The organism is Arthrobacter sp. AZCC_0090 (genome assembly GCF_014207375.1).
Classification (GTDB): domain Bacteria; phylum Actinomycetota; class Actinomycetes; order Actinomycetales; family Micrococcaceae; genus Arthrobacter.
The window spans coordinates 57,672-166,786 of the sequence record NZ_JACHEE010000002.1 but is presented as its reverse complement, the minus strand read 5'-3'; the positions used below and the strand labels follow the sequence as shown (position 1 = coordinate 166,786).

Here is a 109,115-nt window from a genome sequence, read left to right as displayed (position 1 = left end):
CGACACCGAGTGGTTCACGGACGCCGACGTCGATTCCGACGCCGACGGGGACGGGCTCACCGACACCGACACCGAGTGGTTCACGGACGCCGACGTCGATTCCGACGCCGACGGGGACGGGCTCACCGACACCGACACCGAGTGGTTCACGGACGCCGACGTTGACTCCGACGCCGACGTCGACTCCGACGCCGACGGGGACGCCCGGCAATACGAATGCCCCATCCTGAGGCTGGCCGCGGGTCAGCGCAATATAGCCGGCCACTGAAGTGGAAAGCCCTACGTGGCGGCCGGGCCTGATGGAAAACCCGAGGGTAGGACTGGATAGCGCGAGACCGTCCTCACCCCCAGAAGCAATCGACGACTGAGCTGGGCCATGAAGACCGAACTGGCCATCGGTGAGGGCTCCAGGGGAGTTCCCCGGAGCTTTCGCCGGATGGATTCAGTGTTCGCGTAGGAAGCAGACCCGCAGTGGCCTCAGGAGGGTGCGGCTCCCGCTTGGGCATGGCGCGGCGTCGATGCGGCAGGGGCCGGCGCATCGGGTGGGCAGCAGGAAGAAGTGCAGGAGAGTTCTTGCTCGCGGCGGCGCTCCCGTTCCGTGGCTACCTTGTTCTTTGCTTTCTTGCGTACTTTGCTGGCGGGCATGAAGTGGTCTCTTTCTGGTCGTGTGTACCGCTTAAGGCGACAGGATTGACGCCCCTTGCTGGGGACGGAGATCCTTGGATTTGTTGAACGGGGGCTCGGCCCGCAGCACTGACTGCGAAACCTTGGTCTACGGGATCTCCCGGAGGCCCAATCGGGGCGATGGCGGGCTGCCGCGGTGGGCCATTTCCGTTGAACATTCGGGGCAACACCCGTCGGTTGTCCCGGTGCTGCTCCCTGGTTCCACGTCGTTTCCGGCTGACTTCGCTGTGTCTGGCTGAACCACGCCGTAACCGTCATCCGCGTCTGGATCGACAGCCGATTCCTGATTGCCGGGTTGAGGAACAACGCAACAGGCCTCTCCGCGCCAGGCGTCCATGCCTTCGCGGGCGGCGGCCAGAGCGATGACCATGGCGGCACCCGCGTCGGCCCACCACCAGCCCAGGGCGCTGTTGAGCACCAGACCAGCGAGGAGGACAGCGGAGAGATAGGTGCAAAGCAGGGTCTGTTTGGAATCTGCTACGGCAGTCCGTGAACCGAGTTCACGGCCGGTGCGGCGTTGCAGCCAGGACAGGACGGGCATGACGGCAAGGCTCAGGGCCGCGATGACGATGCCCGGTGCGGAGCGCTGCGCTTCGCCTCCACCGGTCAGGGAGCGGAGCGAGTCCACGGTGACGAACGCGGCCAGCGCGAAGAAGGAGACCGCGATGATGCGCAGCGTCAGGTGCTCGCGTCGTTCGGGGTCCTTGGCGGAAAACTGCCAGGACAAGGCAGCGGCAGAGGCCACTTCGATCACCGAATCGAGTCCGAAGCCGATCAGTGCGGACGAGTCCGCGATGCCACCGGCCCAGAGTGCCACGGCGGCTTCGATGAGGTTATAGGTGATGGTTGCTGCTGCGAACAGGCGGATGCGGCGGCTCAGCACGGCGTGCCGGACGACGTCGGGCGTCGAAAGGCTGCTCGATGTCATGCCAGGCACTTGCCGTCGGGGGCGCAGCAGGCCGGGTCCACGGCGAGCACGACGCCGAGCAGATCCGTGATCGCGCGGCCCAACCGGGCGTCGGCGAGCTCATACCGGGTCCGCCGGCCGTCGGGAACAGCCACCACCAGTCCGCAACCACGAAGGCACGTCAGGTGGTTGGACATGCTCTGACGCGATACCCCGAGTGAGTCTGCGAGATCGGATGGGTAGCCGGGTTCCGTGGCGAGAGCCAGAAGGATCCGCGCCCTGGTCGGGTCGGAGACAGCGTAACCGAAGCGAGCCAGCACCGGGGCATGCGTGAGGGTTTCCATGATGCAAAAGTACATCAGCGGATGTATACACGCAACTATGTATATTGATCGACACGCCAATTCGGGCGACAAGAGGCCCTAAGTGAGTCGCGCTGCGATCCTGGCCCACGAGCGGGGAAGGTCCGCGAGCCCCGGGCGCCTTGCGTCATATTCCGACCAGATAGCCGTCCCGCCGTCACCTTCTCCGGGAGGGTGATACAGTTCCCTTTGTTGAGAATCATTCTCAACAATAACCAACAGGAAGGACGTCCCCATGAAGGCCGTTACCGTTCAGGAAATCGCATCGAAGGCTCCGTTGAGCGCACCGCAGGGCCCGGGCACCAACGCTCTGGTGCACAACCCGTTTGCGTTTGAGGCTGTTGCCGCAGTTGCACCGCTCAGCGCTCCCCAGGGTCCGGGCACCAACGCCCTGGTGCACAACCCGTTCGCGTTCGGCGCGTAACACCTCAGCTCTGGCGCGGATCCGAATCCGTTTGCCGCTGAACTGAAGCTCCAAGCCGCGCCCTCGTCACTGGACACGGGGGCACGAGCACCTGTCTCTTTCACGAAAGATCCCCATGTTTCGACTTGTCCCCGGACACCTCCTCTACCGTGTGGCCCCTGGCGACTGGCGCTGCGTCTCACCGCGACTGGACTTCCTCCGCATCAGCGGACCGGAAGACGCTTTGCAGGCGGTGCATGCCAGCCTTGTCGGTTCCCTCCAGGAAGCAATGCCGCTCGACGGCGATGCCGCGACACTTCTCGGCATGCTCGTTGAGCGCGGGGCTGTGTACCGCGCAGAGGCAGAAGCCCCGGCGGATGGTTCTGAGCATGAAGACGAAGTGAAGGATCTGCCCCAGACCGCCGGGAAGATCGGGATACTGGGCTCAGGCCCGGTTGCCGAAGCACTTGTGCGGATGCTGGGCGATGGGTGCATCGTGATTCCGGATCCCCTCGATGAGGGCACGGCGAGCATCGTGTCTGCCCTGGTGGTGTGCTCGCTCCAGATGAAGGATGTCGAATGGACCGCGATTGACGAGCTGTGCCAGCGCACCGGGACTTCCTGGCACCGTGCATTCGTAGAGGGCGGCTCCCTCATTGTCGGTCCGTTCAGCGCCGGTGGCCGGACGGTGAGCTACAACGACTACCGTGCCCGCCGTCGAGCGGCAGCCGCGACGGTGGAGGAACTGGATCGGCTATGGAACTACCTGGACTCGAACGAGGCCGGCTGGAACGTCTGGCCGGATGAGGGACTTTCGGCTGTTGCCGCGGGCCTCATCGCCCACGACCTCCTCTGTCATGCCAAGGGGCTGGACATCCCGGGCGGCCGTTGCGAGACGGAGATCGATCTTGGCGCGGGCACCATCACCCGCCATGTCGTGTTGCCGTTGCCTTCAGGTATCGCGCAGTGAACGCGGTTCCTTGGGCGAACCAGAGGGTCCCGTCCGGCGATGGTACAGCCCTCTTTGCCGACTGCCATGTGCCGTCCGAATCGGAATGGCCGGTAACCGCCGTAGTCACCCGTACGCCTTATGGCCGCTCGAAACATCTCGCGGAGGGCAGGGGGTGGCGCCGGCACGGCTACGCCTTCGTTGTCGCCGATGTGCGCGGCCGATACGATTCCGACGGCGTGTGGGAACCCTACCGAAATGAGCGCTCCGACGGCGCAGCCCTTGTCGATTGGATCCTGGCGCAGCCATGGAGCGACGGCCGCATCGTCGCGTACGGCGGCTCCTACTCCGGTTACACGGCCTGGGCCATGGCCGTTGAGCGCCCAAGGGCCGTTTCCGCCGTTGTGAGCCTTGGTCCTTCGATGTCGCTGGCCCGCACCAAGTTCTCTCCCTCGGGAGTGCTTCGCCTGGCCGAACATGCTGCGTGGTGGGCCGAGCGAGGCGACGCCAGGACCAGTCGTGACGGATTCGCGGCCCTCTTTTTCGCTGAACAGCCTGAGGCTTTGCATTGCCTGCCTGTGGTGGATCTCGACGCCCGCCTGGGTACGGAGATGCCCAGCTGGCGGAACATTGTCCTGGCTGGCCCGGAAGCCGTGAACGGCGAGGAAATCCAGGACCATGAACTGGAGGCTCTGACGATGCCCACCCTCCATGTTGGCGGCTGGCATGACCTCCTGCTCCCGGAAACCCTCGACCATTGGCGGACGGTCGGCGAAGGTGTCCCCGGATCCACGAAGCATCTGCTGATCGGGCCCTGGCTTCACGATCTGCCGTTCTCGACCTCTCCACGCGTCGGAGACCGCGACTACGGTCCGGACGCGATCCGGCCCTGGGGCAAGGAGCTCGTCGAATGGATCGACGCCGCCTTGGCCGGGCGGCTTGCACGCAGGGCCGCCGAAGTGTTTGTCATGGGAGAGAACCGTTGGAGCATTGCAGAGTCCTGGCCGCGGTCAGCACGGATACACAGCTGGACTGCCTCCGGCGCCACGCTCGTTGACCGCGGGAAGTACGACGCCGGTGCCGCCCCGGACGCCCGATCGGCGGAAGAGCACACGGTCAGGTATTCGCCGTCGGACCCGTTTCCGTCCTACCCCGAAGGATGCGACCGCTCGGCTCTCGGGACGCGTCCTGACGTCGTGAGGTTCACCACCCAGGCGCTCACCGCACCGCTGCGGATCGACGGCGCCGGAAGGGTCCGTTTCAGGACTGGCTTCGACAGCGACGTCATTGACTGGGTGGCGAGGATCACCGAAATCACCGCGGCAGGAGAGATCTTCGAGCTCACCGCCGGCGAAACGACCATCAGCACGCCGGACCCGGCCGCTGTGGCCATCGTCCCGCTGCTCCCCGTCGCCGTCACGGTCCCGGCCGGTTCCCGACTGGCCTTGGAGCTGACGGGCAGCGACTTCCCCCGCCTGGCCCGCAACCTCGGTCGCCCCGGCAGGGAACGCTATCTGGCCGCCTCCGGAGACCCCATTATCCAGAGCGTCGTGGTCTCTTCCGAGTACCCGCTCCTGCTGGAGCTCCCCATCATTGGCACCACCGAACACACCGAAGGGCTGAGCACATGAACAGATCATCGTTGGTCAACCCGAGGACGGGGCTCCTGACGTCCGTGGCCCGATCCCCGCAGGATCCCCGGATGCCCGCCGCCTGGGTCGGTTATGGCGCCACAGTCTCCCGCCCCGACCGGTTCGCCGGCTGGCGTGCCGACGGCTTCGGCTTCGGCGCTTCCCTGGGCATCGAAGCCGCGGCTCGGGGCGCGGCGATCGGCGAAGCCGTGGAACGATACTGCGGAAACGCCGTTCCGCAGGCACTGCGCCGCGCGAGCTGGAATGAATTCAAGAACGCCGGGGAAGACGCCCTCGATCCCCACACGCTTGCCCTCTATTCGCCCGAGCAGTACGCGCTGCCCGGGTTCCCGTTCGAACCGTTCGGCCGGGACCTCACGGTGCACTGGGTCCAGGGCACCGATCTGGCGGACCACGCACCTCTCTGGGTGCCGGCGTCGCTGGTCTACCTCGATTACATTCACGGTCCCCGCGTCACGGAGCCGAAACTGCACTCCCTGATGTACTCCGGTATCGCGGCCGGTACCTCCCGGGCCAGCGCCGAACGCGGGGCGCTCGAGGAACTTATGGAGCGTGACGCCTGCACGATCTGGTGGGCCAGTGGCGCCTCCACGAAAGAACTGGACGACGACGGTTTGGTCACCGGGGCACTTGGCCGGCCCGGCCACGGAAGCGAGCTGAGGATCCGGCTCCTGGAGATCCCGAGTGATCTGCCGGCTCCCGTCATCGCCGCTTTCCTGGAAGACGGGTCACCGGAGGAGGGCGGTGTTGTGGCCTTCGGCAGTGCCTGCCGCTCCACCCCCGAAGCCGCCGCGACCAAGGCACTGGTCGAGGCCCTGGGACTGCTCCAGCTCACCCGGCAGCTGCTCGACCCGGCAGCGGAAGTGTGGCGCGCGGTCGAGGCGGGGCACATCGAAGACCACGTGTTCCTGCCGTACCGCCAGGACCGGTGCTACCTCGACGCCGTGGACCCGGACTACCGGACGCTCACCGACCTGCCGCCTGTCGCGCAACTCTACCTCGACCCCCGGATGAGCGGATCACGACTGGACCGGCTCCGGCCCACCTTCTCGGCCCCGCTTGCCGGGTTGGGCCCAGTCCCGGGGAAAGACCCAGCCGGGCACTACGTGCGCGCCCTGGCCGAACGCGGTATCCGGACCGTTTCGGTGGACGTAACCACCGACGACGTCCGCGACGCCGGCTACACGGTGGTCCGGGTCATCGGTGCCGGCCTGGTGGGCAACGCCCCGCCGGCCTTCCCCCTCCGCGGCTCGCATCGCTACTACTCCGTCCCGGAGGAGCTGGGCTGGGACCGCAAGCCCAGTAACGCCACCGAGCTCATCTCCCATCCGATTCCCCTTGCCTAAGGTGACCATGAACAACCCACTGTCGCTCGTCAACGCCAGGACCGGAGTGGTGCGCAGCATCGAAGCGCGTGCCATCCCGGCCCATTTTCCCGCGTCCTTCGCGCTCAGCCACGCGGTCCTTGCAGACAGCCGTGCGTTTTCGAAATGGCCCTCCGATGCCAGTGGCGCCGGGTACTCCTTCGCGAACCCCGAGGCTGTGTTGGGGGCAGCCATCGGCGAAGCCGTAGAGCGGTACTGCGGGAACCTCGTCCCGGCGGGACTCAAGCGCGCGAGCCGCCGGGACGTGCAGGCAAGCGGAGCGGCGGCGATCGGACTGCAGGAATTCTGCCTCTTCTCCCAGGAACAATACGCCCGCCCCGGCTTCCCGGTCCCGGCCCCCGACGCTGACACGGTCATCGACTGGGTCCCCGCGCAGGATCTCGTGGACGGAACAGAGGTGTTGATTCCGGCGAGCATGGTCTGGGTCGCCCATTCGCTCTTCGTCGCACCCGTCCGCCACCCGGTGATCCAAGCCGGACTGGCCACCGGCCGGACACTCGAGGAAGCCCGCTGGGGCGGGCTGTGCGAGGTGATCGAACGCGACGCGATGACCCTGTCCTGGACAGGCGGGCGCGGCGTGCACGAACTCAGCGTCCCGCAGTGGCTCGCGGACTTCTCGCGCGGACCGGAAGGGCGCCTGCGGACCCGCTGGCTGCTGTTCGCCACGGAATTCGGCGTCCCGGTCATCGGGGCCCTGGTGTTCGACGAAACCACCGGATACCTGACCCTGGGCATGGGTGCCGGAGGCGATCCGGTGGCCACGGCACAGAAAGCCTACGGCGAAGCATTGCAGCTGCAGCTTTTCGTCAGCGACTACGACGATCCGCATGGTCCCTACATGGCCGCCGCGCAATCACCTTCAAGCCCGCTCAAACCCTGGCGCCAGGACCGGTGTTACTCCCAGGAGTACGCCGCGGACCTCTCAGATGTGGTCGACTACGGCTGCCACCTGCAGCTGCACATGGACCCTGGCATCCAGCGACGTTTCCTGGATGAGTTGGAAACGAGCATCCGCGGGCGGCTAGCCCTGGACGAACTGTCCGACGAATGGACAGGGGAAGACCGGCTGGAGCGTCTGGTTTCCGCCCTTGCATCCCGGGGACACCGCGTCCTCTGCGTCGAGGCAACCACCGAGGACATCGCCCCCACGGGTCTGCGGGTGGTCCGGATGGTTGTTCCGGGCCTGTATTCGAATGCCCCGCAGGCCCTGCCGTTCCTGGGTGGCACCCGGCTTCACCCGGCCATCCGCCGATCTGTCCCGCTGCCGCACTGACCACTCCTGGAAAGGACACCTATGCGCACCACCGCTCACCCGGGCCCCCCGGGCAGGGTCCGCCTGACCGCAGCCGGTCCCGGTGCTCAAATCACTCCACGCGCCCCGCGGAGAATTTCCTTGCGCTTGGCCTCCGGGCTGCTGGTCATCCTGACGCCGGTGGTTGTGGCCCTCGCAGTCGCCCTCGGTCCGGTGACCATCGCCCCTGGCGATGTCGTCTCGATCGTCCTCCACCACCTGTTCGGGGCTGCTCCGACGGCGGCGGCCGTCGATGACCACATCGTGTGGGAATTCCGTGTTCCGCGCGTGCTCCTTTCCCTTCTCGCCGGGGCCGCCCTGGCCGTCGCCGGTGCGGTGCTGCAGACCGTGATCCGCAACCCGCTGGCCGATCCCTATGTGCTGGGAATCGCCTCGGGGGCCTCTCTCGGTGCGGTCAGTGTCCTGGTCCTGGGCGCCACGGGTGCCGGGTTCCTTGCTTCCCTGGGCGTCTCGGGTGCCGCGTTCGCCGGGGCCGTCGTGACGCTCGCGATCGTGCTGGCCCTGGGCCGCCGTCACGGCCGGCTGGACCCGCCCCGGCTGATCCTCTCCGGCGTCGCTGTGACCTACCTGTTCCAGGCCGGCACAAGCTTCCTGCAGCTGACGGCTTCACCGGACAAACTCTCCACCGTGCTGTTCTGGCTCCTCGGTTCCGTGGCAGGGGCCAAATGGTCCGAGCTGGCGGTGCCCGCCGTCGCGGTGGTGCTATGCCTGGGATGGTTGCTGGGCCAGGGTCGCCGGCTGAACGCCCTCATGATGGGTGACGACGTTGCGTCCGCCCTCGGGATCGGCCTGGCCCGGTTCCGGACCGTCCTGCTGGTGATCTGCGCGCTGCTGACCGCGCTCGTCGTCGCGGTGGCCGGCGGCGTCGGCTTCGTCGGTCTCATCGCTCCGCACTTCGTCCGGCTGCTCAGCGGCCCCAACCACCTCCGCAGCCTTCCTCTGACCTCCCTGGTGGGCGGCTTGTTCCTGGTCGTCGCGGACCTCGCCGGCCGGACCGTGGCCGCACCGCTCGAACTGCCGCTCTCCGTCATCACTGCCGTTGTGGGCGTCCCTGTGTTTCTGTTTGCCTTGCTGCACCGCCGTCCGGGGGTGCCTGCATGAGAGTCACTTTCGATTCCCTGGGGGTGCGCCTGGCAGGCCGGAACCTGGTCGGTCCTGTCAGTTTCGTCGCGGAAACCGGCGAGTTCGTTGCCCTTGTCGGCCCCAATGGGAGCGGCAAATCGACGATCCTCAAGACGCTCTACCGGGCGATGCAGGCCACGACAGGAACCGTCCGGCTAGGCCCTGATCTGCTCGCGGAGCTGAGCCCGCGGGCGGCGGCGCAGCGGCTCGCCGTCCTTGCGCAGGAACACGGCACCGACTTCGACTTCACCGTCCTGGACGTGGTCTCCGCCGGACTGACGCCGCGCAAGCGGATGTTCCAGACCGATACGCGCGAAGACCGGGACCTCATTGCCGCGACTCTTGCCAGAACCGGTCTGGCGGAGCATGCACAGCGATCATTTTGCACGCTCTCCGGCGGCGAGAAACAACGGGTCCTGCTTGCGGCAGCCCTCGTCCAACAGCCACGAGTGCTCATCCTGGACGAACCCACCAACCACCTCGACATCGCCACCCAACTGGAGATCCTGGACTTGGTCGCCTCGCTGGGAATCACGGTGCTCGCTGCCCTGCACGACCTCAACCTGGCCGCAGCCTACTGCGACCGGGTCTACATCATCAAAAACGGCCTCCTGGTCGACGGCGGCACTCCAGCCGAGGTCTTCCGCTCCGAACTGGTGGCTGAGGTCTTCGGGGTGGACGTCTGTATCGGCGAGAACCCCGCGACCGGCCGCACCCACCTTTTCTTCAGTTCCAGCCCCAACTGATCCACCCCAACAACGCGAAAGAGAACCATGTTCACAACCTCTGCCCCTGCCCCTGCCCCTGCCCGCCTCGGCGCGGCTGCCGTGTCCCTGGCTGTGCTGACGTGCCTCGCCCTGGGCGCATGCTCGGCCCCAGGCCCAGTTGCCGCGGCGGCCAAGGAAAGCTCCACGCCACAGCCGGTCAACGAAAAGAACTGTGGACGCCAGCTTCACTTCGACACCCCGCCCCAGCGCATCATCTCCCTCTGGCCGGCCGTCACCGAAATGCTCATCGCGCTCGGGGCCAAGGACCGCGTCGTCGGCCAGGCCTTCACCGACCAGTCGCCGCCCCTGGCGGAGTACGCGGACGCCTACAAGTCCATTCCGGTGCTGGCGACGAACAGTGTCTCCCGCGAGCCCCTTTTGAATTCGCGTCCGGAACTGATCGTCGCCGACGGCGAATACCACTTCAACGGAACCGAACTTCCCACCATCGATGACCTGAATAAGCTGGGAGTGCAGGTCTACATCATCAGTTCCTTCTGCAACGGGCAAACGACCACCGGGCACGTAGCCGACGCCGCGACCGATCTCGCCGCGCTGGGCCGGATCACCGGGGCAGAAGGCACCGCGAAAACGCTCATCGACGCTCAGACAACCGAACTCGACAAGGTTGCGAAGAAGACCGCCGGAGCCGAGCCTGTGCCGCTGGCACTGGTCCAGTTCTACGACAACGCTCTCTACGCCGACGCCCGCGGCATCTACTCGGACGTCGTCGAACGTGCAGGCGGGAAAAACATCTATGAGAACGACCTTCCGGCCGGCCAGTATTACGCCCAGATCGCCGTCGAAGACCTTGCCAAGAAGAACCCGGGAACCCTTGTGTACCTTTACAACTCCGAGGAAGACAAGGCCGCCCAGCTCGCGGCGATCCGCGAGAAACTGCCCACCGTGGACGCGGTAAAGAACAACCGCCTCTACCCGCTGCCCTCCACGGACTTCATCGGCTCCCGCGCGGTGGATGGAGTGCGCGAGCTCAGCACACTGCTGCACCCCTGACATGACCAGACTCCTGACCCGGCGGGCAACCGGTCCTTTCAAATACTTCCTGCTCTCCCGCGGCGTGTCGTGGGCAGGCAACGCCGTGTCAGCGGTCGCGCTGCCGATCCTGATGTTCCAGGAAACCGGCAGCGCGGCCATGTCCGGGCTGCTGGCGGTGTGTGAAGCCGTGCCATACCTGCTGTTCGGACTTCCTGTCGGCGCCCTGGTGGACCGCTGGGACCAGCGCCGGACCATGACCGTGACCAGCTGGCTGAGCGCCGCCGTGACGGCAACCATCCCGCTGGCCGCGGCTGCGGGGATCCTCGTCCCGATGCATCTGCTGGCCGTGGCGACACTGCTCGCCGTGCTCTTCGTCTTCTTCGATGCCGCCAGTTTCGGCACGATCCCGGCGCTTGTCGGCCGGGACGGAATTGCCGGCGCCACGGCACGCATGCTGACAGTGAGCACCGTGATCGGCATCATCGGCCCCGCCGTCGGCGGTGTCCTGACCGCGGCCATCGGCGGCGCCTGGGTCCTGGCGATCGATTCCGCCAGCTACGTTGCCGGCGCCCTGATCCTGGCGCGCATCCACTGGCACCGGCCGGAGCGCGAGGTCCGCGGGGGAATCGCCCTGCGCGCCGAGATCGCAGAAGGGATCACCTTCATCCGCCGCACCCCTGTCATCCGGGACCTGACCCTGGTCGGACTCGGCAATAGTTTCACCGGCGGCGCCGTCGCCGGACTGGTCGTGGTCATGGCCGCGCAAGGGCTCGGACTCAACGCCGGGGATGGAACCATCGGCCTGCTCTTCGGCGGCGCCGCCGTCGGGAGTCTTGCCGCTGCCCGGCTCCTGGAACCCGCACAGACACGGTTCGGCATCGGCGCGATCACCCTCGGCGCCCTCGCCTTGAATGCGGCCTTCCTCGGTGCCTGGGCAGCCAGCACCACCCTCGCCGCAGGAATCCTCGCGCTCATGGGCTGGCAGGCAACGAACTCCCTGGTCTCCCTCAACGGCATCGTGGTCCGCCAGAGCCTGACCCCCGCATCCCTTCAAGGCAGGGTCAACACCACGGCACGCATGATCGCCTGGGGTGGCCAGCCCTTCGGCGCAGGCATCGGAGGGCTCTGCGCCGAACTCTGGGGTGTCCGGGCCGCTATGCTCATCGCGGGAACCGGGGTGCTGCTCTCACTGGCAGCAGGCTCGCTGTCCAGCCTGCCACGGGCCGGCACGCTAGGTCATGTCCGCGCCGCCACCGACATCGGCTGACCAGCGCCGTCGTCTCCGTTGCTCATGCGTGCCCGGAATAATGGCCCCGGAAATGTTCCGGGGCCATTATGTCATTGGGAGGTGTCAGTGTTCGTCGTAATGGCCCTCGTGCTCGGCGTGCCGGTGGCCGTCATGGACGTAGTCCACATGGTCCCCGTGCTGGACAGCTTCATGTGTGCAGTCCGGTCCGCCGTGCCGGTGCTCGGCCGGGGTGTGCTCCGCCGGATCGTCATGTTCGTCGTAGTGGCCTTCGTGCTCGGCGTGCCGGTGGCCGTCGTGGATGTAGTCCACGTGGTCGCCGTGCTGGACCGTGACGTGCTCGCAGTCCGGGCCGCCGTGCTGGTGCTCGACGAGTGTATGTTCAGCCTTGACTTCCTCGGTCATGGTGTCCTCCTTCGCTTACGCCGGGAGTGGACCGGCGCTAGCGTTCCTGGCTGTGTGTGATGGCGTCTTGGATGACGTGGGCCACGTGATGGTCAGTCAGGGAGTAGATCGTTTCGCGCCCGGACCTGGATGCCGTGACCAGATTGACCCCCCGGAGCAACCGCAGATGCTGGGAGACCAAGGGCTGAGACAACTTCGTCGCCTCAGACAGTGCGCTTACGGACGAGGGCTCGTGGGCAAGCGCGGACAGGATGAGAAGCCGCGATGTGGCGGACAGGGCTTTGAACAGCTCCGCCGCCCCGGCAAGGGACTCCTCGTCTGGACTCGCATAAAGATATAAGCATGTTCTTATACCAGAGGGCAACGGTTTCCGCGCAGACTCGAGGAATCTCTGCCTACATCCAAGCACCAAGCGACACGCTACTGGTGTCGGGAGCCGGCTGTCTCGCCGGCTCCTTGCGTGGCTTCGGGGTTGGAGAGGTCCGGCGACGCCGGGATGCGTGCATTGCGCGCGAGGATCCAGGATGCTGTTGCCGCGGTGGCGTATTCGAGCGACGCTGCGCTTGTGATGGTGAAGCTGGAGGGCAGGGTGGGCACCCAGTAGGCGAGGGCGAGTCCGGCCCAGACGGCGGCAACGGCAAGGGCGCCGGAAAGCCAGAAGCCGGTCCATGGCCTGTCGGTCAGCTTGCGGGCCGCGGCGGGGGGTGCGGCGAGGAGCCCGAAGACCAGGAGCGCGCCGACGAGCTGGCTGGCGGTGGCCGCGGTTGCGCCGAGGAGGGCGAGGAAGAAGGGGCCGAGGAACCGCACGGGGATCCCCCGGGCCGCGGCGCCGGCGGCATCGAGGGAGGCGAAGAGCAGGGGCCTGGCGATGGCGAGCAGCACCAGGATCAGGCCTGCCGCTGTCCATGCCTCGGATTGGGCCGCGGCGGAGCTGATGCCCAGGATCGAGCCGAAGAGGACCTTCACGTTGGCGGTGCTGTCGCTCGTGCTGCTCCGGGTGGTGTAGATCGAGAGGAAGAACACCCCGAGCCCGAGGATCCAGGCAAAGGTCGTGCCGATGACGACGTCGTCGGATGCTCCGCGGCCGCCGAACAGGCCGAGGGCGAAGCCGATCCCGATCGTCGCGGTGAACAGCCCCAGGCGCAGGTCCAGGCCGGCGGCGAGGGCGGCGAGGGCTCCGGTGTAGGCGACGTGGGAGAGCGCGTCGCCGGCGAACACCTGTCCGCGCAGGACCACGAAATGTCCGACCAGCCCGGCCAGCAGGGCCACCGCGGTCCCGGCCATGAAGGCGTTCTGCATGAAGGGCTCGGAGAGTATCCACCCTCCGGTGCCGAGGGCCGCGATGCCGGTCATGCCCTCACTCCCGCGTTGGGGGAAGCCCGGCGGAGGCCATGGTGCTCGCGGGCCGCCTGCCAGGCCGTGGCGGCGACGAAAGCGGCGAAGGCCAGGGAGGCAACCCAGAACCCGATGGGGTACGGGGAGAAGTATGCGATCGCTTCCCCGGCCCAGGTCGCGGCCAGGGCGATCACGACCGAGAGGGCGATCCCCAGAACCGGTCTGGCCGTGAGCCGGGTTGCGGTGGCTGCTGGGGCGACGAGCAGGGCAAAGACGAGAAGGCTCCCGGTGACTTGGCTGGTGCCGGCCGCGGCGACTCCCAGGAGGACGAGGAAGGCGGCCGAGACCGCCCGGACGGGGACACCGCGTGACCCGGCGATGGCCGGGTCGATCGAAGAGAACAACAGTGGCCGGGCGATGATTGCCAGAACCGCGAGGCTCACGAGGCCCGCGACGGCGAGCAGGGCCACCTGGCCGGTGGTGACCCCGGTGATTGTTCCGAAGAGGAGGTTGTTCAGGCCGCCCAGGAAGCCCTTGTAGAGGCTGACGAAGAGGAACCCGCAGGCCAGGGCGAAGGCCTGGACTGTGCCGATGGCTGCTGACTCCTCGCCGGCGCCTCCGAGCTCACCCCCTGTCCGGCCGGTGGCGGGAAGCGAAGCGATGACCAGCGCGCCGCCGATGCAGGCCACGAAGTATCCAACCGCCGGGCTCTGGCCAAGCAACGTCGCGCCCGCGGCTCCGGGGAATCCGATGACGGCCAGGGTGTGGCCGGCGAATGATTGCCGCCTCTGGACCATGAACCAGCCGATGGCTCCGGCCGCGACGGCCACGATGGTGCCGGCCTGGAAGGCGTTGACCATGAAGGGGTAGGCGAAGAGTTCCGCGAGGAAGCCTGCGGGATTCACGCGTGCACCTGCGGACCGTGGGGGTGTTCGGGAGGGGCGTCGGGCTGGCCGATGACGACAAGCCGGCCCGCCCGGTCGCGCAGGACGTCTACTGGGGTGTTGTAGAGGGCGGTCAGGGCCTCGGGCGTGATCACTTGCTCCGGGGTGCCGGTGATTGCGCTGCCGTGTCCGAGGTAGACCACCTGGTCGAGGTAGGGAAGGATCGGGTTCACGTCGTGGGCGACCATCAGCACCGTGACACCCTTGCTGCGGCACACGCTTTGGATGAGCGCGCTGACGGACCGCTGGTTGGTCACATCCAGGGAGTCGAGTGGCTCGTCCAGGACCAGCAGCTCCGGCCGGCGCACGAGGGCCTGGGCGATGAGCAGCCGCTGCTGCTCGCCGCCGGAACACTGCCCGATCGGCCGGTTGGCGTAGCCCTCGGCGCCGACGAGCCGGATGGTTTCCCGCACGCGCGCTGTGGCCTCGCGGCCTTTGGAGCCCCGGAGCCAGCCTGGAAGGGGGGTGCCCCAGCGTTCGCCGTCCAGGCCCAGGCGCACGATGTCGGTCCCGCGGATGCGCACGGACGATCCGAAGGCGTGCCGCTGGGGCAGGTAGCCGATCCTGGACCGGTCCTGCCCCGGCTTCCTGTCGAAGACGGTGATGGTTCCGGAGCTGACCGGAAGCAGGCCGAGGATGGCCTTCAGCAAAGTCGACTTCCCGGCCCCGTTGGGTCCGAGGACGGCCACGAACTGGCCGGCGTCGACGGTGAAATCGACGCCGGCCCAGACGGTTCGGCCGCCGACAGCAGCGGCCGCGCCGCGGAAGCGGACCGCCGGTTCGTTCGTCATTTCCCGGTGGCCCGCGCTAGCGCCGTCTCGAGGGACTTGAGTTGCGTCGTCTGCCAGTCCTGGAAGGTGGCGCCCTTGGGGCTCAGGGTTTCGGTGACCGCGCTGACAGGGATGCCGGCGGCCTTGGCCGCGTCGACCTGTGCGGCGACGTCGGGGGTGGAGTTCTGGCTGTTGAACACGTAGACCTTCAGCTGCTTGCCCGTGATCTGGGACTTGATCGTTGCCAGATCTGCCGGCGAAGGGTCGGTCCCTTCACTGATGGCCTTCAGGAAGCTCTCCGGGGTGATGAGGTTCAGCCCAAGCGCGGATGCCATCGGAGCAAAGATGCTCTCGCTCGCCCCGACCGGCGTTCCGGCGTACTTTGCCTTGATCTCGGAGATCGTGGCGTGGTAATCCGCCAGTGCCTTCGAATCGAAATCGGCCCGCTGGGCGTCGAAGTAGGCCGCGCTCGACGGATCGGCCTTCTTCAGTGCCGCAGTGATAGCGTCCGCGACCTTGCCCACGCTCTCAGGTGCGTACCACTGGTGCGGGTTGCCGTCGTCCGGGGTGCCGGTCACTGCGCCGACCTCCACCACCGAGCGGTCGGCGGTCGGGTTCGCGGCCACGGCCTTTGCCGCCCAGCTGTCATAGCCGACCCCGTTCTCAACAAAGACCTTAGAGGCTGCGATCGTGCGAGCGTCTGCCGGGGTGGGCTCGTAAGCGTGGGGGTCCGTGTCCGGGTTGTTGATGATCGAGGTCGCCTGCACGTGGGTGCCTCCAAGCTCCGAAAGGATACTTCCCCACGCGTCCGTGCTGGCAGCCACGGGGATCACCTGGACCGACGCGGCAGAACTTCCGGTGGCCGGAGCGGAAGAGGATGCCGCCGTACCGCAGCCGGCAAGGGCGATCGCAGCGAGGGCGGCGACAAAAATAGCAGAGGGAAATCGACGGGGCATCAGGGGGTTCCGTTCTTCGTGGCTGGGGCGGCGATGTGTGCCTTACACTCAAATACTTACGTGAGAATGGTTATCATTGTCAATCCATCTTAGCCGCCCTCCGGTCGGAGGGCTGGAGCGCACCGAGGGGGCGTAGCGGCCATGAACAGACGAAGGACCCGCAAGCAGGAGGCCGTGCGTGCCGCCTTGGAGGACGGGGGAGGTTACCTGAGCGCACAGGCCCTGCATCGGATCCTCGAGCAGCAGGGCACGCCGATCGGGCTCTCCACCGTCTACCGGAATCTCGCCGGACTCGGCGACGCAGGGCTCGCCGACGTGCTCCACGGCCCCGACGGCACCACGCTCTACCACGCCTGCCACTCGCCCGAGGGAGTCCATCACCACCTCGTGTGCCGCTCCTGTGGCCGGACCGTCGAACTGGAGCTGACGGAAGCTGACGCAGCCCTTCGCGCGGCGGCCGTGGAGCGAGGTTTCGTCCACGCAGACCCCACCTGGGATGTCTTCGGCCTTTGTGCTGCCTGCAGCACGCAGGACGCCCGATGAGCTTCGGGCTGGTCTCCTCGGGAAACCGGAGGAGAAATTGCCTCGACGGCGTCCTGTGTGCAGGTACGTTGGGATCTTTCCGCCGCCGGGGATTTTCTCCCACTCGTAGTAGCCATCGCCAACGAGCAATCCGCGCCTGTCGAGGGGGCCTTTCGGAAGGATGGCTTCCTGGCGTTGACGACTTGAGGGATGGCTGCGGCCGAAGTACCCTTTGGGCGGATCGAGAAAGTGCACAAAGTCCACAATCTGCTATTCTTTTGTTATGAATAGTGAAGATGAAGTAAGGTCCCTGTTGAATGTGCGCGAGACAGCCAAGCTGCTGGGCGTACACGAGAACACCGTAAGGAACTGGGTGAAAGAGGGAACATTGACCTCAGCCCGCGTGGCCGGATCACGACAGCACCGCTTTGCCCGTGCAGAAGTCGATCGCCTTCTCAAAAGCCGTGGCGAAAGAACATCGTCAGTAGCTCCCGCCCTTCGGACGGACGGACCCGAATTGATCAACGCCAAGGATCTTGACGCGTGGGCGGCGCGCGACGATGCCAAAAGAGCCTTTCCCGAACTGATACGACGCCTTCTGGCAGTGACGCCCGGAATCACTAATGTCCACGTGCGGGCGCACGAAGGTGTCGCGGCACCAGGCTGGGATGGCACAGCAACATCCACCGGAAGCACATACCTCCCGGCCGGGGAGCTGCGCTTCGAGTTCGGAACGGAATCAAACTCGAAAGGCAAAGCACAGGACGACTACGACAAGCGCGCGAAGGCACTCCCAAATGACGCCGAATCTTTATTCGTGTTCGCGACCCCACGAAACTGGGCAAAAGGAGAAAAATGGGCAGCTGAGCGCACGGCAGAATCCAACTTTGCGGGCGTTGTGGCCATCGATGCGCACCAGCTTGAAGCCTGGCTCCAAGCCTCTCCCTCTGTGCACTACTGGATTTCCGAACGTCTCGGATACCGGCCCCGCGACGCACAGACCATCGAACGATGGTGGAACCTGTTCCAGGACCGCATAACAATTGCCCTGCCACCTGAATTTTTTGCAGCCGGGCGTTCAGCCGCGTCCGATGATCTGCGTACGGCCCTGATCGGTGCTGCGCAGGCCGATTCGATCGTGACACTGAAAGCTCAGTGGCAAGATGACGCTCTGGCCTTCATTTTCTCAACGTTGGCGACGCAAGAAGAGCTGCTCTGCCGCGCCATTGTGGTTACTGACGCAGCAGCATGGCAAAGGTTGGTCGAGTCACCGGTTCCTCTCATTCTTGTTCCGCTGTTCGACGGCGATCCCGACCTTGCATCGGCGATAAACGGCGGACATCGTGTTGTCCTGATCGCCGAAACCGACGACGTCGTTCGCGACGGGAACGGGATCGAGCTTCGAAAAATCGACCGCGTCGCTGCCCGCGAGGCATTGAAGGCGAAGGCGACGGTTCCCGACTCTGACGAAGCAGAAAGGATGGTGGCGCTTGCACGTCGCAGCATGGCTGCGCTCATCCGTTCTATCGCGCTCGATCCGAGATTCCGTAAGCCTGACTGGGCCGACAAGACTGAGAATGCTGCCATCCTTGCTCCCCTTGTTTTGGCCGGAACATGGTCACAGCATGAAGGGGATCTCGGCGTTCTGGAGAAGCTGACCGGGCAATCACGCGAAGAAATCGAGCGACTCCTTCGTAGCCTCTCCAGCCGTAGCGATGCCCCCTTTGTCCGCTCGGGAGATACATGGAGGCTGACATCCCCCGTGGAGGCGGCCCTCCTGCTTCTGCCGAGGCTGACTCCCAGCGACTTAGCGCGTTGGAGTGAGGTGGTACGCGATGTGCTGCTCGAACCTGACCCTTTCCAAGGCATGGATACCGTGGCTCGGTTGACAGCGAGTGCAATGGGTACGGTGCCGCTTCATTCGGGGATCCTGAAGGGGGGGATCGCGGCGGGTCTGGCGCTTTCGGCTGCGAGCCACGACGGACTTCCGTCGCACCTTCAAATGCAGGGCCGAGTCGACAAAATCGTCCACACATTGCTTGCAGCCGCAAATACCGACGTATCCGGTGAGACCTGGGCCCGCCTTGCGCACGCTCTGCCAGCCCTGGCAGAAGCATCTCCCGAGGTTTTCCTGGACGAGGTCGAGCGTGACCTCGAGCAACCAGCCCCTGTCCTTCGCACAATGTTCCAGGATCAAACGCACGACGTCGTATTCGGTCCGTCATCGCCTCATCCGAGTCTCTTGTGGGCCCTCGAAACGCTGTGCTGGTCGCCTGACCATTTCGGTCACTCAGCAATGTTGCTCGGCAAGCTGTCCTCGATCGACCCAGGCGGTCGGCTCGGCAACCGCCCGATCGCTAGCCTTCAGACGCTCGTCACAGGCTGGCTTCCTCAAAGCGGAGCCACCGTCGATGCAAAACTGGGGGTAATCGGTCGCATCCTGCAGCGTGAACCCGGCGTTGGATGGCAACTGATTATGGGAGTGTGGCCCGAAAACTACCCGACCGCGGTCCCCCCTCACTCGCCCGAGTACCGTGACTGGAACCCGGTCAGGCAGTCGGTGACCTACACAGATTGGGGTCGCTTCGTCCACGAGCTTGTTGGCATGGCCTTGGGCGCCACCGGCACAGGCACGGACCGATGGATGGAACTGCTTCCGAAGATCGGAAACCTTCCAGTAGATGAGCGGCAGGCAGTTATCAAAAGGCTCGGTGAGTCCGTCGCTGCGAACGCTTGGAACGAGGGAGAGCGTTACGCCGTGTGGGAAGTCTTGACCAGTGAAGCTGACAAACATGAAGAGTATGCGGAGACCGAGTGGGCCATGCCGGCCGAGGACGTGGCGATGCTTCGTGCTATGGCCGCTGAACTAACACCCGGTAAGGATGCGCGCCGTTTCTCGAATCTTTTTGATTACAGGCCGCATCTTCCCAACTTCAAGTGGGGCGAAGACGGGTATGACGTTGAACTTTGTCGGCTGCAAAACGATGCCCTCGGAGACGTCCTCGCAATTGGCGCTGATGCCTTGACCTCGCTGACACTTGAAGTGAATACACCGTTTGTCATTGGTCGCATGCTCGCGACAAGGAGCGATGTCCCGGAAGGGGCGATCCTAGGGTGGTTTAACGCCGAGGAACAAAACCTGCGACATGCCGCCCTGATCTTCGCCGGCGAAAAAATCAACGCTGAAGGCTTTTCCTGGGTCAAGGCTGCACTTGCCAACCCTGCCTTGACGGAACACTCATCGCAGGAAGCACTTATGGCGGCTGTGCCGTTCGCGAGGAAATATTGGACGGAGATTTCCACCCTCGGTGTAGAGCTCCAAGCCGCATATTGGCAGCGAGCGAACCCTCACTCCGTCGCGGCCGAGGAGAGAGCGGAAGCCATTGGCCTGCTCGTCGATCACAATCGGCCCTGGGCGGCTCTGGGGCTCCTCAGCGACATGCTTCACGAAAATCAAGAACCGGGCGTTGACCTCATCAAGGTGGTCCTCAAAGCGTTGCGTGAGAGTCCTGGCCCTACCCACGACATAACCATGAGTAGTTACTACCTCGGCAATGTCCTGGAATACATGGAGCAGCATTTTCCCGATGACGCAGACCTTCCGGGATATGAGTTCTTTTTCTTTGAGCTGCTGCATGATCACCATCCCTCGGCCGCGCTCTACCGGGCGCTGGGAACGGAGCCAAGCGACTTCATAAGCATGATTAATGCCCTGTACCGTGGCGAAGACGAACCCAAAGGGTCGCCTACCGCACAAGAGAAGGCGTTCGCCCATGTGTCATTCAGCGTTCTTCAACACTGGCACACCCTTCCCGGACTTGCCGAGGACGGCACCATCGATGGCCCTCACCTGACTGCTTGGGTTCGAGAAGCTCGTCTAGCCTTCGCGGACAGCAAGCGTGCTGCAATCGGCGATGAACAGATCGGCCAAGTCCTCGCGTCAAGTCCCGTCGGCACCGACGGCGTCTGGCCTGCAGAAGCCGTCCGGGAGATCATCGAGAACGTCGGTAACTCCCGGCTCGACACGGGACTGCACATTGGCAAGGTCAATAAACGTGGAGTCACCAGTCGAGGAGTCTTTGACGGTGGAGTTCAGGAACGCGAACTCGAGAAGCACTATCGGGAAATGGCGACAAAGATCTCCACTCAATGGCCACGCACCGCACGCGTGCTGCGAGGCATCGCCGATAGCTATCAACAGGACGCTCTCCGCCATGATTCCGCCGCCGAGAGAATGAGCGATGACGGCTAAACCGCCCGCGAGGTAAACAACTCTGGGTCACTCTCGTCACCGCCGCACCCCAGCGCGAGCTCATCATCCCAGCAAGTTTCCACTGTCTCCCCATACTGAAGGAAAGCAGAGGCCGGCCCAGACGGGCCGGCCTCACGCCGTTAAAGGACGTCGCGGACCAGCAGCGAACGAAGCTCCCAGCACCATCGAAGGCCTCAAGGATGATGCATCCAGCGAATAATGCCCGGTCACGTATTACAGGACGGAGGCTAGGCAATGGGATGAGATCACCAAGCACGCTCACTACTGGTGGAAGAACGGCCAGGCACACGCCCCGGCTGACCTCCCCGAGGACGCCGCCGAGCTCCCGGGTCGGTACCGCCAGCCCTGCGCCGGCCTTTTCAGCTGACCCACCTCAATGCCGTTGCACTTCGGACTCACCAATGTGTGATTGGCAAGACGCCCCTGGCGGCCAGTCGATCGCAAACGGAGCGATTTGTCAGGGCCATCCCAGTGTTGCCAGCATCCCGATAGAGGCCGCCGTGTCCATCCATGGCGCGGCTGTCAAGGGTGGGCCGCAGGCCCATCACGCAGTGACGCGAACGCGCCCTTGACCGAGCGTCGGGATGGCGAACATATGAGGCCGGGATGCGATGCCAGCCTCACGAAGGCCGCGTACACAGCGACACCTTCGGTGAGGCGGGTGCCCGCAACGACTCCGTTCGTGATGGCGGGTCCGCTCGCCCGGGCATTTATATGCGCGTCCGGCAGCGGCCGGATCGTCCGGACAAGCCGGTGTCGTCTATGCTTCCAGGCGCGAAGACAACCACGCGTTGAAGTCGCTCCGGCTGATCCGCAGATGTCGCCCGATTCGATAGGCGCGGGGGCCGATATGCTTCACCCGCCATTGGTAGAACGTCTGCTCCGGAATCTGTAACTGCGTGCAGATGTCTTTCGGGGTCAGCCATTGTTCTCCGGCACCTTCCGCGGTGCTGCGGCCGGCTTCTGGCGTTGTTTTCATCAGTGTCTCCGTCGTCTCCGCGGTTTGATCGCCGGCGGAAGCGCCAGCTGTATTCCTCTTCATAGGATTGGAAGAGCTAGGCGGCATGACCGTGGAAACTCGTTTGCGGCAGATCTGGGCCCGGTCCAAGAGGCTAGCCGGAATCCTGCGACACGCCCCGCCAGGCGGGGCGATTCGCCCACCGTTTACCCACCGGAAACGATGGCGAGTAACGAAAAATGATGAGCACGCGCGTTGCCCATTTGGGCAGTTCTGCCCCGGAATCTAGGCAATTTTGACGCCCTCCGGAAACTGATGAAAATCGCCAAATCATAATCCTAAGGTCCTCGGTTCAAGTCCGAGTAGCCCTACCCGAAAGGTGCCCCTGAGCTGCGGAAACGCAGCTCAAGGGCTCTTTCATTTTGACGTTCTGAGGTAGCCGGCGGGTTCAACAAACCGGCGCGCCCGCCGCATCTTGTAGATTCCTTTGACGTCATAATCCATCGACGATGCCGTCGATGACGGCTTGGAACCTCTCCGACGGCCCGCCTGCCTTGACGAGTACGCTAAGCCCGATCACGGAGGCAAGTAGTTGGCTGGCGGCGGTGTCGGCCGCCCGGTCCATGCTGAATTCTCCAGACTCTTGTCCCTGCGCGATTGCTTGCCGAAACTCCGTTTCGATCCGTGTGAAGAGGTCCTCCGCAATGCGGTTCACGTCGTCGTCGGCGGTGCCGAGCTCCGCGGCAGCGTTGACCATGACGCACCCCCGCCGGTGCTCGCCGACCCCGGCAAGGACAGTCATCGCCCGTTTGAGGCGTGGCCCGATCGGCCCGGGCGCGGAGAACATGCCGGCGAGGTACTCGATCCGTACCTTGCTGTAGCGCCGAAGGGCACGCATGAACAGCGCGTGCTTGCTCTCAAAGGTGTTGTAGAGACTGCCTTTGCCGATCCCCAGCTCGCTGGCCAACTCCTGCGGCGTCGTCCCGGCGTATCCCTGACGCCAGAAGAGGTCCATCGCTCTGTCGACGGCCGTGTCTGTCTCAAACTGCATCGGTCTGCCCATGGGAAAAGCGTAACTTGCGTGATATTGTACTTCAAGGTCAATAACTGCCTGTGACCAATCGTCGACATCCCGCTACCCCTGCCAGGAAGGCATTCCCTTGTCAGCTCAAGTACACGCGGCGCACGTCGCCGCTCCAACGCCAGCGCGCATGCGCGTCCCGTTGAACACGCTCGCCATCCCGTTGGGCCTGGCCGGCCTCGCCCAAGTCTGGTCCGTAGCGGTTTCCGCGCTCGGCGCACCGTTCTGGCTCGGGCAAGCGTTCTGGCTGGTCGCTGCGATCGCCTGGGTCTGGACCCTTGCTGTGCACGTGCATCGCGGCACGCGCACCAGCCAACGGCTCTCTCATCAGCTCACGAACTTCGCCCAGGGCCCCCTTGCAGCATTGCTTCCCATTGCCGCGATGCTGATCGGAGCGAGCCTCCACCGCACTATTCCACTTGCCGGAACCGTAGTGACGTTGATCTCCATGGCCGCCGCAGCCGCGTTCGCCGCATGGATTCTGGGCTTCTGGATGCGCGGGCAATTGCCACTCGAATCCGTTCATGGCGGCTACTTCCTGCCCATCAGTGCAGCCGGTCTAGTTGGTGCTTTCGCCGCGGCAGAGGCGGGGCTTGACTGGCTTGCTGTAGGAAGTTTCGCGGTCGGGATCTTCTTCTGGCTGGTGATCTCGGTGTTCTTCTTCCTCCGGCTCGCGCTCCGTCCAACCTTGCCTGCAGCACTCGTCCCGACACTTGCGATTATGATCGCTCCGCCGGCTGTCGCGTCGGCAGCGTGGCTTACGATCTCCGGAGGTCGACCCGATCACCTGTTCGAGGGGTTGACAGCGATGACGGTCTTGATGGCGCTGATCCAGGTGACGTTGTTGCGGCGTTACCGCGCACTGCCGTTCTCGCTCGGATTCTGGTCGTTTACCTTCCCCGTGGCGAGTGTCGCCGCGCTGGCCATCACATGGCTGCGCCTGCTCCAACCGCCTGCCTGGCAGGCCGTCACACTTGGAGTGCTCGCCGCCGTTACGCTCCTTGTCGTGTCGATCGCAGCGAAGTCGATCCTCTTGCTCGTCGCCACGACCCGCGCGAGACGGCGACAGTGGTCAGCCGCCCAGAAGCAGGCGATTGGCTGACTACGCGTGGCAACAACCACGTCGCTCGTCTACAGAAGGTGGCTTCCGTCCCGACAACGACTTCACCGCGGCCGTCCGGGCCGGCGCCCCTCACCAATCCAAAGCGCTGACTTCTTCCCGGGACGATGGCGACGTCCAGTTTGGGAAGTCTCAAGACCTTAAGCGGCGAAGGCCGTTTGGGAACCTCCTGCGGGATGGCGGATGTTTCGGGGTGGATCGGAAAAAATTTCGAGAAACGATCCCCGGCCCGTGACTTTTCCGGGTGGTGCGTCGATTACCAGTGTGTGGGCTGCGGGGGCGGCCTTGTTGTCTGGAACGTCGACAGGCCGAATCCATGGAGGGTCCAATGTCCTTTTTCACCGCGCCCACGGGCAGCAAAACAGCTGCCGGAGATTTGGACACACAACCATGAATTCTGTCAGGATCGGACCCGTCACCACCAAGGACACTGGTGAGGTAATCCCTGCCGCCGTGGTCCTCGGCGATTATCACCTGGACGACGGATATGGCTGGATGGATCTGATCAGGGAACACGGATGGGCCGCCATCCCAAACTGGGGGGCCGATGGGTGGAACTTGGGCCAGTGGCCCTTTGTCATCGTTGCAGCCACCCGCGCCGCGGGCGGCACCGGCAAGCTGTTCGGCGTCGCCAGCTACCGCGACGGCGAGGTGACCTGTGCGTACTACAGGACGGAGGCCAGGCAGTGGGACGAGATCACCAGGCACGCTCACTACTGGTGGAAGAACGGCCAGGTACATGCCCCCGCTGACCTCCCCGAGGACGCCGCCGAGCTCCCGAGTCGGTACCGCCAGCCCTGCACCGGCCTTTCCAGCTAACCCACCTCAATGCTCGTGCTGTATCACTCATTCGTCTTGGGCCACGCCCTGGTTGGCTGAGTTCGCCGAGCCATATTTGCCGGCACCTTGATGCAGATGCGCAACTACGATAAGTTACTCACCAGTAACTTATGCAAAAGGAGCGCCATGTCCAAGGCAGCAATCGACCTCGAGAACCTCCCGTACGCCGACGGCGACTTCTATGGCTTTGAGCAGTTGCTCACGGCCAAGGAGCAGGACCGGCTGGCCGAGATTCGGGCTTTCCTTTCCCGTGAGGTCAAGCCGATTGCCGTCGATTGCTGGAACCGTGGGGAGTTCCCCATGGAGCTGATCCCGAAGCTGGCTGAGATCGACTTGGTCAGCCCGGTAAGGCGGCAAGGCTATTCCAATGTTTTCGCCGGCCTCGTCCACGCAGAGGCAACCCGCGCTGATGCGTCCATTGCCACGTTCATGGGCGTCCACGACGGCTTGTTCACTGGTTCGATCGAGGCTCTGGCGTCCCAAGAGCAACAAGATGCGTGGCTGCCGGACGTTTACTCCCTCAAGAAAATCGGAGCCTTTGGACTCACCGAGCCCTTGGGTGGTTCGGACGTCGCGGGCGGCACCAGGACCACCGCCCGCCGCGACGGCGACAACTGGATCCTCAGCGGAGCCAAGCGCTGGATCGGTAACGCCACGTTCTCCGACTGGGTAGTGATTTTCGCCCGCGACCTCGCCGACAACCAGGTCAAAGGTTTTATGGTGGACACGCGTCTCCCGGGATTCAGCGCCACCAAGATCGAAAACAAGATCTCGCTGAGGACCGTCCAGAACGCCGATATCACCCTCGAGAACGTGGTAGTCCCCGACTTCTTCAAACTGGCCAATGCCAACAGCTTCCGGGACACCAACAAGGTCCTCAAAGTGACACGGTTGTCGGTCGCCTGGCAAGCCGTGGGGCAGCAGCTTGCAGCATTCGACGTCGCCCGCCGCTACGCGGTGGAGCGTTTTCAGTTCGGGAGGCCCTTGGCCTCGTTCCAATTGGTGCAGCAACAACTGGTGCAGATCCTGGGCAATACGGTCAGCTCCATGGGCATGATGGTTCGGCTCGCGCAGCTCGAGGACTCCGGAGTGGCCAAGGATGAGCAATCCGCGTTGGCGAAAGCCTTCACCACGTCTCGCATGCGCGAAAGCGTTGCCCTGGGCCGCGGCATTCTGGGCGGCAACGGCATTGTCACGGACTTTGAGATGGCCAAGATCTTCGCCGACGCCGAGGCAATCTACTCCTACGAAGGCACCCACGAAATCAACACCCTCGTCACAGGGCGGGCCATCACCGGGATTTCCGCCATCGTTTAACCGCCCGCGAGCGGCGTCACGGTCCATGAGGGAAAGGTGATCCTCCGTCCGGTTCACGGCCCTGGAAGCCGTGCGCCGGTCTAGCGGCAACTCCAGTGGCAGCAACACGGACGGGCGCATATCGGTAACGAAGGCAAGCGGGTTGACGTAGTCTTCCCCGCGCCGCACACCCCAGTGGAGGCAAGGCGAAGCGGAGCAATGACCGGCCTTGACCACGCCGATTGTCTGACCCCTTATGACAGCGGCGCCCTCCTTGAGTTCGCTGCTCACGGGTTCAAAGCTGCTGCGGAGCCCTCCGACGTGGTCGATCACGATCACGGGCCTGTCCACCACAACACCGACGAAGCTCACGGTGCCGTCGGCGGGAGCGGCGACCGGGGCGCCGTCGGCCGCTTGCAAATCGACGCCGCGGTGCCCGCTCAGCCAGGGTTTGTCCGGAGGGTCGAAAGTACGCAGGACGGCGGGCTTGGGGGAGAGCGGCCACGCCCAGTCCAGGCGGGGGCTGGCGGTGGCTGCACCGGCTCCCGGAGCAGCAGCGGCGGGCGTTGCACCCAAAGCGAGCACCAAGAGTAGGTAGGCCAGAAGATTTGCCGTTCTCATGGAATAAGCCTTCGTCAGCCTGGGGAGTCCGGAAAGCCGCAAGATCCACTATGTGGAAAACCTGCGAAAAGGCGCAGGCGCGCGGAGCCTGGAGTCAATGAGATTACGGTCAAGAGTCCGGGGGCGCTGTAGTACACTTGATGGAGCAGTTTGCTGTGCCCTCAAGCTTGTTTAGAAGCGCGTCTCATTCAGTTGCGCGGGGGCTCCAGGCTGACTACGCGCATCCAACCCTCCAACTGCGAATCCGTACGGATTCAATGCTGCGGAGGATTGTGCTCTTGCGGTCCGGCGAGTCATTGGCCGGATGAGAAGTGCAATGGATGCCAGGAGCCAAGGCCCGTTCGGGTCCGGCTAAATAACCGTCAACTATTGGCAGGGTAAGAGCGGCCCGTGTGGCTCTCTCATGAATGACCTGCCGGAAGGAGCGTCGGCATGCCCGTCGTAACTATGCGCCAGCTGCTTGACAGCGGCGTCCACTTTGGACACCAGACCCGTCGTTGGAACCCGAAGATGAAGCGCTTCATCTTCACGGAGCGCAACGGCATCTACATCATTGACCTTCAGCAGTCGCTGTCCTACATCGACCGCGCTTTCGAGTTCGTCAAGGCTACTGTCGCCCACGGCGGCACGGTCCTGTTCGTCGGCACCAAGAAGCAGGCCCAGGAAGCAATTGCTGAGCAGGCTACCCGCGTTGGCCAGCCGTACGTCAACCAGCGTTGGTTGGGCGGTATGCTCACCAACTTCCAGACCGTTGCCAAGCGCATCCAGCGCATGAAGGAACTCGAAGAGATCAACTTCGAGGACGTTGCCGGCTCCGGTTACACCAAGAAGGAGCTCTTGCTCCTCAAGCGTGAGCTCACCAAGCTGGAAACCAATCTGGGTGGTATCCGTAACCTGACCAAGGCTCCTTCCGTTCTGTGGGTTGTTGACACGAAGAAGGAACACCTTGCTGTTGACGAAGCCAAGAAGCTGAACATCCCGGTTGTTGCCATCCTGGACACCAACTGTGACCCCGACGAAGTTGATTTCCCGATTCCGGGCAACGATGACGCCATCCGCTCCGTCAACCTGCTGACCCGTGTGGTTGCCGACGCTGTTGCTGAGGGCCTCATCGCCCGCAACCAGCGCGCCACCGGTGCTGCTGAGGCTCCGGAAGAGCCCCTGGCTGAGTGGGAGCGCGAGCTCCTCGAAGGCAGCAAGGCCGAAGCTCAGGCTGCGGAAGCTACGGAAGCCCCGGCCGCCGAAGCCACCGAAGCTGCTGCCGGCGAAGCCGAAGCAGACAAGTAAATCCGGACCTTTCCTGCACCGGAAATCGGTGCGGGGAGCTACTGACAGGATGGTGGCCCACCAGGTGGGCTGCCGTCCTGTCAGTCCGTAAACACATAAATTTCTAGACAGAGGGGTTCACATGGCGAACTACACTGCTGCTGACATCAAGGCCCTGCGCGAGCGCACCGGCGCCGGCATGATGGACGTCAAGAAGGCTCTTGACGAGGCCAACGGCGACGCCGAGAAGGCCATCGAGATCATCCGCATCAAGGGCCTCAAGGGCGCTACCAAGCGTGAAGGCCGCTCCACCGCGGAAGGCCTGGTTGCAGCCAAGGTCACCGACGGCGTTGGCGTGATGATCGAGGTCAACTGCGAGACCGACTTCGTCGCCAAGGCTGACAAGTTCATCCAGCTGGCCGACAAGGTCCTGGCCGTCGCTGTCGAGTCCGGCGCTGCCGACCTCGAGACCCTGCTGGCCATCGACGTCGACGGCAAGCCCCTTTCGGAGGTTGTCGTCGAAGAGGGCGCAGTCCTCGGCGAGAAGGTCGTCGTTCGCCGCATCGCCCGCATTGAAGGCGGCACCGTTGACGCTTACCTGCACAAGACCTCCAAGGACCTCCCGGCCCAGGTCGGCGTCCTGTTCGCCGTTGAGGGCGAGGGCGACGCCGCCGCTACCGCGGCTCACGACGTTGCCGTCCACGTTGCAGCCATGGCTCCGAACTACCTGAGCCGCGAAGACGTCCCGGCCGAACTGGTCGAGTCCGAGCGCCGCATCGCGGAAGAGACCGCCAAGGCTGAAGGCAAGCCGGAAGCTGCTCTCACCAAGATCGTGGAAGGCCGCGTGACGGGCTTCTACAAGGGTGAGGTTCTCCTGGACCAGGCATTCGCCAAGGACTCCAAGAAGACCGTTGCCCAGGTCCTCGAAGAGGCCGGCGTCAAGGCAACCGCAGTCGCTCGTTTCCGCGTAGGAAACTAGTAAGACTTCAAAAGGGGTGGTCACTGCGGTGGCCGCCCCTTTTGCATGCAATGGCGGGCCCGCACCGAGTGCATCTACATTCGGTGGCTTTCTGCCCGGCCCCCAGCAAGATAATCTAGCCAGAGTCCACAAACGGGAAGGCACCATGGAAACCGAGAACACTGCAATCCAGCCCGGAAAGACCCGCCGCCGAGTGTTGCTGAAGCTGTCCGGTGAGGTCATCGGCGGCGGAAAGCTCGGTGTAGACCCGGAAACCGTCCGCGCCATCGCCAAGCAGATTGCTGCAGCTGTTTCCGAAGTCGAGGTGGCAATCGTCGTCGGCGGCGGCAACTTCTTCCGCGGCGCCGAACTGTCCCAGAGCGGCATGGACCGTTCCCGTGCCGATTACATGGGAATGCTAGGCACCGTGATGAACTGCCTGGCCCTTCAGGACTTCCTGGAGCAAGCGGGCGTCGAGACCCGCGTCCAGAGCGCCATCACCATGGGCCAGGTGGCCGAGGCCTACATTCCCCGCCGTGCCATCCGCCACATGGAGAAGGGCCGCGTGGTCATCTTCGGTGCGGGCGCCGGACTTCCGTATTTCTCTACTGACACTGTTGCCGCCCAACGTGCGCTCGAAGTTCATGCCGACGTGGTCCTCATGGCGAAGAGCGGTGTGGATGGCGTTTACACCGCGGATCCCAAGAAGGATCCCACCGCTGAGAAGCTGGAAAAACTCAGCTATGACGACGCCCTGCGGCGTGACATCCGCGTCATGGACCAGACCGCCATGACCATGTGCAAGGACAACGATTTGTCCATGGTGGTCTTCGGCATGGAAGGCGAAGGGAACGTCACCCGGGCCATCCTCGGCGAAAAACTAGGCACCCTGGTCACTCCCTAGCAAGGGCTAGGATATTTCTAGGACTCTTCCGCCCGCAGGGGCGGAAATTTACTGTGCATCGCGGCCCGTGGAACGGGGCGCGACTATTTCTGAGGAGAAACCATGATCGAGGAAACCTTGCTCGAAGCCGGCGAAAAGATGGACAAGGCGGTCGAGGTAGCCAAAGAGGATTTCGCGACGATCCGTACCGGTCGTGCCAACCCCGGGCTCTACAACAAGGTGATCGTGGAATACTACGGCACTCCCACGCCGCTGCAGCAGCTGGCTTCTTTCGCTATTCCGGACGCCAGGACCATCCTGATCACCCCCTACGACAAGACCGCGATGCGCGACATCGAACGGGCTTTGAGCGACTCCGAGGTAGGCGCGAACCCGTCCAACGACGGCAACGTCATCCGGATCACCATCCCTGAGCTCACCCAGGAACGCCGCAAGGAATACGTCAAGATCGTCAAGGGCAAGGGTGAGGACGCGAAGGTCACCATCCGAAGCATTCGACGCAAGGCCAAGGACTCCTTGGACAAGCTCGTCAAGGATGGCGAAGCCGGCGAAGACGAAGGCGCCCGGGGCGAAAAGGAACTCGACGCCATCACGAAGGCCCACGTCGACGGCATCGACGAGCTCCTCAAGCGCAAGGAAGCCGAGCTGCTCGAGGTCTGATGAGCGAGGCTGAGCCGGCGCCCGCGCAGGGAATTCCCACACGCGCCAGGCGCCAACGGGGCAACCCGACGCCCAAGGCGGGAAGGAATCTTCCGGCCGCCATCGGCGTCGGGCTTGCCATGCTCTTTGCCGTTCTCGGCGGCCTGCTGTTCCTGCCGCTGGGGTTCGTCCTCCTGACCACCGCATTCGCGGTTCTCGGTGTGTGGGAGATTTTCCGCGCGCTCGAAGGCCAGGGGACCCGGATGCCGATTATCCCCGTGATGACCGGCACTGTGGCAATGCCGTTGGCGGCCTACTTCGGCGGCTCTGAGAGCCTGCTCTTCGCCATGGCGCTCAGCGGCACGGCTGTCCTGCTCTGGCGTTCCCTCGAAAGCGCCGCCGGCGCTCCCCGTAGCGTCTTTGCCGGAATTTTCACCCTCGCTTGGGTGCCGTTCCTGATCAGCTTTGCCATCTTGCCCCTCCACGCCAGCGGGGGAGCGACGACGGCGGGTCCCTGGCCCGGTGGACAAGTACCGGCAGGTGCCTGGCAGATTGCGGTCATGCTGTTGCTGGTGGTGTCCAACGACACCTTTGGGTACCTCGTGGGCGCATTGTTCGGCAAGCACCCGATGGCTCCCAAGATCAGCCCCAAAAAGTCCTGGGAAGGCTTCGGAGGCTCGGTGGCAGGAGCCATGGTCATCGGGATACTCGCCAGCGTTTTCGTCCTCGGAAGGCCCTGGTGGGTCGGCGTCGTGCTAGCCGTCGGCATGGTGGCTGCCGCTACCGCCGGTGACCTCGCGGAATCGATGGTCAAACGGGAGCTCGGCGTCAAGGACATGAGCAGCATCCTGCCCGGGCATGGCGGGGTCATGGACCGCCTCGACTCGATCGTCTTCGCGGCTCCGGCAGCATTTATTCTTTTCGCGCTGTTGAGCGGCGCCTGACAACCACCCAGAAGGAAAGCAGTGGCAGTGGACATTCGTCGCCAGATCCCCGCAGCATTTGAGCGAGTGGAGCGTAGCAAGTACGGCTACAACGCCAAGCAAGTAGACCAGTTCTTCCAGCGTGCCCGGCTGTCGTTTGAAAACCGGGCAGAAGCATCGGAGAAAATCGGCAGCAACGATGTCCGGTCTGTTTCTTTCGATCCCGTCAAAGGCGGCTACGACGCCGCTGCCGTGGATGCCGCCCTGGATCGCCTGGAAGACGCCTTCGCCCGTCGGGAACGTGACGAGCTGATAGCGGCCGAAGGCGAGGAAGCCTGGCTGCTGAAGATCGGAAAACTCTCCGGAGTGTTGCGGGGCCGCTTGCACCGGCCTGATGGCGAACGTTTCCGCCGGCCGGAGAAGAAGCGTGCGCGCAGCTACAACATTGCCGAGGTCGATGCCCTGTGCGTTTCCCTGATCGGCTACCTGGAGAATGACAAACCGCTGAGCGTCGACAACGTCCGCCGAGCAGCCTTCTCCGAGGCCAAAGGGCACGACGGCTACGAAGAAGCCCAAGTGGATGCGTTCCTGGACAGGGTGGTCGAACTCATGGCGGCCATCGACTAACTCGCCCCGACTAGCTGTCCTCAGACTAGTTGGCCTCGACCAGCAGCCCGGACAGGCTGCGGCGTCCTTCGATGAATGTCGGGATCCTTCAGCGGCGCTGGCGTTCCGTGGCCACGGGCCGTTCCGGGACGTGAAGTCGTGTCATCAGCCGGGTCACGGTCCCGGGAACCCGGTGTTTCGTAGCCCGCGAGACCAACACCATCACGCCAAATGCGGCCGGCACGGTCCAAGCCGCAGGCTGCGCAAGCCATGCCGGCGCAACAGACGAACCCATGAACGTGCCCGCCACCAGCGCACCCCCACAGAGGATCGCCCCGGTCAGCATGCCGGCAATCGCGCCGGCGTCGCTCAGGCCACGCCACCAAATGCCTAACAGCAGGACGGGACAGATGGTGGACGCCGTAAAGGCGAAGACCAGCCCCACGCTGCCAGCGAGGGCCGTCGAATCCGTGGTGAACGCAAAAGCCAAGGGCACGACGGCGGCCAGGAGTGCCGCGACCCGGAATCCACGCACGCTTCCGCCCAGAAGGTCCTGGCTGATGACGCCGGCCAGCGAGACCACCAGTCCTGACGTCGTCGAGAGGAACGCTGCAAACGCCCCGGCCACCACCAACGCCGAGAGCAGATCGCCGGCCACGCCGCCCAGCAGCTTTCCAGGCAGCAGCAGGACCAAGGCGTCGGGTTGTCCGTTGCGGGCAAGTTCCGGTGCGAAGACCCTGCCCAACAGGCCGGACGCCGTCGGGAACAAATAGAAAACTGACAGCAGCCCCAACACAATGAGGGTTGTGCGGCGCGCCGATTGGCCGTCCGGGTTCGTATAGAAGCGGACCAGGACGTGGGGGAGTCCGAGCGTTCCGAAGAGCAGCGCCACCAGAAGAGAAACGGTCTGGTACAGCCCTGCCGCAGGAAGGCCCGTGGGATTGCTGGAGGCCTCCGCCAGGGCCGGGGTGCCGACGTCGGACTGGTGCATCAACAGGAACACGACTGGGACGGCCAAAGCGGTCAATTTGAGCCAGTATTGAAAGGCTTGCACGAAAGTGATGGAGCGCATGCCGCCGGCCACCACGGTCAGGCACACCACCACGATGACGGCGATGGAGCCAACCCAGGACGGCAAACCCGTGCTGATCCGGATGGTGAGGCCGGCGCCGCGCAGTTGCGGCACAATGTAGAGCCATCCGACGGCCACCACCACGAGGCTCGTGACGCGGCGGACGGCTTTGGACTCGAGCCTGGCTTCCGTGAAATCCGGGATCGTGTAGGCGCCTGATCGGCGCAAAGGAGCGGCGACGAACAGGAGCAGCATGAGGTAGCCGGCGGTGTAGCCTACCGGGAACCAGAGGGCGTCTGTTCCGGTTAACAGGATTAACCCCGCGACGCCCAGGAAGCTCGCTGCGGACAGGTATTCACCGCCGATCGCCGAAGCGTTCCACCAAGGCCTGACAGTGCGCGATGCCACGTAAAAGTCGCCGGTGGTGCGCGAAATGCGCAGGCCGTAGAAGCCGATCGCCGCCGTCGCGAGTGCCACGCCCACAAAGGCCGCGAGGCCGACGGCAGGATTCACTTCTCCTCCACAAGATCGCGGTAGCGGGCTTCGTTCCTTGCCGCTGACCGGTTGTACAGCCACGCACTCAGCCCGATGACCGGGTAGAGCGCTACTCCGAGGATGATCCAACTGACGGGGATGTCGAGGATCCGCATTCGCGCGAGGTCCGGGACCAGCGCCACCATGAAACCGTAGGCCGCCAGCACCAGCAGGAAACCTGAAGCCACCACCACTGCGAGGCGCAACTGGGAACGGATCAGGGACCTGACGAAGACCTGCCCGACGTCGGAGTCCTCCGCAGCTTCGCGCGAGCGGTACGGACGCGTCGGCGCTACCCTGGCTGCTTGCCGCGGGGCCGTGACCCTGACCCGGGTCATGCTTGCGGCCGGATCCGGGTGGCTTCGAGTTTGTCCCGCACTGACGGAAGATGCCTGCGGCTGATCGGCAATTCGGCCCCGGCCACCGTGACGCTGGGGCGCGCCGCGGCCAGTTTCATGTGCCCCACGTGGTTGAGGGACATCAGGTAGGAGCGATGGATGCGAATGAATCCGGCTTCTGCCCATTGCTGTTCGAGGTCGCTCAACGGCACACGGATCAAGTAGCTCGCCTCTGCGGTGTGCAAGCGGGCGTAGTCTCCCTGGGCCTGGACATAGCTGACGTCGTCGCGCCGGATCATCCGGGTGGTCCCTCCCTGGTCAACCGTGATCATCTCCGGGACCTTGCTTCCGTCCTTGATGAGTTCGCTGATGCGGCTGATGGACCGGGCCAGGCGCTCCGCCCGCACCGGCTTCAGCAGATAGTCGACGGCGGCCAGTTCGAACGCCTCGAGAGCGCAGTCTTCGTCGGCAGTGACGAAGACGACGGCGGGTGGGTGCCCGCTGTGCGCGATGGCGCGGGCGATGTCCAGGCCGGAAAGCGCTGGCATATGGATGTCCAGGAAGACAGCGTCCACGGATTCGGTTTCGAGGGCGCGGAGGGCTTCGGCGCCCGAGGCTGCGCGGTGGATGGTACCGATGCGCTCGTCTTTCCTGAGCAGGAAAGCGAGTTCTTCAACGGCGGGGAGCTCGTCGTCGGCGACGAGTACGTTGATCATGGTTATAGATTAGCGTCAGGCATCATGGCTCGGCTGGGACTTGGGCACGCGCATGGTGATCAAGGTGCCTTCTCCCGGCGCGGTCTCGATGACCAAGCCGTGTTCGTCGCCATAAACCTGCCGGAGACGGGAATCGACGTTTCGTAATCCAACATGCTCGCCATCGGCGTGGCCGGCCAGCACGGTGCGCAGGTGTTCCGGATCGATCCCCACTCCGTCGTCTTCGATGGTGACTTCGGCGAAGGCCCCGGAATCATTGGCGCAGATGGTGATGTGCCCCGGTCCTTCCTTCGCTTCAAGCCCGTGGCGCACGGCGTTTTCCACAAGGGGCTGAAGGCTCAGGAACGGAATCACCGTGCTCAGCACTTCCGGTGCGATCCTGAGGCTCACCTGCACCCGATCCCCGAAGCGCGCCTTCTCCAACAGCAGGTAGCGGTCGATGCTCCGAAGTTCCTCGGCCAAGGTGGTGAAGTCGCCATGGCGCCGAAAGGAGTACCGGGTGAAGTCGGCGAACTCCACCACCAGCTCCCGGGCCCTGGCGGGATCGGTGTTGATGAACGATGCGATCACGTTAAGTGAGTTGTAGATAAAGTGGGGGCTGATCTGCGCGCGCAAGGCCCGGACTTCGGCCTCCATGAGCAAGGTACGGGAAGCATCCAGCTCGGCCAGTTCCACTTGTACGGCCACCCAGTCCGCGAGTTCGCCGGTAGCCCGGACCAGCCCTGCACCGGTTTGCGGAGCGAAGGCGGCAACGGCTCCCACCACGCGGTTCCCGGCCCGGATCGGCGCAATCACGGCGTTCAGCTCGCGCGATGCGGACACGACCACCGTACGCCCATCGGAGAGCACTCCCGCGGCGAGCCCCATCAAGGCGGCTTTCAGTTCTTCCGCTGCGCCGTCCCAGGCCAGGACTGATTCAGTGTCCGTGATGGCAAGGGCGTCGCAGCCGAGCAAGGAGCGCAATTGCTTGCTCGCCTTGGCGGCTCCGGCGGACTGGAGACCCGTGCGCAGGTGCTGCCCAGCGCGCGACGCCGCGTGGAGGGTTTGGTAGGTGGCCCTCTCGGCGTCCGTGCCCAGCTCACGGAAGGAACGGATGACTTTGAGGCCCACCCCGACGGCGACCGCCACGGCGAGCACGATGACGGCGATCGCGGCGGCGGTGACGAGCGGGGAATCCGGCATGGAGCAAGAGTAGCGAATCCGCCCGCGACGGCGCTGCCGCCCTGGCTTTCCCGCCGTCGTGCGCTGTGCCGATTCAGTCGCCGCCAGCAGCGCCGTTCGGCGCAGCAACGTGTCCGCTGGGCGATGCCTGTGCCTATGGATCTGGAAGTTGTGCAGCCGCCCGGTGAATAGTGATTCCAGTCACATTGGCTAGGAGTGTGTGGTCGATGTAGACATTCACAACCAGGAGGAACCCATGGGTAACGAGGCCCAGACACCGGACGCAGCGGCGTCCGTGGATTTCCAGGAAGTCCAGCAAACGGCGCAGTTTCAGGAGCTACGCAAGCGCCACCGCAGTTTTGTCTTTCCAATGGCCATCGCATTCCTGCTTTGGTACTTCGCATATGTCCTGCTCGCTGACTACGCCGTGGGCTTCATGTCCACCAAACTGTGGGGCAACATCAACGTCGGCCTCGTCCTGGGCCTGCTCCAATTCGTCTCCACCTTCGGAATTACGGCCTGGTACGTCAGCTACTCCAACCGGAGGCTGGACCCGGTCGCCGCAGAAATCCGGAACGAGATCGAGGGACATGAATTCGACAAGGGCAGCACTGTGAGAGGGGCGGCACAATGAGCGCCATGGTCCCGATGGTCAACGTTGCCGCACTCAAGGACACCACACTCTTGAACATGGGCATTTTTGCCCTGTTTGTCCTGGTCACCATGGTGATCGTTTTCCGGGCCAGCCGGAACAACAAGACGGCTGCGGACTACTACGCCGCTGGACGCTCGTTCACCGGCTCCCAGAACGGGACCGCGATCGCCGGCGACTACCTCTCTGCGGCGTCGTTCCTGGGAATTACCGGAGCCATCGCCGTCAATGGCTATGACGGCTTCCTGTACTCCATCGGATTCCTGGTGGCCTGGCTCGTGGCGTTGCTGCTGGTGGCCGAGCTGCTGCGCAACACGGGCAAGTTCACCATGGCCGATGTGCTTTCCTTCCGGCTGCGCCAGCGCCCGGTGCGGATTGCCGCGGCCCTGTCCACCCTGGCTGTCTGCTTCTTCTACCTGCTGGCACAGATGGCTGGGGCAGGAAGCCTGATTTCCTTGCTCTTGGGCATCAGCGACTGGGGCGGACAAGCCCTGGTGATCGTCGTCGTCGGCGCCCTGATGATCGTGTACGTGCTGATCGGTGGGATGAAGGGCACCACCTGGGTGCAGATCATCAAAGCCGTGCTGCTCATTTGCGGGGCAGCCGTCATGACGCTCTGGGTGCTTTCCATCTACGGCTTCAACCTGTCGAACCTGTTGGGTGCTGCAGCAGATTCCGCCAAGAACCCCAACGTCCTGAACCCCGGCCTGCAGTATGGCAAGACCGAAACCTCCAAGCTGGACTTCATGTCCCTCGGCCTGGCATTGGTCTTGGGCACGGCCGCCCTGCCGCACGTCCTGATGCGCTTCTACACCGTGCCTACCGCCAAGGAAGCCCGCAAATCGGTGGTCTGGTCCATCTGGCTGATCGGTTTGTTCTACCTGTTCACGTTGGTCCTCGGCTACGGGGCCGCGGCACTCGTTGGCGCGGACACCATCAAGTCCGCTCCGGGCGGCGTCAATTCCGCTGCGCCGCTCCTCGCGTTCCACCTCGGCGGACCGTTGCTGCTGGGCTTCATTTCCGCCGTCGCGTTCGCCACGATCCTTGCGGTGGTGGCCGGCTTGACCATCACGGCTGCTGCGTCGTTCGCCCACGACATCTATGCGAACGTGATTTCGAAGGGCAAGGCCGATGCGGGGACCGAGGTCAAAGTGGCACGCCGGACGGTGGTGGTCATCGGGGTCCTTGCGATCCTCGGTGGCATCTTTGCCAATGGGCAGAATGTCGCCTTCCTCGTGGCGCTCGCCTTTGCGGTGGCGGCATCGGCCAATCTGCCGACCATCGTCTACTCCCTGTTCTGGAAGAAGTTCACCACACAGGGAGCCACGTGGAGCATGTATGGCGGCCTCGCAGCGGCCATCATCCTGATCGCGTTGTCGCCCGTGGTTTCCGGTGCCAAGACATCCATGATCCCGGGCGCCAACTTCGCGATCTTCCCGTTGAGCAACCCCGGAATCGTGTCCATTCCGCTCGCCTTCCTGCTTGGCTGGCTCGGTACCGTGCTGGACAAGAGGCGCGAAGACACGGCGAAGCAGGCAGAGATGGAAGTCCGTTCCCTGACTGGCATAGGAGCAGAGAAAGCGGTGAATCACTAGGCGTTCCTGCCGAACCAACGCTCGCTCACAAATAAGGCCAAATGGGGGATCCCTCCTGCAGAAGAAGATCTGCAGGAGGGATCCGTATTTTTCACCCAAAGGTGAGCGAGCATCCGGGCATTCATTGGTGCGGGACGGAATCCTGCTGGTGAATTGGGAGCATCAGTGGTTGTGCCCGCTCGGCACGGAATGCCCTCCGTGCGGGACGGCATGCTGCCCGGCCACCGAGGCGGCCAGCCCCGTCGTCGTCACTGCTGCGACCACGACGGCGGCGGCAAAGGCTGCTGCCACAAGCGCACCGGTCCGTGGGGGAGCCGCAGCCGTTCCGCCGCCGTCGTCGCGGTACCTGCGCGCGAGCCACGTAGACGATCCCAATGCCATGAGGACAAGGAAAAGTGCCGCCAGGTGACCGCCGTCGAGCAATCTTTGGGCCATTCCGGCCACTAGCACGGCTACGTGGACGAGCACGGCTGCGATAAGTCCGACGGTTGTCGCCCTGCGGAACCGGAGCCGTCCGCGCTGCAGGCTCGCAATCGAGCCCGCGAGCAGGGCCAGGCCCCAAGCCGCGAAGATACCGCCCGCCCACATGAGGGGTCCCCGCCTCGAAATGTAGCTTGATGCGATGGAAAGCTCCACGAGGCCGGCCCCCATTCCCGCGAAACACGAAAACAGGGTGATGGATGCGCCGGTCGTTGCTCCCACGGACGTCGCTGCTTGGGTTGACACGGACGGCTCCTTCCCGGTTTCGAGGTCTTTAGGCGTGGGCCCTGGCGGCGCTGGCCGGAACCTTGTCCTGGGAGAGGCCGACGCCGAGAAGTACCACCGCGCTGGCAAGGTGCAGGACGTTGTCCGCGCCGTTAAGGGCAATGATATTCAGCGCGGAACCCACGAGGAACAGGCCGAGGATGCCCACCAGGAGATAGACGCCGCCGACCGTGGTGTTGACGGTCTTGGACAGCACGGTGCTGTTCATGCCCGCGTAGAGCAGTGCTCCACCGATGGCAAGGTGAATGATGTTGTGCAAGGGATTTATCGCAAAGATGATCAGGTTGGCACCCTCGGTAGCGAAGAATCCAATCCCTGAGGTGACGAAGAATCCAACGACACCCACGAGCAGGTAGACGGCGCCAAAGATGGTGGCAATCAGGCGGTTGGGCGAAGTGCGCATGGTCCAAACCTTCCGGTATGGCCGGGTTTGCATCCGGCCTGTGTTCGAAACCCCGGACGGGGCTCTCAACCAGATATTCGGACCGCGCGGCTTCATGGATGGGTGGATGGTGGAGAATTTTTCCCCACTAGCCTTGGGGCTGGAGGCGGATGGCGTTCATCTTCAGGTCGTTGCCCACGAAGCTGTACTTGAATTCGAAGTTCTTACCCTGGCATTGCAGGGTTCCTGCGACGTTGGCCGTGCTGGAGCCATTGACTGAATTCACCATCACGGAGTCGTAATGGGGCTTGCAGCTGTTATCCAGTCGAAGGCCAGCTACGTCGGCAACGAATTCCGCCTTAGGCAAGCTTTTGGTGAGGGATGGGTGCATGTACTGGTCGTAGGCCTGCGCGCTTTGGCCACTCACGATCAGCCGCGTGAAATCGTCTGAGACAGCCGTGGCCTTGTTGGTGGCGCTTCCCACCACATTCACCAGCACGATGACCCCCACGACAATCAGCACTAGAACCGCGCCCACCACTCCGAGAATGATCCAAAGGAGCTTTCGGTTTTTGGCGGGCGGCGGATACGGCAGGCCGTATGGTCCAGGGCCGGGATATTGTCCAGCGCCGGGATATTGTCCCGGGGCGGCGTACTGCCCTGGCGGGGCGTACGGGGAGGGGGTGCCGTAACCCGGCGGGGCATAGGGGGACGGTGCGCCATGCGGGGGAGCCCCGGTTCCCGGCGTCGGCGGGACGGCGTGGGGGTCATTGTTCGGCTGCGGCGGAACGTGCGGGGTGCTCATGGTGGTTCCCTTCCCGGCGACCAGACCCAGCGCCGCCAACCGGACGGAAGCCGCCAGCCGGCCCCCAAGGCGTCCACCTGCATCAAATCGCACATTGCGGCGGGGAGCAAGGCAATCCGAGAGCTTCGTTCGCGCCCGCTGCCGGGCTCAGTTGGTGCGTAGCACCGTCTTGGTAGTCCGGTTCAACAATGGCTGCACCCGGAAAGGAATCAATTCACCCATGGACATCGCGGTATCGGTTCTTTCCACGCCGTCGCACGCCAGGATCTTGCCGTTGATCCGGAACAGGTCCTCGGCGTCGAGCGCTACAACCCGCAGCAACAGGTCAGCCGATCCGGTGAGCCCATATCCCTCGAGGATTTCCGGGACTTCGGCGAGATCCAGGGCGAGCTGTCCGAGCTTCTGCTGTTGCACATGCACGGAGATGAACGCCATGAGGGGATAGCCGAGGGCGGCAGGGTTGATCCGCCGTTCGAAGGAAAGGAATGCGTGCTTCTTCTCCAGCTGGGCCATCCGTGCCTGGACCGTATTCCGCGATAGTCCCAGCTTCTGCGCCAAAGCCACCACCGTCCCGCGTGGGTCCTTTGCCATGGCCGAAAGCAGTCGAGTGTCGGTGCCATCTAAAGCTTGCATAATGCGCAACGTTAGCACGGTGAGAGTGGGCCGGACAGGGCAGAATGCGCAGAATTTTCGACGGTGGTTGTACCCAATGAGCATTGTGAGTAGGGTCACAATTAATCCAGGCGACGACGCCCGGATGCTGGCCAGCGGCTGGATCACAAGTCCTTCCCCGGCCCGCGAGCGCGAGCTGAAAGGTGCGATCAACTGTGTTGACGGACGAAGCCGGCCAGGATGCCAACAAGGCTCCGAATCCCGGAATCAGTGCAGAAAATCCTCGTCGGACCGGCGGGAACCTGGTCCAACTTATTTCCCCCAAGGGGGAACGCATCAGCCACCCGGAGTTCGATCTCTGGGTCAGCGATGTCACGGACGAGCAGCTGTGCTCGCTGTATGAGGACATGACCGTTATCCGCCGCATCGACGCCGAGGCCACCGCTTTGCAGCGTCAGGGGGAGTTGGCCTTGTGGCCGCCGCTGCTGGGCCAGGAAGCATCGCAGATCGGTTCAGGCAGGGCGCTCAGGGACGATGACTTCGTCTTCCCCAGCTACCGGGACAACGGCGTGGCCTATTGCCGCGGTGTGGAGCCAACCGACATGGTCCGTGCCTGGCGCGGCAATGCCTCCTTCGGCTGGGACCCGTACCGCTACAACATTGCCACCCAGCAGATCATGATCGGTTCCCAAACGCTGCACGCAACCGGTTACGCCATGGGCATCCAGGACGACGGCGCCGACTCGGTTGCGGTTGCGTTCTTCGGTGATGGCGCAACCAGCGAGGGCGATGTCAACGAGGCAATGGTCTTTGCCGCGAGCTTCCAGGCGCCTGTGGTCTTTATTTGCCAGAACAACCATTGGGCCATCTCCGAGCCCGTGCGGATTCAGTCCCACATCCAGATCGCCGACCGCGCCTCGGGATTTGGCATCCCCAGCATGCGCGTCGACGGGAACGACGTCCTGGCGGTTTTGGCGGTCACCCGCATTGCGCTGGACAGGGCGCGCAAGGGCGGCGGACCCACGTTCATCGAGGCGGTGACCTATCGCATGGGCCCGCACACGACGGCTGATGACCCCACCCGCTACCGCGACGCCAATGAGCTTGAGGACTGGGCGGCCAAGGACCCGATTGCACGCCTCAAGGCGCTGCTTCGCACCAAGGGCCTGCTGACGGACGAGGTGGAAGCCAAGACCAAGGCTAAAGCGGACGAGGTGGCCGGGAACCTGAGGGCAGGCGTGATCAACATGCCCGACCCCGCGCCGTTGGACCTTTTCAACCATGTGTACAGCACACCCAACTCCTGGATTGAACGCCAGAAGGACCACTACTCCCGCTATCTGGAAAGCTTCAGCGGATCCACCCAGGAAGGTGCACTCTGATGAGCAAGCTGACATTCGCCCGCGCCATCAACGCCGGCTTGCGCAAGTCCCTCGAAAGCGATCCCAAAATCATCCTGATGGGTGAAGACATCGGGGCGCTCGGCGGCGTCTTCCGGGTGACCGACGGCCTCCAGAAAGACTTCGGCAAGCACCGGGTGGTCGACACCCCTTTGGCTGAATCTGCCATCATCGGCACCGCTGTTGGCCTGGCCTACCGAGGCTACCGTCCCGTGTGCGAAATCCAATTCGACGGCTTCATCTACCCGGCGTTCGACCAGATTGTCAGCCAGGTCGCCAAGATGCACTACCGGACGCAAGGCCGCGTGAAGATGCCCATCACCATCCGCGTTCCGTTTGGCGGCGGGATCGGTTCACCGGAACACCACTCCGAATCCCCGGAGGCCTACTTCACCCATACCTCGGGACTGCGCGTTATTAGCGTCTCCAACCCGCAAGATGCCTACACCATGATCCAGCAGGCCATCGCCTCGGACGATCCGGTGCTGTATTTCGAGCCCAAGCGCCGCTACCACGACAAGGGCGACGTCGATGAGACCGCAGATCTTTCCACTGCGCTGTCCATGGAAAAGGCCAGGGTGGTCTCCTCCGGCAGCGATGTCACCTTGGTGACGTATGGCCCGCTCGTGAAGACCGCCAGTGACGCGGCCATGGCTGCCTCCGATGAGGGAATCTCCGTGGAGGTTATCGACCTGCGCTCGCTGGCTCCGATCGACTTCCCGGCAGTGGAGGCGTCCGTCCGCAAGACCGGCAGGCTGGTCATCACGCATGAGGCGGCGCAGTCCGGTGGGCTCGGCGCGGAAATCGCCGCGAGCATCACCGAGCGTTGCTTCAATTACCTTGAATCGGCGCCAGTCCGGATCACAGGCTTCGACATCCCGTACCCGTACTCAAAGCTTGAGATGCACCATTTGCCGGATCTGGACAGGATCCTTGACGGTGTGGACCGGGCACTCGGCCGCGGCAACTCCCTGAGCGGCCTGGAAGGATGAGCGCCACGATGATCAAGGAATTCAGGCTTCCGGACCTCGGCGAAGGACTCACCGAGTCGGAAATTCTCAGCTGGAAGGTTGCGGTGGGGGACACCGTGACCCTGAACCAAGTCATTGCCGAGGTGGAAACGGCCAAGGCCGTGGTTGAGCTTCCCTCGCCCTTCGCAGGAACCGTGGCTGCCTTGCATGAACAAGCCGGTTCCGTTGTGGAGGTCGGCAAGCCGATCGTTTCCTTCGAAGTCGACGATGTCGCAGCCCCGCCGCCGAACGGAACCGCGCCCAGCGCAGCCACTGCCGGAGTCGCCGGCTCCGATGCGCGCACGTCAAGTGAGCCCGTCGGCACAGGGAGCCCGGTTGGCGCCCCGGCGAAACGCGAGCCGAACCTTGTGGGCTACGGCGCCGTCGTCGAAAAGTCGGGACGGCCTGCCCGTCGCCCGCGAGCTATTGGCGGGGGCATCGCCGAAGGCGGGCCCGCCCCGGCAGCCGGACAGCCGGCTCCTGTCCCCGCACCGACCGCGCCGACCGCGGCTCCAAACGAGCCGACGGCGGAACAAGAGCGTCCGCGATCCACCCCTCCGGTCCGCAAGTTGGCGAGGGACCTGGGAATTGACCTTGAACTGATCAAGGGAACCGGGCCGGCGGGGCTCATCACTCGTTCGGATGTCCAGGACTTCGCGGCTGGGTCACAGGTTCAGGTCTCCGCTCCTGAGGTCGCCCCGGCCTCAGGGCCCGCCGTCGGGGTTTCCGCTGAACGCGAGACCCGCACCCCTATCAAGGGCGTCCGCAAGTTCACGGCCGCTGCCATGGTGCAAAGTGCTTTTACGGCGCCGCACGTGACGGAGTTCTTGACCATTGACGTCACGCCTACCATGGAGCTGCTGGCGCGGCTCAAAGCCAGTCGCGAGTTTGCCGGGTACAAGCTCACGCCCTTGACCATCGCGGCCAAGGCGGTGCTGATTGCCCTGCGTAGAAACCCGACGCTGAACTCCCGTTGGGACGAAGGTGCACAGGAGATCGTGCAGTTCAACTACGTGAACCTGGGCATCGCGGCAGCCACGCCGCGGGGGCTAACAGTTCCCAACATCAAAGACGCGGACAAGATGACGCTGCTGGAACTGTCCACGGCCTTGTCGGAGCTCACGGACACGGCGCGTTCCGGCAAGACCTCCCCGTCAGACTTGTCGGGTGGAACTATCTCGATCACGAACATCGGAGTCTTCGGGATCGACGCAGGAACCCCCATCTTGAACCCGGGCGAGGCTGCAATAGTCGCGCTGGGGTCGGTGCGCAAGGCTCCTTGGGTGCACAACGACGAACTCGCGGTGCGCCAAGTGATGTCTCTGAGCTTGTCCTTCGACCACCGGCTGGTGGACGGTGAACAAGGCTCGAGATTCCTGGCCGACCTAGGCGCGATCCTGTCTGACCCGGCGACCGTCATCACGATGGTCTAACCCGCCTCCGTCCTAACCCCGTCTAGCCCAACTGACTCGCAGTAGATGTCGCTAAAACGCGTTATAGCGACATCTACTGCGAGTCAGTTGGGTCGGTTGGGTTGGGGTTAGCCGCTGTTAGGGGGCGGTCAGAGCGGCGAGTGCCATGCGTTCGAGGATGGGCCGGGCGCTTTTGGCCGCCATGCGTCGGCCGTGGTGCCGGACCGAGTGGGGGGTCGAGTTGATCAGGCCGAAGGCTGCGTGGGCCCGGACCCGTAGCTCCGTAGGATCGGTGTCCGGATGCAGTTCGCCGAGGACGCCCACCCACAGTTCCACGTAGTTGCGCTGGAGGGCGCGCACTTCGGCTTGGTCGGCGTCGTTGAGGTTGCTGAAGTCGCGGTCCTGGACGCGGATGACATCGGGATTGCTGAGGGCGAAGTCCACATGGAATTCCACCAGTCCACGCAACGCGGCTTCGGCATCGGGGGCTTCGGACGCCACGGTGCGGCCGCCGTCGAGCAGGTTGCGGCTCACGCTTAGCAGCAGTTCGGCAAGGACGGCCTGTTTTCCGGGGAAATGCCGGTACACGGCAGGTCCGCTGACGCCTGCTGCGGCTCCCAAGTCCTCGAGGGACACGCGGTTGAAACCGTCGGCGGCGAACAGCCCGGCTGCGGCGGCCAGGAGAGCCTTGCGCCGCGTTTCCTTGGCCTGGCTTCTCTGGGTCAGTGCCTGGCCGTCCTGCTCGGAGCTCCGCTGGAAGGTGACCACAATTCCTCCTTTTGCAAGCGTCCAATTCAGCGCCGATCCCGGGGTGAGCCCAGTTCCGAGGTGATGGACAACACAGTTAATAGAGACTAACCTAAATTCCAGTTATGCGGTACTAACTGAGATGGCCATTGGCCGGGATGGGACGCAGTCGATGGAGACACTCGTCAGCCAGCTGGATGCCAGCAGCGATCAGTTCGCGGCTAATGCGGAAGCGCAGCTGTCCCTGGTGCACGAGCTGAAGAAGCGCCTTGCCGTGGCTGCCCTCGGTGGACCGGAGAAGTCGCGTGAGCGGCACATCTCCCGGGGGAAGCTGTTGCCACGGGAGCGCATCAACTACTTGCTGGACGAAGGCAGCCCGTTCCTGGAGATCGCCCCGCTGGCGGCCAACGGGATGTACAACGATGATTCGCCCGGTGCCGGGGTCATTGCGGGGATCGGCCTGGTGCACGGCCGCCAGGTGATGGTGGTGTCCAACGACGCCACGGTCAAGGGCGGGACGTACTACCCGATGACGGTGAAGAAGCACCTCCGGGCCCAGGAAATAGCCCTGGAGAACAAACTGCCCTGCGTCTACCTGGTGGATTCCGGGGGAGCGTTCCTGCCCAAGCAGGACGAAGTGTTCCCGGACAAGGAGCATTTCGGCCGGATCTTCTTCAACCAGGCGCGTATGTCCGCGGCCAAGATCCCGCAGATTGCCTCGGTGATGGGATCCTGCACCGCGGGTGGTGCTTACGTCCCGGCCATGAGCGATGAAACCGTGATCGTCCGCAACCAAGGCACCATCTTCCTCGGCGGGCCGCCGCTGGTGAAGGCAGCCATCGGTGAGATCGTCACGGCCGAGGAGCTCGGCGGCGGGGACGTCCACTCAAGGATTTCGGGTGTGACGGACCACCTTGCCGAGAACGATGAACATGCGCTGCAAATCGTCCGCGACATCGTCTCCACCCTCCCCAAGCCGGCCGCCCCCGCATGGGACGTGGACACCGCCGTCGAGCCCGTGGTGGACCCGGGCGAGATCTATGGTGCCGTTCCCACGGATGTCAACGCGCAATATGACGTTCGTGAGGTCATTGCCCGGCTCGTTGACGGCTCCAGGTTTCATGAGTTCAAGAAGAACTACGGCGCCACCCTGGTGACGGGGTTCGCGAAGCTGCATGGCCACCCCGTGGGCATCGTGGCGAACAACGGGGTGCTGTTCAGCGAGTCTGCGCTCAAGGGCGCGCACTTCATCGAGCTGTGCGACCAGCGCGGCATTCCGCTGGTCTTCCTGCAGAACCTCTCCGGCTTCATGGTCGGCAAGGACTACGAGCACGGCGGCATCGCCAAGAACGGCGCCAAGATGGTCACCGCAGTCGCCACTGCCCGTGTGCCCAAGCTGACAGTGGTGATCGGCGGTTCCTTCGGTGCGGGCAACTACTCGATGTGCGGGCGGGCCTACTCGCCGCGGTTCCTGTGGATGTGGCCGGCAAGCAGGATTTCGGTCATGGGCGGGAACCAGGCCTCCAGCGTGCTGGCCACCGTCAAACGGGACCAGTACGAGGCACGCGGCGAGGAATGGTCGGCTGAAGACGAGGAAGCTTTCAAGGCCCCCATCAAGCAGCAGTACGAGGACCAAGGCAGCCCCTACTACTCCACCGCCCGGCTCTGGGACGACGGCATCATCGACCCCGCCGACACCCGGCGCGTCCTGGGCATGGCCCTGGACACCGTCTCCCGCCAACCGTTGCCGGAGACCTCCTTCGGCCTCTTCAGGATGTGACCCCATGACGATCACACCTTTCGACACCGTCCTTGTCGCCAACCGGGGCGAGATCGCCTGCCGCGTCATCCGCACCCTCAAAGCCATGGGCATCCGCTCGGTGGCGGTCTATTCAGACGCCGACGCCGGGGCCCGGCACGTGCGCGAAGCAGACGCTGCCGTCCGGATCGGCACAGCCGCTGCGGCGGACAGTTACCTGCGGATAGACGCGATCATCGACGCTTGCCTGCAAAGCGGCGCTCAGGCCGTCCATCCCGGCTACGGCTTCCTGGCCGAAAATGTGGAGTTCGCCAAGGCCTTGGACGCGGCTGGCATCGCGTTCATCGGCCCCGGCATTGACGCCATCGAGATCATGGGCGACAAGATCCGTTCCAAGAACCACGTCATGTCCTACGGCGTCCCGTGCGTACCGGGCATCGCCGAACCCGGCCTGAGCGACAAGGCACTGATCGAAGCGGCGCCCGGCGTCGGATTCCCGCTGCTCATCAAGCCTTCGGCCGGGGGCGGCGGCAAAGGCATGCACATCGTGGAACGGCTCGAGGATATGGCAGCCACGCTGCTGACAGCCCGGCGCGTCGCGGCGAGCGCCTTCGGCGATGACACCTTGTTCCTGGAACGGCTCATCCAATCGCCCCGGCACATCGAGGTCCAGGTCCTCGCCGACGACCACGGCAACGTGATTCATCTCGGCGAGCGCGAGTGTTCCCTTCAGCGCCGCCACCAGAAAGTGATCGAGGAAGCTCCGTCCCCCTTGCTGGAGTCCCTCGCGAACGGTGCCGAGGTCCGGGCGCGGATCGGCGAAGCAGCGTGTAACGCTGCGCGCTCGGTCAAGTACAGCGGTGCGGGCACGGTCGAGTTCCTCGTCTCGGACCAGGACCCGGAACACTTCTTCTTCATGGAGATGAACACTCGTCTCCAGGTGGAGCACCCTGTCACGGAAATGGTCACCGGTGTCGACCTCGTCGAATGGCAAGTGCGCATCGCCGCACGTGAAGTTCTCACAGTGGCGCAGTCCGACGTCGTGCTTGACGGCCACGCGGTAGAGGCGCGCGTCTACGCAGAGGTGCCCGAACGCGGTTTCATGCCATCCATCGGCGAGATTCTGACGCTCCGGGAACGGGCAAGCAACGATCCGCATGTCCGCGTCGACTCTGCCATGCTTCCGGGGCTGTCCGTCACCGGCGACTACGATCCCATGCTCGCAAAGGTCATTGCCTGGGGCTCTGACCGCAAAGCGGCGCTGGACACCCTTGACCACGCTCTGGGGAACTATACGCTGCTGGGTGTGCACACGAACGTTGAGTACCTGCGGCTCCTGATCAACGACGACGACGTCCGCGCGGGCCGCCTCGACACCGGCCTGATCGAGCGCAAGTTGCCCGGGCTGACGTTTCGTCAAGTGACCGACGTCGAGTTGATCGCCGCAGCGATGCTGAACCGCTCAGAACTGGCTCCGGTAGGGGCGGCAGTCCCCTGGAACACCGCCGATGGCTGGCGCGTTGGCGCGCCCGCGCCGTGGAAGACCACCATCGGACGTCCCGACGGCGGCCTGGCCACCGTGGGGCTGACCGTGAACGGGACTGGCTTCACGGCGCGTGTCGATAACGGCGTCGTGCACGCTGCCGAAATGCGGCCCGGATCCGCAGGGCATGCGGGGCTGGTGCTCGACGGCGTTGAGCACCATTTCGCGCACGGCTCGCCATCTCCGGGGCGTGGGACACACGAACTTTGGCTCGGCAGCGAAGGCTGGTCCTGCCGGCTGGAGATCCTGGACCGCGAGGCCCGGCTCCAACGGATCCTCGCCGGCATTCAGCGCGAAGAAGGCGCAGCGGATCCCGAAGTCCGGTCTCCCATGCCGGGAACCGTCGTGTCCGTTTCGGTGCACAACGGCGACCACGTGGAAGCGGGTGATGTTCTCCTTGCCGTGGAGGCAATGAAGATGGAGCACCAATTGCTGGCCTCGGTGTCCGGCACCGTGCACCTCAGCAGCAAGACCGGGGACCTCGTCAAGGCCGACCAAGTCCTCGCCACTATCCACGTGGCGGCAGAACCAACCCAAGAATCCACTCTTGAAGCCTCAACGGGCGAAACGACAGAAGACCAGAAAGACGAGGAAGTCTAGCCATGGCAAGTTTTGAACTCACCGAGGAGTACCAGGACCTCAGCGACTCCGTCCGGGAATTCGCCGACGAGGTAGTTGCCCCTGTGTCCACCAAGCACGACGAGGAACACAGCTTCCCCTACGAGGTAGTCAAGCAGATGGGCGAGATGGGCCTTTTCGGCCTTCCCTTCCCTGAAGAGTTCGGCGGCATGGGCGGGGACTACTTCGCGCTCGCCCTCGCGCTGGAACAATTGGGCAGGGTGGACCAGTCCGTCGCGATCACCCTCGAAGCGGGCGTCTCGCTGGGCGCCATGCCGGTGTACCGCTTCGGCACCCAGTCGCAAAAGGAACATTGGCTGCCCCAGCTGACCTCAGCCGAAGCGCTCGCAGGTTTCGGCCTGACCGAGCCGGAAGCCGGCTCGGACGCCGGCGGCACCAAAACGAACGCGCACCTCGAGGACGGCCGCTGGGTCATCAACGGCAACAAGGAATTCATCACCAACTCCGGGACCGACATCACCCGGCTCGTCACTGTCACCGCCGTCACCGGACAGCACGAACGCAAAGACGGGAGCATCAAGAAGGAAATCTCCACCATCCTGGTTCCCACCGACACGCCAGGTTTCACTGCGGAAAAGGCGTACAACAAGGTGGGCTGGAACGCCTCCGACACCCACCCGCTCACACTGAACAACGTCCGGGTACCCGAAGAGAACCTGCTCGGTGTCCGGGGACGGGGCTACGCCAACTTCCTGTCCATCCTGGACGAAGGCCGCATCGCCATCGCCGCGCTCGCCACCGGCGCAGCCCAGGGTTGCGTCGACTTGTCCGTGAAATACGCCAAGGAACGCGTGGCCTTCGGACAGAACATCGGCAAGTACCAGGCCATCCAGTTCAAGATCGCCCGCATGCAGGCACGGGCCCACACAGCGCGCCTGGCCTACTACGATGCTGCCGCGAGGATGCTGGCCGGCAAGCCGTTCAAGACCGAAGCCGCCATCGCTAAGATGGTCGCAGGCGAGGCAGCCATGGACAACGCACGGGATGCCACCCAGGTGTTCGGTGGCTATGGCTTCATCAACGAATTCACGGTGGCACGCCACTACCGCGACTCCAAGATCCTGGAAGTCGGAGAAGGCACCACTGAGGTCCAGTTGATGCTCATCGCCCGCGAGCTGGGCCTTTAACCGTCAGGGAAGGTAAACGATGATTGACAAAGTTGTTGCCAGCGCCGCGGAAGCGGTGAAGGACATCCACGATGGTGCCTCGCTCGCCGTCGGAGGGTTCGGCTTGTGCGGAATCCCCGTGGCGCTGATCGACGCGCTCCACGATCAAGGCACCAAGGACCTTGAAACTGTCAGCAACAACTGCGGAGTGGACGACTGGGGCCTAGGCATCCTGCTCAGGGACGGACGCATCCGCCGGACCATCAGTTCCTATGTTGGCGAGAACAAGGAGTTCGCGCGGCAGTACCTGGCCGGCGAGCTTGAGGTCGTTCTCACCCCGCAAGGCACCCTGGCCGAGAAACTGCGCGCCGGCGGCGCCGGCATCCCCGCGTTCTTCACCGCGGCCGGCGTCGGGACTCAGGTCTCGGAGGGCGGGCTTCCGCAAAAGTACGACGCCGACGGCAACGTTGCGATCGCATCCTCACCGAAGGAAGTGCGCACCTTCAACGGCGCGGACTATGTCCTGGAGGAATCCCTGACACCCGATTTTGGACTGGTCCATGCTTGGAAGGGCGACCGTCATGGGAACCTCGTTTTCCACGCGACGGCCATGAATTTCAACCCGTTGTGTGCCATGGCGGCCAGGATCACCATCGCCGAGGTGGAAGAGCTCGTAGAGCCAGGCGAGCTCGATCCGCAAAACATCCACACCCCGGGCATCTTCGTCCAGCGCGTCGTGCTTGCACCGGACACAGAGAAGCGCATCGAAAAGCGGACCGTCGCGTTGACCCCGGCTTCCGCTACCCGTCCCACCGAAGCTGCGGGCACTACCGAGCAGGCAGGAGCGTAGCCATGGAATCGAACATCACCCAGGATGTGCCGCCGCGTCCCGAGGCGGTCAGGCACGAGTACCGCCGCGCCGACGCAGACCATCACGAGGGCAAAGGCTGGACGCGGAACGAGCTGGCCGCCCGCGTGGCCCGTGAGCTCAGCAACGGGCAATACGTCAACCTGGGGATCGGCATGCCCACCCTGATTCCCAACTACATCCCGGCCGGCGTCGAAGTGATCCTGCATTCCGAAAACGGCATCCTGGGCGTTGGCCCCTATCCGGCCGAGGACGCTGTTGACCCCGATCTGATCAACGCCGGCAAGGAAACGGTCACCGTCAACGCGGGCGCCGCGTTCTTCGACTCGGCAACATCGTTCGGCATGATCCGCGGCGGCCATGTGGATGTCGCGGTGCTGGGCGCCATGGAGGTCGCGGCCAACGGGGACCTTGCCAATTGGATGATCCCGGGAAAGATGGTCAAGGGCATGGGCGGCGCCATGGATCTGGTCTTCGGCGCCAAACGGGTCATCGTGATGATGGAGCACGTGGACCGCAAGGGCAAGCCGAAGATCGTCAAGGAATGCTCGTTGCCCGTCACGGGGAAAGGCTGCGTGGACAGAATCATCACGGACCTCGCCGTGATCGACGTCGTCTCCGACGGCGGGGAATCGAGGCTGGTCCTGCGTGAGTTGGCACCGAATGTCTCCGCAGAGGACGTTGCGGCGGCGACCGGCGTCGAACTTTTCGAAGAGGACCAGGAACTGACCGTATGACCACAGATCCCGAACAGCGCGTCACTGAACCCCGAATTATCCAGCAGCGCGGGCTCTACTTCGATGAACTCGAGGAAGACGTCGTCTACGCGCACCGGCCGGGCCGGACCGTCACGGAAACGGACAACGTCCTGTTCACCACACTGACCATGAACACCCAGGCATTGCACCTGGACGCGGCCTGGAGCGCCACGCAACCCTTCGGGCAAAGGCTCATGAACTCGATGTTCACCTTGTCCACCATGGTGGGACAGTCCGTAACTCAGCTGACCCAGGGCACCATCATCGCCCAGCTAGGCCTCACGGACGTCTCTTTCCCGCACCCGCTCTACCACGGCGACACCCTCTACACGGAGACCGTCGTCACCGGGAAACGGGAGTCGTCGTCGCGTCCCGGGCAGGGCGTGGTGACCATGCTGCACACGGGTAGGAACCAGGACGGCGCGGTTGTGGCCCTGGCCACGAGGGCTTGCCTCATGTGGACCCGGACCGCGCATCTGGAGGCGCAACAGGGGACAATCAATACATGACCTTCACCATGGGCCCCGCTTTGCTTTTCTGCCCCGCCGACCGCCCGGAACGGTTCCAAAAGGCCGCCGAGCGTTCCGACGCCGTCATCGTAGACCTCGAGGACGCCGTCGCGCCCGCAGACAAGAAACGGGCCCGGGGCGCCATCCTCGCCCAGCTTGGCTCGGGTGGCGAGACCGCCGAGCTCGACCCCAGCCGCACGATTGTGCGGGTCAATCCGGTGGGTACCCCGGACTTCGAGAAGGACTTGCACTGCCTCGCGCACACGCCGTACCGCACGGTGATGTTGGCCAAGGCCGAGACCGCCGAACAGTTGAAAGCACTCGAGGGCTATCACGTCATCGCCTTGTGCGAGACGGCCAAAGGGATCATCAACGCGGCCGAGATCGCCCAGACCCCCAACGTCGTCGCGCTCATGTGGGGTGCCGAGGACCTGATCGCCTCCATGGGCGGCACCTCCAGCCGCAAGGACGACGGCGGCTACAGGGCCGTCGCAACGCACTCGCGCTCTACGGTGCTGCTGGCTGCCAAAGCTGCCGGCAAGGAAGCCATCGACTCGGTCTACGTCGACATTCCCGATCTTCCCGGGCTGGCCGTGGAGTCCGCCGACGCCGTGGCCAGCGGATTCGGTGCCAAGGCCTGCATCCACCCGAGCCAGGTCGCAGTTGTCCGCGAAGCCTATGCACCCTCGCCGGAGGCCGTCGCAGGGGCCCGGGAACTGCTTGATGCCGCCGCTGCGGCTGGAACCGGTGTGTTCCAGCACAAGGGCAAAATGGTGGACGGGCCCATCCTGAAACACGCCGAATCCACGCTGCGCAGGGCCCGGCTCTCCTGAAGGTTCAGTCCGGCCGGATCTAGTGTCCGCGCCTCCGGGAAGGCGGATGGCCCAAAGGGGCAATAACCTCGTAGAGCTCCATCCGGATCCAGCGCTGGCCCGTCTCACGGAACTCGGACCTCGTGGCGAAACGGTAGAGGAAACTGCGCGCACGCACCCAACTCGGCCGTGCGCCGTCGAACGGGTCCTGGCGCAACAAGCGCAAGGTGGGCTGGTCGGCGTCGAGCAACTTGCCCAAGAACGCGTAGAACCATTCCTCGTGCACCGTGCGCAAGGGAAGGAACCACATCAACCAGTCGAGGCGCAGGTGGTACGGCGCCCACTGGCGGGGGAGGCGGCGGACGTCGCCCGGCTTGCCTTTGAAGCCATATTCGCGCCAGTCGGCTTCATCGACCGGAACGTCCGCTTGCGTGCCTTCCACCACGATTTCCACCCGGTGCCGCGTCACCGTACCGAACGCCCCGTAGGTGTTGACCAACTGCCATCGGTTGAAGCTCGCGTTCATGAGCTGCTCCCGCGAGAGCAGGTTGCGGATGGGCCAATAGCTGAGCACCACGAGGAGCACCGTCACCGCGAGTACGACGGCGAGCCACCACGCCGGGGTCTGCGGAACCGCCGTGGCCGGGTACCGCTGTTGCGGTATGAAGGGCAGCACAGCATGGGCCACCGGGTCACTCACCGCGGCGAAGGCAAGCACGATCGCGGACCAGTTAAGCCACGCGAAGTTACCGCTCCCCACAAGCCAGAGTTGCGTGAAAACGACAATTCCGGCGGCAATGGTGGCCAGTGGCTGCGGGGCGAACAGGAAGAACGGCACCACCAGCTGGGCGAAGTGGTTGCCGAGTACTTCCATGCGGTGAAGCGGCTTAGGCAGGAGATGCGCCTGGCGGCTCAGGGGCCCGGGCATGGGCTGCGTCTCGTGGTGGTAGTACAGGGCGGTTAAATCACGCCATTCGCTTCCGCCATGGATCTTGATCATGCCTGCGCCGAACTCGAGCCTGAACAACAGCCACACGAGCAGGACGAGGATGGTCTTAGGTGGAGGAGTCTGGTTCGAACCAAGGAAGCCAACAGTGAAACCCATTTCCAACAGCAGCATCTCCCAGCCGAAGCCGTAGAAGGTCTGGCCGACGTTGACGATCGACATGTAGAGCAGCCACAAAGCCAGGAACGCGGACAGGGGAAGCCACGGCGGTCCCAGCTGCGGCAGCCCGCCGACGAGCGCCAAGGAAACGGCAAGCCCCGCGGCGCACACGGCGCGGAGCAAGGAGTCCGAATATTTCCACCGGAAAAGGCTAGGCCTGCGCAAGATCCTGTGACCGTACACGTACCTCGGGACAGGGAGAAGCCCGTGTTCACCCAGGAGCGCGGGGAACTGGTTGAGGCTGGACAGGAACGCGATGAAGTAGAGCGCGGCCGTGCCACGCTGGAGCACCTGCCGGGCGAATTCATAGTTCGGCGCCTCGAACCACGAGACCCAGTCCACACACCAACGCTACGCCTGGGGTGCGGGATACTTAAGCAATGCAGCCGCGCAAGATCATTCTCCTCGGGTCCACTGGTTCCATCGGCACACAGGCGATTGACGTCGTCGACGCCGCTCCCCACCTGTTCGAGGTCGTGGCACTGAGCGCTGGTGGCGGCAACCTGGAACTCATCGCGCAGCAGGCCGTCCACACCAAGGCCAAGGCAGTCGGCATCGCCTACGGCGACGCACACGAACTCCAGGGACTCATCGGCGCTGCAGCTTCCGCCGCCGGACTCAGGAACTATGATCCGGCGATCATCACGGGGCCGGACGCCTCCACCAAGATTGCCGCGATAGAAGCGGATGTCGTGCTTAACGGCATTACGGGATCCATCGGCCTGGCGCCCACGCTGGCCGCGCTCAAGTCCGGCGCAACCTTGGCCTTGGCAAACAAAGAATCCCTGATCGTGGGCGGTGCGTTGGTGAAGGCCGCGGCAGCCATTGACCAGATCGTGCCAGTGGATTCCGAGCACTCGGCCATCGCCCAATGTCTCCGAGCAGGGGCCGAGAACGAGGTCGAAAAACTCATCCTGACCGCTTCCGGCGGTCCGTTCCGGGGCCGCAGCCGCGAGCAACTCCGCGACGTCACCCCTGCGGAGGCGCTTGCCCACCCCACCTGGGATATGGGACTGATGGTCACCACCAACTCAGCCAGCCTAGTCAACAAAGGCCTGGAGGTCATCGAAGCGCACTTGCTCTTCGACGTCCCTCTGGACAGGATCGACGTCGTGGTGCACCCGCAATCCGTGGTGCATTCCATGGTGGAGTTCGTGGACGGCTCCATCATCGCCCAAGCCTCCCCGCCGGACATGCGGCTCCCCATTGCCCTCGGACTGGGGTGGCCGGATCGCGTGCCCCGCGCCGCCAAGGCCTGCGACTGGACCCAGGCCACCAGCTGGACGTTCGAGCCCCTTGACTCCGTAGCCTTCCCTGCGGTGGAGCTGGCCAAGGACGCAGCGAGGCAGGGAAGTACCTTTCCTGCCGTCTTCAACGCGGCGAACGAGGAAGCGGTGGAGGCCTTCCACGCCGGCAGGATCCGGTTCACCGACATTGTGGACACCGTGGAGTCCGTCCTCAGCGAACATTCAGGATCCTTGGAGCTGACGGTGGACTCGGTGCTGGATGCTGAGAGGTGGGCACGCACGCGCACCCACGATCGTTTAGCCAACAGCACCCTTTAGGAAGCAGTACTTAAGGCATGAATCCCGTCATCCTGTTCATTCTCGGCGTCGTCTTCGTCGCAATCGGCGTGGCCGTCTCCATCGCGCTGCACGAGGTGGGGCATCTTGTGCCCGCCAAGCTGTTCAAAGTGCGCGTCACGAAGTACATGATCGGGTTCGGCCCCACCCTGTGGTCCCGACGGAAAGGCGAGACCGAATATGGTTTCAAGGCCATTCCGCTTGGCGGGTACGTTGCCATGATCGGCATGTACCCGCCCAATAAAGAAGACGGCAGTGTGCGGCCGTCCAGCACCGGTATGTTCCAAACACTCGCCACCGAGGCTCGGTCCGCGGCCCATGAAGACGTGGGTCCGGGTGACGAGAACAGGGTCTTCTACAAGCTGCCGGTCTGGAAAAAGATCATCATCATGCTGGGCGGCCCCGCGATGAACCTGCTGATCGGCCTAGTGCTCACCGCGGTGTTGCTCATGGGCTTCGGCGTGTCCACCGCCACCACCACCATTGCCAATGTCTCCAAGTGCCAAGTGAAAGCGGGTGAAACCGTCGACCCCAATTCGCCAGACTGCCAGCTGACCCCGGCCGCAATCGCCAAGCTCCAGCCCAACGACGTCGTCACAAGCTTCGATGGCAAGCCGGTGACCAGCTGGGCTGAAATGAGTAGTTGGATCCGGGCATCGGCAGGCAAAGCTGTCCAAGTCACCGTGGACCGCGGCGGCAAGAGCGTCACCACGGAAGTAACTCCGGTGCTTTCCGCGCGCCCCGTCATTGGAGACAACGGCCAGCAGGCCAAGGGCGCGGACGGCAAACCGCTGTACGAGGAAGTCGGGTTCCTCGGGATTGGTGCCCAGACCGCCATGGTGCCCCAACCGGCGTCGACCGTTCTTCCGATGGCCGGCGAGAACATCAAGCAAATCGCCGGAGTCATCCTCAACCTGCCCGCCAGGGTAGTCGGCGTGGCGCAGGCAGCTTTCAGCTCCGAGCCGCGTGATCCCAACGGGCCCATCAGCGTGGTGGGCGTCGGCCGGGTGGCCGGTGAAGTCGCCGCCATGGAGGAGGTTCCGCTGCAATCGCGCATCGGCGCGCTCGTGGGGCTCCTCGCGGGACTGAACTTCGCCCTCGCCATCTTCAACTTGATTCCGCTTTTGCCGCTCGACGGCGGACATGTGGCTGGCGCTCTCTACGAAGGGGTCCGGCGTCGAATCGCCAAGCTACGCGGCAAGCCGGATCCCGGCGCTTTCGACATCGCCAAGCTCCTGCCACTGACGTACGTCGTGGCCAGCCTGCTCATGGCCATGGGAGCGCTGCTGATCTACGCGGACATCGTCAAGCCCGTCAATATCTTTGGCTGATCTGTCTGATCTGGCAGATGCATGAGGCTGCGGAGGACGTCCCGGAATGGGCTGGCCCCTGTGCTGGGGGGATAGGCTATCCATATGACTGTTTTCGCTGTTGAGTACGTGTACGACGCCGAGTCCGCCGAGGTTCGCGACGCGAACCGCCCCGCCCACCGCGCCTGGCTCGCCGGTCTCGCCGAGCAGGGGACCCTGCTGGCGAGTGGCCCCTACACGGACGGTGCGGGTGCGCTGCTCCTGCTCAAAGCCGCCGACGAGTCCGAGCTGAACGCTACGTTGAAGGAGGACCCGTTCGCCGCCGCACAAGGGATTGCAGGCATCCGGACGTCAGAGTGGAACCCCATTATCGGAGTGCTCTCAGCCCACGCTTCCTAGCAGCATGACCGGCCGGGGCCCGGAACCCAGCCCTGCGATCCACCCATTTCAACCCAAGGAGTCCACGTGACCTCGGTCAGCCTGGGAATGCCATCAGCCCCGCCCCCCGTTCTCGCGCCCCGCCGCAAGACCCGCCAGATCAAGGTAGGTTCGGTGGGCGTCGGCTCCGATTCGCCCATCAGCGTGCAATCGATGACCACCACACCCACCACGGACATCAACGCGACGCTGCAGCAGATCGCGGAGCTGACGGCGTCCGGCTGTGACATTGTGCGTGTCGCTTGCCCTTCCGCCGACGACGCCGAGGCGCTGCCGATCATCGCCCGCAAGTCGCAGATCCCGGTGATCGCGGACATCCACTTCCAGCCGAAGTACGTCTTCGCCGCGATCGAGGCAGGCTGCGCCGCTGTCCGCGTCAATCCGGGCAACATCCGCAAGTTCGATGACCAAGTGAAGGAAATCGCGAAGGCCGCCAAGGACCACGGCACGTCCATCCGGATCGGCGTCAACGCGGGATCCCTGGAACCCGGCATCCTGAAGAAGTACGGCAAGGCCACGCCGGAAGCCCTCGTGGAATCGGCCGTGTGGGAAGCCTCGTTGTTCGAAGAACACGGCTTCCACGATTTCAAGATTTCGGTCAAGCACAACGACCCCGTGATCATGGTGGCGGCGTACGAGATGCTTGCCGAAAAAGGCGACTGGCCCCTGCACCTTGGCGTGACCGAGGCCGGCCCCGCGTTCCAAGGCACCATCAAGTCCGCAACGGCCTTCGGAGCACTTCTGTCCCGGGGTATCGGTGACACCATCCGCGTGTCTCTCTCCGCGCCGCCGGTTGAGGAAATCAAGGTAGGCAACCAGATCCTGCAGTCCCTCAACCTGCGCCCGCGCAAGTTGGAAATCGTCTCCTGCCCTTCGTGCGGACGCGCCCAGGTGGACGTCTACACGCTCGCCGAGCAAGTGACCGCCGGACTTGAAGGAATGGAGATTCCCTTGCGCGTCGCCGTCATGGGTTGCGTAGTGAACGGCCCGGGTGAGGCTCGCGAGGCCGATCTGGGAGTTGCTTCCGGAAACGGCAAGGGGCAGATCTTCGTGAAGGGTGAAGTCATCAAGACTGTTCCCGAGAGCCAGATTGTTGAGACACTGATCGAAGAGGCCATGCGTATCGCTGAAGAGATGGGGGAGGCCGATGGCGAAGGTGCTGTCAAGGGTAGCCCCGTGGTTAGCGTCTCGTAGTAAAGACGGAACCGGACTGGACGGTGTCACCGTCCGGGTGCTCGGCGCGGCCGATACCCAGTCCCTTCGCGCGCTCGCGATGGAAGACGCCGTAGCGAACGTTTTCATTTTGGCGCACCTTGACTCGTCGGGGAGCGCCGCCCCCACCTCCGGCGGCGCGAGCGTGTTCGGAGTGTTTGACGGCGATACCCTGGTGGGTGCCTGCTGGGCCGGTGCCAATTTGGTTCCGGTGCAGCTGGACCCGGAATTGGCTGCCCGGGTGGCCTCGGCTGCACACCGGGCGGGCCGTCGCTATGCCTCGATCTTCGGGCCCGCGGAGTCCGTGCTGGCACTTCACTCCCGGCTGGAGCAACTGGGTCATTTCCCCCACGAGGTTCGCGCCGACCAGCCGCTTCTGGCAATATCGGGGCCACCTGCTGTCGAAGCCAATCCGCAGCTCGGCTTCGGAGACATCGCGGACTTTGACCGGATCCTACCCGCATGTGCCGCCATGTTCGAAGAGGAAGTGGGCTATTCGCCTTTCTTGGGGAGCGAAGACTTCTACAGCCGCCGTGTTGCCGGGCTGATCCGGCAAGGCCATTCCTTGGTGCACATCGACGCAGGAACCGTGAAGTTCAAGGCCGAACTCGGTGCCGTCACGGAGCAGGCAACCCAGGTCCAAGGAGTGTGGATGAACCCCGAGTTCCGCGGCCAAGGACTCAGCGCCGGGTACATGGCGGGAGTGGTTGTCCTGGCCCAGCGCTTTGCACCGATCACCAGCCTGTACGTCAACGAATACAACACCAGGGCGCGCGCCACGTACGAGCGGGTTGGTTTCCAACGCCTCGGAACCTTCGCCACGGTCCTGTACTGACCGGTTCTGTAGTGCCCGACCCAACTGACTCGCAGTAGTTGTCGTTTTGACGCCTCATAACGACAACAAATGCGAGCTACTTGGGGGGAGTGAGCTCGCCGGTGAGGTAGTGCTGGACGTTCGGCGCCACGAGCCGGACCACCTCGTCCTGGGTGGCCGAAGCCAGGGGTTCGAGCCGGACCACGTAGCGCATCAGCATGAGCCCCACCATTTGCGTGGCAACAAGGTTTCCGCGCATCCTCGCTTCCTCGGGTGAGCCGGGAAGTCCGGAGGTGATCCTGGAGAGGATGGTCCTGGCCACCATCTCCCGCAGCAACGCGGTCTTGGCCTTGGACCCGATGGTTCCCCTGACGAAGGCCACGAGTCCGTGTTGCGCAGGGCTTTCCCACAAGCGCAACACTGCACGGACGATCGCTTCCGAGCGCTGCGCCGGATCCATCGATTCGACGCCGGCAAGCACCTCCGCAGGATCCCGCGGTAGCTCGACGCTCTGGGCGAAGAGCTCGTCCTTGCCCTTGAAAAAGTGGTGGACCATGGCCGGATCCACCTCGGCTTCGCGGGCCACTTGTCGCAGGCTGGTGCCGTCGAATCCACGCTCGGCGAAGAGCCGGCGCGCCGTCGCCAGGATCAGTTCGCGCGAGTCACTGCCGCCGCTCCGGCGTCCCCGCCGCAGGGGAGGCAAGGCGCCGCTCATGCGGTCCGCCGTCGGAGGGTGAACGAGGCCAGGACCAAAACTCCCACCACGATCGCCGCCATGACGCCGGCGTCTTGCCACATAGCTTGGGTAGCTTCCGCGTTGCCGGCGATCTGCTGGAGGGCGTCTACCGAAAACGTCAGTGGCAGTACGTTGGAGATGCTCTCCAGGATGCTGTTCATGTGTTCCCGGGCCACGAAGAGTCCGCACAACAGAATCTGCGGTATCACCACTACCGGCATGAATTGCACCGCTTGGAATTCGGTCCGCGCGAAGGCCGAGCACAGCAGCCCCAGCGCGACTCCCAGCACCGCGTTGATGACGGCAATCAACACCACGTAACCCGGACCGCCCTTGATATCCAGATTGAAGATCCAATAGGCCACAGCTGTCGCTACCAAAGACTGCAGTGCGGCCATGATCGAGAACGCCAACGCATAGCCGAACAGGAGATCAGCTTTGTGGATGGGCGTCGTCAGGAGCCGCTCCAACGTCCCCGAGGTCCTTTCCCGCAACATCGTGATCGACGTGACCAAGAACATCACCACAAACGGGAAGATGGCCAGCATCTGGAGTCCCACCCGGTCAAAGGTCCGGGGGAATCCGGGAGGCAGGGTTTCGTTCTCGAAGAGATAGTAGACGCCAGTGAGGAGCAGGGCAGGAACCACCATGATGAGTGCGACGCTGCGGTGGTCGTGCCGTAATTGTTCCAGGACCCGTCTTGTGGTGGCAAACATCATCCTTGGATTCATGACGCAACCTGGCTTTCATTGGCACCGCGGCGGTTCGAGGGGGGACTCGTTTCCTGGATGATGTGCAGGAAGGCCTGTTCCAGGTCGTTGCTGTGTCCCCGCTCGCTGAGTTCGGCCGGACTGAGCTGCGCGAGCAGAAGTCCGTCGCGGAGCAGGAGCAGCGAGGAACAGTGGGAGGCCTCTTCCATGACATGACTGGAGACCAGGAGGGTGGTTCCCGATTCCGCCATGGCAGCAAACCGTTCCCATAATTCGGCACGAAGTACCGGATCCAGGCCCACTGTCGGTTCGTCGAGGATCAGCAGCTGCGGATGTGCGACGAGCGCGCATGCCAGCGAGACCCGGCTGAATTCACCGCCGGACAAATCTGCCGTCTTTTGCCTCGCTAATGCTTCGAGCCCGACGGCGGCAATCGCCTCCGCGGTGTCCGCCGCCGTGGCGCCGTGCATGGCTCCGAAATATCTGACGTTCGCTTCGACGCTGAGGTCCGTGTAGACGCTCGGCGCCTGGGTGACGTATCCGACGTCGTGCCGCAACGATGGTGTGCCGGCTGGTCGGCCCAGCACCTCTATGGTGCCGGCGGTGAGTCGTTGTACCCCGACGATGCCGCGCATGAGGGTTGTCTTGCCGCTCCCGGAGGGGCCGAGCAGGCCCGTGATACGGCCTGGCTCGATGGCGAAGTCCAGGCCACGCAGGATCCTCTTGTGGCTGCGGGTGACATGTAGGCCCTCCGCTTTGACCGCAGGGCGCATGCCTGGGGTGTTGCTTCCTGATGCGCTGTGGGACATCGTCGCCTCCGGGAATAATTTATTCATCAGGTGATGAATAAAAGGTAGACCCGGCACCGGTCGGGGTCAACAAATATTGATTAGTCCAAAGCCTTGAAAATTGCGGCCGGTATCACATAGGTTCGGAACCAGCCGTGTCGTTGGGGCGCGGATGGTTTCAGAGAGGAAACACAAACAAATGGCTGTAAGCGTGGATCTTTCGAAAGCACTCGACAAGGCATTTGAAGACAAGTCGCTTAAGGAGATTCTGGACGCATCTCCGGCGGCGCTTGCGGGTGTCACCGATGCAACCGCTGAGAAATTGCAGGAAGCCCTGGGAATCAAGACCATTCGTGAACTCGGTAGCAACAAGTTCTTCGCAGTCGCGGGCGTTTTGGTTGCCCTGGAAGGCAAGGCTGACTAAGCCTCCAGGACAGCGCCCGCGGCCGACCGGCCGCTGAGCCACGCCATGGCAGGATGACCAGCCGCCCAGCGGCCAGGGGCTTCCGCCGACCATGGCGTGGCTCATCTGCGTTTGGGGTTGTGCAATGAGGGAAGGGCCGGTCCACGCTCATGAGAGGGCCGGGCGAGTGGTCCGGCTGTAAGCCGGTAGATTAGTACGCAGTAGTTTTTGCCAGCTCTTGCCATAGAAACGGATTCTGACCCGTGGTCCTTCGCCTCTCCCAGCTGTTCCTGCGCACCCTGCGTGAAGATCCCGTCGACGCCGAAGTCGCCAGCCATAAACTCCTGGTCCGTGCCGGCTACATTCGCCGCGCAGCACCGGGCATCTACACGTGGCTGCCTTTGGGATTGAGCGTTCTGCGCAAGGTCGAACAGATCATCCGCGAGGAAATGGCCGCCATCGGCGCCCAGGAAGTCCATTTCCCGGCTCTGCTGCCCCGCGAACCCTACGAGGCCACCAACCGCTGGACCGAATACGGCGAGGGGCTGTTCCGCCTCCAGGACCGCAAGGGTGCCGATTACCTTCTTGCCCCCACCCACGAGGAAATGTTCACCCTCCTCGTCAAGGACCTGTACTCCTCGTACAAGGACCTGCCGTTGAGCCTGTACCAGATCCAGAACAAGTACCGCGACGAAGCACGCCCCCGGGCCGGCCTCCTCCGCGGCCGTGAATTCATCATGAAGGACTCCTACTCCTTCGACGTCGACGACGCCGGCCTGGATGCGAGCTACGCAGCCCACCGCGCCGCGTACCTGAAAATCTTCGAGCGCCTTGGACTTGATGTCATTCCCGTTGCCGCCACTGCAGGCGCCATGGGCGGATCCAAGAGCGAGGAATTCCTGCACCCCACCGAAATCGGCGAGGACACCTTCGTGCGCTCGGCGGGCGGCTACGCGGCCAACGTCGAGGCTGTGACCACCGTGGTCCCGGCTGAGATCGACTTCAGCGACGCGCCTCTCGCGCGCGTCCTGGATACCCCGGACACGCCCACCATCGAAACCCTCGTGGCCGCAGCCAACCAGCTCGCTCCCCGCAGCGATTCCGACGGCGGCGCGTGGACTGGCGCCGACACACTCAAGAATGTGGTCCTCGCCGTCACCCTGCCCACGGGCGAGCGCCAGATTGTGGTCATCGGCGTTCCCGGTGACCGTGCGGTGGACCTCAAGCGCGTCGAAGCCAATATCGGCGCCTTCCTGCCGATTGCCGGTGAGATCGGGCTAGAAGCGGCCAACGAGGAAGACCTCAAGAAGAACCCGGAACTCGTCAAGGGCTACATCGGCCCGGGCCTCGTCCTCGGCGAAGCCGTGCTTGGCCTCGAAGGCACGTCCAAGTTGCTCTTCCTCGTTGACCCGCGGGTTGTCTCCGGCACCAGCTGGGTCACCGGAGCGAACGAAGACGGCAAGCACGTGTTCGGTCTCGTGGCCGGCCGCGACTTTGCTTGGGACGGGGTCATTGAATGCACCGAGGTCCGTGCCGGTGACGAAGCCCCGGATGGCTCCGGTCCCCTGGAGACTGCGCGCGGCATCGAAATGGGCCACATCTTCCAACTCGGCCGCAAGTATGCCGAGGCCCTGGACCTGAAGGTCCTTGACCAGAAAGGCAAACAGGTTGTGGTCACCATGGGCTCGTACGGTGTCGGCGTGACCCGTGCCGTGGCCGCCTTGGCGGAGGCCAACAATGATGACCGTGGTTTGATCTGGCCGCGCTCCGTCGCCCCCGCGGACGTCCACGTGGTCGCCGTCGGGCGCGGTGAGGAAATTTTCGCGGCGGCTGAAAAGCTCTCCGCCGAACTCGAGGCCGCAGGCCTCGACGTGATTTACGACGACCGCCCCAAAGTTTCCCCGGGCGTGAAGTTCGGTGACGCCGAGCTCGTGGGCGTCCCCACCATCGTGGCGGTCGGTCGTGGCTTGGTGGACGGTGTTGTGGAGATCAAGGACCGTCGCACTGGTGAGGCCGAAAACGTGGCAGTCGAAAAGGCTGCCGACTACGTGGTCAACGCCGTACGCCAGAAGTGATCTCCGGCTTCGAGTCGGTCCAGCTCACCACGCTCATCATGATCGTGGTGGCTGGATTCGCAGCCGGCTGGGTAGACGCAGTGGTGGGCGGCGGGGGACTGATCCAGCTTCCCGTCTTGCTCCTGGTTCCGGGGATTACTCCGGTCCAGGCGCTGGCCACCAACAAAATGGGCTCCATTTTCGGGACAACAACCAGTGCCGTCACCTATTACCGCCGGGTTGGCCCTGACCTCAAGACGGCCATACCCATGGCGGTGATTGCCCTCGCGGGCAGCTTCGGCGGAGCCGTCTTGGCCGCCAACCTTCCTGCCAGTGTCTTCAAACCCATCATCGTGGTGGCGTTGATCGCCGTCGCGCTCTTCACGGCGCTGCGACCTAACGCGGGAGAGCTGACCGCCCTGCGTCATGACGGCCACAGGCACTATGTCGTGGCCTGCGCCATCGGTGCCGTGATCGGGTTCTACGACGGTCTGATAGGTCCCGGAACAGGCTCGTTCCTGGTGATTGCCCTCGTCACCGCCATGGGCTATGCCTTCCTTGAGGCCAGCGCCAAGGCGAAGATCGTCAACATGGCCACCAACGCCGGGGCGCTCTTGTTCTTCCTGCCGCACGGATCCCTGCTGTGGGGCGTCGGCGCGGTTCTTGGGCTGTCCAATATGGCTGGCGGGTATCTCGGCGCCCGGACGGCCGTGAAGCAAGGGAGTGGCTTTGTGCGCGTGGTGTTCCTGATCGTGGTTGGTGCGTTGATCATCAAGCTCGGCACTGACGTCTGGCACGACTACTTCGCCCAGTAGCCGTGCTGGTTCCCGCCCACGATGGCCCGCGGGAAGCCGCGGGCGTAGCATGCACTCATGTGGGTCGATTCCAGCGACTATGAGCGGGCTCTCGAACGTGCATGGGAGCATACCCGGGAGTGGCTGAGAGCCTTGCCTGGGCGGCCTGTACGGCCAAGCAACACCGCAGATGACGTCACGGCGGTCTTCGGGGGCCCGCTTCCAGCCAGCGGACTGGACCCCGCGGCGGTGATCGATTTCCTCGCCGAGCACGCCGAGCCCGGGCTGATGGCCATGCAATCGGGGCGCTTCTTCGGTTGGGTTATCGGCGGTACAGTGCCGGCTGGCATGGCCGCGGACTGGATGGTTTCAGCCTGGGACCAGAACACCGGCCTGCGTTTCGCCACACCCGCCACCGCAGGGATCGAAGAGGCCGCAGGGCAATGGCTGCTCGAGCTGCTCGGCCTCCCTGAAGGGTCCGACGTCGGATTCGCCACTGGCGCCAGCATGGCGAATTTCACGGCACTTGCGGCGGCCCGGTGGCGCCAGTTGTCCAACGCCGGCTGGGACGTCAACATAGGGGGACTCCAAGGGGCGCCGAAACTGCGCGTCCTCGTCGGAGCCGAGCGGCACGAGAGCCTGGACATGGCCTTGCGATTCTTGGGGCTGGGGACTCCTGAAGTTGTCCGGGCGGACCACCAGGGACGGATCGACCCCGCCGATCTGCGGAACGCGCTGGAGGCCGACCCCGGACGAGGACCGACCATTGTGTGCCTCCAAGCCGGGAACCTCCACTCGGGAGCCTTCGATTCTTTCCCTGAGACGATTTCGGCAGCCAAGAATCACGGCGCGTGGGTCCACGTTGACGGCGCCTTCGGCCTGTGGGCAGCAGCTGTACCGGGACTACGGCAACTGGTCGAGGGGGTTGAGTCGGCTGATTCGTGGGGAACCGATGCCCATAAGACCCTCAACGTGCCTTACGACGCCGGAATTGTTGTGGTGCGCGACGTTGAAGCCCTTCGATCGGCCATTGGCATGCACGCCGAATACCTCATGCAGGATGATCATGGTCCCGGCGACCCCATGGAAAAAGTCCCCGAGCTGTCCCGCCGGGCCAGGGGAGTGCCTGTGTGGGCGGCCCTGCGGTCCTTGGGTGGCGACGGCGTGCGGCAGCTTGTCGCGGGACGCGCGGAGTGTGCTGCGGAATTGGCCCGGCGGCTTGCGGAAGTGCCGGGCGTGGAAGTGCTCAACGACGTGGTGTTCACCCAGTTGTCCCTGGCCTTCGGTTCCGACGAGCGGACGCGGGCCGTCACGGACTACATCATGGCCGACGGGAGGGTTTGGATGTCCGGTTCGCGATGGCAAGGCAGGGATATCCTGCGTGTTTCGGTGACGAACTGGTCCACGGATTCGTCCGATCTCGATATAGCCGTGCAAGCGATCAGGGATGCGCTGGAGGCCACGGCCTGAGCCAAGTGGCCTTGCCGGCGGACCCTACTCGGATGCAGCCTGCCCCGGTTCGGGCAGATCGTGCGCCGCCGGGAGGCCGTCCAGGGGCCGACCCGCGAGCGTGCTGGCCACCCACAAGGAGCGTGCTAGATCGCCTTCATGCTTTGGCTTGCCTGCGTACCAGAGGGCGTTCTCGACCTCGCGGACCACGCTCCATTCCCGGGCTGCCTCGCCGTCCAAGCCAGCTGCGCTGCTGAAATCTGCGCAACGTTCAAGGAGCGCGAGTTCGGGAGCCGTTCTGGAGAGATCGCGGATACGGTTCCACAGGATCGGGGCGACGGCGAATTCTGCCTCCCCGATCATCGGCTGCGGATCGATGGCCACGTATCCGCGGCTCCCCATGGGCTGCTGGCCGTTAAGATGCGGGAGGATGTTCATGAAGTGCAGATCGCAATGCACTAGGACGTCCCTGCCCCCGCGGCGTCCAACGGCGCCCCGGGTCTGGCACACCTCCAACGCGGCTTCAAGGAGCCAGCGGGGAAAAGGCTGGCCAAGTTGCTCCCAGTCGGCAGGCAACTCATCGCTCCAGCGCTCGGCGCGGGCCGCTATGTGCTCAAACTCTTTCCATTCGGGCCGCTCGTCCGGTTCGATGCTGAGTTCCTTCACGAGCGATCCCCAGACGTCGCGGGCCTCCTCCATCGGAGCGCTCTGTAGCCAGCTGACCGCGTCGAGCCGCTCCAAGAGCATCGCGCAGGAGGCGGCATCGGCGTCGAGCAGCCTCACGGCTCCGGTGCCGCCCCACAGGGCCAGCGCATGCCGTTCAACAAGGGCCTCCTCGTGCGGGAACGCAATCTTGAGCACCGAACGGGCGCCGTTGTAGAAGACCGGAATGACGATGCCGCCGTGGCCATTCCACGGTTCCACGCCGGGTTCCAGGTCAACGGACAGCTGCCAGCGTTCCAAGCTGGCACTGATCAGTCCGGGCAGCCCTGAGAGCCACGCCCGCCCCTCCGCTGTGCGGGAGTAGCGTGCCTGGAGGTCGCCAGGGATCGAAACGAAGGTAGTCATCACTGTCAGCCTACCCAAGCCGGTCCGGGTGTGGTTCAGACCACTCCGGTGGAGCCCAGGAGGCTTCCGATGAAGAACGTCGCGGCAAGCGCAAGGGCTCCGCCGATGACGACGCGCACGGCGGCGCGGGTCTTCGAGCTGCCGCCGATCCACGCTCCTATGGCTCCGGTGATCGCCAGCGCGAGCAGCACGGAAATGAAGGTCAGCGGGACACGCAGCCCCGGCGGCGGGAGCAAGATTGCGAGTAAGGGCAGTACCGCGCCCAGGGTGAAGGCAACCGCGGAGGCGAAGGCCGCATGCCATGGACTGACGATGTCGTCTTCGTCGATGTTCAATTCGGCGGATAGGTGGGCGGCAAGGGCATCGTGCTCCGTCAATTCCAAGGCCACTTTCCGAGCGGTTTCAGGCCGCAGGCCCTTGGCCTGGTAGATCGCAGTGAGTTCGGCAAGCTCTTCCTCAGGCTGCTCGGCCAACTCCCGGCGTTCCTTCTCGATGAGGGCCTTTTGGCTGTCGCTTTGGCTGCTGACGGACACATACTCGCCCAGCGCCATGGAAACCGCGCCACCCACGAGTCCCGCCGCGCCGGCCGCGAGGATGGCACCGGTGCTGGTCGTTGCTCCAGCGACGCCCACCACGATGGCGGCAACGGAGACGATTCCATCGTTGGCGCCAAGGACGCCTGCCCGGAGCCAGTTGAGGCGGTGGGCAAGATCATTGGCGTGTGGTTCGTTTTCGTGCAGGGCTGCAGTTTCAGTGGAAGCCATGGAACAAGCCAAGCACTTGGAGGCCTCAGCCGCCAGCAAAGAAAGGCTTTCCTATGGAGCCGGGGTGCTCGACGGGAGCGGAGGCAGGGCGGCGCTATCAATCGAAAGTCCGGCGAAAGGTCCAACGGGAGTTCCCCAAGCTTGACTGCGCTTGGCCGCGTCGACCAGCCCGTCGATGGCCCATTGCCGCGTCTCAGCCTCTGACAACGCCACAAGGTCGGCATAGGCGGTCAGTGAGCTGGCCTCCATGCTTCCTAGCGCTGCCCCGGGTTTGGCGGCGAAGCTAGCCGGCAGGCGGTAGCCAGCTTCCCTCGGTGGGGTAGCGGCGCAGTGCAGCCTGCCTTGGGCTTCCGCTCCGCGGAGCAGTTCCTGATGACGGTCCAGCCACGTGGCAGCGGTTGCAGATGCCTTCGCGTCCAGCTTGGTCAGGGCCACTTGGTACGCATAGATCGCCTCCTGTTCGGAGCTCACGACGGCGGCGATGGCTGCGGGAAGATCAGCCCGGGCGGACGCAGTCCCGGGGGTCGGTGCGGCTGTTGCTGACGTTCCGGGCAGGGCGGGGCAACTCGGGGGCGGCACAGGGGCGGTGGTCGCCTCGGCCTGGGTTGCCGGTACCGGCAGACCCCAGATTGTGGCCAGCCTCGATGACTCGAGCAGTTGGGAGGTCCCGACGGCGGCAAGCAGCCGTGCCATGCCGCCGTCGGCCTTCGCGGCGTCCGCTAAGCGACGGGAAGCGCTCGCGGAGAGTGCGGAGACGAAACTGGTCCGGTTTGGGCGGTCCTGCGTAGGACTGGGGCTTGAGGAGCCAGGGGCTGGGGACGTGGTGCCTGGAGACGCTGCCGGTCCCGAGGGCGGCAGAAGCGCCTGCGCCTGGCGTGTCAGCAATGTCACGGAATCCGCTAGTCCAGTGCCGCCGGAAGCTTCGCTCGCTGGGGCGCCGCCCGGCGTCGTGCTCTCGAGCTTGGTCGCGCTGCCCAGGAGCGCCTCGGTCGCGGCGAGAGCCTCGGAACGGGCTGATTCGGAAAATGGCACCGCCTGCGGCTTTCCCGCGTCGCGGGGGACCAGCACGGCTCCTACTCCGACGATGAGGACTGCCAGCAAAGCCAGAAGAAGGGCTCTCGTCCAACCGTGGATTCGTGGTTTTTCAGCAGTCTCGTGGTTCACAACAGACCATGGTGTCACGCCCACGGGCAACTTGCGTCCCGGGTCGTTGGTGCCGGGACGTTTTTACGCCGGGTGGACGGGGATCGACGCCTGGTCGAGCCTGGATTCCTTTGCGATCCTTGGGACGCTGACACCGAACTGGCGTGGGTCGCAGGTGAGGGATTGCAGGACGGAGAAACTACGTGGGTTCCCGAGCAGCTAGTCCATTTGTATTAGGTATCTGCTTAGCTGAAGTAGCCCGTACATGCGTGGAATTGTTCGGCTCATTCACTCGTCCGAGGCGTACGGGCGCGCTGCTGGAGTCCGTTGGATGGCTCTTTGGGGGAGCCGCACAATCGGCAAAAAATCGTACGCTAAGGCGTTCGGGGTGGTTTGGCGTCGTCGCGAGGGACGCGGGCGGCTCTGGGAGTCTTAGAGGCCGGTCGCGTTACTTGTCGTAGGCGGACGGCGACGATCCAGCGTTGGTCCCAGATGTTGCCATTTCCTTCCACCACGCCTCGCCTGCCATCATCTCCCTGACCTGGCTGTCAGTGAGCTGAGGATGGGCCTCGGCGGTGTGCGCCTTGATGCTTTGGAACAGCTCTTCGTCATCCGAGCCGGTGAACTCGATCCTCTCGTGCGAGGGATCTACACAGTGGAATCCGCGCATTGCTCCTCCTTCGAACGTTTGCGACTATACAGACGTTTGACCGATCGATTTGATTATGGACCATGCGCGCCGTGGCGACAAGGTCGGCCGAGGCCATCTTCTGGTGGTTGTCGTCGCTGCGCGTGTTGGCTCGAGAGCGGGTCGGCCACCAGAGCAATCGCCGCGTGTGATGGAAGCGTCGGTCGGTCCTCATGGCATAGCGACACGAGCGAAGACGCGGACTCGGACGTATTCCACCGCGACCACCGACACGACACCGCGTCACCGCCGGGCTGAACAAGGGAGAAGCCCGCAACGCCCTCGCCCATGCCGTGTTACTCAACCGCAAGGGCGAGATACGCGACCGCACCTTCGAGCACCAACGCCACCGGGCTTCCGGCCTCAACCTCGTCACCGCCGCCATCTTCCTGTGGAACACCGTCTACCTTGAATGAGCCACCACGGCCCACGCCGATCCCGGCCTCGAACAGCACCTCTCGCCCCTGGGCTGGGAACGCATCAACCTCACCGGCGACTACGCCTGGCGTCCCAACACCCGCGGCCCCGGGCGCTACCGACCCCTACGCAAACCACCCCGAAGGCCTTAGTGTGTACGATTTTTCACCGATTCTGCGGCCTCCCCCTCTTGAACCACTCCCCGGAGGACGTGGCCAGGAGCGTTGGAAGAGCCGACTTCCTCAGCGCCGCCAGAGTCCTTTCACTCGTGGAGCGGGCGGGGATCGCTGTCCTGGGGGATGACGAGGTCTTTCAGCGTTGCGGGGTCGGTCTTGGTGGCCTGCTGGAGGAGCCGGTAGAACAGCAGCCCGCGGCTTCTGGCAGTGCGGCGGTTGAAGCGGAAGGTGAACTCGTCGAGGTAGTAGCCCAGCTGTTCACGTGAGATGCCCTGATGGAGGGTGCCGTCGATCCAGCGTTTGAGCTGGGAGGCGGCCATGTGGACTGCCGGCATGTTCACGTGCGCGGGGATGTCTGAGCCGAGCTGGTGAAGTACTCGTGCTGGTAGCCGAGGTCGGCGAAGCGCCGCAGCTGCCTCGCCCCGTCGGTCCGGATCGTCGAGCCGGGCGAAACGACGCGCTGGCCGAACTTCACCAGCGCGAGCCTGCGGTCGGTAGGTCCGGGCTCGAGGCGGATGCGCCCGATCCGGTTGTGGTCCAGGTGCTCGGCGGCGACCAGGACCGAGATATTGTCCGGGCCGACGCCGGGCAGGCCTCGGTGGACCCCGCCGATGAAGCTCTCGTCGACCTCGACCAGCCCGGAGAGCATCTCCCGGTCAGGCCGCACCATCGCTCGGCGGAGCCTGTGCATCCACGCCCACGCCGTCTCATACGACTTCATCCCCAAGACCCGCTGCAGGCCAAGCGCGGACACGCCGTTCTTCTGTGCGGTCACGAACCACACGGCAGCGAACCACGTCCGCAGCGGGGTGCGGGTGCGGTCGAAGATCGTCCCGGCCGTTACCGACGTCCGGCGGGAGCACGCCCTGCACATCCACAGCCCAGCGCCCGTGCGCCAATACTCGCGGCCGCCGCACCGCGGGCAGACGAAGACCACGGACAGAGGCTGAACGACAGATCTCCTCTGTCGCCGACCTTCAACGAAGTGTCCGAAGCTTGCAGGCCGAGGAGTCCTCATGGCTCAACCTGCGCACTGACAGCGTCGACTTTCTCAGTCAAGCCGTAACAGTTGCGCACTCAGCCGATTTGAAGGTCTCGCTCCGCACGTCAAGAATCACCGCGATTGAAACCGCTCGGCACATGACGGATATGCTGATCGGCGCCCATCATCTGAACGGCAGACTTCCCGTTGGTGGGGCGTTGGGAATACTTGAGCAATGGGCAGGGGCCGGCACTGCAGCCGTTGATAGGCACTGCCGGGGAATCGCACGTTCCGGCATGGTGGTCACGAGCGGACTACTGGCGATCAGACGGGCGGCATTCCCCAGAGAAGCAATCGCTACCCCTTTCTTGGAGGAATTGCTGCCGGTGCTACCGCATGTGAGATACATCATCGAGATGCGCAGGGCTGGCGGGTATCTGGCAGGGAGGCGCCAGATGGCAAAACATACATGGTTCCAGGAGCCCACGGCAGCCCAAAAGCAGCAGGCTCTCAAGGGGTGGGAAGCGCTGACGGGCGCAACACGCTCCTTCGTTGATTCTGGCGGCAGGCTGCTCCCTGCTTCTCATGGACCAGGCCTCGGCGTAGTCCCTGGGCACGGAATAAAGGAGGAACTCACCCGGCTCTCCCACATCTACGGCGACTCGGTCTTGGCCCTGCGCCAAGGCACTGGGCTTGCTCGCCACTACCTTGGGGTGAGGCCGTGGTCGCTGGAACGGGCGGTGGCCGAGTCGGATATTCTTCATGCGGACGTTGAGATTTCCGACCGTGATGTCGCCCTGCGGCTTGGCCGAAGCGTGGGAGCATGAAAATCACACCTCTGGTGAGGCTCTTCGATGTGGTTCGGCCCGATGGAACCCGCCCCGTGCACCAAGGCGCCGCAAATGTCGTTAAGCTAGTAGTCACAACATCATCTATCGGGAGGCGGCTGGCCAGTGAGTCATTCGGAAGCCACGACTTCAACAGACCAGGCTGGAACGGATCCGACGAATCCACCACAACACGAGGTCCGCAACCCGGAGGAGAGCAGGCTGAGGGCCCTTCTGGAGCCTGCCGTCCTGGCAAGCCGGCTCTACCTTGAGGATGTTGCCATCCAGGTTGCCGGTTCGCACCGGGTAGTCCACGTGGTCATCGACCTACCCCAGGAAGAGACCGGTGGCGTCAGCCTGGACGTCATCGCGGACGTCTCCAGGGCACTTTCTGACATTCTGGACAACGATCCCAAAACGGACGCCCGCCCCTACGACCTCGAGGTCTCGTCGCCTGGCGTCGGACGGCCTCTCACGGAACCGCGCCACTGGCACCGCGCCCGCGGGCGCATGGCCAAGGTCAATGTGATCCAGGGTGACAACGTGATGGGCCGGATCCAGTCCGTTGACGACGACGGCGTCACTCTGGTTCCAGAGCAAGAGGTCAAGAAGGGGATGAAACCCAAACAGGGTGACCCCGTGAAGATTCCTTTCGACAGGATCCGCCAAGGAAAAGTCGAGATAGAGTTCAGCCACCTCCACGAGGCCGGGCTGGAAGACGAGTACAACGGACCTTCCGAGGAGGCCTAATGGATATTGACATGAGTGCGCTGAGACTCCTGGAGCGTGAGCGTGAAATCCCGCTGGACCTCCTGATCCCCACCATCGAGCAGGCGCTCTTGGTGGCCTATCACAAGACGCCGGGCGCTTTCGAGAAGGCCCGCGCAGAGCTGGACCGCAAGAGTGGCCACGTGACCATTTGGGCTACGGAAATCGACGACGACGGCGAAGCCGTCGGCGAGTTCGAGGACACCCCCGCGGGGTTCGGGCGCATCGCAGCGAGCACTGCGCGGCAAATCATCCTGCAGCGGTTGCGCGATGTTGAGGACGACAATGTCCTGGGCGAATTCAAGGGCCGTGAGGGCGAGCTCGTCGCCGGCCTGATCCAGCAAGGCAACAACCCGCACATGATCCAGGTGAACCTCGGTTCCGTGGAAGCCTTGCTGCCGCCGCCCGAACAGGTGCCGGGGGAGAAGTACACCCACGGCAACCGCCTGCGTGCTTTTGTGGTGGATGTCCACCGCGGCGCCAAGGGACCTTCCATCACGCTGTCACGTTCACACCCGGGCCTCGTCCGCAAGCTTTTCGAACTGGAAGTTCCGGAAATCGCTGACCGCTCGGTCGAGATCGTGGCGCTGGCACGCGAGGCCGGGCACCGGACCAAGATGGCTGTCAAAGCGAACACCCCCGGCATCAACGCCAAGGGCGCTTGCATTGGTGAAATGGGTTCGCGCGTGCGCGCCGTCATGACCGAACTCAACGACGAAAAGATCGACATCGTCGACTTCAGCGAAGATCCGGCGACGTTCATCGCCAACTCGCTTTCGCCGTCGCGCGTGAATTCGGTCACTATCACCGATGAGGCCACACGGTCCGCGCGGGTGGTGGTTCCTGACTATCAACTGTCCCTCGCCATTGGCAAAGAAGGCCAGAACGCCCGCCTTGCCGCCAAGCTGACCGGCTGGCGCATCGACATCGTCTCCGACGCCGCTCCGGCCAAGGGCAACTAAACCCGCCCAAGGGTGTCCGGCCCCGAATCCCTGCATCATGTGGATTCGGTGGCCGGGCCTCCGGGGGCTTAGACTGGATGGAACCCGGCCTACGTCCGGTGTCCGTGCGCTTTGGCGTGCTCGTGATTTGTGGAGGCAACAATCTCAACAAGGCATGGGCGTGCGCCAAGGAAAGAACCGCAAAGGCAGGAAAAGACGCTGAGGCAGGTTGTACACCCAGTGGCTGAACTGCTTCACACCAGGCGCCAGCCTGTGCGTACCTGCATCGGATGCCGGAAACAAGGCAGCCGGAGTGAGCTGATCCGGCTCGTCGCCGAAGGCGGCGGGTCACCCGTCGTCCTGGTGGATGAACGACGCCGGATGGCTGGCCGGGGTGCGTGGCTGCACCCCAGCAACACATGCCTGACGCTGGCAACCAAACGGCGTGCTTTCGCAAGGGCCCTCGCGGGCGCAAGCGAAGCCACCGCCGTCGAACGCTACCTGGCGGCAGTCATGCCCCCTGCGGACACCCCCGTGAAAGCAGGAAAACCGTCCAAACCTGAAAGCGGGTCAGAAAACTGATGGAAACCCGATGAGTTCCCAGCGATGAGTGCGCAACGATGACAACTTTGTTGCGCTCTGCACAGGGCCCTTCCGCCGCATTCGTGGCAGGGGCCCGCAGTAAGAAGTAGACGGTTCGTGCCTGGCTCGGTGCGGACCGAGACAGGAGAAATGTGGCCAAGGTCCGCGTACATGAGCTCGCCAAAGAGCTCGGTATTACTTCCAAAGATGCAGTGACAAAACTGCAGGAATTGGGCGAATTCGTTCGCTCCGCCTCTTCAACAATTGAGGCCCCCGTCGTGAAGAAGCTTCGCGACGCCTACCCGGGTGCCGGCGCTGCAAAGGCCGCTGCCCCGGCAGCAGCCCCCGTTGCGGCCCCTGCTGCACCCGCACCATCCCGCCCGGCTCCGGGCCCCGCAGCGCCCAAGGCTCCGGTTCCTGCCCCCAAGGCTGAAACCCCCGCCCCGGCAGCGCCAGCGGCTCCGGCAGCTACCGCAAGTCCGTTTTCCGCCAAGCCGGGTGCCCGTCCGGCACCTAGGGCCGAAGCCCCTGCCCCGGCACGTCCGGGCGGCCAGGCTCCGCGTCCCGGCGGCCCCCGTCCGGGCAACAACCCGTTCGCGACCTCGCAGGGCATGCCCCGCGGACGTGGCGACGGCGAGCGTCCTCCCCGTCCGGGCAACAACCCGTTTGCAACCTCGCAGGGCATGCCCCGTTCCGGTGGCGGCCGCTCTGAAGGCGAACGTCCCGGTGGTCCGCGTCCCGCGGCCGGCGCAGGCGGTCCCCGTCCCGCAGCCGGTTCCGGCGGCCCGCGTCCGGGCGCCCCGCGTCCCGGTGCTCCCCGTCCGGGCGCTCCGCGTCCCGCCGGTGGCCCCGCAGGAAACCGTCCTACTCCGGGCATGATGCCCAACCGCACCGAGCGTCCCGCTCCCGGTGGCGCAGGCCGTCCGGGTGGCGCAGGCCGCCCCGGTGGTGGCGGCCCCGGCCGTCCGGGTGGCGCTCCTGGCGCAGGCACCGGTGGCGGAGCTCCCGCCGGCGGTGGCTTCGGCAAGGGCGGCCGCGGACGCGGCGGCACCCAAGGTGCCTTCGGCAAGGGTGGCGCAGGACGCGGCAAGCAGCGCAAGTCGAAGCGTGCGAAGCGTCAGGAACTGGAGCAGATGAGTGCTCCGTCGCTGGGTGGCGTATCCGTACCCCGCGGCGACGGCAACACCGTGGTCCGGCTCCGTCGTGGCTCGTCCATCACGGACTTCGCCGACAAGATCGAGGCGAACCCCGCAGCACTGGTGACCGTGCTCTTCCACCTTGGTGAAATGGCAACGGCTACACAGTCGCTGGACGAAGACACCTTCGGCCTGCTCGGCGCTGAACTCGGCTACAAGGTCCAGGTTGTCTCTCCGGAAGACGAGGAGCGCGAGCTCCTCGACTCCTTCGACATCGATCTCGATGCCGAGCTGGAAGCCGAAGGCGACGACGTCCTCGAACCGCGTCCCCCGGTTGTCACCGTTATGGGTCACGTTGACCACGGTAAGACCCGGCTGCTCGATGCCATCCGGAAGACCAACGTGGTTGCCGGCGAACACGGCGGCATCACGCAGCACATCGGTGCCTACCAGATCAGCCACATGCACGAAGGCACCCCGCGCGACATCACCTTCATCGACACCCCCGGTCACGAGGCGTTCACCGCCATGCGTGCACGTGGTGCCAAGGTCACCGACATCGCCATCCTGGTTGTCGCAGCCGACGACGGCGTCATGCCGCAGACGGTGGAAGCACTCAACCATGCCCAGGCGGCCAACGTGCCGATCGTCGTCGCGGTCAACAAGATCGACAAGGAAGGTGCGAACCCGGACAAGGTCAAGGGCCAGCTCACCGAGTACGGTCTGGTTCCCGAAGAATACGGTGGCGACACCATGTTCGTTGAGGTGTCTGCCCGCCAGAACATCAACATCGACGAACTGATCGACGCCGTCCTGTTGACCGCAGACGCCGCCCTGGACCTGCGCGCCAACCCGGATAAGGACGCTCGAGGCATCGCCATCGAAGCGAACCTGGACAAGGGCCGCGGTTCCGTGGCCACTGTCCTGGTCCAGTCCGGTACCTTGGCGGTCGGTGACACGATCGTGGCCGGTACGGCCCACGGCCGCGTCCGTGCCATGTTCGACGAAGATGGCAACGCCCTCGACATCGCGCTCCCGTCCCGTCCGGTCCAGGTCCTGGGTCTGTCCAACGTACCGCGTGCAGGTGACACCTTCCTGGTGACCTCCGACGAGCGTACGGCCCGCCAGATCGCCGAAAAGCGTGAAGCAGCCGACCGCAACGCGGCACTGGCCAAGCGCCGCAAGCGCATCAGCCTCGAGGACTTCGACAAGGCTGTTGCCGAAGGCAAGATTGACACCCTCAACCTCATCCTCAAGGGTGACGTTTCCGGTGCCGTCGAAGCCCTCGAAGACGCCTTGCTCAAGATCGACGTCGGCGACGACGACGTTCAGCTGCGCGTCATCCACCGCGGTGTGGGTGCCATCACGCAGAACGACGTCAACCTCGCCACGGTGGACAACGCCATCATCATCGGCTTCAACGTCAAGCCCGCCGAGCGCGTGGCTGACCTTGCCGATCGTGAAGGCGTGGACATGCGCTTCTACTCCGTCATCTACTCGGCAATCGATGACATCGAGCTGGCCCTCAAGGGCATGCTCAAGCCGGAGTACGAAGAAGTCCAGCTCGGTACCGCCGAGGTCCGCGAAGTCTTCCGTTCCTCCAAGTTCGGAAACATCGCCGGTTCCATCGTCCGCTCGGGCATCATCCGCCGTAACACGAAGGCACGCGTCAGCCGCGATGGCAAGGTCATCGGCGACAACCTCACCGTTGAGACGCTCAAGCGCTTCAAAGACGATGCCACTGAGGTCCGCACGGACTTCGAGTGTGGTATCGGTCTTGGCTCGTACAACGACATCAACGAAGGTGACATCATCGAGACCTTCGAGATGCGCGAAAAGCCGCGCGCCTAAGCACGAAAAATAGAGGGCGGGGCCGTTGGATTCTTCCGGCGGCCCCGGCCCTTTCCGCCGATATGGGGGCCCCGCCCCTTCGCTGGGTGGCTGACGTCTTGCGACGTCAGCCACCCAGCTCCGGCAGGCCCGATGCCACTCCCGGGCCCCATATCGGCTCCAACGGCCTCCGAGGAACGCGGCGGCCGGTCGTAGACTCGCACTAGGCGCGTCGCGCACACAGAACTTAAGTACGCAAGTTGCCACCGCGCCGTCGTACGCAAATTTTAGGAGTAGAAATGGCTGATCCGGCACGCGCTGCCAAGTTGGCGCAGCGGATTAAGGTTGTTGTTGCTGAGGCACTGGGCCGGCGGATCAAGGATCCTCGGGTTGAGGGCATCACTATTACCGATGCCCGCGTCACCAACGATCTTCAGCACGCCACCGTGTATTACACCGTCTTCGGTGACGAGGTTGCCCAGGCCGATGCTGCCCGGGCTTTGGAGAAGGCCAAGGGTGTTTTGCGCCAGGAAGTAGGCCGCAACATTACCGTACGCCTGACTCCTACCTTGGAATTCGTCGCCGACCTTATTCCGGTCAACGCTTCGAACCTTGAGGAGCTGCTGCGCACCGCCAAAGAGCGCGACGCCGAGGTGGCCGCGCTGGCCGCCGGCGCCAAGCATGCGGGGGATCCAGATCCGTACAAGAGCGACGCCCCGCAAGATGCGGACATCGACGAAGACGATTTTGACGAAGAAGACATCGACCTTCGCGCCGATGAAGAGATCGACGAAGACGGCGGCAAGTAGTCCACCGGCTTACCCGGCCGATTTCCTCGGGCAGGACCGGATCCAGCAGTCTTGGCGACTGGTGATCCGGTCCTGTTTGTTTAACCGTGAAAAGTCGCGTCAAAGCGGCGGGCGGTGGCTAAGATCGGAGCATGGCGGCGCACGATGCAGTTCAGAGTCCCGAGAACTACCTTGAACACGCCCTGCGGCTCGCGGTCCAAAACGTGGCCGACGGCGGCGGTCCTTTCGGCGCCGTCGTGGTCACCCCGGACGGACGGCTCCATGACGGCGTCAACCGGGTCACCCGTGACAACGACCCCACAGCACATGCCGAAGTGGTTGCGATCCGGAGGGCGGCGTCGGAACTGGGGAGCTTCGATCTCAGCGGCTCCGTGCTTTACTCAAGCTGCGAACCGTGCCCTTTGTGCCTCTCGGCCGCCTTATGGGGCAGGGTAAGCCGGGTCTACTTTGCGGCCGACCGGCATGGGGCCGCCGCGGCAGGCTTTGACGACGCAGTGTTCTACGAGTATTTCAACGGCATTCGCCCGGAGCTGCTGCCTGTTCAACACACGGAAGTTCCGGCGTCGGAGGCTCCTTTCGATGCGTGGCGCGGCCACAAGAACCGGACCAAATACTGAGCCCAACTTCACCAACAGGAGGCTGCCGGGTCTCAAGGCCGCGCTGGGAGCCGCCCGACGCCGTCGAGCAGCTGCTGGTGATCGCCGCACAGCGCGATCCTGATCCAGCCCTCGCCGATGGAACCGAACGCGGTACCCGGCGCCACGGCCACCCCGGAATCGGCGAGGAACCGGCGCACCCAGGCACGCACGTCCCCTCCGCTCACATGCGAGACATCCGCCCATAAATAGAACGCTCCTTGGGCGCCCAAGTAGGGGATGCCCTTCTCCGCGAGCATTGCCGAAGCGGCGTCCCGGTTGGAGCGGTAGTGCTCCCGCGCGGCATCCACGTAGTCCTGCGGTCCTGTCAAAGCCGCGACAGCGGCGAACTGCGAAGGCGAAGCCACGCAGGAAACGATCGCCTCCATCACGTTGTTCATCGTACGCTCCAGGCCTGGCGGACAGATGAGCGCACCGATCCGCAGTCCCGTCAGTCCGTAGGTTTTGGACAAGGTCAGGGAGGTGAAGACCCGCGCTTCGCCGGGAACGGGGCTGTCGAAGCGGGCAGGGCTTGTGTGCGGAACATCGAAAGTGAAGGCCTCGTAGCATTCATCTGAAATAATCCACAGATCCTGCTTGACCGCTAGTTCCACGAGTTGGCGGGTGACTTCCTCGCCGATCACCGCCCCCAAGGGATTCGACGGCGAATTCAGGACCAAAACTTTGGTGCGGTCCGTGATCAGCGCCTCAATGTCCTCGATGCGGGGTTGGAACTCATGCTCCGGGTTGAGCGGATACCGCACCGGGACGGCGTGCAGCAAGTGGCTGGTCATGGCAAAGGTGGGATAGCCAGGATTCGGAATCAAAATCTCGTCGCCGGGGGAGAGGAGCAGGCTCATGGCGAAATGCAGTCCCTGCTGGGCGCCGTCCACGACGTACACGCGTTCTGCGCCGACGTCCACTTTGTTGTGGGCGCGGAAGCGTTCGGCAAAGGCTTCCCGCAGGGCAGGGATTCCAGCATTGGGGGTGTAGTTGGTCTCGTCCCTGTCCAAGCACGCAATGCCGGCATCCAAGATGTGCCGAGGCAGCGCAAAGCCGGGCTCGCCGATGCTGAGAATAATCGCCCCAGGGGTTCCCCACGCGGCCTCGGTGATCTCGCGGATCTGGTTCACGGGCACTTCGCGGATGTGTGTGGCGAGCTCTGGCATGGGAGCCATCTTAGCCTCGGAGCGTTACCGCACCGGGAAACTGCGCCGCAGGATGCATACCCTGGCGCGGATATACTGGGAGGCGTGCTTTCTGGACTGGTAATCGTTGACAAACCGCAAGGATGGACCAGCCACGATGTGGTTGGACGGATGCGGCGACTGGCCGGTACCCGGAAAGTGGGCCACGCGGGCACCTTGGACCCCATGGCCACCGGCGTTCTCGTGCTGGGGATCAACAAGGCCACCCGGCTATTGACGTACATCGTTGGCACCTCCAAGACGTACTCCGCCACTATCCGGCTTGGCGAATCCACCATCACGGACGATGCCGAAGGCGACATCACCGAAAGCCGCAGTGCCGCAGGGGTCACAGAGGAAGCCATCCGTTCCGGCGTGGCCCGGCTCAGCGGCGAAATCCTCCAGGTTCCCAGCAGCGTCAGCGCCATCAAGGTCAACGGCGAACGCTCCTACGCTCGTGTCCGTTCAGGCGAGGAGGTCAAGCTCGCCGCCCGGCCCGTGACCATCCACCGTTTCGAGATCCATGCCATCCGCAGGATCGACGACGGCAGGGTAGTGGACGTCGATGTCACCGTTGAGTGCTCCTCCGGCACATACATCCGCGCGCTGGCGCGTGACCTTGGCGAGGCCCTCGGCGTCGGCGGCCACCTCACCGCGCTCCGCCGCACCCAAGTGGGACCGTACTCCCTGGAGCAGGCGCGCACGCTCGAACAGCTTGCCGCGGACCTGGAAGTGCTCGAAATGTCTGCCGCTGCCCGCGCGCTCATGCCCAACCGCGAGCTGAGCGACGACGAAACCACCGAAATTTCCTTTGGCCGGAGGATCGCCGCCGGGCCAACTGCGGGCACGGCGGAGGCTGCCACCGCTGAGAACCCCGCTGCCGCGTTCTCCCCGTCGGGAGAACTGGTGGCATTGCTGGCCGACGCTGGGAGTTTCGCCAAGCCTGTGCTGGTGTTCGCACCGGACAATGAAAAGCAGAACAACGAAAAGCAGGCCCAGTAACCATGGACGGATACTTCTACGCGGTGTTGGTAGTCGGCCTGCTGTCCACGATCATCTGCGTCGTGGCGGGCCTGATGAAAAAGGCACCGAACGACGTCACGATTCTGTCCGTCGCCGCCGTCGAACTCGTCCTGCTTGTCTATCTCGTGGGATCGATCATCCGGGTGGCGATGGGTGAAAAGATCGCGGGGGAACCCTGGGAGTTCTGGGGTTACTTCATCACCGCGCTCATGCTTCCGGTCGTGGCCGTGTATTGGTCCATCCTGGAACGGACCCGTTGGAGCAATTTCGTCATGGGCGCCGTGGGCGTCACCGCATTGGTCATGGCGGCCCGCATGAACCAGATCTGGTACTGACATTGGAAGAAGCACACGAAGTGACTGTTGAGACCCCTCACAAGAAGATCCGGGACACCCGCAACACCGGTCCCGGGAGGCTGCTGATCGCTGTCTACGCGGTTTTCGCGATCTCGGCCACGGCCCGTGCCGGTTACCAGATCCTGACCAAGTTCTCGGATGCCCCCTTGGCCCACATCCTCTCGGCCTTCGCGGCCGTGGTGTACGTCGTAGCCACGGTTTCCCTCGCCAAGCCGGGCCGCACCTGGTTCAAGGTGTCCTTGGCGGCCGTCCTCGTGGAAATGCTCGGCGTGCTCGTGGTCGGTGCCATGAGCCTCTTCGATCCGATTGCTTTCCCGCACGACACCGTGTGGTCCTTGTTCGGACGCGGATACGGCTTTGTGCCGTTGATCCTCCCGGTCCTAGGCTTGCTCTGGCTTTACCGCAGACGCCCGGCACGGCTGCCGCAGTAGTAACGGCGAGCCCCTGTTCCCGGGCAGCCGAGCCCTGGACAGCAGGTAACCTTAGAGAATTCCGGCGCCGGACCAGGCCGCCGGCACAGTGAATACCAGCAGCAAAAAAGGCGAGGTTGATGGTCCACATCTGGAACGATCCCACCGAAGTCCCCGAGGATTTCGGTCCAAGCGTCGTTACCATCGGGAACTTTGACGGCGTCCATCGCGGACACCAGCAGGTGCTGACGCAGCTTCTGCGCACTGCAGAGCAGCACGGTGCGGGGTCCGTCGTCGTGACTTTCGATCCGCACCCGGCCCTGGTCCACCGGCCCGACTCCGCGCCGGAGCTCATCATGGGGCTGCAGGACAAGCTCGATGCCCTGGCCGACGCGGGCGTGGACGCTGTCCTCGTCATGAAATACAACCTCGCACTGGCGGGCATGACGCCCGAGGAATTCGTTGGCACCGTTCTGCTGGACGGGCTTCACGCAGCGCACGTCGTGGTGGGCCATGATCTCCGGTTCGGGGCAGGCAACTCCGGTGACGTCGGCACCATGCAGGCCCTCGGAAAGGAGCTCGGATTCGGCGTTAACGTCGTCAACGAGTTCGGCGCGGAGGGCTTTCCAGTTCACGACGACGGCGGCACGGACCGCCGCTGCTCCTCCACCTGGGTGCGCGAGGCACTCGCAGAGGGCGACGTCGAGACCGCTGCTGCCGTCCTCGGCCGCCCGCACCGGATGCGGGGCGAAGTGGTTCACGGCGCTGCGCGCGGACGCGCGCTCGGCTTTCCCACGGCCAACCTTGACCACGGTGCCACCGGCTACGTGCCCGCGGATGGAATCTACGCCGGTTGGCTGGTGGACCAGGCCGGAACCCGCTGGCCCGCAGCGATTTCCGTGGGTTCCAACCCCACCTTCGACGGCGTGAGCCGCCAGGTGGAAGCCCACGTCATCGACCGCCCGGAAGAGGCCGTGGAGGACTTCGACCTCTATGGCCAGACCGTCGTGGTGGAATTCACGGCGCGGCTGCGGGGGATGGTGGCCTACCGCGGACCAGAGGCACTTGTTGATCAGATGCGTCTCGACGTCATCCAGGCCCACGATCTTTTGCTGAATAAGTAGGGCCGTATCGTGAGCGTTGAGAAGAACACCCGACCACTCGACGAAGGCATCGTCAAGGATTTCAGCTCACGCATGAGCTACGGCTCCTACCTGCAGCTTCCCTTGCTGCTCAGCGCCCAGCAACCTGTCAGCCAGCCAGAGCACCATGACGAACTCTTGTTCATCATCCAGCACCAGACCACCGAGCTGTGGCTGAAGCTGGTCCTCCACGAGCTCCGCAGTGCGGCTACGTGGCTGCGCCAGGATGATCTTGGCTCAGCGCTCAAGGGCATCGCAAGGGTCAAGCACATCCAGAAGACCCTCACTGAACAATGGTCGGTGCTCGCCACCCTCACCCCTACCGAGTACTCCCAGTTCCGCGGTTTCCTGGGCAATGCCTCCGGCTTCCAATCGAGCCAGTACCGTGCGGTCGAATTCATTCTGGGCAACAAGAACGCCAAGATGTTGCCGGTGTTCGAATCGGATCCAGAATCCAAGGCCATGCTGGAGGAAATCCTGCACGCGCCGAGCATTTACGACGAGTTCCTGGCCTACCTTCACCGCCACGGCTACGACGTTCCGGCGTCCGTCCTGGATAGGGATGTCACCCAGGCCCACGAGTTCGCCCCTGAGCTTTTGCCCCTCTTCAAACACATCTATGAACATGCGGCAGACAACTGGGCGGCCTACGAGGCCTGCGAGGAACTGGTGGACCTTGAGGACAACTTCCAACTATGGCGGTTCAGGCACCTGCGCACGGTGCAGCGGACCATCGGCATGAAGGCCGGAACCGGAGGCTCGAGCGGTGCCTCCTTCCTGAAGAAGGCACTTGACCTGACGTTCTTCCCGGAGCTGTTCGCCGTCCGGACCGAGATCGGGCAGTAACCGCAAACGCGTCTTTGAGGAGTCTTTGAGGAGGGTCACACGGCAGCTTTCGACAAGTTTGCCGGGCTGCCGGTAAACTGGGGGATGGATCCGGCTGCAGTCCGTGGCGGCTGGACCTGTTTTGTGTGCGGTCATCGGCACATCACAACCCGGCAGCGAGGCGCTGAATCGGGACGCACGGCACAACTCTAGGAGTTCACGTGGCACTTGAAGCCGCTGTTAAGCAGTCCATCATCGAGGCATACGCAACGTCCAAGGGCGACACCGGTTCGCCGGAGGTCCAGATTGCTGTCCTGACTCAGCGGATCAAAGATCTGACTGAGCACATGAAGGAGCACAAGCACGACTTCCACACCCAGCGCGGTCTGCTGGCCATGGTTGGTCGTCGCAAGCGCATGCTGGGCTACCTCAAGAAGACTGACATTGCCCGCTACCGTGCGCTCATCGAGCGCCTCGGCCTGCGCCGCTAGTTTGACTTCGGGCGGCCCGATCCTCCGTGGACCGGGCCGCCTTTTCTCCATAACTAAATCCAACACTTATCAGGAGTTCAACCGCATCGCGCATTCGCGGTCCTCGGTAGTGATCCCCGGGAGCAGCCTTCTGTGATGAAGGCGCAGCCCGTGGGTCTCGATCGATGACCGGGTGTCGTACAGGCCAGGAAAAGACGCTGGCCTGGGTCGATGCGGGAGGACTTCCGCTAAACAAGAAACGGAGGTGACTCTCAATGGAGGGTCCCGAAATCCAGTTCTCAGAAGCCATCATCGACAACGGCCGCTTCGGCAAGCGTGTTATCCGCTTCGAAACCGGCCGCCTTGCCAAGCAGGCAGCTGGCGCAGCGATGGTCTACATCGACGAAGACACCGCCCTGCTGTCCGCAACCACCGCAGGCAAGTCCCCGCGTGAAGGCTTCGACTTCTTCCCGCTGACCGTGGACGTCGAAGAGCGCATGTATGCCGCCGGCCGCATCCCGGGTTCGTTCTTCCGCCGTGAAGGCCGCCCGTCCACCGAAGCCATCCTGGCTTGCCGCCTCATGGACCGCCCCCTGCGCCCCGCTTTCGTCAAGGGCTTGCGCAACGAGGTCCAGATCGTCGTCACTGTCTTGGCGATCAACCCGGACGAGCTCTACGACGTCGTGGCCATCAACGCCTCGTCCATGTCCACCCAGCTCTCCGGGCTCCCGTTTTCCGGCCCGATCGGTGGCGTCCGCGTTGCCCTCATCGCCGACGAACAGGGCACCGAATGGGTTGCTTTCCCGAAGCACTCCCAGCTCGAGAACGCCGTCTTCAACATGGTTGTTGCCGGCCGGATCGCCGGCGACGACGTCGCCATCATGATGGTTGAAGCCGAAGCCACGGACAACTCCTGGAACCTCATCAAGGAACAGGGCGCCACCGCTCCCACGGAAGAAGTTGTTTCCGAGGGTCTCGAAGCCGCCAAGCCGTTCATCAAGGCGCTGTGCGAGGCCCAGGCAGACCTGGCCGCCCGCGCCGCGAAGCCCACGGTTGAGTTCCCGGTCTTCCTGGACTACCAGGACGATGTCTACGCGGCTGTTGAAGCTGAAGCCGCCGAGAAGCTTGCCGCGGTCTTCCAGATCGCCGACAAGCAGGACCGCGACAACGCCTCCGACGAACTCAAGGACGAAGTCCTTGGCTCGCTCGCGGGCCAGTTCGAGGGCCGCGAGAAGGAGCTTTCCGCAGCCTTCCGCTCCCTGACCAAGCAGGTTGTGCGCCAGCGCATCCTCAAGGACCAGATCCGCATCGATGGCCGTGGCTTGACGGACATCCGCCAACTGACCGCCGAGGTAGAGGTCCTGCCGCGCGTTCACGGTTCCGCCATCTTCGAGCGCGGCGAAACCCAGATCATGGGTGTCACCACGCTGAACATGCTCAAGATGGAGCAGCAGATTGACTCGCTGTCTCCCGTCACGCGCAAGCGCTACATGCACAACTACAACTTCCCGCCGTACTCCACCGGCGAGACCGGCCGCGTGGGCTCCCCGAAGCGCCGCGAAATCGGCCACGGTGCACTCGCGGAGCGCGCCCTGGTTCCGGTTCTGCCGTCCCGCGAGGAATTCCCGTACGCCATCCGCCAGGTTTCCGAGGCCCTCGGATCCAACGGTTCGACGTCGATGGGTTCCGTCTGCGCCTCCACGCTGTCCCTGCTCAACGCTGGTGTGCCGCTGAAGGCCGCTGTTGCCGGTATCGCCATGGGCCTGGTTTCCGACCAGGTTGACGGCCAGACCCGCTACGCAGCCCTGACCGACATCCTCGGCGCCGAAGACGCTTTCGGTGACATGGACTTCAAGGTTGCCGGTACCTCCGAGTTCGTCACGGCCATCCAACTGGACACCAAGCTCGACGGCATCCCGGCATCGGTCCTGGCGGCAGCCCTGAAGCAGGCGCGCGAAGCACGCCTGCACATCCTTGATGTCATCAACGCCGCCATCGACACGCCGGACGAGCTTTCCGAGTTTGCCCCGCGCGTGATCGCCGTCAACATCCCCGTTGACAAGATCGGCGAGGTCATCGGCCCCAAGGGCAAGATGATCAACCAGATCCAGGAAGACACCGGCGCCGACATCTCCATCGAGGACGACGGCACGGTCTACATCGGCGCCACCAACGGTCCGTCTGCCGAAGCAGCCCGCGCCGCGATCAACGCCATCGCCAACCCGCAGATCCCGGAAATCGGTGAGCGTTACCTGGGCACGGTCGTCAAGACCACCACCTTTGGCGCGTTCGTTTCCTTGACCCCGGGCAAGGACGGTCTGCTGCACATCTCCGAGCTGCGCAAGCTGGCCAGCGGCAAGCGCGTGGACAACGTCGACGACGTCGTCTCCGTAGGCCAGAAGATCCAGGTTGAGATCACCAAGATCGACGACCGCGGCAAGCTCTCCCTCTCCCCGGTTGTGGCCGAGGAAGAAGGCGCCGCCTCTGAGGAAGCTCCGGCCGAAGAGGCTGAAGTCTCCGCAGAGTAGCCTGAACCGGCACGGCACGCGGCAGGACCGGTGGACATGTCCACCGGTCCTGCCCGCTTTAACGACGAATTCCCGCCCCAAGGGCGATGTACCCGCTGGTACGATTGCAGCCAGATTTGGCACCCGTGATTTCCCGTAGAACTGAAAGGTCTTGATGACTGTCGTACCCCTCCCTCTGGCGCAGACCGTGCCCGGTGGCGAACTGATCCATGGTGCCGAAGGTGGCTCTGTTGTCCGGCGTTCGGTGCTTCCAGGGGGTGTTCGCGTGCTCACCGAGGCCATGCCTGGGCAACGCTCGGCAACCATCGGATTCTGGGTGGGGGTCGGTTCGCGGGACGAGGCAGAGGGCCAACACGGCTCCACTCACTTCCTGGAGCATCTCTTGTTCAAGGGGACCAGGCGGCGTACAGCCCTTGAGATCGCCTCCGCTTTCGACGAGGTGGGTGGTGAATCGAACGCGGCCACGGCCAAGGAAAGCACATGCTACTTTGCGCGGGTCCTGGATACCGACCTTCCCATGGCCATCGATGTCATCGCCGACATGATTACCGGCGCCGTGCTGGATCCGGCGGAACTCGAACAGGAACGCGATGTGATCCTCGAGGAAATCGCCATGGACAGCGATGATCCCACCGATGTGGCTCACGAAAAATTCGTTGCTGCCGTACTCGGCATTCACCCGCTGGGACGCCCGATCGGCGGCACCCCGGCTGCCATCAAGGCTGTGTCCCGCGATTCGGTGTGGGAGCACTACCGGCGCTACTACCGGCCTGATGAAATCGTCATCACCGCCGCCGGTGGTTTGGATCACGACGTGGTTTGCCGCCTGGTGCTCGACGCCTTGCGGACAGCCGGTTGGGAATTGAAAGACGGCGCGGCCCCGGTTGACCGCCGTTCCACCGCGCGCGCCGATATTACCGGAACGGCTGGACTCCACGTGGTCAAGCGCCCGGTGGAGCAGGCCAACATCATCATGGGCTGCCCTTCGATCGTTGCCACCGATGACCGCCGCTTTGTCATGAGCGTCCTGAACGCGGTCCTAGGTGGCGGGATGTCCTCGCGGCTCTTCCAGGAGATCCGTGAAAAACGCGGACTCGTGTACTCCACCTATTCCTTTGCCTCCGCGTACGCGGACGCAGGCTACTTCGGCATGTACGCCGGCTGTACGCCGTCGAAGGTCAAGCAGGTTCTGGAACTTTTGGGCGCCGAACTGGACAAGCTCGCTTCTGACGGAATCACGGACGAGGAACTGCGCAAGGCCGTGGGTCAATTGTGCGGAGGAATCGTCCTGGCCCTTGAAGACACCGGGTCCCGGATGTCCCGCCTTGGCCGCGCCGAACTCGTCTCCGGCGAATTCCAGGACATCGACGAGACGCTTCGCCGCATCAAGGCCGTCACCGCCGAGCAAGTGCAGGAGCTCGCCGTCGTACTCGCCGCAGCCCCACGCACCGTGACCGTCGTCGGCCCCTTCGACGAGACGGAGACGTTCGGCCTCTAAGCACCACCCCTCCCAATGGACATGCCCAGCTCCCGGGCCAAGGGGTGGACATAACCCTGATATGTCCATTCCTTGCTTGGAGAAGGGGGCATGCTCGGTGGTGCGCGCTGGACGCTCCCAATGGACATGCCCAGCTCCCGGGCCAAGGAGTGGACATAACCCTGATATGTCCATCCCTTGCTTGGAGCAGGGGGCATGCTCGGTGGGGGAGGGTGGACGTGCCTGCTCGATCGGGAACATGATGGTGACGTATCCATCGTCTTGCGCAGGAGTCGCCATGAACGAGCCATTGAAGAGTCATGCAAACACTGCGCTGGAGGCGTTCCTGGGGCATTGGCGGGGGAGCACTGAGCTCGCCGCGTCGCCGTGGGGACCGGCCCGGACGGCCGACGCCGAGGTGACCTTCTCACGTGCGGCGGGAGGTTACGCGTTGGTGCAGAGCTACCGCCACATCGAGCCTGACGGTACGCACTTCGAGGGGCACGGGGTCTTTACCGTTGACCCGGACCACGGGGACACCTTGTGGTATTACGTGGACAGCATGGGCCGGCCACCGGAAGCTCCGGCCCGGGGTCACTGGCAGGACGGCACGCTGAGGCTAGAACGGCGTAGCCCCCGTGGGACCGCGAGACACACTTTCAAGGTAGATGGCGGAGTGCTGACGCACATGGCGGAACTGAGGCTCGGGGATGCCACGACATTTAGCCCGTTCATGATCTCCGTCTGCCGGCGAGTCTAAGGTCCGCCCCCAAAGGGCGCAACAGTCAGAGCGTCCTGGCCTCCACGGATTCCACGATCCGGGCGTCCGGCATGCCGTCGAGCGAGGCCGGCCGTCCAGGTCCACTCCATACCCTCGTCCGCAAGGTGTTCAGCATTGATTCAGCGTGGTCCCGCTCGGCGAAATCAAGCTCGATCAAGACTCGCTGCGAATCGTTCACAGGCCGGCAGACCCGGTAAGAAACAACGCCGGAGCCAGCACGATCGGCAGGATCCGAGTCGAATGACCGCTTCCATGCGGCGAAATCGTTCACAGCGTGTTCGATCTGGAGGGTGAACATGGCTGTTCCTTTGCTGTTGCGCGGATAGGCACAGCGTAGGCTCCTTCAACCCGGGGAACCACCCTTTGGCCGTGGCCGGCTCAGCCGCCGGCAAACGGCGGAAGGACGTCGACGACGTCGTCCGCACCAAGAGCGGCTGAACGGTCGCGGACGGCTACCTCGTTGCGCAGGAAGCTGCTGCGCGAAATGATCCGGGCCAAGGTGGGCGTGCCCGCTGGAGGTTCCGGACGTTCGACAGCGAGCAGGGCGGCGATGAGCCCTTCCAAGCTGGTTCCTTCCGGAAGGCTGTGGTTCTCCTCTTCGACGCCTGCCGCGGCGCGTGCGGCAGCGAAGTAACGTACAAGCACAGTTTCAGCCTCCAATTGCGCTCATGCTCCGCTCCGGCTGGACGAAGTCTGGCGCGCCCAGGCCCGTGTGGTCCATGCCGTGCGCCTTGGGCTTGATCCACATGGCGTCCTGCCAGCGTTGGGCGAGTTCCTCGTCGTCCGCTCCGGAACGAAGTAGTCCCAACAGATCGAATTCCTCGCGGGAGAACAGGCAACTCATGATCTTGCCCTCGGCGGTGATCCTTGTGCGCCGGCAATCGGAACAGAACGGCTCGGTGACCGAGGCGATAATACCGACGGTGCCCAGAACGGGTCCGTTGGCTTCCGCAGATGCCGGGTCCCGGCGTCGTACTTCGAATCGTTCCGCCGGTGCGCCGTCGCGCTCGCGCGGGTCCGGGCTCAGCACGAAGTCGCGGGAAAGCAGTTCGCGGATCTCCGCTGCCGTGATCATGTTCCGCCGTGTCCAACCATGATCGGCGTCCAGCGGCATTTGCTCGATGAAGCGCAGTTCATAGCTGCGGTCCAAAGCCCAGGCCAGGAGATCGGGAGATTCGGTGTCGTTGATTCCCCGCATGAGGACGGCATTCAGCTTGACCGGTCCCAAACCCGCAGCCGAGGCGGCATCGACGCCGGCCAGCACCTTGTCGAGGAAGGGCCGCCGGGTCAGCTTGGCGAACGTCTCTTCGTGCAGGGAATCGAGGGAGACATTGATGCGTGTGAGCCCGGCTTCCTTGAGCGAGGCCGCCTTCTTATCCAAGCCGACGCCGTTGGTGGTCATGGAGATGGGCAGATCAGGGTGCGCCTTGCGGAGGGCCGAGATGATGTCCACGAGGTCGGCACGCACCAAGGGCTCGCCGCCGGTGAGGCGCAGTTCGCGGACCCCGAGTTGATCGACGCCGATTCGGACTAGGCGGACAATCTCGGCGGCTGTCATGACGGCCTGTTTGGACAACCATTCGAGCCCTTCGGCCGGCATGCAGTACGTGCACCGGAGGTTGCATTTGTCAGTCAGGGACAAACGCATATCGGTGGCCTGCCGTCCATAACGGTCGAACAGGCCTACGGGAGTTCCCGCAGGGCGCGGCGGGGGCGCAGACACGCTGCTTCCCGTCCCGTCGCCCGCGGCGGGCAACGGCATGCCTAGCTGAACACTCATGGATTCAGGCTACGCCAGACAGGGCCCAAGCGTGATATCGCCCACTGGTCACGTCCGGCCGCTTGCCATACGAAGGAGTTCTTACGGAATACGTACAGTTGGCCCGCGGACGGCCGGAACACGCACCACGGGGCCCCTGCGAATCTATGCTGAAGGTGTGAACATGCAGCCCGCGCCGCACGCTGCCGAACCTGGCAATCGCCGCATCCTCCTGGTCGAAGACGAACAGACCATCGCCGACGTCGTCCGGGACTATCTGGTCCAGGCAGGCTTCCAGGTCGATCTCGCGGGCGACGGCTTCACAGCCTTGAGCGTCGCGGCCGCCAGGCGGCCCGATCTCGTCATCCTGGACCGGATGCTGCCCGGACTCGACGGGGTGGAGGTGTGCCGCAGGTTGCGCCTGGCCATGAGCGTTCCCATCATCATGGTCACCGCCCTCGGCACGGAAGACGACCGCATCCTGGGGCTGGAAACCGGAGCGGACGACTACGTCACGAAGCCTTTTTCACCGCGTGAACTGGTTCTCCGGGTGAAATCCGTGTTGCGCCGAAGCATCCGGGAATTCAGCCCCGAGCCGCCCGTGGAACTCGCCGGCTTCGCATTGGATCCGGCCTCGCGCACAGTCCTGCACGACGGCAAGCCGCTGACGTTGACGGTGCGCGAATTCGATTTGCTGGCCTTCCTGCTCCGCCGGCCCAACCAGGTTTTCAGCCGTGAGGAACTCATTAAGGCAGTGTGGGGCTGGGACTTCGGTGATTTGTCCACGGTGACGGTGCATGTCCGCCGCTTGCGCGAAAAGATCGAAGACAACCCCACAACTCCGGTGCTGCTCAAGACTGTCTGGGGAGTCGGATACCGCTTTGACGCGAAGGAAAGTGGACATGCAGGCAACTGAAATGTTCACCATCCTGGGTTGGATGCTCCTGTGGGCGGTTCTCATCGGCGCCTTGACCCTTGCGTTGCTGAGGTTCCTGCGCGGTGCGTCGATCCTGGTGCAGATTTGCCTCGTTGTGGTGGCCACAGTTGGCGTCCTCGTCGCGGGGATGGTGAGCGCCTTCAACGCTATGTTCATTTCCGCCCTGGACCTTGAAGTCATGTGGTACATCCTCGCGGTGGCCTCAGCCGTTGCCATTGCCATTTCGCTGGTCCTCGGCGCCGGGGTATCCCGCAACGCCATCCGGCTCGTGGCCGCGACGCGGCGCCTCGGCAGTGGCGAAGCCCTCGACGGTTCGGTTCTGCCTCAAACGGCTTCGCGGCGAACCGCACCGGCCATGAACTCCGAACTGGCACAGCTCGCCCAGGAACTGGAAACGAGCAGCCTCAAACTGGAAGAATCCCGGCGGCGGGAAGCCGCGGTCGAAACCGCTCGCCGCGAACTGGTCTCCTGGATCTCGCACGACCTCCGGACTCCCTTGGCTAGCATGCGGGCCATGGCCGAGGCCCTTGAAGACGGCATGGCGTCCGACGTCCCCGCGTACTATCGCAAGATTATCGGCCAGACGGACCAGATGGCGGTGATGGTCAACGACCTCTTGGAACTGTCCAAAATCCAGGCGGGAACGTTACGCCTGAGCGCGGAAGCTTTGGACCTCTACGACCTGGTGAGCGACGCCATTGCCGATCTTGCCCCCCTTGCCGCGCGGCGTGGTATCCGGCTCGACGGCGGTGGCGACCGCGAGTGCATGGCCGTCGCAGACGGTCCCAGCCTGGGCAGGGCCGTCCGCAACGTGGTCCTCAACGCGATCATCTACAGCAGGCCCGACGGCGGCGTCCGGGTAAGCGTCGGACGCGAAGGCAGCGACGCCGTCGTCGATGTCGTGGACAGTTGCGGGGGCATCGACGACGAAGACCTGGCCCACGTCTTCGAGACCGGCTGGCAAAAGGACCGCTCCAGGAGCGCAGGAATGCGGTTCGAAGAAGGGCAACCGCACTACAGCGGAGCCGGTGTGGGGCTGAGCATGGTGGCGGGCATCGTCAACGCCCATGGCGGCAGCGTCACGGTGGTGAACACGGGAGAGGGTTGCCGTTTCACCCTCCGCCTCCCCTCGGGCGCACAGGCAACGGCATCCGCCACGAGCGCATTTCCGATACAGACAGCTCCGGCGGACATCATTCCGGCAAAGAGCACCAAACAGGCAGGCACGACATGAGCAGGACCACTCCGAAGGCAGAGAAACCCAGTACCAGGACGGCGGCCCGTTGGTCCGCAGTTTGCGGCGTGGCGGCCATCGGACTCGGGGTGGCCGCCGGAGAGTTGTTGGCTGGTTTCCTGAGCCCGTCCGTCTCACCTGTCACCGCGCTTGGCGGTGTGGTGATCGATGCCGTACCGGGTTGGGCCAAGGAACTGGCCGTCAGCCTTTTCGGCACCGCGGATAAAATCGCACTGATCACCAGCATCGCCCTCGTGACGCTGGTTCTTGCTGCGCTCGCCGGGCTCCTGGAATACCGGCGAAAGGGAGCGGGGCTGGTGCTCGCCTTGCTCGCCGGAGCGGCTGGTTTGGCTGCCGTTTTGACGCGCGCCCAAGCGGCACCCACAGCTGCAATCGCCCCCGTCGTGGCCACCGTGGTCACCATGCTTTTCCTCCGGCTCCTGATCCAGCGGCTCGAAACCTGGCGACCAGTGCGCGAAGCGGTCGATATGCCCCTGGCCCGCCGAAGCTTCGTGCAATTGCTCGGCGGAACGGCGATCGCAGCCGTGGTCGCAGGAATCGTGACGACGGTGGTGCGAAGGGCAGGAACGGTCGTTTCCGATTTCCGCCAGGCGGTGGCCCTGCCAGCACCGGTGACTCCGGCCCAGAAGGTCCCCGACGGCGCCGCGCTCACCTTGGCGGGACTGCAGCCGCTCGTCACCCCGAACGCTGACTTCTACCGGATTGACACCGCACTGATCCCACCAGCAGTGAATCCGCCTGAGTGGGTCCTCAAGGTGACAGGCTTGGTGGAACGCGAAGTCCAGTTGGATTTCGCCACACTGCTGAGCAAACCGATGATCGAGCGCCACGTGACCATCGCCTGTGTATCCAACGAGGTCGGTGGAGACCTGATCGGTAACGCCCTTTGGCTGGGCTGGCCGGTCCGCGAACTCCTGGCCATGGCCGGGCCCAAGCCGGGCGCGGACATGGTGCTGTCCCGCAGTACCGACGGCTGGACTGCAGGAACCCCCCTCGAAGCGCTTACCGACAATCGCGACGCCATCCTCGCCGTCGGTATGAACGGCGAACCCTTGCCGCTGGAACATGGCTTCCCCGTCCGGATGATCGTCCCGGGCCTCTATGGATATGTTTCTGCCACCAAATGGCTGACGGAGCTGAAAGTCACCCGCTTCGCTGACGACCAAGGCTATTGGACGCCGCGCGGCTGGAGCGACCATGGACCCATCAAGACGCAGTCCCGCATCGATGTGCCCCGGGACGGCCGCTCGGTCAAAGCAGGAACGGTCCAGTTCGGCGGGGTCGCCTGGGCTCAACACCGCGGCGTCTCCAAGGTGGAGCTACGAGTCGATCGGGGCAACTGGCAGGAAGCCAAGCTCGCTCCAGGAATCTCCACGGACACGTGGTACCAGTGGCAACTGGGCCTTCAATTGAGTGTTGGAGACCATGAGGTCCAGGTCCGTGCCACCGATGCTACCGGCACGCCCCAGCCTGAGCCCCGTACTCCCGTGGCTCCGGACGGCGCCACGGGATTCCACACCATCCGGGTCACCGCCAACTGACACTAGGCTGTGTAGGTCTGAGCGAAACAATCGGGAGGAACACCGTGGCCAGATCCGTCGCAGCCCACCGCGAAGCCGTCAAGGAGCTGCTGTCCGGCCTTGCGCGCCAAGGAAGCACCGAAGGGCTGCCCTTGATGGGCGCGCTCGGACGCGTGCTCGCCGTCGACGTCCTGGCTCCGCTCAGCCTGCCGCCGTTCGCCAACTCCCAAATGGACGGTTTTGCCGTCCGCTCAGCGGACCTCGCGGCGGAAGCAGGGAACGACGCCGGTGCGGAGCTGACAGTGGTGGATCCCGTCCCGGCCGGCGCGGCACCGGCGCGACTCGTGCCCGGCACCACGGCCCCCATCATGACCGGCGCCATGATGCCGGAGGGTGCGGACGCCGTCGTGCCTATCGAACGGGCAGTGCCCGATGTCTTCCCCGCGACCGGGGTAGCAGCAACCGTCCGTCTTCCGGCAACCGAGCCGGGAACGTTCGTCCGCGACGCCGGAAGCGACATCGCCGAGGGGACCGTTGCCTTGCGGGCCGGAACTGTCCTTGGCCCTGGGCAATTGGGTTTGCTCGCCGCCTTGGGGATGACCGCCGTCGAGGTCCGCAAGCCGGTACACGTGCTGCTGGTGACTACGGGCGATGAAGTCGTGGAACCCGGCACGCCCCTCCCGGAAGGCAAGATTTACGATTCCAACGGAACCCTGCTGGAAGCCGCCATGGTGCAATCAGGCCTCCGGGTCACGCGGACGGGAATCAGCGGAGACGATCCTGCTGCCCTCCAAGGCCTACTGCATCGTCACCTCGGGGCGATCGATCTCATCGTGACCACCGGGGGAGTCAGCAAGGGCGCCTATGAAGTGGTGAGGCAGGCCATGGATGGCCAAACGGTCGAGTTCGTGTCCGTGGCCATGCAACCCGGCGGACCCCAAGGGATCGGAATGTTCGACGGCGTGCCCTTCCTGGGATTCCCCGGCAACCCGGTGAGCTGCCTTGTGTCCTTCGAAATGTTCCTTCGCCCGGCGCTCGCCGTCGTCGTGGGAAACCCGGCGTTGCGGCCAAGCCTGCAAGCGCGCCTCACGGAGTCATTGACATCGCCAGCGGGTAAGCACCAGGTCCGCCGCGGAACCCTGCTTCCGGGTGGAAAGGTCCGCCTCGAGGGCGGCGCCGGTTCCCACCTCATCCATGCGCTCGCCAACTCGAACGCGCTGGTCCAGGTTCCTGCGGACGTCACGGAACTCGACGCCGGCGCGGAAGTGGAAGTATGGATGTTGTGAATGACACTTCAGACTCCGCCGGCATCGTCGGCGGCCCCACCGACCTACGCCAGGATGGCGTTGGCGCCCTGACGCATTTGCGCCAGGATGGAACGGCCCAGATGGTCGATGTCTCCGGGAAGGCCGTGACCACGCGCGAGGCTACCGCTACCGCCACCGTCCACACCACCTCCGAAGTACTCGCCCTGCTCGGCGCCGGTGAGCTTCCCAAAGGGGACGCCCTGGCAGTGGCGCGCGTTGCCGGCATCATGGCGGCAAAGAAGACGCCCGAACTGATCCCGCTATGCCACCAGCTGCCGATTTCCAAGGTCACAGTGGACTTCGAACTCGGTCCGCACACGGTAATGGTGTTGGCGACGGTCAAGACCAAAGGTGTCACCGGCGTGGAGATGGAGGCGTTGACCGCGGCATCCGTTGCCGCGCTCAGCGTCTACGACATGATCAAGGCCGTTGACAAGCACGCCGTCATTAGCGGCATCCAGGTGCTCGCCAAGAGCGGCGGGAAGAGCGGGGACTGGGACCTTGGCCCCGTATCGAATGCACGCGTCGAAGGCGGGAAGGCATGAGCGGCTGCGAACCCCACCGCGGTGCGAGGAGAGCCGGCGTCGTTATTGCGTCCACCCGTGCCGCGGCCGGAATGTACCAAGACGAAACCGGTCCCGTGATCCTGGACTGGCTGGCCGAACACGGCTACGAGACCTTCCCCGTCATGGTTGTGCCGGATGGCGAGCCCGTCGGTGCCGCCATCCGTGCGCTCCTGACGCAGGAACCCGCCGTCGTGATTACCAGCGGTGGGACGGGGCTGAGCCCCGATGACCGCACGCCGGAGGTCACGCTGCCTTTGTTGGATCGCGAAATACCGGGCCTCATGGAAGGCATCCGCCGCGCCGGAGCTGCCAAAACCCCCATGGCCATGCTGAGCCGGGGCCACGCCGGCACTGCAGGCAAGACGTTCATTGTGAATCTTCCGGGTTCGCCGAAAGGCGTGATGGACGGGCTCGCCGTCCTGGACCCTGTCATCGCCCACCTATGCGATCAACTGGAGGGAAGTCATGGCCACTGAAACCGACTTCGAAGTCATTAGCGCAGTCCTCAGCGCCGAGCCGATTTCCGTGGACCAAGCCATCGCGGCGGTCGAATCGGACACGGCAGGGGCGGTGGTGAGCTTCAGTGGCGTGGTCCGCAACCACGACGGCGGCAAGCCCGTGGACCGACTCAGCTACAGTGCCCACCCCACGGCGCATCAGGTCATGTCCGACGTCGTGGCGCAGCTCGTAGCAGAGCACTCGGGAGAGGCTGCCCAACCTGTCCGTATTTGGGCGGCCCATCGGATCGGCATGCTGGAGATCGGCGATCCCGCACTCGTCTGTGCCGTGGCCGCTGCACACCGCGGACAAGCCTTCGCGGTGTGCTCGGAACTGGTGGACAGGATCAAGGCGCAAGTGCCCATCTGGAAGGAACAGTTCTTCAGCGACGGCACGGTGGAGTGGGTCGGCGCGGGGGAGTAGCTCGCTTGCCGTCGAAATCGCCGGAACGGTGCCGGTTCGCCGGAGCGTTCGGGCGAACCAGCACAGTTCCGGCGACCCCACGTTGGGGCAGCCACCAACCGGTAGGGTTAAGGTCATGACCGAACAACTTGCTGTTGCCGTGCTGGGCGCCCACGGGCGCATGGGTATAGAAGCCGTCAGGGCGGTGGAGGCAGCCGCCGACATGAAGCTCGTCGCGGCGCTCGGCCGCGGCGACTCCCTCGATGCCCTGCTCGACGCCGGCGCCAAGTATGTTGTGGACCTCACGGTTCCGGACAGCACCGAAGCGAACGTCCGTTTCGCCGTCGAACACGGTATGTACGCCGTGGTCGGCACCACTGGCTGGGACGCCGCTCGGCTTGCAGCCTTGCGCGAGTTGCTGGCCGCGAACCCTGGCTCGGGCGTCCTGATCGCACCCAACTTCGCGCTCGGCTCAGTCCTGGCCTCGGCGTTCGCCGCCAAAGCCTCCAAGTATTTCGAATCAGTCGAAATCGTCGAACTTCACCATCCCAACAAGGTGGACGCGCCTTCGGGCACTGCCGTCCGCACGGCCCAGCTCATTGCGGCGGCCCGCGAAGAAGCCGGAGTCCCGGCCAGCCCGGACGCCACAGACACCGCCCTTGACGGCGCGCGCGGTTGCGACGTTGACGGTATCCGCGTCCACAGCGTCCGCCTGCGCGGGCTGGTGGCGCACCAGGAAGTGCTCCTCGGCGGTCCGGGGGAGCAACTGACCATCCGCCACGATTCCTTCGACCGGGCGTCCTTCATGCCCGGTGTGCTGCTGGGACTTCGAAATGTCGCAGCCCACCCCGGGCTGACAGTCGGCCTGGACGGATACCTGGACTTGGGGCTGTAGGCGCATGGGCTCGCTTTGGAACACGTTCAAGAAGAACCGCACCAAGATCTGGGTGGGTGCCGTCACGCTGCTGCTGGTGCTCTACTTGGTGGTCACCTTCCAGCGTTCGATCCTGCTGCTCAGCGACCAGAACCTGGTAGCTAAGGGAATCGGCGCGGCCTATCTGGTGCTTCCCATCATCGGGGCGTGGGCTTTGATCCGGGAACTGGTGTTTGGCGCCCGCACCGAGAAGATGGCCAAGGTGCTCGAAGCCGAGGGCGGGCTGCCGGTGGACAACCTGCCGCGTACGCCTGGAGGACGCATTGTCCGTGCGGCTGCGGACGCAGAGTTCGAGAAGTACCGCGTGGAGGCCGAGGCAGCGCCCGAGGACTGGCGCTCTTGGTTCCGCCTCAGCTGCGCGTACGATGCCGCCGGTGACCGCAAGCGTGCCAGGGAATCCATGCGCGACGCCGTACGCCTGTTCCGCGCCCAGCCCACCGCGGAAGGGGCCAAGTAGCCGCGGTCCGCCTGAATGGATTGTCTTGTATTCGAATATATGTTCGAATACCATGGCTGCATGAACGATCCTTCGAAGCGGCAGAACTCGTACCCCCACGGCCTGGATGGGCCCATGAAGGCGATGAGTCCGGGCGTCGTCGACTTCCTCTTCCGCCAACTCGTCGCGGGGGAGTCGCCGGAAGACGTGCAGTGGCGGCGCGAGGGAACCGTCCTGGGCGAACAACAGCCGGGAGCCGAGCTGGCCAGGAGGCTTGCGGAGACTGACCTCGAATCGTTGACCCCTGTTGAATTGTTCGACTACGTGCGGGCAGCCCAACGGCTGGGTGCGTGGGCGGACCGCTTGCGCGAATCGGCCGTTGCCCAGTATTGCTCGCCGGAGGCGTCGCGGCTGCCGGACGCTCCCACGGGCCGGAATCAAGGCAGTCCGGCGAGGACCACGGGTGGCGGTCGCCAAAGCGGTCCTGCCTAAGCGGGCCAGTCTAGGATGGCTAGGTGACTGCTGCCCTGACTGTTGCCGCCATTCAGTACGAAGCCCACGACGGCGGTGTGCCCGCCAATGTGCCGGAACACGTCCGCCTTATCGAGGATGCCCATTCGCACGGCGTCCGACTTGTCGTCTTTCCCGAATTGTCCCTGACGGGCTATGACCTGAAACTGTTCGCCGATGAGGACGCCTGGGTGACTCCGGGGGATCCACGACTTGAGGACATCCGTGACATCGCCACGCGGACCGGCATTACGGTGGTTGTCGGTGCTGCATTCCGGGAAGGCGACGGAACGCCGCGCCTGGCTTCCCTGGTCATCCGGCCCGCCGGAGACGCGGCGCCCGCGTTCAAGACCCACCTGCACGGAGTCGAGCGGGAGCTGTTCGTGCCAGGAAGTGGTCCGGCCCTCCTCGAACTCGACGGGTGGAGGATTGCCCTGGCCATTTGTTTCGACGCCGCAGTTCCGTCCCATGCATCCGCAGCGGCTGAGGCGGGAGCGGACGTCTATGCTGTTTCGGCCGTCTATGTCCAAGGCGAAGAGCACCGGTTGGGTCTCCATCTCGGCGCGAGGTCCATGGATCATCGGATGTTCGGCATCCTCGCCAACATGGGCGGTTCCACGTCCATCGGAGATTCGTGCGGACTCAGCGGCGCCTGGGGGCCGGACGGCCGCGCCCTCACCCAGCTCAACGTCAGTGGTTCGGCAATAGGCATCGCGACGCTTCAGCCTGAGGCCTTGCTCCCATTTCGCTGAATTTGACGACAATCACGACGCCGTCATTCTCCTATCCTGTAGATGACAGGGTAACGTTTTTCATATGTCTGACTCTCGTGTGAACGTTCCTGCTCTCGGTACCCTTCTGACCGCCATGGTCACCCCGTTCACCAAGGACGGCGAAGTCGATTACAAGCAGGCAGCGGAATTGGCAGTCAAACTCGTCGACGACGGCTGCGATGGCCTGGTTGTCACCGGGACAACCGGAGAGACGTCCACCCTCACGGATGCGGAAAACCTCGGCATGTTCCGCGCCGTGAAGGAAGCCGTAGGCGGTCGCGCCGCAATCATCGCGGGAACCGGAACCAATGACACCGCGCACTCGGTGCACCTCTCCCAGGAAGCCGCGAAGCTCGGCGTCGACGGTCTCTTGATCGTCACGCCGTACTACAACAAGCCGAGCCAGGCCGGCGTCCGGGCCCATTTCGAGACCATTGCGTCGGCCACCGAGTTGCCGGTCATGCTGTACGACATTCCCGGGCGTTCTTCCATTCAGATCGCGCCGGAGACCATGATCGGTCTTGCCGCCCACCCCAACATTGTTGCGGTCAAGGATGCCAAAGCCGATTTCGCGGCTGCAACGCGTGTCATGGCTGAAACCGACCTCCTTTTCTATTCAGGGGACGATGGCCTGACCCTCCAGTGGATGGCCCTGGGCGCAGTGGGCCTTGTAGGCGTCACTACGCACGTCGTCACCCGGCGCTTCCGTGAGCTCGTCGACGCGATCAACGCGAACGACCTCGGCACGGCCCGTAAGATCAACTTCGAACTGGAGCCCGTGGTGCGTGCAACCATGACCCGGGTCCAAGGCGCTGTCGCCGCCAAACAAATTCTTAAATGGCAGGGAGTCCTGCCCAACTCGGTTGTCCGTTTGCCCCTCGTGGAGCCGGACGCCGCCGAGATCGCAACCATCCGCGAGGACTTGGCGGAAGCTGGAATGGACTTCACTGTCTAGAAGGATTCCGCCGGAAAGTAGCGCATTATGACCCAAACCGCCCTTCCCGGACTTGTCACCCCGCCCAAACTTCCGCAGGGAACACTCCGGATTGTGCCCCTTGGCGGGCTGGGGGAGATCGGCCGCAACATGGCCGTTTTTGAAATCAACGGCAAGCTGCTGGTGGTCGACTGCGGTGTGCTCTTCCCCGAAGAGACACAGCCGGGTGTTGACTTGATCCTGCCCGATTTCTCGTACATCGAGGACAGGCTCGACGACGTCGTTGCCATCGTCCTGACGCACGGCCACGAAGACCACATCGGCGCTGTGCCGTACCTCCTGCGCCTGCGCCCGGACCTGCCGCTGGTCGGTTCCCAGCTGACGCTTGCCCTCGTTGAGGCCAAGCTCCAGGAACACCGGATCAAGCCCTACACGCTCACTGTCACCGAAGGACAGGTGGAGCAGTTCGGTCCCTTCGAATGTGAATTTGTTGCGGTCAATCACTCGATTCCGGACGCCTTGGCTGTCTTCATCCGAACCGCCGGCGGCAACGTGCTGCACACGGGCGACTTCAAGATGGACCAGCTGCCCTTGGATGGCCGCATTACGGACCTGCGCCACTTCGGCCGTTTGGGCGAAGAAGGAGTGGACCTGTTCATGGCCGACTCCACCAACGCGGATGTGCCCGGCTTCACCACGGCCGAGAAGGAAATCGGTCCTACCCTGGACCGATTGTTCGGCCAGGCGAAGAAGCGCATCATCGTTGCGTCCTTCTCCTCGCACGTGCACCGTGTCCAGCAGGTTCTCGACGCCGCCGCCAAGCACGGCCGCAACGTCGCCTTTGTGGGCCGATCGATGGTGCGCAACATGGCCATCGCGGCGAAGCTTGGCTACCTTGACGTCCCGCCGGGAATCCTCGTGGACATCAAGAACATCGACAACCTGCCGGACCACCGCGTCGTCCTAATGTCCACGGGCTCCCAAGGCGAACCCATGGCAGCGCTGTCCCGCATGGCCAATGGCGACCACCGTGTTGTGGTCGGCCAGGGCGATACCGTTATTCTGGCCTCGAGCCTCATCCCGGGTAACGAGAATGCCGTTTACCGGATCATCAACGGGCTGCTCAAACTCGGCGCCGACGTCGTCCACAAGGGCAACGCCAAGGTGCACGTCTCCGGCCACGCGGCCGCGGGCGAACTGCTCTACTGCTACAACATCCTCAAACCGCTGAACGCAATGCCCGTGCACGGCGAAACCCGGCACCTCATCGCCAACGGCAACCTTGCGGAGGAGTCCGGCGTCCCCGCGGACCGCGTGATCCTCAGCGACAACGGCACGGTGATCGACCTCAGGGACCACAAGGCCAATGTGGTGGGCCAAGTGGAAGTGGGCTTCGTCTACGTGGACGGCTCCAGCGTTGGCGAGATTACCGACGCCGACCTCAAGGACCGCAGGATCCTCGGCGACGAGGGCTTCATCTCCGTCATCACCGTGATCAACCGCACCACCGGCAAGATCGTCTCGGGACCGGAGATCCACGCCCGGGGCGTAGCCGAGGACGATTCCGTGTTCGACGAGATCATTCCCAAGATCAACGCGGCCCTCGAAGACGCAGTGCTCCACCACGCAGATCACACCAACCACCAGCTCCAGCAAGTGGTCCGTCGTGTGATCGGCACGTGGGTCAACCGCAAGCTTCGCAGGCGGCCCATGATCATCCCCCTGGTTTTGGAGGCGTAGCTTCTGGAGGCATAGCCAGCACGGACGCCTCGGAGCCAGTCTCCGAGCGGCCCGGTTCTCACGAACCGGGCCGCCGGTGTTTTCGGCCCAGGTCTCGGTGACATCGGGCCCGCTGATTGTTCAACAGGGGCAACATGGTTCCTCCGCGCCCCTGAAATCCGCGGGATTCCGCCCGGACTGGGGTAGCGTGGCCGATATGGCGACTCGTACTACCTCCGCGCCTAGAGGCAGCTCCAATAGCAAATCCGGCGGCTCGGGCAGCGGCCGGACCCCGGCTAAGTCCGGCAGGAGCAGCACAGCGGCGGCCCGCGGCAAGCAGGCGGCCGTCGTCGAACCCCAACAGCCCTGGATCCTGCGTGCGCTTGCCGGTGCCTGGTTGGGAATCGGCCACGTGGTGGGCGCAGGCATCCGCCGGATCGGCCACGACGTCAGTGACCTAGATCCTGCGGACCGCCGGGACGGCGCGGCGCTTTTCAACCTGGCGCTCGGTGTCTTCATCGCAACCTTCGCCTGGTGGGGCCTCAAAGGCTGGTTCCCGGACGTCGTCTATGGCATCGTGAACGGGACCTTCGGCTGGGTGTCCCTGCTTCTGCCGCTCATGCTTTTCGTCTGCGCATTCCGGCTCTTCCGGCAGCCGTGGGACAGCCGTGGCAACAACCGGGTGGGCATCGGTTTCCTGATCATGACATTCGCCGGCACTGGTTTGGCCCACATCGTCGGGGGCCAGCCGACTGTCGCCGATGGCTTCGACGGTCTCCGGCGAGCCGGGGGAATGCTCGGCTTCCTCGCGGCGTCGCCCCTTGCCGCCATCCACGCCGCAGTACCCGTCATCGTCTACGGCGCCTTGGCGTTCGTCTCCCTCCTGATTGTCACAGCCACCCCTTTTGGCGCTATTCCTCGACGTATCCGCGGCGCCTACGAGCACCTCATGGGCGTCGACCTGGTGGATGCCGATCGGCAACACGGCGATTCGCACGACCGCAGCTACCTCTACGAAAACGCGGCGGCCGTTGAGCCGAAGAAGAAACGCCGCAAACGCTTCTTCGGCAAGGATCACGACGACGACGCCGGGCTTGAAGGCTATGTCGGCGATGAGGCGTTCGAGCACGCAATCGTCGACGACGACGCCACTCCCGCTCAGGGCGCGCCTTCCGTGCCGCCCGGGGTCCGCCGCCCGACGCAGGCCGAAATCGCCGTCGAGAAGATCAAGGCCGCACAGGGACTTGGAAGCCCGAAGGCAGGTGCGGAAAACGCCACCGAAGCGATCCCCATGGTCGCGCCAGCCGCCGTCGTTCCCCCTGTCATTGTGCCTTCGGCGCCCGTCGGCCCGCCGCCGCCCCCGACGCCGATTCCGCAACGCACCGAACAACTTTCGCTCGCGGGCGACGTCACCTACACGCTGCCTTCGTCGGACAACCTGACTCCCGGTTCCATCCCGAAGGAACGCACGGAAGCGAACGACGCCGTCGTGGCCGCCCTGACGGACACCATGCAGCAGTTCAACGTGGACGCCACCGTTACCGGTTTCAGCCGTGGCCCTACCGTGACCCGCTATGAGATCGAACTTGCTCCTGGCACCAAGGTGGAGCGCGTCACGGCCTTGTCCAAGAACATCTCCTACGCTGTGGCATCGAGCGATGTCCGCATCCTCAGCCCTATCCCCGGCAAGTCGGCCATCGGCATCGAAATCCCCAATACGGACCGCGAGACTGTGTCCCTCGGCGATGTCCTGCGCAGCCAAAACGCCCGGCGGACAGACCACCCCATGGTGATGGGGGTCGGCAAGGACGTCGAGGGCGGTTACGTCGTCGCGAACCTCGCGAAGATGCCGCACTTGCTCGTAGCAGGCGCCACGGGTGCCGGTAAATCGTCCTTCGTGAACTCCATGATTACGTCCATCCTGATGCGCGCTACACCGGACGAGGTCCGCATGGTCATGGTGGACCCGAAGCGTGTGGAACTCACCGCCTACGAGGGCGTTCCGCACTTGATCACGCCGATCATCACCAACCCCAAGAAGGCCGCCGAGGCGCTTCAATGGGTGGTCCGCGAAATGGACGCCCGCTACGACGACCTTGCCAACTACGGCTTCAAGCACATCGATGACTTCAACAAAGCCGTCCGGGCAGGGAAGGTGGTTCCGCCGGTTGACTCCAAGCGCGTCATCAAGCCCTACCCTTACTTGCTCGTGATCGTGGACGAGCTGGCCGACCTGATGATGGTGGCCCCGCGCGACGTCGAAGACTCGATTGTCCGTATCACCCAGCTTGCCCGCGCCGCCGGCATCCACTTGGTTCTGGCCACTCAGCGTCCTTCGGTGGACGTTGTGACGGGCTTGATCAAGGCCAACGTTCCTTCCCGTATGGCATTCGCCACGTCCTCTGTCACCGACTCCCGCGTGGTCCTGGACCAGCCCGGCGCCGAGAAGCTCATTGGCCAAGGTGACGCGCTCTTCCTTCCCATGGGCGCGTCCAAAGCCATGCGTGTGCAGGGCGCCTGGGTCACCGAATCCGAAATCCACCGGGTAGTGGAGCACGTCAAGGGCCAACTCAAGGCGGTCTATCGGGACGACGTCGCGCCTGAGGCGCAGAAGAAGCAGATCGACGACGACATCGGAGACGATCTCGAGGTCCTGCTGCAGGCCACGGAACTCGTGGTCACCACGCAGTTCGGCTCCACGTCGATGCTGCAGCGCAAGCTCCGCGTCGGCTTCGCCAAGGCGGGCCGCCTCATGGACCTGCTGGAATCGCGAGGGGTCGTAGGCCCGTCCGAAGGTTCCAAGGCCCGCGACGTCCTGGTCAAGCCGGACGACCTTGCTCCCGTGCTGGCCGCCATGAAGGGCCAGGAGGCTCCCGCCAGCCCCGATGCGCACACGGCCGCCCTGAGCGACAACGCGAACGCGAACATCGCCGTCGGAGGCTATGCGGAGGATCTGGTCGCCGCCGATCTCGAAAACCGCAAGCAGGCCACGGATTACTACGACGGGGCGGAAAACTCCGATGACGAGGACGACGGCGGCGAAGACGCCTGGTCATTGACCGGACGGTAGCCTAGAGGGGTGACTACATCCGAGGGCAGCAAAGCCGGTTCCAACAGCTCCGACATCTGGAACCTGCCTAACATCCTGACGATGCTTCGAATTGTCCTGGTCCCGTTCTTCGTATGGTTTCTCCTCGCGGACAACAGCCAGCACGGCATCTGGCGCTGGGCCGCCGTGGTCGCCTTCGCCGTGGCCATCTATACGGACAAGCTCGACGGCGACATCGCCCGGAGCCGCAACCTTGTCACCAACTTCGGCAAGATCGCCGACCCCATCGCGGACAAGCTTCTCATTGGATCGGCGCTGGTCCTTCTGTCGGCGCTGGGCGAGTTGCCTTGGTGGATCACCATCCTCATCCTCGTGCGCGAATGGGGGATCACTGCCCTGCGGTTCTTTGTGATCCGCTATGGCGTCATGCCGGCTTCGCGTGGCGGCAAGCTTAAGACCGTCATCCAGACCGTCGCCATCTTCCTTTACATCCTGCCGTTGAACTCCTTTGCGCCATGGCTCGTCAGCGTCGCCTTCTGGGTCATGATCGTCGCCCTCGCCATCACGGTATGGACCGGCGTCGAATACGTCATCGGGGCCGTCAAGCTCCGCGCCGCAGGCAGGCGGGCGGCATGAGCCGGACCGCTGGCGAGGTGGCCGCGACCGCCGTCGCGCTCGCCATCGAGCGGGGCATCACCGTGGCTACCGCGGAATCCCTGACGGCCGGCCTCGTCGCTGCGACCCTCGCTGATACTCCAGGGGCGTCAGGCATGCTCCAAGGAGGGGTGGTCGCCTATCAGAATTCGGTCAAGGCCGGAGTTCTGGGGGTGTCCGCGGAACTGCTTTCGGTGGTCGGATCTGTCGACGCCGACGTGGCGGCGGCGATGGCCGACGGCGCCAGGCGCGCGTGCGGGGCCGACGTCGGGGTGTCCACTACGGGGGTTGCGGGCCCTTTGGCGCACGACGGGAAGCCAGTGGGTACCGTTTTCATCGGAATCGCCACGTCGAGCGGATCTACGGCGCATGCATACTCCTTTCACGGGGACCGACCAGCCATCCGGGCGCAGGCGCAGGTGGCCGCACTCGAACGCTTGCTCGAGTGCCTTGTCGCTACCGACCTACCACACGTAAAGTAGCCGGGAACAAAAACAGCGGCCCAATAGTTGTTACATTGTGTCGCCTCGGAATGGCCGGGGCGCCTAGGATGTAGAAACAACCGGTGCACCTGCGCGGTGAACCGGACTCACGAGGGAGCAAGGCGATACAGATGGTAAAGCAGCCCGTATCCGTAAACGGCGTTGTCCGCTGGAAGGATGTGGGCTTGGCCGAGAAGGCACCGAGCGAACAGAAGGAGCGCAAAATGGTTGTACTGCGTCACGAAATCGGTGATGTTCTGCGCGATGTCCGCCAGCGTCAGGGCCGTACGCTCCGCGAAGTCTCGCACAGCGCCCGCGTTTCCCTTGGCTACCTGAGCGAAGTTGAGCGTGGTCAGAAGGAAGCATCCTCAGAGCTGCTTTCCTCGATCTGCTCAGCCTTGGACGTTCCGTTGTCAGGCATGCTCCGTGAGGTCAGTGACCGGGTCGCCGTCGCCGAAGGCGTTGCCGTTCCGGACACCGTCCCGCAGGAATTCGCCCAGCGCTATGGCCGCGATCTCGACCGTGAGCTCAGCGCCGAACTGAATGACGACTTCACCCAGGGCATGCTCTCTGGAGCCCGCTAGACGAACCGTGTGCCCCGGTAGGCTGCTACCGGAGCGTGCGACGTGCTGCGCGTCCGCGCAAGGGTCGCGCAGGCCGGAACGTGATGTCCCGTGTGTCTGTGACCTAGCCGGATACGTGAAGCAAAGAAGGAGGCCTCCAACTGGAGGCCTCCTTCTTTTGTCTTCGTTGCTCGGTGGTCAGTCCTTGCCGATTCCTTCGCCGTAGGCTGCGTTGAGTCGCTCGATGTAGTCCGCGAGCGTCTGGATTTCCTCCAGTGGCCACTCACCCAGGCGTTCCCGGAAGACCTGCCGGCGTGCGTCCTGGACCTGGTGCATCTTTTCCTCGCCCTTAGGAGTAAGTCGAATCGACTGCGCACGCCCGTCCTGGGGATCGGCTTCCTTGTAGACCATGCCGATGCTCTCAAGGAACGCGATCTGGCGGCTCACGGACGGCTTCCCGACGCCGATGCACGAGGCGAGTTCCGTCAGGCGAATGGGGCCTTCCTTCCGGATGATCGAGAGCAGCCCGTAAGCGGCCGGTTCCATGTCGGGGTGGACCTGGCGGGATAGCTGGTGTGACAGCGATCGTGCGCGTCGCCAGAACATGCTCAGCTGGTGTTCCACCTGCTGGAGGGCGGCGTCGACGTTGTCGCCTGCCTCTACCATTTCTGGTGCGTCGTCGGGAGTGTTGCTCATGACAACCATTCTAGAGTCCGGTCCCGTGAGAGACTCTATTGGTGCGGATCAGTGACTTCTGGCGGCTGATGGACGATGAATTCGGGGCTGGCTACTCCCGGGTCCTCAGCGGCTCCCTTGTATTGGCCGGCGTTGGCGGCCGTACGGCAAACGACGCTTTGGCTGCGGGCTACAGCCCCCGCGACGTCTGGCTTGCCTTGTGCGACGTCCAGGACGTTCCGCCGGAGCGACGGCTCGGCAGGGACGTCAAGCCTGCCGACAGGGGTTCCGCGACGTTTTAGGATCCGGTTGCTCTGGGGACAC

At 64.2% G+C, this 109,115-nt stretch carries 109 protein-coding genes and 3 pseudogenes; 77 read left to right on the top strand and 35 right to left on the bottom strand.

The window, feature by feature from the left end; translation table 11 throughout:
• Positions 1–268: pseudogene (locus HNP00_RS03560) on the top strand (MSCRAMM family adhesin SdrC); the annotation flags it as partial.
• A gap of 504 nt (positions 269–772) precedes the next feature.
• Here the strand turns inward: HNP00_RS03560 and HNP00_RS03555 are convergent.
• On the bottom strand, positions 773–1,612 hold the full coding sequence (locus HNP00_RS03555; protein ID WP_260404745.1) for a cation diffusion facilitator family transporter: 840 nt from the start codon (positions 1,610–1,612) through the stop codon (positions 773–775).
• A complete protein-coding gene (locus tag HNP00_RS03550) occupies positions 1,609–1,935 on the bottom strand; it encodes a helix-turn-helix transcriptional regulator (protein WP_184735989.1) in 327 nt (108 codons plus the stop codon). The genes HNP00_RS03555 and HNP00_RS03550 overlap by 4 nt, the downstream gene beginning before the upstream one ends.
• Positions 1,936–2,188: 253 nt before the next feature.
• Here HNP00_RS03550 and HNP00_RS03545 point away from each other — a divergent pair, with 253 nt between their 5' ends.
• The 9 genes from HNP00_RS03545 (at position 2,189) to HNP00_RS03505 (ending at position 11,806) form a co-directional block, all read left to right on the top strand.
• A complete protein-coding gene (locus HNP00_RS03545; RefSeq protein WP_184735987.1) occupies positions 2,189–2,377 on the top strand; it encodes a streptamidine-related RiPP repeat protein in 189 nt (62 codons plus the stop codon).
• A gap of 115 nt (positions 2,378–2,492) precedes the next feature.
• Positions 2,493–3,326 (top strand): hypothetical protein, encoded by an 834-nt coding sequence (locus HNP00_RS03540; protein ID WP_184735984.1) that lies wholly within the window; start codon positions 2,493–2,495, stop codon positions 3,324–3,326.
• Entirely contained in the window at positions 3,323–4,936 is a 1,614-nt protein-coding gene (locus HNP00_RS03535; protein WP_184735982.1) for a CocE/NonD family hydrolase, read from the top strand. The genes HNP00_RS03540 and HNP00_RS03535 overlap by 4 nt, the downstream gene beginning before the upstream one ends.
• Positions 4,933–6,303 carry a YcaO-like family protein gene (locus tag HNP00_RS03530; RefSeq protein ID WP_184735980.1) on the top strand — a complete coding sequence of 457 codons (1,371 nt, stop codon included), beginning with the start codon at positions 4,933–4,935 and terminating at the stop codon, positions 6,301–6,303. Before HNP00_RS03535 ends, HNP00_RS03530 begins: the two co-directional genes overlap by 4 nt.
• A gap of 7 nt (positions 6,304–6,310) precedes the next feature.
• Positions 6,311–7,615, top strand: a complete 1,305-nt coding sequence (locus HNP00_RS03525) for a YcaO-like family protein (RefSeq protein ID WP_184735978.1) — start codon at positions 6,311–6,313, stop codon at positions 7,613–7,615.
• A gap of 21 nt (positions 7,616–7,636) precedes the next feature.
• Complete coding sequence (locus tag HNP00_RS03520) at positions 7,637–8,755, top strand: iron ABC transporter permease (RefSeq protein WP_184735977.1); 1,119 nt, start codon at positions 7,637–7,639, stop codon at positions 8,753–8,755.
• A complete protein-coding gene (locus HNP00_RS03515; RefSeq protein WP_184735976.1) occupies positions 8,752–9,522 on the top strand; it encodes an ABC transporter ATP-binding protein in 771 nt (256 codons plus the stop codon). Before HNP00_RS03520 ends, HNP00_RS03515 begins: the two co-directional genes overlap by 4 nt.
• Positions 9,523–9,549: 27 nt before the next feature.
• Positions 9,550–10,557, top strand: a complete 1,008-nt coding sequence (locus HNP00_RS03510) for an ABC transporter substrate-binding protein (protein WP_184735975.1) — start codon at positions 9,550–9,552, stop codon at positions 10,555–10,557.
• Position 10,558: 1 nt separating this feature from the next.
• Positions 10,559–11,806, top strand: a complete 1,248-nt coding sequence (locus tag HNP00_RS03505; protein ID WP_184735974.1) for an MFS transporter — start codon at positions 10,559–10,561, stop codon at positions 11,804–11,806.
• An 84-nt stretch (positions 11,807–11,890) separates the two neighbouring features.
• Here HNP00_RS03505 and HNP00_RS03500 read toward each other — a convergent pair whose 3' ends face one another.
• Genes HNP00_RS03500 through HNP00_RS03475 form a run of 6 tightly spaced genes read right to left on the bottom strand, consistent with a single transcriptional unit; the run spans position 11,891 to position 16,195 of the window.
• Positions 11,891–12,190 (bottom strand): hypothetical protein, encoded by a 300-nt coding sequence (locus HNP00_RS03500; RefSeq protein WP_184735973.1) that lies wholly within the window; start codon positions 12,188–12,190, stop codon positions 11,891–11,893.
• A gap of 37 nt (positions 12,191–12,227) precedes the next feature.
• The gene (locus tag HNP00_RS23130; RefSeq protein WP_311770487.1) at positions 12,228–12,599 is read right to left on the bottom strand and encodes a metalloregulator ArsR/SmtB family transcription factor; all 372 of its coding nucleotides are present in this window, start codon (positions 12,597–12,599) and stop codon (positions 12,228–12,230) included.
• Positions 12,600–12,610: 11 nt separating this feature from the next.
• The gene (locus tag HNP00_RS23125) at positions 12,611–13,543 is read right to left on the bottom strand and encodes a metal ABC transporter permease (protein ID WP_184735972.1); all 933 of its coding nucleotides are present in this window, start codon (positions 13,541–13,543) and stop codon (positions 12,611–12,613) included.
• On the bottom strand, positions 13,540–14,430 hold the full coding sequence (locus HNP00_RS03485; protein WP_221451130.1) for a metal ABC transporter permease: 891 nt from the start codon (positions 14,428–14,430) through the stop codon (positions 13,540–13,542). The genes HNP00_RS23125 and HNP00_RS03485 overlap by 4 nt, the downstream gene beginning before the upstream one ends.
• A complete protein-coding gene (locus HNP00_RS03480) occupies positions 14,427–15,260 on the bottom strand; it encodes a metal ABC transporter ATP-binding protein (protein WP_184735971.1) in 834 nt (277 codons plus the stop codon). Before HNP00_RS03480 ends, HNP00_RS03485 begins: the two co-directional genes overlap by 4 nt.
• The gene (locus tag HNP00_RS03475; protein ID WP_184735969.1) at positions 15,257–16,195 is read right to left on the bottom strand and encodes a metal ABC transporter solute-binding protein, Zn/Mn family; all 939 of its coding nucleotides are present in this window, start codon (positions 16,193–16,195) and stop codon (positions 15,257–15,259) included. Before HNP00_RS03475 ends, HNP00_RS03480 begins: the two co-directional genes overlap by 4 nt.
• Before the next feature lie 141 nt (positions 16,196–16,336).
• On the opposite strand from HNP00_RS03475, the gene HNP00_RS03470 reads away from it, so the two are divergent.
• Both HNP00_RS03470 and HNP00_RS03465 read left to right on the top strand, forming a co-directional pair.
• Entirely contained in the window at positions 16,337–16,738 is a 402-nt protein-coding gene (locus tag HNP00_RS03470; RefSeq protein WP_184735967.1) for a Fur family transcriptional regulator, read from the top strand.
• Between the two features lie 262 nt (positions 16,739–17,000).
• Entirely contained in the window at positions 17,001–20,969 is a 3,969-nt protein-coding gene (locus HNP00_RS03465) for a helix-turn-helix domain-containing protein (RefSeq protein ID WP_184735964.1), read from the top strand.
• 781 nt (positions 20,970–21,750) lie between these two features.
• Here the strand turns inward: HNP00_RS03465 and HNP00_RS03460 are convergent.
• Together HNP00_RS03460 and HNP00_RS03455 are read right to left on the bottom strand one after the other, a co-directional pair.
• Positions 21,751–21,969: a helix-turn-helix domain-containing protein gene (locus HNP00_RS03460; RefSeq protein WP_184735962.1), complete on the bottom strand. Its 219-nt coding sequence runs from the start codon at positions 21,967–21,969 to the stop codon at positions 21,751–21,753.
• 472 nt (positions 21,970–22,441) lie between these two features.
• Positions 22,442–23,011 carry a TetR/AcrR family transcriptional regulator gene (locus HNP00_RS03455; protein WP_184735960.1) on the bottom strand — a complete coding sequence of 190 codons (570 nt, stop codon included), beginning with the start codon at positions 23,009–23,011 and terminating at the stop codon, positions 22,442–22,444.
• Between the two features lie 97 nt (positions 23,012–23,108).
• Here HNP00_RS03455 and HNP00_RS03450 point away from each other — a divergent pair, with 97 nt between their 5' ends.
• The 3 genes from HNP00_RS03450 (at position 23,109) to HNP00_RS03440 (ending at position 26,306) form a co-directional block, all read left to right on the top strand.
• On the top strand, positions 23,109–24,131 hold the full coding sequence (locus tag HNP00_RS03450; RefSeq protein WP_221451129.1) for a transporter: 1,023 nt from the start codon (positions 23,109–23,111) through the stop codon (positions 24,129–24,131).
• 408 nt (positions 24,132–24,539) lie between these two features.
• The gene (locus tag HNP00_RS03445) at positions 24,540–24,968 is read left to right on the top strand and encodes a hypothetical protein (RefSeq protein WP_184735958.1); all 429 of its coding nucleotides are present in this window, start codon (positions 24,540–24,542) and stop codon (positions 24,966–24,968) included.
• A gap of 147 nt (positions 24,969–25,115) precedes the next feature.
• Entirely contained in the window at positions 25,116–26,306 is a 1,191-nt protein-coding gene (locus HNP00_RS03440) for an acyl-CoA dehydrogenase family protein (protein WP_184735956.1), read from the top strand.
• Positions 26,307–26,504: 198 nt separating this feature from the next.
• Here the strand turns inward: HNP00_RS03440 and HNP00_RS03435 are convergent.
• Positions 26,505–26,906, bottom strand: a pseudogene (locus HNP00_RS03435) (peptidoglycan DD-metalloendopeptidase family protein); the annotation flags it as partial.
• Positions 26,907–27,338: 432 nt separating this feature from the next.
• Between HNP00_RS03435 and rpsB the strand changes: the two are divergent.
• From rpsB to HNP00_RS03405, 6 genes are all read left to right on the top strand, one after another.
• A complete protein-coding gene (gene rpsB / locus HNP00_RS03430; RefSeq protein WP_184735954.1) occupies positions 27,339–28,193 on the top strand; it encodes a 30S ribosomal protein S2 in 855 nt (284 codons plus the stop codon).
• Positions 28,194–28,314: 121 nt separating this feature from the next.
• Positions 28,315–29,151, top strand: a complete 837-nt coding sequence (gene tsf, locus HNP00_RS03425) for a translation elongation factor Ts (protein ID WP_184735951.1) — start codon at positions 28,315–28,317, stop codon at positions 29,149–29,151.
• Between the two features lie 145 nt (positions 29,152–29,296).
• Complete coding sequence (gene pyrH, locus HNP00_RS03420) at positions 29,297–30,034, top strand: UMP kinase (protein ID WP_184735949.1); 738 nt, start codon at positions 29,297–29,299, stop codon at positions 30,032–30,034.
• Positions 30,035–30,136: 102 nt separating this feature from the next.
• Positions 30,137–30,694: a ribosome recycling factor gene (frr, locus tag HNP00_RS03415; protein WP_184735947.1), complete on the top strand. Its 558-nt coding sequence runs from the start codon at positions 30,137–30,139 to the stop codon at positions 30,692–30,694.
• On the top strand, positions 30,694–31,617 hold the full coding sequence (locus HNP00_RS03410) for a phosphatidate cytidylyltransferase (protein WP_184735945.1): 924 nt from the start codon (positions 30,694–30,696) through the stop codon (positions 31,615–31,617). Before frr ends, HNP00_RS03410 begins: the two co-directional genes overlap by 1 nt.
• Positions 31,618–31,638: 21 nt before the next feature.
• Positions 31,639–32,223, top strand: a complete 585-nt coding sequence (locus tag HNP00_RS03405; protein WP_184735943.1) for a DivIVA domain-containing protein — start codon at positions 31,639–31,641, stop codon at positions 32,221–32,223.
• Positions 32,224–32,311: 88 nt separating this feature from the next.
• Here HNP00_RS03405 and HNP00_RS03400 read toward each other — a convergent pair whose 3' ends face one another.
• Genes HNP00_RS03400 through HNP00_RS03385 form a run of 4 tightly spaced genes read right to left on the bottom strand, consistent with a single transcriptional unit; the run spans position 32,312 to position 36,044 of the window.
• Positions 32,312–33,787, bottom strand: a complete 1,476-nt coding sequence (locus tag HNP00_RS03400) for a cation acetate symporter (RefSeq protein ID WP_184735941.1) — start codon at positions 33,785–33,787, stop codon at positions 32,312–32,314.
• Positions 33,784–34,146, bottom strand: coding sequence for a hypothetical protein (locus HNP00_RS03395; protein ID WP_184735938.1), 363 nt, complete (start codon positions 34,144–34,146; stop codon positions 33,784–33,786). The genes HNP00_RS03400 and HNP00_RS03395 overlap by 4 nt, the downstream gene beginning before the upstream one ends.
• Positions 34,143–34,862 (bottom strand): LytTR family DNA-binding domain-containing protein, encoded by a 720-nt coding sequence (locus HNP00_RS03390; protein ID WP_184735936.1) that lies wholly within the window; start codon positions 34,860–34,862, stop codon positions 34,143–34,145. The genes HNP00_RS03395 and HNP00_RS03390 overlap by 4 nt, the downstream gene beginning before the upstream one ends.
• A 15-nt stretch (positions 34,863–34,877) precedes the next feature.
• The gene (locus HNP00_RS03385) at positions 34,878–36,044 is read right to left on the bottom strand and encodes a sensor histidine kinase (protein ID WP_184735934.1); all 1,167 of its coding nucleotides are present in this window, start codon (positions 36,042–36,044) and stop codon (positions 34,878–34,880) included.
• 235 nt (positions 36,045–36,279) lie between these two features.
• On the opposite strand from HNP00_RS03385, the gene HNP00_RS03380 reads away from it, so the two are divergent.
• A complete protein-coding gene (locus tag HNP00_RS03380) occupies positions 36,280–36,657 on the top strand; it encodes a DUF485 domain-containing protein (protein WP_184735932.1) in 378 nt (125 codons plus the stop codon).
• Complete coding sequence (locus HNP00_RS03375; protein ID WP_184735929.1) at positions 36,654–38,270, top strand: cation acetate symporter; 1,617 nt, start codon at positions 36,654–36,656, stop codon at positions 38,268–38,270. The genes HNP00_RS03380 and HNP00_RS03375 overlap by 4 nt, the downstream gene beginning before the upstream one ends.
• Positions 38,271–38,432: 162 nt before the next feature.
• Here the strand turns inward: HNP00_RS03375 and HNP00_RS03370 are convergent, their stop codons facing one another.
• The 4 genes from HNP00_RS03370 to HNP00_RS03355 form a co-directional block, all read right to left on the bottom strand.
• Positions 38,433–38,996, bottom strand: coding sequence for a hypothetical protein (locus HNP00_RS03370; protein ID WP_311770486.1), 564 nt, complete (start codon positions 38,994–38,996; stop codon positions 38,433–38,435).
• A gap of 28 nt (positions 38,997–39,024) precedes the next feature.
• Positions 39,025–39,438 carry a DUF4383 domain-containing protein gene (locus HNP00_RS03365; protein ID WP_184735927.1) on the bottom strand — a complete coding sequence of 138 codons (414 nt, stop codon included), beginning with the start codon at positions 39,436–39,438 and terminating at the stop codon, positions 39,025–39,027.
• A 127-nt stretch (positions 39,439–39,565) separates the two neighbouring features.
• The gene (locus HNP00_RS22895; protein ID WP_221451127.1) at positions 39,566–40,222 is read right to left on the bottom strand and encodes a hypothetical protein; all 657 of its coding nucleotides are present in this window, start codon (positions 40,220–40,222) and stop codon (positions 39,566–39,568) included.
• A gap of 147 nt (positions 40,223–40,369) precedes the next feature.
• Positions 40,370–40,855, bottom strand: coding sequence for an Lrp/AsnC family transcriptional regulator (locus HNP00_RS03355; protein ID WP_184735925.1), 486 nt, complete (start codon positions 40,853–40,855; stop codon positions 40,370–40,372).
• 194 nt (positions 40,856–41,049) lie between these two features.
• Between HNP00_RS03355 and pdhA the strand changes: the two genes are divergently transcribed.
• From pdhA to HNP00_RS03340, 3 genes are read left to right on the top strand one after another with little or no spacing between them, the layout of a single operon-like run.
• A complete protein-coding gene (gene pdhA, locus HNP00_RS03350; RefSeq protein ID WP_184735923.1) occupies positions 41,050–42,216 on the top strand; it encodes a pyruvate dehydrogenase (acetyl-transferring) E1 component subunit alpha in 1,167 nt (388 codons plus the stop codon).
• The gene (locus HNP00_RS03345) at positions 42,216–43,226 is read left to right on the top strand and encodes an alpha-ketoacid dehydrogenase subunit beta (protein ID WP_184735921.1); all 1,011 of its coding nucleotides are present in this window, start codon (positions 42,216–42,218) and stop codon (positions 43,224–43,226) included. Before pdhA ends, HNP00_RS03345 begins: the two co-directional genes overlap by 1 nt.
• Positions 43,223–44,677: a dihydrolipoamide acetyltransferase family protein gene (locus tag HNP00_RS03340; protein ID WP_184735919.1), complete on the top strand. Its 1,455-nt coding sequence runs from the start codon at positions 43,223–43,225 to the stop codon at positions 44,675–44,677. Before HNP00_RS03345 ends, HNP00_RS03340 begins: the two co-directional genes overlap by 4 nt.
• Before the next feature lie 117 nt (positions 44,678–44,794).
• Here HNP00_RS03340 and HNP00_RS03335 read toward each other — a convergent pair whose 3' ends face one another.
• A complete protein-coding gene (locus tag HNP00_RS03335) occupies positions 44,795–45,424 on the bottom strand; it encodes a TetR family transcriptional regulator (protein WP_184735917.1) in 630 nt (209 codons plus the stop codon).
• 151 nt (positions 45,425–45,575) lie between these two features.
• On the opposite strand from HNP00_RS03335, the gene HNP00_RS03330 reads away from it, so the two are divergent.
• From HNP00_RS03330 to HNP00_RS03300, 7 genes are read left to right on the top strand one after another with little or no spacing between them, the layout of a single operon-like run.
• Positions 45,576–47,183 (top strand): carboxyl transferase domain-containing protein, encoded by a 1,608-nt coding sequence (locus tag HNP00_RS03330; protein ID WP_184735915.1) that lies wholly within the window; start codon positions 45,576–45,578, stop codon positions 47,181–47,183.
• A 4-nt stretch (positions 47,184–47,187) separates the two neighbouring features.
• Positions 47,188–49,305, top strand: coding sequence for a biotin carboxylase N-terminal domain-containing protein (locus HNP00_RS03325; protein WP_184735913.1), 2,118 nt, complete (start codon positions 47,188–47,190; stop codon positions 49,303–49,305).
• 2 nt (positions 49,306–49,307) lie between these two features.
• On the top strand, positions 49,308–50,471 hold the full coding sequence (locus HNP00_RS03320) for an acyl-CoA dehydrogenase family protein (protein WP_184735911.1): 1,164 nt from the start codon (positions 49,308–49,310) through the stop codon (positions 50,469–50,471).
• Between the two features lie 19 nt (positions 50,472–50,490).
• Positions 50,491–51,300: a CoA transferase subunit A gene (locus tag HNP00_RS03315; RefSeq protein ID WP_184735909.1), complete on the top strand. Its 810-nt coding sequence runs from the start codon at positions 50,491–50,493 to the stop codon at positions 51,298–51,300.
• 2 nt (positions 51,301–51,302) lie between these two features.
• Positions 51,303–52,055, top strand: a complete 753-nt coding sequence (locus tag HNP00_RS03310) for a CoA transferase subunit B (RefSeq protein ID WP_260404743.1) — start codon at positions 51,303–51,305, stop codon at positions 52,053–52,055.
• Entirely contained in the window at positions 52,052–52,585 is a 534-nt protein-coding gene (locus HNP00_RS03305; RefSeq protein WP_184735907.1) for a MaoC family dehydratase, read from the top strand. The genes HNP00_RS03310 and HNP00_RS03305 overlap by 4 nt, the downstream gene beginning before the upstream one ends.
• Positions 52,582–53,418, top strand: a complete 837-nt coding sequence (locus HNP00_RS03300; protein WP_184735904.1) for a CoA ester lyase — start codon at positions 52,582–52,584, stop codon at positions 53,416–53,418. The genes HNP00_RS03305 and HNP00_RS03300 overlap by 4 nt, the downstream gene beginning before the upstream one ends.
• 19 nt (positions 53,419–53,437) lie before the next feature.
• Here the strand turns inward: HNP00_RS03300 and HNP00_RS03295 are convergent, their stop codons facing one another.
• Complete coding sequence (locus HNP00_RS03295; protein WP_184735901.1) at positions 53,438–54,904, bottom strand: lipase maturation factor family protein; 1,467 nt, start codon at positions 54,902–54,904, stop codon at positions 53,438–53,440.
• A 38-nt stretch (positions 54,905–54,942) separates the two neighbouring features.
• On the opposite strand from HNP00_RS03295, the gene dxr reads away from it, so the two are divergent.
• The 5 genes from dxr (at position 54,943) to HNP00_RS03270 (ending at position 59,940) form a co-directional block, all read left to right on the top strand.
• Positions 54,943–56,127 (top strand): 1-deoxy-D-xylulose-5-phosphate reductoisomerase, encoded by a 1,185-nt coding sequence (gene dxr / locus HNP00_RS03290; protein ID WP_184735899.1) that lies wholly within the window; start codon positions 54,943–54,945, stop codon positions 56,125–56,127.
• A gap of 17 nt (positions 56,128–56,144) precedes the next feature.
• Positions 56,145–57,476, top strand: a complete 1,332-nt coding sequence (locus HNP00_RS03285; protein ID WP_184735896.1) for an RIP metalloprotease — start codon at positions 56,145–56,147, stop codon at positions 57,474–57,476.
• 84 nt (positions 57,477–57,560) lie between these two features.
• A complete protein-coding gene (locus HNP00_RS03280) occupies positions 57,561–57,854 on the top strand; it encodes a YciI family protein (RefSeq protein ID WP_184735894.1) in 294 nt (97 codons plus the stop codon).
• 66 nt (positions 57,855–57,920) lie between these two features.
• Entirely contained in the window at positions 57,921–59,087 is a 1,167-nt protein-coding gene (ispG, locus tag HNP00_RS03275; protein ID WP_184735892.1) for a flavodoxin-dependent (E)-4-hydroxy-3-methylbut-2-enyl-diphosphate synthase, read from the top strand.
• Positions 59,041–59,940, top strand: a complete 900-nt coding sequence (locus HNP00_RS03270; RefSeq protein ID WP_184735890.1) for a GNAT family N-acetyltransferase — start codon at positions 59,041–59,043, stop codon at positions 59,938–59,940. The genes ispG and HNP00_RS03270 overlap by 47 nt, the downstream gene beginning before the upstream one ends.
• A 76-nt stretch (positions 59,941–60,016) precedes the next feature.
• Here HNP00_RS03270 and HNP00_RS03265 read toward each other — a convergent pair whose 3' ends face one another.
• Genes HNP00_RS03265 through HNP00_RS03255 form a run of 3 tightly spaced genes read right to left on the bottom strand, consistent with a single transcriptional unit; the run spans position 60,017 to position 62,174 of the window.
• Complete coding sequence (locus tag HNP00_RS03265; RefSeq protein WP_184735887.1) at positions 60,017–60,634, bottom strand: TetR/AcrR family transcriptional regulator; 618 nt, start codon at positions 60,632–60,634, stop codon at positions 60,017–60,019.
• Positions 60,631–61,374, bottom strand: coding sequence for an ABC transporter permease (locus tag HNP00_RS03260; protein ID WP_221451165.1), 744 nt, complete (start codon positions 61,372–61,374; stop codon positions 60,631–60,633). Before HNP00_RS03260 ends, HNP00_RS03265 begins: the two co-directional genes overlap by 4 nt.
• A gap of 8 nt (positions 61,375–61,382) precedes the next feature.
• The gene (locus tag HNP00_RS03255; RefSeq protein ID WP_395893782.1) at positions 61,383–62,174 is read right to left on the bottom strand and encodes an ABC transporter ATP-binding protein; all 792 of its coding nucleotides are present in this window, start codon (positions 62,172–62,174) and stop codon (positions 61,383–61,385) included.
• Between the two features lie 178 nt (positions 62,175–62,352).
• Between HNP00_RS03255 and HNP00_RS03250 the strand changes: the two genes are divergently transcribed.
• From HNP00_RS03250 to HNP00_RS03235, 4 genes are all read left to right on the top strand, one after another.
• Positions 62,353–62,577 carry a hypothetical protein gene (locus HNP00_RS03250; RefSeq protein WP_184735882.1) on the top strand — a complete coding sequence of 75 codons (225 nt, stop codon included), beginning with the start codon at positions 62,353–62,355 and terminating at the stop codon, positions 62,575–62,577.
• A 242-nt stretch (positions 62,578–62,819) separates the two neighbouring features.
• Positions 62,820–64,631: a proline--tRNA ligase gene (locus HNP00_RS03245; protein WP_184735880.1), complete on the top strand. Its 1,812-nt coding sequence runs from the start codon at positions 62,820–62,822 to the stop codon at positions 64,629–64,631.
• Positions 64,628–65,425 (top strand): TSUP family transporter, encoded by a 798-nt coding sequence (locus HNP00_RS03240; RefSeq protein ID WP_184735878.1) that lies wholly within the window; start codon positions 64,628–64,630, stop codon positions 65,423–65,425. The genes HNP00_RS03245 and HNP00_RS03240 overlap by 4 nt, the downstream gene beginning before the upstream one ends.
• Before the next feature lie 57 nt (positions 65,426–65,482).
• Positions 65,483–66,874, top strand: a complete 1,392-nt coding sequence (locus tag HNP00_RS03235; protein WP_184735876.1) for a pyridoxal-dependent decarboxylase — start codon at positions 65,483–65,485, stop codon at positions 66,872–66,874.
• A gap of 24 nt (positions 66,875–66,898) precedes the next feature.
• Here the strand turns inward: HNP00_RS03235 and HNP00_RS03230 are convergent, their stop codons facing one another.
• The 4 genes from HNP00_RS03230 to HNP00_RS03210 form a co-directional block, all read right to left on the bottom strand.
• Positions 66,899–67,921: an aminoglycoside phosphotransferase family protein gene (locus HNP00_RS03230; RefSeq protein WP_184735874.1), complete on the bottom strand. Its 1,023-nt coding sequence runs from the start codon at positions 67,919–67,921 to the stop codon at positions 66,899–66,901.
• 35 nt (positions 67,922–67,956) lie between these two features.
• Complete coding sequence (locus HNP00_RS03225; RefSeq protein WP_184735871.1) at positions 67,957–68,685, bottom strand: VIT family protein; 729 nt, start codon at positions 68,683–68,685, stop codon at positions 67,957–67,959.
• Positions 68,686–68,736: 51 nt separating this feature from the next.
• Positions 68,737–69,849 (bottom strand): DUF4439 domain-containing protein, encoded by a 1,113-nt coding sequence (locus HNP00_RS03220; RefSeq protein ID WP_311770485.1) that lies wholly within the window; start codon positions 69,847–69,849, stop codon positions 68,737–68,739.
• A 427-nt stretch (positions 69,850–70,276) separates the two neighbouring features.
• Positions 70,277–70,498 carry a hypothetical protein gene (locus HNP00_RS03210; RefSeq protein ID WP_184735864.1) on the bottom strand — a complete coding sequence of 74 codons (222 nt, stop codon included), beginning with the start codon at positions 70,496–70,498 and terminating at the stop codon, positions 70,277–70,279.
• 251 nt (positions 70,499–70,749) lie between these two features.
• Here HNP00_RS03210 and HNP00_RS03205 point away from each other — a divergent pair.
• Positions 70,750–71,085: pseudogene (locus HNP00_RS03205) on the top strand (Tn3 family transposase); the annotation flags it as partial.
• 110 nt (positions 71,086–71,195) lie between these two features.
• Here the strand turns inward: HNP00_RS03205 and HNP00_RS03200 are convergent.
• Positions 71,196–71,444, bottom strand: a complete 249-nt coding sequence (locus HNP00_RS03200) for a transposase (RefSeq protein WP_260404771.1) — start codon at positions 71,442–71,444, stop codon at positions 71,196–71,198.
• 2 nt (positions 71,445–71,446) lie between these two features.
• Positions 71,447–72,046: an IS1595 family transposase gene (locus HNP00_RS03195; RefSeq protein WP_184735860.1), complete on the bottom strand. Its 600-nt coding sequence runs from the start codon at positions 72,044–72,046 to the stop codon at positions 71,447–71,449.
• A 500-nt stretch (positions 72,047–72,546) separates the two neighbouring features.
• Here HNP00_RS03195 and HNP00_RS03190 point away from each other — a divergent pair, with 500 nt between their 5' ends.
• The 7 genes from HNP00_RS03190 to HNP00_RS03160 all read left to right on the top strand — a co-directional run bounded on the left by HNP00_RS03190 (position 72,547) and on the right by HNP00_RS03160 (position 79,601).
• Positions 72,547–72,918: a hypothetical protein gene (locus tag HNP00_RS03190; protein WP_184735858.1), complete on the top strand. Its 372-nt coding sequence runs from the start codon at positions 72,547–72,549 to the stop codon at positions 72,916–72,918.
• Positions 72,919–73,044: 126 nt separating this feature from the next.
• Complete coding sequence (rimP, locus tag HNP00_RS03185; protein WP_184735856.1) at positions 73,045–73,668, top strand: ribosome maturation factor RimP; 624 nt, start codon at positions 73,045–73,047, stop codon at positions 73,666–73,668.
• Complete coding sequence (gene nusA, locus HNP00_RS03180; RefSeq protein ID WP_184735854.1) at positions 73,668–74,648, top strand: transcription termination factor NusA; 981 nt, start codon at positions 73,668–73,670, stop codon at positions 74,646–74,648. Before rimP ends, nusA begins: the two co-directional genes overlap by 1 nt.
• Positions 74,649–74,867: 219 nt before the next feature.
• Positions 74,868–75,209 (top strand): YlxR family protein, encoded by a 342-nt coding sequence (locus HNP00_RS03175; protein ID WP_184735852.1) that lies wholly within the window; start codon positions 74,868–74,870, stop codon positions 75,207–75,209.
• A gap of 152 nt (positions 75,210–75,361) precedes the next feature.
• Positions 75,362–78,196, top strand: a complete 2,835-nt coding sequence (gene infB, locus HNP00_RS03170) for a translation initiation factor IF-2 (RefSeq protein ID WP_184735850.1) — start codon at positions 75,362–75,364, stop codon at positions 78,194–78,196.
• A 278-nt stretch (positions 78,197–78,474) separates the two neighbouring features.
• Positions 78,475–78,984 carry a 30S ribosome-binding factor RbfA gene (gene rbfA / locus HNP00_RS03165; RefSeq protein ID WP_184735848.1) on the top strand — a complete coding sequence of 170 codons (510 nt, stop codon included), beginning with the start codon at positions 78,475–78,477 and terminating at the stop codon, positions 78,982–78,984.
• Between the two features lie 131 nt (positions 78,985–79,115).
• Positions 79,116–79,601, top strand: coding sequence for a nucleoside deaminase (locus HNP00_RS03160; RefSeq protein ID WP_184735846.1), 486 nt, complete (start codon positions 79,116–79,118; stop codon positions 79,599–79,601).
• 32 nt (positions 79,602–79,633) lie between these two features.
• Here the strand turns inward: HNP00_RS03160 and HNP00_RS03155 are convergent, their stop codons facing one another.
• Positions 79,634–80,788, bottom strand: coding sequence for a pyridoxal phosphate-dependent aminotransferase (locus HNP00_RS03155; protein ID WP_184735844.1), 1,155 nt, complete (start codon positions 80,786–80,788; stop codon positions 79,634–79,636).
• Between the two features lie 84 nt (positions 80,789–80,872).
• Here HNP00_RS03155 and truB point away from each other — a divergent pair, with 84 nt between their 5' ends.
• From truB to HNP00_RS03110, 9 genes are all read left to right on the top strand, one after another.
• The gene (truB, locus tag HNP00_RS03150) at positions 80,873–81,808 is read left to right on the top strand and encodes a tRNA pseudouridine(55) synthase TruB (RefSeq protein ID WP_184735841.1); all 936 of its coding nucleotides are present in this window, start codon (positions 80,873–80,875) and stop codon (positions 81,806–81,808) included.
• A gap of 2 nt (positions 81,809–81,810) precedes the next feature.
• A complete protein-coding gene (locus tag HNP00_RS03145) occupies positions 81,811–82,164 on the top strand; it encodes a hypothetical protein (RefSeq protein ID WP_184735839.1) in 354 nt (117 codons plus the stop codon).
• 2 nt (positions 82,165–82,166) lie between these two features.
• A complete protein-coding gene (locus tag HNP00_RS03140) occupies positions 82,167–82,616 on the top strand; it encodes a hypothetical protein (protein WP_184735836.1) in 450 nt (149 codons plus the stop codon).
• Between the two features lie 119 nt (positions 82,617–82,735).
• Positions 82,736–83,719 (top strand): bifunctional riboflavin kinase/FAD synthetase, encoded by a 984-nt coding sequence (locus tag HNP00_RS03135; RefSeq protein ID WP_184735834.1) that lies wholly within the window; start codon positions 82,736–82,738, stop codon positions 83,717–83,719.
• Between the two features lie 9 nt (positions 83,720–83,728).
• Positions 83,729–84,583: a tryptophan 2,3-dioxygenase gene (kynA, locus tag HNP00_RS03130; protein WP_184735832.1), complete on the top strand. Its 855-nt coding sequence runs from the start codon at positions 83,729–83,731 to the stop codon at positions 84,581–84,583.
• A gap of 200 nt (positions 84,584–84,783) precedes the next feature.
• Complete coding sequence (gene rpsO / locus HNP00_RS03125) at positions 84,784–85,053, top strand: 30S ribosomal protein S15 (protein ID WP_028266602.1); 270 nt, start codon at positions 84,784–84,786, stop codon at positions 85,051–85,053.
• A 254-nt stretch (positions 85,054–85,307) separates the two neighbouring features.
• A complete protein-coding gene (locus HNP00_RS03120; RefSeq protein WP_184735830.1) occupies positions 85,308–87,560 on the top strand; it encodes a polyribonucleotide nucleotidyltransferase in 2,253 nt (750 codons plus the stop codon).
• A gap of 154 nt (positions 87,561–87,714) precedes the next feature.
• Positions 87,715–89,058, top strand: a complete 1,344-nt coding sequence (locus HNP00_RS03115; RefSeq protein ID WP_184735828.1) for a pitrilysin family protein — start codon at positions 87,715–87,717, stop codon at positions 89,056–89,058.
• A gap of 277 nt (positions 89,059–89,335) precedes the next feature.
• On the top strand, positions 89,336–89,797 hold the full coding sequence (locus HNP00_RS03110) for a DUF1579 family protein (protein WP_184735826.1): 462 nt from the start codon (positions 89,336–89,338) through the stop codon (positions 89,795–89,797).
• A 25-nt stretch (positions 89,798–89,822) separates the two neighbouring features.
• Here the strand turns inward: HNP00_RS03110 and HNP00_RS03105 are convergent, their stop codons facing one another.
• The 3 genes from HNP00_RS03105 to moaA form a co-directional block, all read right to left on the bottom strand.
• Positions 89,823–90,116, bottom strand: a complete 294-nt coding sequence (locus HNP00_RS03105; RefSeq protein WP_184735824.1) for a hypothetical protein — start codon at positions 90,114–90,116, stop codon at positions 89,823–89,825.
• Between the two features lie 80 nt (positions 90,117–90,196).
• Positions 90,197–90,463 carry a MoaD/ThiS family protein gene (locus tag HNP00_RS03100; protein ID WP_184735822.1) on the bottom strand — a complete coding sequence of 89 codons (267 nt, stop codon included), beginning with the start codon at positions 90,461–90,463 and terminating at the stop codon, positions 90,197–90,199.
• A gap of 4 nt (positions 90,464–90,467) precedes the next feature.
• Complete coding sequence (moaA, locus tag HNP00_RS03095) at positions 90,468–91,598, bottom strand: GTP 3',8-cyclase MoaA (RefSeq protein ID WP_184735819.1); 1,131 nt, start codon at positions 91,596–91,598, stop codon at positions 90,468–90,470.
• A gap of 163 nt (positions 91,599–91,761) precedes the next feature.
• On the opposite strand from moaA, the gene HNP00_RS03090 reads away from it, so the two are divergent.
• The 17 genes from HNP00_RS03090 (at position 91,762) to HNP00_RS03010 (ending at position 108,137) form a co-directional block, all read left to right on the top strand.
• Positions 91,762–92,493 (top strand): response regulator transcription factor, encoded by a 732-nt coding sequence (locus HNP00_RS03090; RefSeq protein ID WP_184736687.1) that lies wholly within the window; start codon positions 91,762–91,764, stop codon positions 92,491–92,493.
• Positions 92,480–93,748, top strand: coding sequence for a cell wall metabolism sensor histidine kinase WalK (locus tag HNP00_RS03085; RefSeq protein ID WP_184735817.1), 1,269 nt, complete (start codon positions 92,480–92,482; stop codon positions 93,746–93,748). The genes HNP00_RS03090 and HNP00_RS03085 overlap by 14 nt, the downstream gene beginning before the upstream one ends.
• Entirely contained in the window at positions 93,745–95,310 is a 1,566-nt protein-coding gene (locus HNP00_RS03080) for a molybdopterin-dependent oxidoreductase (protein WP_184735815.1), read from the top strand. Before HNP00_RS03085 ends, HNP00_RS03080 begins: the two co-directional genes overlap by 4 nt.
• Positions 95,311–95,354: 44 nt before the next feature.
• Positions 95,355–96,575, top strand: a complete 1,221-nt coding sequence (gene glp / locus HNP00_RS03075) for a gephyrin-like molybdotransferase Glp (RefSeq protein WP_184735813.1) — start codon at positions 95,355–95,357, stop codon at positions 96,573–96,575.
• Positions 96,563–97,141, top strand: coding sequence for a cyclic pyranopterin monophosphate synthase MoaC (gene moaC, locus HNP00_RS03070; protein ID WP_260404741.1), 579 nt, complete (start codon positions 96,563–96,565; stop codon positions 97,139–97,141). The genes glp and moaC overlap by 13 nt, the downstream gene beginning before the upstream one ends.
• Complete coding sequence (locus HNP00_RS03065) at positions 97,138–97,638, top strand: MogA/MoaB family molybdenum cofactor biosynthesis protein (protein ID WP_184735810.1); 501 nt, start codon at positions 97,138–97,140, stop codon at positions 97,636–97,638. Before moaC ends, HNP00_RS03065 begins: the two co-directional genes overlap by 4 nt.
• Positions 97,628–98,083 (top strand): molybdenum cofactor biosynthesis protein MoaE, encoded by a 456-nt coding sequence (locus HNP00_RS03060; RefSeq protein WP_184735808.1) that lies wholly within the window; start codon positions 97,628–97,630, stop codon positions 98,081–98,083. The genes HNP00_RS03065 and HNP00_RS03060 overlap by 11 nt, the downstream gene beginning before the upstream one ends.
• A gap of 115 nt (positions 98,084–98,198) precedes the next feature.
• Positions 98,199–98,957, top strand: a complete 759-nt coding sequence (gene dapB, locus HNP00_RS03055; protein WP_184735806.1) for a 4-hydroxy-tetrahydrodipicolinate reductase — start codon at positions 98,199–98,201, stop codon at positions 98,955–98,957.
• 4 nt (positions 98,958–98,961) lie between these two features.
• Entirely contained in the window at positions 98,962–99,453 is a 492-nt protein-coding gene (locus HNP00_RS03050; RefSeq protein WP_184735804.1) for a hypothetical protein, read from the top strand.
• Positions 99,454–99,513: 60 nt separating this feature from the next.
• Positions 99,514–99,924, top strand: a complete 411-nt coding sequence (locus tag HNP00_RS03045; RefSeq protein ID WP_260404740.1) for a hypothetical protein — start codon at positions 99,514–99,516, stop codon at positions 99,922–99,924.
• Positions 99,925–99,947: 23 nt separating this feature from the next.
• Positions 99,948–100,694: a carbon-nitrogen hydrolase family protein gene (locus tag HNP00_RS03040; RefSeq protein WP_184735802.1), complete on the top strand. Its 747-nt coding sequence runs from the start codon at positions 99,948–99,950 to the stop codon at positions 100,692–100,694.
• 64 nt (positions 100,695–100,758) lie between these two features.
• Positions 100,759–101,670, top strand: a complete 912-nt coding sequence (gene dapA, locus HNP00_RS03035; protein WP_184735800.1) for a 4-hydroxy-tetrahydrodipicolinate synthase — start codon at positions 100,759–100,761, stop codon at positions 101,668–101,670.
• Between the two features lie 27 nt (positions 101,671–101,697).
• On the top strand, positions 101,698–103,389 hold the full coding sequence (locus tag HNP00_RS03030; protein ID WP_184735798.1) for a ribonuclease J: 1,692 nt from the start codon (positions 101,698–101,700) through the stop codon (positions 103,387–103,389).
• A 196-nt stretch (positions 103,390–103,585) separates the two neighbouring features.
• Positions 103,586–106,438, top strand: a complete 2,853-nt coding sequence (locus tag HNP00_RS03025) for a DNA translocase FtsK (protein WP_184735795.1) — start codon at positions 103,586–103,588, stop codon at positions 106,436–106,438.
• Positions 106,439–106,447: 9 nt separating this feature from the next.
• The gene (gene pgsA, locus HNP00_RS03020) at positions 106,448–107,053 is read left to right on the top strand and encodes a CDP-diacylglycerol--glycerol-3-phosphate 3-phosphatidyltransferase (protein WP_184735793.1); all 606 of its coding nucleotides are present in this window, start codon (positions 106,448–106,450) and stop codon (positions 107,051–107,053) included.
• On the top strand, positions 107,050–107,553 hold the full coding sequence (locus tag HNP00_RS03015) for a CinA family protein (protein ID WP_184735791.1): 504 nt from the start codon (positions 107,050–107,052) through the stop codon (positions 107,551–107,553). The genes pgsA and HNP00_RS03015 overlap by 4 nt, the downstream gene beginning before the upstream one ends.
• A 131-nt stretch (positions 107,554–107,684) precedes the next feature.
• On the top strand, positions 107,685–108,137 hold the full coding sequence (locus HNP00_RS03010; protein WP_078105673.1) for a helix-turn-helix domain-containing protein: 453 nt from the start codon (positions 107,685–107,687) through the stop codon (positions 108,135–108,137).
• Between the two features lie 177 nt (positions 108,138–108,314).
• Here HNP00_RS03010 and HNP00_RS03005 read toward each other — a convergent pair whose 3' ends face one another.
• A complete protein-coding gene (locus tag HNP00_RS03005) occupies positions 108,315–108,812 on the bottom strand; it encodes a MarR family winged helix-turn-helix transcriptional regulator (protein ID WP_184735788.1) in 498 nt (165 codons plus the stop codon).
• 41 nt (positions 108,813–108,853) lie between these two features.
• On the opposite strand from HNP00_RS03005, the gene HNP00_RS03000 reads away from it, so the two are divergent.
• Positions 108,854–109,093 carry a DUF3046 domain-containing protein gene (locus HNP00_RS03000; RefSeq protein ID WP_184735786.1) on the top strand — a complete coding sequence of 80 codons (240 nt, stop codon included), beginning with the start codon at positions 108,854–108,856 and terminating at the stop codon, positions 109,091–109,093.
• Positions 109,094–109,115 lie beyond the last annotated feature (22 nt).

Coding starts and splice junctions, on each gene's coding strand:
- HNP00_RS03145 (WP_184735839.1), top strand. CDS start 81,811: ATGGACGGATACTTCTACGCGGTGTTGGTAGTCGGCCTGCTGTCCACG.
- HNP00_RS03440 (WP_184735956.1), top strand. CDS start 25,116: ATGTCCAAGGCAGCAATCGACCTCGAGAACCTCCCGTACGCCGACGGC.
- HNP00_RS03315 (WP_184735909.1), top strand. CDS start 50,491: ATGATTGACAAAGTTGTTGCCAGCGCCGCGGAAGCGGTGAAGGACATC.
- HNP00_RS03505 (WP_184735974.1), top strand. CDS start 10,559: ATGACCAGACTCCTGACCCGGCGGGCAACCGGTCCTTTCAAATACTTC.
- HNP00_RS03465 (WP_184735964.1), top strand. CDS start 17,001: ATGAATAGTGAAGATGAAGTAAGGTCCCTGTTGAATGTGCGCGAGACA.
- HNP00_RS03390 (WP_184735936.1), bottom strand. CDS start 34,862: ATGATCAACGTACTCGTCGCCGACGACGAGCTCCCCGCCGTTGAAGAA.
- HNP00_RS03515 (WP_184735976.1), top strand. CDS start 8,752: ATGAGAGTCACTTTCGATTCCCTGGGGGTGCGCCTGGCAGGCCGGAAC.
- HNP00_RS22895 (WP_221451127.1), bottom strand. CDS start 40,222: ATGAGCACCCCGCACGTTCCGCCGCAGCCGAACAATGACCCCCACGCC.
- HNP00_RS03045 (WP_260404740.1), top strand. CDS start 99,514: ATGAACGATCCTTCGAAGCGGCAGAACTCGTACCCCCACGGCCTGGAT.
- HNP00_RS03090 (WP_184736687.1), top strand. CDS start 91,762: ATGCAGCCCGCGCCGCACGCTGCCGAACCTGGCAATCGCCGCATCCTC.
- HNP00_RS23125 (WP_184735972.1), bottom strand. CDS start 13,543: ATGACCGGCATCGCGGCCCTCGGCACCGGAGGGTGGATACTCTCCGAG.
- rbfA (WP_184735848.1), top strand. CDS start 78,475: ATGGCTGATCCGGCACGCGCTGCCAAGTTGGCGCAGCGGATTAAGGTT.
- HNP00_RS03230 (WP_184735874.1), bottom strand. CDS start 67,921: ATGACTACCTTCGTTTCGATCCCTGGCGACCTCCAGGCACGCTACTCC.
- HNP00_RS03255 (WP_395893782.1), bottom strand. CDS start 62,174: ATGTCCCACAGCGCATCAGGAAGCAACACCCCAGGCATGCGCCCTGCG.
- HNP00_RS03510 (WP_184735975.1), top strand. CDS start 9,550: ATGTTCACAACCTCTGCCCCTGCCCCTGCCCCTGCCCGCCTCGGCGCG.
- HNP00_RS03265 (WP_184735887.1), bottom strand. CDS start 60,634: ATGAGCGGCGCCTTGCCTCCCCTGCGGCGGGGACGCCGGAGCGGCGGC.
- HNP00_RS03470 (WP_184735967.1), top strand. CDS start 16,337: ATGAACAGACGAAGGACCCGCAAGCAGGAGGCCGTGCGTGCCGCCTTG.
- HNP00_RS03085 (WP_184735817.1), top strand. CDS start 92,480: ATGCAGGCAACTGAAATGTTCACCATCCTGGGTTGGATGCTCCTGTGG.
- HNP00_RS03115 (WP_184735828.1), top strand. CDS start 87,715: ATGACTGTCGTACCCCTCCCTCTGGCGCAGACCGTGCCCGGTGGCGAA.
- nusA (WP_184735854.1), top strand. CDS start 73,668: ATGGATATTGACATGAGTGCGCTGAGACTCCTGGAGCGTGAGCGTGAA.
- HNP00_RS03250 (WP_184735882.1), top strand. CDS start 62,353: ATGGCTGTAAGCGTGGATCTTTCGAAAGCACTCGACAAGGCATTTGAA.
- HNP00_RS03005 (WP_184735788.1), bottom strand. CDS start 108,812: ATGAGCAACACTCCCGACGACGCACCAGAAATGGTAGAGGCAGGCGAC.
- HNP00_RS03200 (WP_260404771.1), bottom strand. CDS start 71,444: ATGCCGGCAGTCCACATGGCCGCCTCCCAGCTCAAACGCTGGATCGAC.
- dapB (WP_184735806.1), top strand. CDS start 98,199: ATGACCGAACAACTTGCTGTTGCCGTGCTGGGCGCCCACGGGCGCATG.
- HNP00_RS03355 (WP_184735925.1), bottom strand. CDS start 40,855: ATGCAAGCTTTAGATGGCACCGACACTCGACTGCTTTCGGCCATGGCA.
- moaC (WP_260404741.1), top strand. CDS start 96,563: ATGGATGTTGTGAATGACACTTCAGACTCCGCCGGCATCGTCGGCGGC.
- HNP00_RS03325 (WP_184735913.1), top strand. CDS start 47,188: ATGACGATCACACCTTTCGACACCGTCCTTGTCGCCAACCGGGGCGAG.
- dxr (WP_184735899.1), top strand. CDS start 54,943: ATGCAGCCGCGCAAGATCATTCTCCTCGGGTCCACTGGTTCCATCGGC.
- HNP00_RS03385 (WP_184735934.1), bottom strand. CDS start 36,044: ATGCCGGATTCCCCGCTCGTCACCGCCGCCGCGATCGCCGTCATCGTG.
- pyrH (WP_184735949.1), top strand. CDS start 29,297: ATGGAAACCGAGAACACTGCAATCCAGCCCGGAAAGACCCGCCGCCGA.
- HNP00_RS03320 (WP_184735911.1), top strand. CDS start 49,308: ATGGCAAGTTTTGAACTCACCGAGGAGTACCAGGACCTCAGCGACTCC.
- HNP00_RS03210 (WP_184735864.1), bottom strand. CDS start 70,498: ATGCGCGGATTCCACTGTGTAGATCCCTCGCACGAGAGGATCGAGTTC.
- HNP00_RS03345 (WP_184735921.1), top strand. CDS start 42,216: ATGAGCAAGCTGACATTCGCCCGCGCCATCAACGCCGGCTTGCGCAAG.
- HNP00_RS03395 (WP_184735938.1), bottom strand. CDS start 34,146: ATGACCCGGGTCAGGGTCACGGCCCCGCGGCAAGCAGCCAGGGTAGCG.
- HNP00_RS03105 (WP_184735824.1), bottom strand. CDS start 90,116: ATGTTCACCCTCCAGATCGAACACGCTGTGAACGATTTCGCCGCATGG.
- HNP00_RS03155 (WP_184735844.1), bottom strand. CDS start 80,788: ATGCCAGAGCTCGCCACACACATCCGCGAAGTGCCCGTGAACCAGATC.
- HNP00_RS03110 (WP_184735826.1), top strand. CDS start 89,336: ATGAACGAGCCATTGAAGAGTCATGCAAACACTGCGCTGGAGGCGTTC.
- HNP00_RS03025 (WP_184735795.1), top strand. CDS start 103,586: ATGGCGACTCGTACTACCTCCGCGCCTAGAGGCAGCTCCAATAGCAAA.
- HNP00_RS03015 (WP_184735791.1), top strand. CDS start 107,050: ATGAGCCGGACCGCTGGCGAGGTGGCCGCGACCGCCGTCGCGCTCGCC.
- HNP00_RS03525 (WP_184735978.1), top strand. CDS start 6,311: ATGAACAACCCACTGTCGCTCGTCAACGCCAGGACCGGAGTGGTGCGC.
- HNP00_RS03305 (WP_184735907.1), top strand. CDS start 52,052: ATGACCACAGATCCCGAACAGCGCGTCACTGAACCCCGAATTATCCAG.
- HNP00_RS03365 (WP_184735927.1), bottom strand. CDS start 39,438: ATGCGCACTTCGCCCAACCGCCTGATTGCCACCATCTTTGGCGCCGTC.
- HNP00_RS03225 (WP_184735871.1), bottom strand. CDS start 68,685: ATGGCTTCCACTGAAACTGCAGCCCTGCACGAAAACGAACCACACGCC.
- HNP00_RS03135 (WP_184735834.1), top strand. CDS start 82,736: ATGGTCCACATCTGGAACGATCCCACCGAAGTCCCCGAGGATTTCGGT.
- HNP00_RS03330 (WP_184735915.1), top strand. CDS start 45,576: ATGGAGACACTCGTCAGCCAGCTGGATGCCAGCAGCGATCAGTTCGCG.
- HNP00_RS03540 (WP_184735984.1), top strand. CDS start 2,493: ATGTTTCGACTTGTCCCCGGACACCTCCTCTACCGTGTGGCCCCTGGC.
- HNP00_RS03445 (WP_184735958.1), top strand. CDS start 24,540: ATGAATTCTGTCAGGATCGGACCCGTCACCACCAAGGACACTGGTGAG.
- HNP00_RS03555 (WP_260404745.1), bottom strand. CDS start 1,612: ATGACATCGAGCAGCCTTTCGACGCCCGACGTCGTCCGGCACGCCGTG.
- HNP00_RS03060 (WP_184735808.1), top strand. CDS start 97,628: ATGGCCACTGAAACCGACTTCGAAGTCATTAGCGCAGTCCTCAGCGCC.
- HNP00_RS03530 (WP_184735980.1), top strand. CDS start 4,933: ATGAACAGATCATCGTTGGTCAACCCGAGGACGGGGCTCCTGACGTCC.
- HNP00_RS03520 (WP_184735977.1), top strand. CDS start 7,637: ATGCGCACCACCGCTCACCCGGGCCCCCCGGGCAGGGTCCGCCTGACC.
- HNP00_RS03340 (WP_184735919.1), top strand. CDS start 43,223: ATGAGCGCCACGATGATCAAGGAATTCAGGCTTCCGGACCTCGGCGAA.
- HNP00_RS03300 (WP_184735904.1), top strand. CDS start 52,582: ATGACCTTCACCATGGGCCCCGCTTTGCTTTTCTGCCCCGCCGACCGC.
- HNP00_RS03190 (WP_184735858.1), top strand. CDS start 72,547: ATGGCAAAACATACATGGTTCCAGGAGCCCACGGCAGCCCAAAAGCAG.
- HNP00_RS03010 (WP_078105673.1), top strand. CDS start 107,685: ATGGTAAAGCAGCCCGTATCCGTAAACGGCGTTGTCCGCTGGAAGGAT.
- HNP00_RS03065 (WP_184735810.1), top strand. CDS start 97,138: ATGAGCGGCTGCGAACCCCACCGCGGTGCGAGGAGAGCCGGCGTCGTT.
- rpsB (WP_184735954.1), top strand. CDS start 27,339: ATGCCCGTCGTAACTATGCGCCAGCTGCTTGACAGCGGCGTCCACTTT.
- tsf (WP_184735951.1), top strand. CDS start 28,315: ATGGCGAACTACACTGCTGCTGACATCAAGGCCCTGCGCGAGCGCACC.
- moaA (WP_184735819.1), bottom strand. CDS start 91,598: ATGAGTGTTCAGCTAGGCATGCCGTTGCCCGCCGCGGGCGACGGGACG.
- HNP00_RS03050 (WP_184735804.1), top strand. CDS start 98,962: ATGGGCTCGCTTTGGAACACGTTCAAGAAGAACCGCACCAAGATCTGG.
- HNP00_RS03260 (WP_221451165.1), bottom strand. CDS start 61,374: ATGATGTTTGCCACCACAAGACGGGTCCTGGAACAATTACGGCACGAC.
- HNP00_RS03410 (WP_184735945.1), top strand. CDS start 30,694: ATGAGCGAGGCTGAGCCGGCGCCCGCGCAGGGAATTCCCACACGCGCC.
- frr (WP_184735947.1), top strand. CDS start 30,137: ATGATCGAGGAAACCTTGCTCGAAGCCGGCGAAAAGATGGACAAGGCG.
- HNP00_RS03030 (WP_184735798.1), top strand. CDS start 101,698: ATGACCCAAACCGCCCTTCCCGGACTTGTCACCCCGCCCAAACTTCCG.
- HNP00_RS03380 (WP_184735932.1), top strand. CDS start 36,280: ATGGGTAACGAGGCCCAGACACCGGACGCAGCGGCGTCCGTGGATTTC.
- HNP00_RS03280 (WP_184735894.1), top strand. CDS start 57,561: ATGACTGTTTTCGCTGTTGAGTACGTGTACGACGCCGAGTCCGCCGAG.
- HNP00_RS03285 (WP_184735896.1), top strand. CDS start 56,145: ATGAATCCCGTCATCCTGTTCATTCTCGGCGTCGTCTTCGTCGCAATC.
- dapA (WP_184735800.1), top strand. CDS start 100,759: ATGTCTGACTCTCGTGTGAACGTTCCTGCTCTCGGTACCCTTCTGACC.
- HNP00_RS03480 (WP_184735971.1), bottom strand. CDS start 15,260: ATGACGAACGAACCGGCGGTCCGCTTCCGCGGCGCGGCCGCTGCTGTC.
- HNP00_RS03500 (WP_184735973.1), bottom strand. CDS start 12,190: ATGACCGAGGAAGTCAAGGCTGAACATACACTCGTCGAGCACCAGCAC.
- HNP00_RS03310 (WP_260404743.1), top strand. CDS start 51,303: ATGGAATCGAACATCACCCAGGATGTGCCGCCGCGTCCCGAGGCGGTC.
- HNP00_RS03545 (WP_184735987.1), top strand. CDS start 2,189: ATGAAGGCCGTTACCGTTCAGGAAATCGCATCGAAGGCTCCGTTGAGC.
- HNP00_RS03455 (WP_184735960.1), bottom strand. CDS start 23,011: ATGGGCAGACCGATGCAGTTTGAGACAGACACGGCCGTCGACAGAGCG.
- HNP00_RS03160 (WP_184735846.1), top strand. CDS start 79,116: ATGGCGGCGCACGATGCAGTTCAGAGTCCCGAGAACTACCTTGAACAC.
- HNP00_RS03120 (WP_184735830.1), top strand. CDS start 85,308: ATGGAGGGTCCCGAAATCCAGTTCTCAGAAGCCATCATCGACAACGGC.
- HNP00_RS03550 (WP_184735989.1), bottom strand. CDS start 1,935: ATGGAAACCCTCACGCATGCCCCGGTGCTGGCTCGCTTCGGTTACGCT.
- HNP00_RS03080 (WP_184735815.1), top strand. CDS start 93,745: ATGAGCAGGACCACTCCGAAGGCAGAGAAACCCAGTACCAGGACGGCG.
- HNP00_RS03475 (WP_184735969.1), bottom strand. CDS start 16,195: ATGCCCCGTCGATTTCCCTCTGCTATTTTTGTCGCCGCCCTCGCTGCG.
- HNP00_RS03270 (WP_184735890.1), top strand. CDS start 59,041: ATGGCGAAGGTGCTGTCAAGGGTAGCCCCGTGGTTAGCGTCTCGTAGT.
- HNP00_RS03235 (WP_184735876.1), top strand. CDS start 65,483: ATGTGGGTCGATTCCAGCGACTATGAGCGGGCTCTCGAACGTGCATGG.
- HNP00_RS03460 (WP_184735962.1), bottom strand. CDS start 21,969: ATGAAAACAACGCCAGAAGCCGGCCGCAGCACCGCGGAAGGTGCCGGA.
- HNP00_RS03375 (WP_184735929.1), top strand. CDS start 36,654: ATGAGCGCCATGGTCCCGATGGTCAACGTTGCCGCACTCAAGGACACC.